Raw genomic sequence first — 115,343 nt, 5'->3', positions numbered from 1 at the left:
TATGATGTTATCCATGAAAGTCTCCTTTAGTCGCAGTCACGGATAACGTGGGTTCAGCTTCTACTTTAGGAGATTTTTTTGCTTTCGTCCATAAAAATAGCCCCTTATCAATTGATAGGGGGCTATTTAAATATATTTTTTTGCCTGTGGATACATATGCAATGCTAGTGGAGATATTCCGATTAAATGCTCAGAATATGACCAAATTAAACGATTTGGATAATATAAACGGAAAAAGGCACCTTATTTTTAAGGAAATTTGAGTATTTCCTAATTTAACCGGAATTTCCCCGCTTATTCTCCTACACAGTGAAATTAGATTTCAGTTATAACAATTTTATAGAATTCAATAAAACGAACAATCTTAACCAAAAATTTTCATCAAATTTAATGATAACCCTTTTATTAAGTCTTTGTAAGTATTGTCGTATCGGTCTAGAGACTGTTCTTATTCATGAACAAATTATGTTATGATTCATCTTGTGATTATTAATAGTTTTTACCATGAAAGGGGAAATTTTACAATGTCTATTTTTACAAGGTGGGCCTTTCGTAACAAAGCTGCAGTATCCATTCTTACGATCTTGATCCTCGGCTTAGGGATCCTAAGCTACACCACATTACCTATGGAGTTCTTTCCAGCAGCAGACCAGCCACAGGTTTCAGTCGTTGTGCTCGGTCAAGGAACCGACTCTGATACGATGGAAAAGCAAGTGACGAATCCAATGGAAACGGTACTTGAAGGAGTAAAGGGAAAAACGAATATCTTTTCGACTACAGGAGACGGATATTCAAAGCTTGATATCCTTTACGACTCCAAAACGAATATGAAGGATGCGAAGCTAGAGGTACAAGAGGCACTGAGCATGCTTTCCCTTCCACCAAACGTGTCAAAACCAAATATCATTCAACTAAATACGAATATGATTCCGATCTCCCAAATTTCAATTACGTTTGAAGACGGATTAACGGCTGAAAACGTGGAATTTGCTAAAAAAGAAATTGTTCCCGTTTTAAAAGATATAGACGGTATTGCTAATATTCAAACCATGGGCGAAGCGAATTCCTATGTATCTGTGAAAATAGATAACGCAAAACTTGCACAAACACAGATTCCATTTCAAACCATCATGACCATCTTACAAGGACAGAATTCATCGATGGCTGTAGGTGAACAAATTATAGATGGTAAATCCAGTAACATTAAGGTTATTGGTAGTATCGATAGCCTAGATGAGCTAAGAAATTTACAAGTATCTCCAGAGGTTAGTTTAAAGGATATCGCAACAGTTGATAAACAAGAACCCTCTGATACGTTGAATCACATTAATGGTGAAGATGGTCTTTTCCTAATAGTAACAAAGGATAGTGCATCTAATGCCGTATCTATCAGTAAAGAGCTCGATCAAGCAATTAAGGAACTGAACGAAAGGTATAGTCAATCGGAGACGACTGTGGTTTTAGACTTAACGGATATGGTTGAAAACTCTGTTCACACCATGATGAAGGAAGTGTTACTTGGAGCATTGTTTGCAACGATTGTTATTATGCTTTTCCTAAGAAACATTCGCTCGACTTTTATTACAATTGTGTCTATTCCATTGTCCCTAGCCTTTACCTTATTCCTCCTTTCACGCTCAGGAATTACACTTAATGTTCTAACTTTAGGAGGGGTGGCAGTTGCAGTTGGTCGTTTAGTAGACGATAGTATCGTAGTGATCGAGAATATTTTCCGCAAAATGCAAAAGGAAAAATTCTCCGTACCTTTAGTAATAGAAGCAACAAAAGAAGTAGGAACAGCCATCACATCATCAACCTTAACAACCGTGGCAGTATTCCTACCAATCGGTCTTGTAAGTGGGTCCCTTCAGGATATTATGCTTCCATTTGCATTAACGATTACCTATTCCCTGCTCGCTTCATTAGTCGTAGCTTTAACGGTTGTCCCACTCATGAGTGCAGGTCTTTTGAAAAATACAAAGCTACCTGAACATAAGCCAGCGGTAAAGTTCATTAAGTTTGTCACTTGGTCACTTAATCATAAATGGGCAGTCCTTCTCCTAGCATTATTTGTTTTTGCAGGCTCGATTGTGACCTACGTAACGTTGCCGAAAGGGGCCATTGATAACTCTAGCTCCGATTTCATTGTGGCCAATTTAACGTACCCGAATAATACCCCTATTGACGAGGTAAAGGAAGGATCCCTTAAACTGGAGGAATTCATTCTTAAGCAAGAAGAAGTTGAACATAACTTTACTCAAATGGGGAATTCTGCAGAAGCTGCTCAGTACGGGGATGTAAAATCACCAACAGCAACAAGCTTTTCTATTATTCTTAAAGATAAAAAAGATACGGATCACATGATCAAACTGATTGAAGGTGAAAAAGAGAATTATAGCGATGCCGAGCTTACGGTTTCAGCTAGTTCGATGATGTCTGGCTCATCTTCCCAAATCACCATCGATGTAATGGGTGATTCCTTAGCTAATCTAGAAGAAACGGCATTAAAAGTGAAGGATGAGATTTCTGGAATTGATGGTGTTGAAAAAGTTTCTACCAATTTTGAAGAAAAGAAAACGGTCTTTTCACTTGAAGTGGACTCCAGTAAAGTAAACTCGGAACAAACCGCTCAAAGCTTGGCAGCCATGCTGAATGCTATGCCAATTGGTATGATCCAACTAGAAGAACAAGACACACCTGTTTTATTGGAACCCATGCTTTCCCCATCTACAGCTGATGAGATTAACAATATCCCTGTTATGACTCAAACGGGTTTAGTCCCTGTTTCTGAGGTTGCTACTATTACGAAAAATGAAGAATCCACGAGTGTCTTCCATAAAGATGGAGACCAATATGTTCGAGTAACAGCAAATATTGATTCTGCACGTGTTTCAGACATCTCAAAAGAAATGAATGAGGTTATATTTGGTGCTCAAGGAAATGGTGGAATCAACCTACCTGATGATGTAGACATTTTTGTTGGAGGAGCTAGCGTCCAACAAGCGAATGACTTCTCTGATTTATTTATGACCATGATTGTTTCCATCGGAGCAGTTTTCTTGATCATGGTGATTACTTTTAAAACAGTAAGAGCTCCTATCGCTATTCTATTCTCCCTTCCACTTGCAGCGATTGGTGCTGTGCTTGGACTAGTGATTAGCCGAATTCCTGTGGATGTAACGGCTCTATTGGGTGCCCTTATGCTGATTGGTATCGTCGTCACGAATGCGATTGTATTATTAGACCGAATTAAACAAAACGAACAAAAAATGATTATTCGGGAAGCAATTGTGGAAGCAACTGCAACGAGAATGCGACCGATTTTAATGACGGCTATTGCAACCATCTGTGCCATGCTCCCACTTCTGTTTAAAAAAGCAGAAACAGGTGCCATTGTATCACAAAGCTTAGCTGTTGTTGTTATCGGTGGATTAGCAGCAGCAACCCTACTTACTCTTGTAGTCATACCCGTGATTTATGAGCTTTTACATTTCAAAAAGTCTAAGAAACAACGAGCTCAAATAGCAAACGAACAAAGTATAGACGCATAAAAATAAAGCCAGTCACCCTTGTGACTGGCTCTATTCTTATTGATGACCTTTTTGCATAGACGAATCTTTTTCAAACAAAACAAGCAATGCTGGTAATAAAATTCCTCGTATTAAGAAGGTGTCTAATAAAATCCCGACTGCAACAATAAAGCCAAATACAAATAATAATTGAATGGGTTGAGTCATTAACACGGCAAAGGTAGCAGCAAGAATAATTCCTGCTGAAGAGATCACACCGCCCGTATTGGCTACAGCAATTTCAACTGCTTTCTTAACGGGGTGAATTTTTCTTTCTTCCAAAAACCTTGAAATAAGAATGATATTATAATCAATTCCTAACGCCACTAAAAAGACGAAGGAGTATAGTGGGACGCGGTTACTAACCGTATCAATATCAAAAAATAGGTTTGTCAGGAACATCCCTAACCCAACAGCTGCCAGGAAAGATAATAATATGGTCCCCATCATATATAAAGGTAGCTTGAACGACTTTGTCATTACGATCAGCATAGCAAAGATGAGTATGGACTCTAACAGAACAATCACAATAAGGTCTCTGTTATTCGTTGCTCGATCGTCAATTCGATTCGCTGTTTCGCCAGCGAAGTAAAGCTCACCTTCGAGACCTGCATCCTTTACAATTTCCTGTGAATTATCTCTCGTTTTCTCCAACGCATCCATCGTTTCACTATCGTATGGACTTTCTGTATAAGTAAGCGTAAATTGAACAACTTTTTGGTCTTCTGTTACACCACTTGGACGAACACTGCTAATAAGGGGTTGTTTCGCTAGCTCTTTCATGATGGAATCCTGTTGCTCCATCGTCACTTGCTCAGAAGCTTCAAACAAGACCGTTGTTGGAGCTAAATCCCCCTTTTCAAACTTTTCTTGTAAAATTTCATACCCGATCCTCGATGGCATATCCTCTGGAAAGGACTTCATTGTATCAAACTCGTACTTCAGATTGAACATATTTAATGCGGATACCACTAGGATTATCCCAATCGCAACAGTTGAAACAACGGGCTTCTTCACTACACTTCGGCCTATTTTGCTCCAGAAAGAATTGGCTTTAACGGATTCCTCCCCTACTCTAGGAATTTTAGGCCAAAACGATTTCCTTCCAAATAGTGTAAAGAGAGCAGGAACTAATGTGACCGAAGCAAGCATGATAATCAGCATGGCCGTTGCAAAAATAGGGGCAAAATTTCGGTAATCCCCAAATTCTGCGAAGAATAATACCAACATGGCAGCAAGGACTGTACCACCCGAGAAGAAAACGGGTAATCCTGTCTCTCTCATTGCTTCTTTCATCGCTTCATGCTTATTTTCGTACGATTTTAACTCCTCTCGATAACGAGAAAAGACAAATAATGAATAATCAATCACTGCAGCAAATAATAATATCGTCATGATTGAAAATGTTTGGTTGTTAATAAGCAAGCCCGCTTTCCCCATTAGACCAAGCACTTGATTCACCACTTCATAGACAAAAGCAGCAGCAAGAAGTGGAATTAAAGCAAGTAGAGGGGACCGGTAAATCACGATTAACAAGACAAGGATTAGGCCAACAGTTGATAAAAGGAGTACCACATCTGCTCGCGAGAATAAATCTAGAGCGTCTACAGCAATACCAGCAGGTCCGGTGATCGTTAACGTCAAATTCGTAGATTCCTTAGCAATCTCCATCATCTTCTCTTGTGAGGTCCGCATCTCTTTCGCTTCAAAGTCAGCCTCAAAAGTAACTGGTAGGATAACCGTGCTTTTATCATCTGAAAAGAAACTTTCAATAGCTTGTGGTGGCAAAGTGGTGATTGGAACGATTTCCTTAACACCCTCCACCTTTTCAACCTCCTTAATAAACGACTTTAATTCAGATACATTTACTGCTTTAGCGTCACTTGATTGAAAAACAAGAATTGCCGGAGTTCCGTCATTATCTTTAAAATATTGATCCAGTTTATTTTGAGCAATAACTGACTTTGCATCACTAGGTAATGACGAAATATTGGATGATTCGTAATCTTTCGCACTTGGTGCAAGTATGGCAAGAAGGACGGTTACTATGACCCAAACACCTAACGTAACCCAAGTTCCCTTTCTGGTAGAAATTCGATCAGTAATTCTTTTGAGAATTGATTTCATGGTTCTCTCCCCTTATTTAATAATATATAGTGACACAAGTGTTACTTTGGATAAAAATAAAAAACACAATTGTCACCCTTATTATCAAGCGTAAGTGACAGTTGTGTCAATTATGAATGTGCAAACATTCCTTTACTAATGATTTCCTTGATTGACTCCACCCAAACAGACTTTGACAAACCATCATGATTAGGAACGGCGATCGATTGAAATATCAATCCGAGCATGACACTATCAGGAATATGTTCTTTAAGTTTTCCTTCCCTTTTCCCAAATGAAATAAAATTTTGTAAATAGCGATACATTTCTAAAGGAAGCTTTTCTAGCTGTTCTTTTCTTTCTATTGCTTTTTCATTTGAACTAGTTCCCATTTGTTTGACAACCGTAATGAGTTGATGAACTTCTGCCCTATCAAAAATAAGCTTCATTAAGAAATCAAACTGAGCTTCAAAGTTTCCCTGGTTTTCTATCTGAGACAAATCTGTAATAAATAACTGCATTTCATACAGCATAAAATCCGTAATCAACTCATCTTTGTTTTCAAAGTATTTATATAAAGCTCCTCTAGATACATCCAGTTGCTCTGCTAACAGACCAAAATGGAATCCTTCATATCCATGTTGAAGAAGTATTTTCTTTACAGTCTGAAACAGTTCTTCATTGGAAAATTTCCGTTCACGTGCCATAAGCTTTCACCTCTTCACTAATTATAATGAAACCTTATGGAGGAAAAAAGGATTTCTTTTCTTTGGTAAAGCTTCCATTAAGACTTATTAAAACTTATTTATTTCAAGGTCATTTCCATCATTTTTTAAAATCTCTTTGTTTTCTTTTTCCTCAGAAAACGGAGCAGACCCTGGTGGTGTCTCTAAAAAGTCTCCATCCTTATACTGAATAAAAGGCAAAAGGTCTTGAATCAAGTTTGAGCCTTGAGCGAAAAACTGCTTCCCTTTATTCATCACATCATCAGGTGAATGTCCAAGAAAAACGACCATGACTAATCCGATGACAACAAATGGAAGGACTATTCGAAAGACAGAGCGAATGATTGAAACGATGATAAATATAAAGACTGCACCAATGATAAAAGTCACTAACTGATTATTGGAATGAAAAAGCTCTTGAAGAAACTCGATCATAAAGACACCTCTTTGGAGAATATACTACTATCTTTATGAACGAATGGAATTGGTTTTAAACATTACTCAATTTTTTAGTATAAAACATATGACGCTATTGTCTTTATGTAAATCCCAATCTACAAGAATGTCCTCAACCGGCCGGCTAAAAATTTCTTCAAAATGTCCATTATGATGCAAAAATGATTTTTCTAATTCATCTTTCGTAACAACCAGGGTTTGCTCATATCCTTTCTCAATTAATGATTTTTCAATTTCAACCAAAATCCCTTCTCTTCTGACCAAGTACACTTTAGGAGTAATAGCAAATGCTTCAGTATTTTCCGGTTTCTTCTAGACAATAATGCTTATTCGATTTACCTCATTAATTAAATCTTTAAGAATTGGTGTCTCTTCACTTGTTGCAACCACCCCTTTTACATTACTCTCAAATTCAATCGTGATCATACCTGTATTTTGTTTATAATTCCAATCGTGATAGCTTGACTTTACCTCATCCTCAAAATCAACTTCGAGTATGCCTTTCAATTGATTCAAAATTTTTCCTTAGCATCTTGCTGGTTAAGCTACTTAATTTCATGAGTTTTTCATGAAGGGATTCAGTAGTCATATTGGTTAACCTCACTTTCATATTTGTCTATCTAAAATTTATTTAGGTAGAATTAGGTTGCCCAGTTTTTTTATTTTCTCTTTTCTCTAAAGCAAAAAGAGAAGTGGCTACTTGCGTCCACTTCTCTCTTCGTACTAGTTAATTTATTCTCCCAAAGATAATAATTAGATAATTTTTATCATCCACATAATCCCACATAATAAAAATATCTTCAATGGAGCGATTTAATGCTTCTTCAATCATGTTCTTATGTGTCATATATCCCTTTTTAACATTATTTGCTTGAGTCAGTAACAGCTCCATTTGTCCTCTTTCATAAATGAAGTTTTCAAGTGGTAGCAACACACCTTTTGATTCAACAGCATAGCTATTAGTAGGAGAAGGGACCGTTCGTAAAGTCACTGGCATTTTATGGAATTGAGTACCAATTGCCCGAATAGCATTGTATACTCCATCACTACCCTTATCCTCTGTTTTTAAATCAAAGGAAACAGAATTAGAAACGAAAAGCAGCATACCTGAATTTGTGTCATAATTCCAATCTTGCTATGCTCATATCAGTTAATATTCTACCTTCGATGGTAATCGTTCCACCATCTTGCATGGCCTCTATAGAGTTTTTAATAAAATTAATAAACACTTGTTTCAATTGATTGTTGTCACCCAAGAGAAAGGCCTGATCAAAATAAAAATTTCTCTGTAGCTGAATATTATTTAAGAGCGCTTGTGGTTCCATAAGGGTCAGCACCTGATCAAGAAGTAACTGAATATTTACCTTTTCATACTTTTGTTTATTTGGCTTTGCTAGAACCATCAGCTCTCTTAGAATAAGTTCTATTCTTTCGATCTCAGAATCAATCACTCCATAATAAATTTCATTTCCTTCTTGTTCATCCTTTAATAGCTGTAGAAACCCTTTTATGGCTGTAATAGGATTCCGGATCTCATGTGCAATCCCAGCTGCTAAGTGACCAGCAGTTGCACGCTTTTCAGACAATTGAGCTAACTGATCGATAACATCATTACTATCTTTATTGTTGATAGATGGCTTGAGAATAATGTAGGAGCCTATCCATTGGTCTTCCAAGTAAAAAGGCATGAGTGTTACTGTTACATCACAATTCGTTTTCAGTTTTTTCTTACAATGATTCAGTCTTTTAATCACTTCTTATCAACAATCTTCTCTAAAAGGACGTTAGTAAATTGGTCAAAATCCATATCCATCACATTCTCCGAACCATACTGCCTCACGCTAACCGAATGATGTTCCTGTTCACGGTCCCCTACTACTAACACATAAGGAATCTTTTTCATTTGGGCTTCTCTTATTTTATAGCCTAGCTTCTCGTCACGAAGATCAACCTCTACTCGAACTTCATCTTTTTTAAGTAGCTGTTTTAATTTCATTGCATATTCGTGATGAACATCTTTCGAAACGGGTATCACTTTGACTTGAACCGGTGCTAGCCATGCAGGGAAGGCCCCGCCAAAATGCTCAATTAAGATACCTAGGAAGCGGTCAATCGAGCCAAATACAGCTCGGTGAATAACCACAGGTCGGACCTTTTTGTTGTGTTCATCAATATAGGATAGATCAAATTTTTCAGGCATTTGAAAATCAAGCTGAACTGTTGCGCACTGATGGCTCCTTTTTAGAGAATCCTTGATGTGAATATCGATCTTCGGCCCATAAAATGCCCCGTCCCCTTCGTTAACTTGAAAAGGCAGACCCAGTTTATTCAACACATTTACCAAAGACCCTTCTGCTCGATCCCATAACGCCTCTTCCCCCATATAATCTTCCGGTCTTGTCGATAACTCGATCCTATAATCAAAGCCAAATACTTTATATACATAGTCAATTAATTGTAAAGCCGAAGAAATTTCTTCTTCTATTTGCTCAGGTGTGACAAAGATATGTGCATCATCTTGGCAAAAGCTTCTCACTCGTAACAACCCATTTAGTGCACCACTAAATTCGTGCCGATGCACCTGCCCAAACTCCGCCATACGAATCGGAAGGTCACGATATGAACGAAGCTTATCCTTAAATATTAGCATATGTCCGGGACAATTCATTGGCTTTAAAGCAAAGCTGTGTTCATCCACTTCTGAGAAATACATATTGTCCTTATAATGATCCCAATGCCCAGATTGCTCCCAAAGTCGCTGATTCATCATAAATGGAGTTCGAACTTCTTTATAGTCAAAGGAATTTTGAATCTTCCTTAAAAAAGTTTCCAGTTCATTTCGAATCAATTGTCCATTTGTTAAGTAAAATGGCATACCAGGTGCTTCTTCGGAAAACATGAACAGTTCGAGCTCGCTTCCTAGCTTCCGATGGTTTCGCTTAGCAGCCTCCTCTAAAAAGTGGAAATATTCCTCGAGTTCTTCTTTTGTAGGAAATGCAACTCCATACACACGTTGTAACATCTTATTATTGCTATCTCCTCGCCAATAAGCACCCGAAACATGAGTTAATTTAAACTCTCTTACAAATCCAGTGGACGGTACATGCGGGCCACGACATAAATCATAAAACTCGCCTTGACGATATACAGTTATTTTTTCTTCGGAAGGAATCGCATCAAGCAATTCAAGCTTATAAGGGGCTTTTGCAAAAACTTGCTTCGCCTCCTCTCTTGACCACTCTTCCCTTTTAATAGGTAGATTTTCAGCAACGATTTTTTTCATTTCTTTTTCAATTTTTCCTAAGTCTTTTACTGTAATGCTTTCTGGGACATCCACATCATAGTAAAATCCATTCTCAATCACTGGACCAATAGATAAATCGACATGATGATACAACCGTTTAATTGCCTGAGCTAACACATGGGCAGTTGAATGTCTCATAATCTTAATACCCTCTTCTGAATTTCTTTCAATCAATTGAATACTTGCATCATTCCGGATCTCTCTTCCCAGATCAACCATCATTCCGTTCACCATTCCAGCGATTACTTTCTTCCGCAAACTTGGACTGATTCCCTGAGCGATTTCCTCTAAAGTTACACCTTCTTGATATCTTTTTATACTTCCATCAGGAAATTGAATATTTACTTCCATTGATCTAGCCTCCTTTATAAAATAAAAAACACACCCGTCCCTAAAAAAGGGACGAGTGTGTTTTCTCGTGGTTCCACCCAACTTCCCACCTCTACACTAAGAGAGATGGCTTTGGTTTGCTGTATCGTAGCTTCTACGGTATTGATTACTTTACGTTCACCAATACTGCTCCAAGGTGGTAAATGTAACTGCTGCGTTAGGAAGATTCCAGCCTTGTCTCCCCTCTCTGTTAACCGTTCAGTCGCACTCATGTCCTTTTCATGGCTTTAAATATTTTCTTAAAAAAACAAAAAACACACCTATCCCTCTAACAAGGGACGAGCGTGTTTGTATGTGATGCACATGTAATTTACTTTATAACTTCTTTTGTCATGACAAATTGCTGTGGGAATATAAGCCGGATTTCTTCCTGATGTCACACACTATGATTGACCTTTTATATACGTTTATTACTTTGCCCGCGATTACACTTGTGTACTTAACCTTTTCATTGTTTAGGCAAATCCGGTTTATTAGCCTTTGGGTCATCTCTTCCATGGCAATTGAATATGTTTTCTATAAATTTGAAAGGCTTCTTTTACATAACAATTATTCCTATTGGATGGATTTCCTCTTTTATGCGGTCATGTATAGCATGATTCGATTACATTATTCTCGCCCAATTTTAACCTATTTGTTATCGACAGGTATTATTAGCTTTATGTTGTGGTATTTTCAGATTCCACTCAAATAATTACCTTCTCTTTTGGAATTCCTTTATCAATTTCATTCTCCCTTTTAAAATCTTTAAGGATTTTTTAAGGTTTCCTCGTAATAATGAATTCATAAAGACTCCAAGGAAATAATTCTGACTCAAATGTTCAACAAACATCTTCTACTACGCCTCTGGAGGATACAGTTGAGATCAGCGAGAAAGCACGAGTATTAAGTCAAGAGCTTAAATTCATAATAAAACGCAAGTGACTTTTATAATCACTTGCGTTTTTTGCCATATGGATGTACATATTTTAGCGAATTATGGAAAATTATCACGAAGTTTTTGATATTTCCTCGGAAATTAGCGCCACTTTCCCGCTACAGCTTCAATATCCTTTGGTGATGTTCGGCAACATCCACCAATTAATCGAGCCCCAGCTTCGTACCACTCTTTTGATTTCGACTCGAGTGTATGGCATGATTCTTGACCGTGCCAAGTTTTTGTCTCGGGATCATACGTTTCTCCAGAGTTTGGATAAACAATGATAGGTTTGTCTGTATAGCTTTTAAGATTGCTAATGGCCCCTGTAACATAATCTAATGGAGCACAGTTGAAGCCAACCGCAGCAATCTGTTCACATTCATTTACTAGTTTAGCACATTCTTGTAACAATGTACCTTCACTTATTGAGCATTCGTCCTTCAAGGAGAAGGATAGCCAGGCATAAGTTCCAGGAAACTCCTGCAATAGAGAGATTAATACTTTCGCTTCTTGAAGGGAAGGAATGGTTTCAAATGCCAAAATATCAGCTCCTGCTTCAATCAGTACCGCCATTCTTTGACGGTGGAAATCCCTAAGGATTTTATCGCTCACTCCATAGTTCCCAACATATTCTGAGCCATCTGCTAAGAACGCACCGTATGGACCAACAGATGCAGCTACCAATGGTTTGGGTTTATCAGATTGTGGATCTTCTTGCCAAAAGTCATCTCTTGCACTCTTTGCAAGCACGACTGTCTTTTTTATCAATTCCAAGGCTTCTTCCTCTTGTAATCCACGTTTAGCAAATCCTTCTACAGTTGCTTGATAGCTTGCAGTGATCGCACAATCTGCCCCTGACCGAAAATAGTTTAAATGCACTTGATAAATCATCTGCGGATTCTCAAGTAACACACTTGCTGACCATAGAGGATCATCCAAATTGCATCCTTGGGTTTCAAGCTCGGTAGCCATTGCTCCATCTACTATAATAAGTGAATGCTCTTGTAAAATAGCATCAATTGGGTTGTTTTTCTTCAACGTATACGGCTCCCTCCATCACAACAGGATAGAATTTTTTTAACCTTATCAATCTATAAAAATAATGTCAAGAAACTTCTGAATAAACTATTAGTTTGTATACTACTATGTATAAATATTTGAGTCCCGTCATACATATAACTGTTGGATATTACAAAACAAAGGAGCGAAAACTTCATGAATCAACAAACACCATCTTTTGTCAGTCATATTGACTCGTATGTGTATCATGCATTTCAAGGCATTACCGGACGAATGGTTGCTGTCCAAACGGTCAGAGGGACTGTAACTGGCTTACTTAAGTCTGTTATGCCTGACCATATTGTAGTGGAGTCTGGGGGTTCACCTTTCTTTATTCGTACTCAACAAATTATCTGGGTTATTCCTAGAGGATAAGGAGGGCATCCGATGTTTAAACGTGAAAATAAATTATTGATTGACCTTCCCGTTCCAGAGCATGGTGATCCGAATGCAGCCGCGGCTGTTCAGGAGTTGTTAGGTGGAAAATTTGGGGAAATGTCAACTTTAAACAATTATATGTATCAGTCTTTTAACTTCCGGCAAAAAGATAAATTAAAACCTTTTTATGACCTCGTTGCAAGTATTACAGCAGAAGAATTTGGTCATGTGGAACTCGTTAGTAATACCATAAATTTGTTATCCCGCGGGAATACCTTTCCTGGCGACCCTGATGTTACCCCTTTACGTGAAGGGATGGATGCACGCAGTACGTATCACTTTATAGCTACTGCTCAAACGGCATTAGCAGGTGATTCTATGGGGCGCCCTTGGACTGGAGACAATGTCTTTAGCAGCGGAAACTTAGTACTAGATTTACTTCATAATTTCTTTTTAGAAGTAGGAGCCCGAACACATAAGATGCGTGTATATGAAATGACAGAACATGAAACTGCTCGGGAAATGATAGGGTACTTACTTGTCAGAGGTGGGACGCATGTGCTCGCTTATGCTAAAGCTTTAGAAATTGCTACGGGCGTAGATGTTAAAAAAATGGTTCCGATTCCTAATCTATCTAACAGAAAGTTCGATCATGCAAAAAAGTTTGAGGATCAAGGGTTATCAAATGTTTTATATACATGGAATGATGTAGGACATTATACCGATCTATCAAAAATTTGGAAAGGGATAAACCCTGAGAATGGAAACCAACTCCAAGTAATTACTGGAGCTCCTAAGGGTGCACCTATTCCTAATTTAGAGGAACTACCGGAGGAATTTGCTCCTGGAATCGATCGTGACGATTATGCAAAAATCGCCAAACGCTTAATGGAAAATATGTAGGAAAATAGTTAAGGGGTATTCATGTAACCATGAATACCCTACTTTCATATTTATATAGTTTTTGCTTCTAACACATCTTCTCCGCGTGCAGCTTTAACTTTTTCAACATATTGCTTTGCATACTCCGTAATAAGGAACAAGATAATGAAAAAGAGCCATCCTTTTGGATAGCCCTTATCTCTAACTATAATTTATAATACCTTCTCTAAGAAATCTTTTGCTCTCGCCGTTTTTGGATTACTAAAAAACTCAGCCGGACTAGCATCTTCAAGTAAAACTCCACCATCCAGGAATAATACTCTGTCAGCCACTTCACGCGCAAAGCCCATTTCATGGGTAACGATCGCCATTGTCATCCCTGACTTTGCTAGGTCCTTCATTACATTCAATACTTCCTTAACCATTTCAGGGTCAAGTGCGGATGTTGGCTCGTCAAACAGCATTAAATTGGGCTCCATCGCAAGAGCACGAGCAATCGCAACACGCTGTTTTTGTCCACCTGAAAGGTTACTAGGAAATGCTTTTTCCTTTTCTGTAAGTCCCACTTTCGCAAGCAAATTACGAGCCTTTTCTTCCGCTACTTGTCGCGTTTCTCCTTTTACTTTGATCGGAGCGTACGTTAAGTTATCAAGAACATTTAAATGAGGGAACAAGTTGAAATGCTGAAAAACCATTCCAATTTGTTGACGAACTTTAAGTATATTTGTATTTTTATCAGTAATACTTTGACCATCTATCGAAATGGTCCCCTTCGTTGGCACTTCTAATAAGTTTATACAGCGAAGAAACGTTGATTTACCAGACCCAGATGGTCCAATAATCGAAACCACTTCACCGCTATTAATATTGGTCGTGATACCCTTTAGTACTTCATTATCACCGAATTGTTTATAGAGGTTTTCCACTTTAATCACTGAACTTCAACCTCCTTTCAACAACTTTACCAATGATCGTTAATACCATAACAAGTAGCCAATAAATGACCCCTACAAAAATTAATGGTTCAAAGTTTCGATAAATATCAGCACCAACTACTTGAGCTCGACGCATAAGGTCTAAATACCCAATAGTTGAGACAATAGCTGATTCCTTTGTTAATGTAATAAATTCGTTCATGAGTGCAGGTAAAATATTTTTTAAAGCCTGTGGCAAAATGATGTCCTTCATCATCAACCGATAAGGTACACCAAGAGCTTGAGCGGCCTCAGTTTGACCCTTATCAACTGCTTGAATTCCTGCACGGATAATTTCCGATACATAGGCAGAGGAATTTAGACCAAAAGCAAGAATCGCTGATAAAAAGGGAGAAATGTCATAGCCTGTTAACTGTGGAATCGCAAAATAAATAATCATTAATTGTAAAATTAATGGTGTCCCACGGAAAATAGAGGTATACGCATCCCCAAACCAGTTCAATGCTTTCATTTTTGAAATTTTACATAACGCGAGAGCCGTTCCTAAAATAAAACCGAAAATAATCGATATAATGACAAACTGTAATGTAACCCATATTCCTTCTAAGATAAAAGGAATATAAGGCACAATTTGGCTAAAGTCCAAATTCATGCCTTACACCTCACTTTAATATTTTTCAGGTTAAGCCTATTCTTCCGATAACCATTTTGCTTTTAATTCTTCTAGTTTACCATTTTCTTCCATTTCCTTTAGGACTTGGTTTACTTCGTCCACTAGTTCACTGCCCTTTGGAAAAGCAACCGCCATTCCTGGTGAGCTCGTCGTAGGATCATCAAATCCTGTTAATCCTTGCTCATTAATATATCCAGTAGCTACTGACTTATCCAAGTATGCTACATCAATACGATTCGATAACAATTCTTGAATCAAGATCGTTGCGTTGTCAATAGCCTTGATTTCAAAATCAACTGTTTCCTGAAGCTTACGAGCACCCTCTTCTTGGATCGTTCCTAACTGAACTCCAACCGTTTTTCCTTCTAATTGCTCAAGAGATGTGACTTCAGAGTCCTTTAATGTGATAAACATTTCACCTGAATGATGATACTGAGTAGAAAAATCAACATTCTGAGCACGCTTCTCTGTAGCAGACATTCCAGATAATACTAGGTCTACACGATTTGCTTGTAGCGCTCCAATTAGTCCATCAAATTTCATATCCTCAATTTTCAGTTCATAGCCTAATTCATCTGCAATGTATTTAGCTAAATCAATATCAAATCCTTCTACTTCTCCAGATGTGTTACGAGATTCAAATGGAGCAAAATCTGCAGAGGTTCCCATTGTTAATACCTTTTTGTCCTCTCCTGCTTCGCCGTTTCCAGATTCATTATTTTGGCCACATGCTGCCAATACTAACGTTAAAATTAAAGTAATAAGTAAGCCGAACTGTTTCATGTTGTTTCCTCCTTAAATAGCATTTATATGATGTATACGAATAATTATTCAACTGAATGTATAGTAACACATACATGTAATTTTGAGAAGTAGCTTTTTTAATATAAAAATATTCAGATTATTCTTTAATCCACATTCATGATTTTATTATTTTAATAAATCGATACGATTATCCATGACTTCTTTTCATTTCTAAGAATTCATTTACCACTTTTTCAAAGATTTCTTTATTCGTAAGTAATTCATAACCCGTTGAGGCTAGCGCAAGTGCACCTTTACTTAAGATTTGATGGGAATTCTCTGTAATGGTGATATCTGCAAATTCTTTTGTATGAGCAACAAGCCCTGGTGAATCAAGTCCAATATACGGATGAATCGCGGGGACAACATGACTTACATTACCCATATCAATGGATCCATATGAGTCCTTTGCTTTTAATACCTTTTCCACTCCTGTAGCAAGTAAGTTTTCTGTAAAAAGTTCAGATAGCGTTTGATTGGTTAGCATGTTATCGTAACTAAGTTCATAGTTGGTTATTTCAACTGTTGCCCCTGTTACTAAAGCCGCACCATGGGCAATATTTTTCACTTTCTGAACGACTTCATCAAGATAGCTACGATTATTCGCACGTACATAAAATTGGGCAACTGCATAATCAGGAACGATGTTAGCAGCAATGCCACCTTCTTTAATAATTCCATGAATCCGAACATCTGATGTCACATGCTGACGAAGGGCATTAATACCATTAAAGAGCTGAATCACTGCATCAAGAGCATTGATTCCTTTTTCCGGAGATGCTGCTGCATGGCTTGTCTGACCTGAAAATGCAAATTGAATCGCATCCATTGCTAAGGAATCCCCACTCTCATAGGATTCATCAGCTGGGTGCAAAATCATAGCCACGTCAATATCATCAAAAATCCCTTGCTCCGCCATCGGAACCTTCGCTCCATTCGTTTCTTCAGCAGGAGTTCCAAGAACCACCACTCGTCCACCTAGCTCATCAACCAATTTGCTCAACAAAACACCAGCACCTGCACTCATTGTACCTATCATATTATGGCCGCATCCATGTCCTACTCCAGGAAGTGCATCATACTCGGATAGATAGGCGATCGTAGGTCCTTCTTTTTTACTGTCGTATACCGCTTTAAAGGAAGTCGACCGACCGACAATTCCTGTTTCCACTGCGAAATGATGCTCCTTTAAAAACGCGACGAGTTTTTCCATAGATTTATATTCTTGATCACCTAACTCAGGCTCGTGGTAAATGGAATCGCTCAAATTCCATAGCTTATTTTGTATCGTCTCTAAATGTTGTTTTAATTGATCCTTCATCAGTAACACTCCTTTATATGTTGAAAGAGGTATATTTATAAATTTACATAGCATTAAATATTTATTCAACATTTTACTATTTTTCTAATATAATATATATCACTTCAAAATTCCAGCATATTTATTAGTTAATATTATTAAATATACAAAATACCCTCTTCCTTTAAGGAAAGAGGGTATTTGAATCGTATAATTACCAAAGAAAATCAAATAAACTGCCTTTAAAAAGGTTTGTATCTATATTACATGCTGCTGCATCAATTCCATACTGCCAACCATATACATGTGAACCTTCAGGAGCCTCAGCCGCATTTTCTGGCGCATTTGCTTGAGTGGTTACGTCTACATGAGGATAGGCCGTCCACAGAATGACCTTATTTTGTATCTCTTGATTTTCGTTTATTGAAGCTTGGTACGACTCAACTAAAGCACTATCCGGAGAGAATACACCATAGATTCCCGGCTCATAAGGAGAGTTCATCATCGTATCAAACCAGCCTTGAATAAAGGCAGAATCTACGGGATAATTTGGTTCAATATCTGCAAATATAGCTACTCCTTCTGGCACATTTAACTCTCCAGCCAAAGAGATTCCAATATTCGCTTGCTCTACCCCGTTATCATAACCAGTTGCATTGTTAAATTGATTATTAATAAGAAGGATTTTTACTCCATTTGAATGCAAGTATTCTACTTCCTCTTTTGTTAACCCACTAGAAACACCCTCAATCGTCCCTAGATATCTCCCCCAAACAGTAGGCTTTCCGAAATATTCATTTACACAGGCGTATAGCCCCTCTGTCGCATATGATGCAGAATCAACTCCCCAATAATCAGTGTTTGGGTCGTTAGTTGTGTTGGCTGTTTCATTTCCATCTTCATTATTTCCGTTTTCTTCCTTAGTATTATTTTGTTTCTCGTTTGTACTAGCGGTAATAGCATCATTTTGATTTTGACTGGTTTCATTTGAATCAGGCTGAAAATAGAAGATTGGAATCAATAATAAAACTAACGCACTAATGAAGATGAGCAAGAAATTCCCCCATTTCAAATGATTCACCCCCTTGACAACAACCTATTCAAGTAGGAGAAAAATCGTTTGGGCGGAACTGAACCTTAGAAAACAATAAGGGTATTCAGGAGCACTTCGTTGTGTCTTTGAATACCCTTTATACTAAGACTTCAATTGGTTGACTTTATAAATATCCCTTCGATGAACCAGTAGCTTAAGAATAGTTGAACCGGCATTTGGATCCACATGATTGGTTACCACTTGGTTTACTCCAGTAACAATAGGGGTCTGAACTTCTTTTTTCAAGCGACAACGTATATTTACAGATTTATATAGTCTATATTTATCTCTAATGGCTTCTTCTGAACGAATGTCTGAACCGACCATGATGGTTTTCCAAGTCAGTTTTGACCAAAACATCCACCCTACTAAAAGGATAATAAGTAACCCAATCCAGTTGAGTACTTCCACTTTCATCCCTCCCTTACGAGTGTTAAAGACTTCATACCCTCGAGAGGTGAAAGGTTAAACCTGATTCTAGAAAGTGTACGGGCCTAAAAACAGACCACCACTTTTTGAGTATAGGGTTCCGTTTTGGGGTGCTTTTCTTAAAATAAGGACCGAAATGACAGTCGTATTGGCATTGCCATTGGTAAAAAAAGGGGAAACCTATTCCCTTTGGAAGAAGATGTCTTGCCCTTATTCGAGTAACCAGCAAAAGTAAATAAGCGGCGTTTTTCCGGTTAAATCCAGAATGAAGCCTGTTTCGGGGTAAATAAGGGGAGATTTTCCGTTTATGCAAGAAAAATCTCCCCATTTTCACGTTTTTCAAGTCAATAGGCGGAATTTCTCCGTCTATGTAAGCTATTTTTTATCGTATTTGCTAATTAAACGGAATTCCTCCGTCTATTTATAAGTTCGAGTGTATAACCTGATCCCCCAACCGAAAAGTGCGGGCCCTCTTGATCTCAGATGCGGGAATCAGCAGCTATTTATTGACCAGCTTATATAGATTGAAACGGCACTGCACATGACAGAAGTTTTGACCCTCTTTTTTAATTGTACAATACATATCGTCCATTAATGTGCCCTTTAATTAGAAAGCACCCGAAAACGGAACCCTTTACTTATAGAGTGAAGGTACTTCCCCGTTTAACATGATCGTTAACCACCTGTTGAATTACACTTGTATTATAGCGTCTAAAGCCACTTTCATTCCTGCATTCACTGCTCTACCTACTACCTCATTATGAGGATTATACTCTTCTCGAAGTTCTGCATCTGCAAAGCCATCAATCGCTAAAATAGCTCCCGCTTTAATTCCTTTCAAAGACGAGATAACAAAAAGAGCTGAGTTTTCCATTTCCACTGCGACAACTCCAGCTTTTTTATACAATTGGTGAGGGAATTCGAGAACACCAGAATAAAACGCATCAAGAGTAAGCGTCATTCCTTCTTTCACCAATAGCTCTTCCACATTTGATGAGCCTGCTTGTGTTAATGCCTCCACAATGCTCCGATCAGCAATCGCAGGAAATCCTGGAGGAACAATTTGTTTTGTTAATCCATCACAGCTTACAGCAGCTGTACTAATGACCAGACTACCAGGCTGCACATCTTTTTGATAAGAGCCAGCCGTCCCTACACGAATGATTGTTTGTGCGCCACCCATGATTAACTCCTCAAAGCAGACGGCTGCCCCTGGTCCTCCTACTCCGTGACTAACCACCGCTACTTTTGTACCTTTCCAGCTTCCTGAATAACTATGGTATTCACGGTTCTCACCCAATTTGGTTGGATTGTCCATTAATTCTGCAATGATTTTCGCACGTGCTTGATCTCCACAAACAATGACACGTTCTGGTAAACAATCTGATGTTAATTTAAGGTTTGGCAGAAAGTTAGTCAAAGTCTTTTCGCTCCCATTCATCCTCGGGAATAGGAAGGTCTTCTCCCGAAAAGCGTTCCTCTTTAAAAGGATCTCCATTCAGATGGAATCCATTTTGTTCCCAAAATCCCGGTTTATTTTCGTCAATGAACTCAATGCCTCTAATCCATTTCACACTCTTCCAAAAATAGAGATGAGGGACCACAAGCCTTAGTGGCCAGCCGTGCTTATCCGTTAATGGCTCTCCTTCAAACGAATGAGCAAGAAGGACGTCGTCATGTAACAAATCAGCCAATGCTATATTGGCTGTATAGTCATGGTCCGCATGAAGCATCACGTATTTACTTTTAGGAGTGATATTTAATGCCTTTAAGAAATCACTGAACTTTACTCCCGTGAATTGATTATCAAATCTAGACCAGCGAGTTACACAATGAATATCAACGGTCACAGTTGTTTCAGGCATTTCTTTAATCTGTTTATAAGTGAGTACGACCTCTTTATCACCCTCACCAAAGACTTTTAAATCCCATTTTTCCATATCGTAAACAGGAACGTCTCCTTCATGCAAAATCGGAAAACGTTCCGTTAACGCTTGGCCGGGCGGAAGCCGCTTTGCATGTTTCGGATTAGCTACTGGTACTCTTGTTCGTTTAATTCTGTCTGCTTTGTTTAAGCTCATGTGTTTCACTCCTGTTCTTATCTAGAGCTTTGCTGTCCAGATGCTTGTGACTCTAATCCACGATCCTTTAAAAAGAACATCGCGATAATCGTTATCACGTATGGTAACATGGCTGTGAATTGCGTAGGCATAGAAAACCCTTGTAGCCTGATACTCAACGCATCCATCAGACCAAATAATAAACTCGATCCAATCATGCCAATCGGATGCGACCCACCAAGCATCATCGCTACTAACGCGATAAATCCTCTTCCAGCCGTCATTCCCTCAGTAAACATCGTAACTTGACCAAGCGAAAGCTGGGCACCTGCAAGACCACATAAAACTCCACTTGCCACAATGGCTCCATACTGAAGAACGGTAACATTTAAACCTAGGCTTCTTGCCGCTGCTTCATTTTTCCCAACAGCTAAAATACGGAACCCAACGACGGTTTTAAACAAGAAAACATATAATAGAATCGCTGCAATAAAAGCCGTATACACTAGGGGTGAGTGACCTGATAGAAGATTTCCAACCACCGGAATATTTTCAATAAGTGGAAGGTCCCACTTAGGAAGCCCCGTCATGTCCTTATCATAAAAAGCCCCTTTTACTTGAAAAATGGCTCGGAGGCCAAAAGTAGTTAATCCTAAAACAAGAAAGTTGATAGCAATCCCCGCTACAATCGGATTAGCTTTAAACTTGATCGTGGCTAGTCCAAATAATAAAGAGACGAGAACACCACCGAAGGCTCCGGTTAATACGGCTATAATAACACTTCCACTATAATAGTTACCAACGATCGCGGAGAAGGCACCTGCTAGAATTAAGCCCTCAAGACCCACATTAAAGATTCCGACTCGAGCACATAACGCTCCTCCTAAGGCAGCCAAAAGAATGGGACTAACCATACGGATAGCAGAAGCAAAAAGAGAATAATCAAACAGCTCCATTCACGTCACCCGCTTTCTTTTTAACTTTCCACCAGCTTAGGGTGAATTTTGCAGTAACAAATAAAATAAGAACACCTTGAATGACGCTAGCAATTTCTAATGGTACTTCTGTGTTACGTTCCATCCCCATCGCACCTGTTTGTAAGGCGGCAAGTAAAATAGCCGCTACTGCTGTACCTAATGGATTGGAGTTGGCTAACAGTGCTGCCATTAAACCTGTCCAAGCATAGCCTGGTACGGTTAGCGCTCCTTCTACGTATCGATACTGAGATCCTAGAACCTCCACTGTTCCAGCTAACCCAGAAATTCCTCCGCTAAAAAACATGCTAAAAAGGAGAACTTTATGTTTATTTATTCCCCCGTATTCAGCAAAGAAAGGGTTCTTTCCGAGCATTCTTACTTCATATCCAGAAGAAGTAAATTGAAGAACCACATATAAGATGACCGCACCAATCACAGCTATTACAAATCCCATATGCACGCTCATTCCAGCAAATAATTTAGGAAGCCACACCGCTTGATCAAGCATAGGCGTTTGAGCAAGGGCAGCTGAGCCTGACTTATCCTGAAAAGGTTCCGCTACCAAATACCCTGCGAACAGGACAGCAACATAATTTAAAAGAAGGGTAGAAATCAATAGCTGTACTTTGTATTTCACTTCCATCCAACCGGCTAACAATGACCATAATCCACCGGCTATAAAACCTGCAAGAAACGCAGAAAGCAATTTTACGATCCCTGCACCTGGTACATAAAGGGCTGCAAGCGCGGCACACACGGCCCCCAATACCATCTGACCTTCTGCTCCCATATTAAACACACCTGCTCTAAAAGCGAGTGCTAGACCCAATCCTACCAATATGATTGGAGTAGCTCGAGCAAGAGTAGCTGTAAGGAAGTAGAAATTACCAAATGCTCCATCCCACATGACTTTGTACGTATTCATAATAGACTCTCCAACAAGAGCTATGGCAAGTGCTCCGGTTACCAATCCAATTAGTACCGCGATCATTGGTTGTAACATAGGCTTAAGCAGTTGTTGTATTTTTCGCTGAAGATTCATCTTCTTTTCCTCCTGCCATAAGTACACTCAGACGTTCTTCTGTTGCGTCTTTTCTATCAAGAATATCAACGATTTTCCCTTCAAACATAACCGCAATCCGGTCTGATAGTAATAGAATTTCCGATAGCTCTGAAGAGACAAGTAAAATTCCATCCCCACGGTTACGCTTCTCAAGGATTGCTTCATGGATATATTCCATAGCTCCAATATCGACACCACGAGTAGGTTCAGCTGCAATAAGAAAATCTGTTTCAAATCCTAGTTCCCGTGCGACAATTAATTTTTGTAGGTTTCCACCAGAAAGGTTTCCTGATTTGTCATCTACCGATTTCGCTTTAATCTCAAAGCGGTCGATCCAAGTCTTTACAACCTCTCGGAATGAGTTTTTCAAGATAAACGTATATTTGTTAAAGGCTTTTTTATGGTAATATCCCATAACTCCGGTTTCTTCAATCGTAGCATCCTTCGCCGCCCCCCAAAGAAAGCGATCCTCTGGTATATGTGCTAGACCTTCATTTCTTCTAAAGGCAACGGACTTACCAACTAGATTCGTACCAGACAGCCGTATATCCCCCTGATCAACCGTTGTTAATCCCGAAATTGCTTGAATAAGCTCAGATTGTCCGTTACCAGATACCCCTGCAATTCCTACGATTTCCCCGCGATGAACGGTTAAAGAAAGCTGGTCCAATACAGGTTTTGAACTCTTCCCTTTTATCGAAACCGCTTCTAGCTCTAGCAGGGGCTCTCCATTTAATTGATTACGCTCTGAAAGCTGTTGGAGCTCTCGACCTACCATCATCGTAGCCAGTTGATCAATCGAAGTGTCCTCCTTTTTTACATTCCCAGTGACACGTCCATTTCGTAACACTGTCACATGATCGGCTACTTTCATGACTTCTGGTAACTTATGAGTGATAAGAATGATACTTTTTCCTTGATCCGCTAAGAACCGAATCGTTTTTAATAGTTCATCTACTTCAAAAGGGGTTAACACAGCTGTCGGCTCATCAAGAATAATAATTTCCGCCCCCTGATATAGCACTTTCAGAATTTCAATTCGCTGCTGTTCTCCTACTGAACAATCTCCCGCTTTTTTACTAGGATTCACTTGAATCTTATATTGATCACTCAATTTTTGAACTTGTTCTGCTGCCATTTTTCTATTAAAGAATCCATTCTTGATGGGTTCATGCCCAATCACAATGTTTTCGGTAACTGTAAAATCACTAAACAACATAAAATGCTGATGAACCATCCCTATTCCTTGTTCAATGGCATTTTGAGGTCCAAAGAATTGGGCTTGTTTGCCATTCAGCTTGATTTCTCCACTCGTTGGCTGTTCTAGCCCGTAAAGCATCCTCATAAGCGTTGTTTTACCCGCACCATTTTCACCAACAATCGCAAGAACTTCTCCTTTTTTCAATTGAATGGAGATGCCATCATTCGCAAGGAAATCACCATACTTTTTGGTCATTTCCTTCATCTCTAAGCGATAAGTCATTGTTTTCCCCCCTGTAAAAATGGAAACCGACTACAATTTGCAGTCGGTTTGATTTTTTCAGTTTACTCACTTAATGGATTTTCAATCACTTTATTACCTGCAATAATCTCATCATAAAGTGATTTTACTTGATCAATAGCTTCCTGACCCACAAAAGAATGTAATGGTGTTTTGCTTTCATGAGTAACATATGTTAAGCCAACGCCTTTTTCCTTAAGACCATATTCAACCACTCCAGGTTCAAAGCTACCATTTGCAAAAGCTTTCACCGTTTCAAAAGCTGCTGCATCCGTACCTTTAAGCTGGGAAAGAACGACATGCTCAGGATCTACTTCTGTACGATCAATATCTTGACCTGACGTGAAGAAACCTTGCTCTTTCGCTGCTTCAAAAACTCCTAAATCACCAACTGCTGAAGCACCAGCAACAAAATCCGCACCCTTAGAAGCTTGAAGTAACGCCAATTCCTTCGCTTTAGCAGGATCTGAGAAGCTGCCCACATAGTTCACTAGAAACTCAGCTTCAGGATTCGTTTCCTTAAGCCCTTGTTCAAACGCTACTGTCCACTTTTTCATTAATGGAATATCCATTGCCACTACCATACCAACTTTGTCTGTCTTCGTTGAAAGTCCTGCAGCTGCTCCTAAAAGATAAGCCGCTTCATGTTCACGGAAGTTAACACTCTGAACATTAGGTAAATCTACCAATGTATCAATAATCGCAAATTGGCGATCTGGATTTTCTGCTGCTACCTTTTTAAGCGCATCTTCTGATTCAAAGGAAGAAGTAATAATTAGGTCATAACCTTCCGCAACTGCTACACGAAGATTTTCTTCAATAGCTGAGTGATCAGTTGATTCAATTGTCTTTAGCTCGACACCAAATTCCTCTGCCGCTTGTTTCGCCCCTTCATCCATTTGCTGGAAGAATGGATTCACACCCATTTTTTCTGGCAAAACCAAGGCAATCTTTTTCGAATCTTCATTTGTAGTACTACTATTATTTTCTGATTCTTCTGCTCCACCACAACCTGCAACTAGTAGAATCAATGCTAAAATCAATACGGAAAATAACTTTTTCATGACGTTCCCCCTATGTGTGTTTTCATCATATGCATATTTAATACCTGATTAATAATCTACCAAATTCCAAATGAAATAACAATATAAAAATCGAACATTTATTTATTTTTTTATCTTATCGTTCGTGTTTTATCCATAAATTTAATTTTCAGACAGTTTTTAACAATTTGAAAACAATGGTTTGGTTAAAAAGAGGCTCACTTAGTATGACGAATATGTATGTGAAGTATTCTCTAACTAATAGGCACCAATCAAAAAATTAATGAATGATCCTTCTTTTGGTTAAACTTGATATATATAAATAAGTGTGGTGAACTCATTGTCTTCCATTTTCGATTTTCTTCTGTATTCCGTTACATTGGATCAAGTCATACAGACCGAGAAAGAGTTTTATGGAACTCTTCGAGAGTATTGGCGGGAACATAACTACTTAACCTTTAACTGGTGGTTGCTCGTCGTATTAAGTATTTTATCGCCTATTGTCTGGTGGAAAACGATCGATAGAAAAAGAATTACTGAAATTACAGCTTTTGGATTGTTTTATGGTATTACAGCAATTATCCTAGATTCCATTGGCAGTAGTGCACTTGTTTGGGTATATCCCGTTCGGCTTACCCCTTACTTGTACCCACAATACTATCCTTATGATGTAGGGGTCGTAATCGTCCCATTTATGTATGTATATCAAAGGTGGGGGCATCACTTTAAACCGTTTCTCCTATCAACAGGAATCCTTTCTGCCTTTCTCGCTTTTGTGGCAGAACCCTTTATGGAGTGGGTACATATCTACAAAGAATTAACATGGAAGCATATTTATTCTTTTCCTATCTATTGGCTTATAGGACTTATTTGTTGGATCATTTTAAAACGATTTAAGAAACTTGAAAGCCAACCATAACAAATCCCACCTTTAACAAGGGAGGGATTTGTTTGAGTTCTTAACATAAACCGATAATAATCTCCTTAACTTATCTTACAATTCCTTTGTCATAAAGACACTATTAGGATCTTCTTTGTAATCAGCAAACGGCTCACAATAGGTAAACCCAAACTGGACATACAATCTTTTGGCAGCTTCAAACGCCTCCATTGAACCTGTTTCTAAACTGATTCTTTGATAGCCACGGCGCTTTGCTTCTTCAATCAAATGCTGGAGCAACTGCTTTGCTACCCCTTTTCTCAAATGTTGAGGAGATGTTTTCATCGACTTCACTTCCCCATGTCGAGGATCAAGCTCCTTCAGCGCCGCACAACCAAGCAACTCTGAACATTCCCACGCACTCCAAAACGTAATATCTGGTTGTCTTAACTTTTCTAAATCAAGCGCATGAATACTTTCTGGCGGAGAATGTAACGTCATGCTATGTAAATGCTCACCTATTAACTCAGCAATCTCTGAACCTTTTAAATCATCTAGTCTAATATCCATCACACACACTCCTATCATTTGTTCATTTCTCTATTATCAACATTAAAGCATAATAAGGATCCTAATTTAAGATATCATTCCATTTTTTTCATATATATGTTTTAAATCTGAAACAAAAAAAAGCTACCAAGAATAAATTGATTTTATAATACCAAAATCTAGAAAATCAACATACCTCTTAACTGAAACTTATATCATGGTATTTAAAGCCTCTTCAGCTCTTCTTTAAATGAAAATAAATGATTAGAGCGATAGGGAGGATGAGGGGAATCACAATAAAAAAAGACCATGTCCATACCAAATTAGCAATGAACATGGCATCAGTACAGCCTTGAGTTCCACATTCTGTTGCTCTAAGTCCTTTATCACTTATTGATGAAAAATAACCGATTAGACGTACTCCAAATAAGAAAAACCAAATCAAGACAACCAAGATCGAATACATAAGAGCTTTCATTTTTCTAGATGGCTTCAATATAAGTCCCCCAGTAAGGATGAATACTTTAGGTTATTTTTTCCTAGCCCCCAAAAAACCATTCGTAAAAAAAGATAGCGCCCCAATAAAACTGTTGGGACACCATCTAACTGGTTGATTATATATCTATTTTGTACTATTCCATCTCCCCATCACAAGGGTATTATAATATTTCCCATCTGACAGAAGCTTGTCATTCTTTAAAACACCTTCAATAGTAAAATCAAACTTTTCATAGAGCTGAATGGCTTTCGTATTTATTTCTAATACATGTAAATTTATTTTCTTCACGCCGTTGAAGTCAGCCCAAGTGACAGATTCTTTTAATAAGTTCCTGCCAATTCCATACCCCCAAAAGTCTTTCAACACACAAATACCAAACTCTACCTTGTGTGATAGTCTCTTTAAATTAGAACCTTCACATCTTGAATACCCGATTATACGACCATCCACCACTGCCACTAGAAATATGTTTCTACCACTCTCTGAATCACTTTTTATTAACTGCTCAAAGCCCGCAGCATCTATGAATCCTTCTCCTCTTTCTCTATCCATATATTCAGTTTCACCATCAATTTGTAGCCTTAGTTCCGACAAAGTCTCAGCATCCGTTTCAACCGCTGACCTAATCGTATAATGTAGTCCGTTCACCTGGTATTCTTCTTTGTTTAAAATCACAATTTCTTTCACTCCTGGATCTTATTACAACAGTTTTCCAATAATTGGTTTACATTTAATATATTCTTAATATGTTATTAACTTCGTGTTAAAAAGTATCTTATATAATGACTCCTGTAAGAAACAATTTAGAGGAGGAGTTACTTTGTTTTTAAAAAAACTATCCGTAAATAAGTTAATTTCGATTGATTATTATTCAAATGGTAGCTTGAAAACGATTAAAGGACGTGTTTACAAGCTCGATCTAATCAAACAGTCCCTGTTGCTTAAAGATGAGACACACCAACCATTTACCATTCAATTATCAGGTATCAGACAAATTTATTAACTTCCACTACGAAATGGTCTTCTAAAGGACTTTATCCAAGTAATCACCATGGCCTTTACTTAGCTCCACCTCTTCTTTAGAAGAAATCCAAAAGTAGTGGAAGGTTAATCCTTCCTCTTCTCCTCCCATCCCACGAAATATGTATCAAATAGGTTTCACTCATTAAACAAATGGTGAAGCAACCGATCCCTATCTTCGAAAAACTGTTTCATAATCGAGTAATGATAGGTTTCTTCCAATTTAACTTCATCCATCCCCTCTTTGGTCAATTGAATGATTTTTGAATGGGGATAGGCCATTAATATAGGTGAATGTGTTGAAATAATAAATTGTGATCCTTCTTTAATAAGATCATTGATTCTTGATAACATGGAGAGTTGTCTTAATGGTGATAAAGCTGCTTCCGGCTCATCAAGGATATATAGACCGTTCCCCCGGAAACGTTCAGTGAATACAGCAAAAAAGGATTCACCATGTGATTGTTCGTGAAGGGACTTACCGCCAAAGGAATCAATAATTCTAGGAGCTGAAGAAGGTTCTTTGTCTAATTCCTCGATGTTGGTAGCCACATTATAGAAGGTTTCCGCGCGAAAGAAAAAATGATCCTTAGCCTTATGAACACCCTTCACAACTCGTATATATTTGTCCAGATTTGAGTGTGAATCATAACTTGAAAAGTTAAAGTTTAACGTCCCGCCCTCTGGATTAAATCCTAAACCAATGGCAATGGCCTCAAGTAATGTCGATTTCCCCATTCCATTTTCACCAATGATATAAGTAACATTGGGATGGAAGATTACATCCTGAAAATTTCGGATGATGGGTAGATTCAAAGGAAACTCATCATATGAAACAATTTGTTCCTTTTTTAAATATGCCTCTCGAATGTATTGGGTATCTTGGTTTAACAACATCGAACCATCCCCTTTCAAAGATTACCCGTTATCCTTATTTTACCATCAAAACTATTATGTGTTTGAAAAAATAGACATTATTATCGAATAAAGACTCTCTTTCTGGGAATTTTATGTTATTAAGTGAAGAATTGTTTCAAATAAATAATAACGGGTGATATAGGTGTCTTTTCGAGGCGATGCTCATAAACTGTACATGAAACTAAACAAAGTTTATAAACATGATAAGCCATTAGGGCAAGTGAGAGAACTGTTAGAGATTGAAGAAATTCGGGCGTTCTATCAAACCATTGAAACAGCAACTTTAAAGTTAATATATTACCGTATGACCAAAGAAAAACAGGGGTCTGGAATCATTCCTATTTTCGTTACCTCCATACCATGGTTCTTTTTTCTTTTCTCAAAACAATTACAGGAATTTCTTTTCAAGGAAGGTAGTTTCCTTTTTCTCCTCTTTGGTATTTTCTACATGGTAACCCTTACGATAAGTGTCATTGTTCATTTTCGAGAAAATGCGTGGGCAGCGGTCCATATTGAGATTATTCAAGATATTGTTGATGAAAGAGGGAAACAGAACACGTAATATCTGCATAAAAAAGGCAGTTCATTTCCTATACTACTGCCTCTTTAGTATTCACATTTTCTTTATTATTCTTGCGTGTAGTGGTAAGAAATAACTGTAGACTAAAAAGAAGATTGGAAGGCTATATAGATGGTTCCAATGAGTGAGCTTCATGTATCCTACCTGAGCTACCGACCATTCAATTATAAATGATAGGAGCGTAAATGTTATCACTAGTTTCCACTTATTATCCTATCCTTACCCAAATAATTCAAGTAAATCACAGCGAGGGATGATGGAACAAAACTATAAGTTAGTAACTCTCCAATTCCAGAATATCTGGGATGACCAAAATCAACTAGATCCAAAAAACCAGCAAAAATATTATCAGCTACCCATGTAGCCAAACCGATTACTCCTATTGTGACATAAATACCCCGCCAGCTCATTTCCTTCTTCGGCATAATAAACACAAATAACAATAAGATAATGGCAAGTGTGATTGGCAACCAAAGACCTTTTGCACCTAAATCCATTGCTTTTACTATCGAATCCATCAAAAATCCCCTTTACATAGCATTTAATAATATGTTTTCCGACATCTTATTTGCCTAATCTCAATGATGCCTAATATACTGCTACTTAACATTCTACCCATCTATAATCTGAAGTAATCGAATGTCTTCCAAATAAAAAGGCTGTCACCTTATTTATGGTAACAACCTTTTCCCTCTTTTATTTTTCCCCGACAATTACCTGTCTTGTAAATGTTCCTTTTCTAACGTTACAGCGATCTACAATACGAAAACCAGCGTTTTCAATAATTGAATCAATCGGTTCAATCGTGACAATCACGATTTTCTCAGCAAACGAATAGGCACTTTGTAGCAATTCAAGCTGTTCTTGTGGGGAGATAACAGAACAAAGATTATAAGGCATATCAATAATCGCCACATCGTAGCTTCCCGTTACCTTTCGAATATCCCTAAATAGAACTTCACAATGGTACCCAAAATGGGCAATATTATCACGTGTTCCAGGAAGGATCAAGGGATTCACATCGCTCCCAACAATATCGATTCCCATCGATAAGGCCTCGACGAGTACAGTACCAATTCCGCAGCATGGATCAATGGCTTTTTTTCCTGCTGGGTGCGGTACGGCAATGTTAGCCACAGCTCTAGCCACACGTGTACTTAGAGCTGTAGAATAACCATGCGGTTTTGATTGATGCTGTAACCAAACCGCTTCACCTTTTTGATAATAACCAAATACCCATTTTCCGTGTACTTCTATAATTCCGAACAAAATGTCAGGATTCTTTAGATCCGGTTCTCCTGGCACATGAAGAGCAACTTCCCTTTCCACTCGTCTTCGTTCTTCAAATCCTACTTTTTCTAATGAAAAAGTCTTCAAAAAAATAACCCGATAAGTTTCCTTTAATGAAGTTAAACTTTTCACCTTTGTAATAATCTCTTCCAATTCACTGCCTTCAAATAGGATATCTATTCGATCCCGAATAAACGGACTTCTGCTTGGATCTATTTTTATATTACTTTCAATTATATAATCGTCAGAGTCTTGTCCAAAAAAAGAACGCATCTCTAAAGCACAGAGCTCCACTTCATCATCTTGACATGAATAATTGTAAAGGTATTTCTGCTTTTTCTCGTTTGTATTATTCATGATCTCATTCCCCTCTAAAAAACTATACAACTCATCAAGTATACACCTTAATGAAGGAGATGTTTATTTATATGAGATTCTCTTAACTCCCCAATAAATCTACAAACTCTTCTTCACCAATTATTTTTATAGCCGTCCCTTTTTCAATTAAAGAATAGGCCTTTTCTTCTTTGGTGCTAATTCCACTAGCCCCCACGATCGTTTTGTCCTGCTTTCCGACGATTAAATAGTGGGTTTTTCCGCTTACCCCACTTTTAATCGTTCCCCCTGCATTAACTACTTTTTGCATCGCATCCTTACGATCCAGCTTCAATTCTCCGGTAAAAACAATATTTTTCCCGAAAAAAGGATGATCTTCATTAAAGGTTTGAACATTGGCAGAAATCTCTGAAATCACCACTTTTGTAAAAGACTTTTTCTTCTTTTGCTGCTTAAAATAGGTTTGTGGTTTTAGCTCAGAAAACTTTTTAATTGGAATACTTCGATAAGTTTTACAATACGATTGAAGAGATTTTTTATTTTTTACTGTTACACAAGTGGTAACTAATTCCGCGCAAGCTCTTGCATCATGTAAGGCGTTGTGATGATTTTCTAAATGAATATCAAAATGATGTAACCTTTCTACTAAAGAATTCCCCACCTTTTCCCTACAAGCCTTCGCACTCAGAGGGATGCTGCAAATAAATTCAAACTCAGGGATTTCAATAGAATATTCCTTCAAACAGCAGTGGAGAACACTCATATCAAATTGAGCATTATGCGCAATAATAGTCGCGCCTTCGAAATAGTGTTTGATATCCTCCCAAATCTCATGGAACTGTCTTTCATTCTTTACATCCTCCACGGTTAATCCATGGATTTTTGTTGTTTCGTCTAGAAATGTTAAGGTTGGAGGTTGGATTAAGAAATATTTCTCATCGACAATTTGATTATCCTTAACAAAGACCATTCCTAGTGAACAAGCGCTACTCATCTTATTGTTAGCAATTTCAAAATCTATTGCAATAAAATCCAACTAAAATAACCTCCTTATGATCCATTTTTACTACCAACAATTTTACAGTGTCAGTAGCATTTCCTCTACTCTAAATGATTTCCTTCTGAAAAATTTAATAGAAAAAAGCCCTCATGAAAGGACTTTAAAAAATAAATTTCTTCTGAACATAATAGCTAACCATAAAAAGAATTCCTTCCGTAAAGCTCTTACTTGTAAAAAGTGAGAGCTTACCGGTGTCATTAAATAAAGAAATCATTAAATAGTTACTAACTAATATGAATCCCGCTAAGCTATAGTACTTGAGGATTGGCTTTCTATGAGATTGTTTCTTTCTATTAAAAACAATATTTTTGTTAATTATATAATTGATAAAGGAACTGATTGCTCTCGCTCCGATAACAGAGAATAACAAATTGTTCGTGAGCCAATGCAACAAGAAGAAACAAATAAAATCAATGACTCCACAAGAAACAGAAGATAAACTAAACTTTAAAATAGGAAGATAAATTCGGATAGAATCAAGGATAGGGCGAAAATGACTTCCTTTATTGTTATTTTCATAGACCGTTTGAATAGGCAGACTGTGAACTTTATAACCAGCTGATTTCGCTTCTAGCAATTGGTTCATCTCATATTCATACCGTTTCCCTTTAATGTCTATCAGCCATGGAAGCATATCGACAGAAAATCCTCTAAGTCCCGTCTGGGTATCGTTTATTTTATATCCAGCAACTAATGAGAAGATGGTTCTAGTTACTTTATTTCCTATTAAACTCTTTAGTGGAACTTCACCTATAAATTCCCTAGCCCCTAATACAATGGTTTGAGGATGATCAGCTAACTCTTTTGCTACACGCTGAATATCTTCCCACCGATGTTGACCATCACAATCGGCACACACGATTCCCTCTTCATTTGGATAGTGTGTGTGAATATGAGTAAAGGCAGTTTTCAAGGCCGCTCCCTTCCCTTGATTTGTCTCGTGGGTTAAAACCATGCACCCTCTTTGTTCCGCCTGTTCAAAAATGCCTTCACCTTCCACCGAACTCCCGTCATCTACAATTAGTATCTGGTAGCTACTGCTCTTTTGAACTTCTTCTATCAACTGAAGCATTTTCTCGTTTGGTTCATAAGCAGGAATGACGATAATCATATAATTCACCTCTCCTACTGGATGTAGATAATATCACTTACGCCACGTTCCTCTCCCGTACCTCGTGGATTATTAACGACTTCTCCCATAAAGTACATGGTTGACGAACCACCACCGTCTAGGTTATAGGCTTCCGTAGCCCCTAAGTCTTCAAACACTTGAGCAAACTCGCCTAAGGTTAACCCCTTTGAATATCCTTCACTTCTGCCATCAACGACGACAAACACATAATGATTTTCAGATATAATACCTACCCCTGTTCTCGGGTTTGAATCCTCAATCGAACGATTTCCAAAATTCTTATCAATACTCACATCTCCAAAATCTTCAATGGCTACTGAATTTTCAACGAGAGCAGGACCAAAAGAGAAGGTTTGTGTAACTCCTTCTGCAATTAATTCCTCTGCAGAAGTTTCTGTCTCTTCATAGATTTTCATGGATCCATCCTCATAAAAGGCCAACCCCGTACGTGCTGGATTGTCTCTAAAAATTTGTCCATTCCGTATCGTTATCCCATCTTCACGAAATCCATAATAATCGCCGTTAATCGCTAAAATAGCGTTATTATTACTTGCAATTTCAGATGTCACTTGAACAATATTATTGCCGAATTGGTTATTGGCAAATCCTGATTTTAAACTACTTGAATCTGTTAACTGGACATCCGCTACGTAGTACACTACCTGATCACTTCCTGAACCCGTCACTACTTTCTCAATTTCAATTGACTTGGTATCACTCGTGTAACTCAAGTCATCTGTTTCGTAGGTCTCATCGACAGTTGTAGTAGTTTCACTTGATGTGGTTGTTGAGTTCGTCGTTTCGGAACTGACTAGTGCATTTTCTACCTCAACATGCTCAATCAAATAGCGGTCAGCTAATAAATATAGAATCAGTGCAACACTAGTAATAACTATTGAAATGGTTACTATTCGTTTTCTTTTTTTCAAGGTGAAGACACCCTCCTTCGTTTCTCCTAAAGCTTTATCTAGACAAATTATAGTCAGCAAATACGGCGTAACTATGTCCAATTAAGGAAGAAATGGAGAAACAAATGGGAATAAAAAAGCCCATTCAGTGTTACTGAATGAGCCCTTTTTCCATTGTCTTATGAAATTAAGAAACCAAATATGAATCACTTTACCCCACTAACATAGAATGTAATAAAAAGTTCCCTAGGAGGTGTTCCCTCTGATTCATACAGTTAAAGCAGGTGAAACCCTTAATCAAATTTCCAAGGATTATCGTACCCCGCTAGCGACCATTCTCCGAGCTAATCCATCCATTAATCCAAACCTCATTTATCCCGGACAATCCATCAATATTCCAGGCGTTCCTTCGCCAGAGAACAGTCCTTATCGAATTGACGTGAGTATAAATAATCGCAAGCTCCGTTTATTTAGAAATGGTACCCTTCAAAAACAATACCCTATTGCGGTAGGAAGAATGTTATTTGAAACACCGGTAGGAAATTATATTATTCTAAATAAGGCACCTAATCCCGGAGGACCGTTCGGGACGATGTGGATGAGCTTATCCAAGCAAAGTTATGGAATTCATGGGACGAATGATCCCAGCTCGATTGGAAAGGCGGTCTCAAAAGGCTGCATTCGCATGTACAATAGAGATGTAGAGGAAATAGCGAGGATTGTCCCTAACGGAACGGCGGTAACCATTCACCCATAATGTTGGGAACAGAGTACCAAAGAATATGAAAAAGGACATTACATACCACCTATAAGGCATGTAATGTCCTTTCTTGTTTTACTAACGCACCCGTTTGTTCAATAAATGTGGGAATCTGCGACGAGCTGATAAATAATCGGAGAAATTTCCCCTATCTTCAAAAAATCTCTATAAAAAGCTCAAATAGACGAAGAAATTCCGACTATCGACTCACAAAACAGGAAAATGGACAATTTTGCTTCCCTTAATCGGAAATTCTCCGCTTATTTACACCCATCCGAGCCATATTCTGCTGTCTAACCGGAGAATCTCCGCTTGTTTTAGTCCTGTTGTTTACCCAATTAAGCATAAGACTTTCTATTTTTTTAAACCATTAAACTTAGCAGTATTGTGCTTAAATTGCCAATTCCTCTAGAACAACTCAACTAATATTAGAAATACTATTGTAATAAAAATGCCATAGCCGTAATCGAATTAACACCTCCCTGTTCTTTTTCTCAGAAAAATATATGTTACGATAATTTTAAATTAGAAACCAAGGAACATGGAGGGTAACAAATGCTTAAAAAAATGATTTCAGGTGTAGCAGTTACTGTACTCTCAGTATCGATAAGTGCAAATGTACAAGCTGCAACGATTACGGTACAGAAAGGAGATACCCTTTGGAATCTTTCACGTGTGAATAATACAACTGTAGAAAATATTAAAACGTTGAATGATCTTACTACTGACCTTATTTACCCTGGGGATGTTCTAACCATTGCTCAACATAAAAATTATACCGTTAAGCAAGGGGACACTTTATGGGATATAGCCTTAGAACATGAAGTAACAGTTTCACAAATTAAAGACTGGAACCAATTACATAGTGATCTAATTCACCCTGGATTAAACCTATTAATCTATGAAGATTTAAAAACTACGAAGGCGGCTATAACTGAAGAATCCGTGATTCCTGAACCACAAGAGTCAAAGGAAAGTACTTCCACAGCAAGCGCTCCATCAACAAACACAGCAGCTTCAAAGGAATTAATTATGGAAGCTACTGCCTATACAGCTTCATGTGAAGGATGTTCCGGTTTTACCGCTACAGGAATTAACCTAAAGGAAAACCCAAATGCAAAAATTATTTCAGTGGATCCTACTATTATTCCACTTGGTAGTAAAGTTTATGTGGAGGGATACGGTGAAGCGATCGCCGGAGATACTGGCGGGGCCATAAAAGGAAATAAAATTGATGTCTTTATTCCTTCTCAACAGGATGCAATCAATTTTGGAGTAAAACAATTAAAGGTAACTATATTAAACTAGAAATCAAAAATCCTCATCTGGTGTAAAGATGAGGATTTTTTGATTAAAAAGACTCTCACTATCGTAAAAAAGTAAGTGTTGAGCTAATTTCATATAAATGATTTTGGTCTGCCCATAGAATAAAATAATGATAGAAGGTGTCTCCGATTTGAATTGGTTGTGGATATCTGACAATTAGTGCTGCTTGCCCTCCCATTTCAGCGGGTTGATCTTCTGATGGAAAGATATAGCAAGCCTCCTGAGTTTGTATGTTTGTTTGTAGGATAAGTGGTTTGGTACCGTACGGGAGTAATTGGTGGAAGGCTTCATTTTGACAGACCGTGTGGATAGGTTCCTCGGAAGATATGGCAGCGACTTGAAAAAATCCATCAGGGCCTTCATATCTTTCATCACTCTCCTGCTTCCAGTGTGCCGGGTACTGAAATTGGACGTTAAAGCGATCACTTGTAAATGTCTTTTTTAAAGAGGAAATGGGAACAGGTGACCATTGTAAGGAGGTGATTTGTCCTCCCTCTACAATCTTTATCGGAACAGGATGGCGTACATCTAGCACCCACATTTCTCTCCCTATTCCTTCTCCATTACAACCCGAGAGATAAGCTAATTTTGGTGATTCTGGCGACCAAGTAACAGGAGTTGCGAAACAAGACGATATGGCTCTCGTCCGATCATTCTCTCCTTTCCTGCCTGTGGTTCGAATCAATGAGAAATAGCCTACCTCTTCAAAGGCTGTCGCACTATAAGCAATTGTCGAAGAATCTGATGACCATATTGGAAAATAATTTTTTGCGAGCGGGCCTCCCTTCACCTCGAAAATCTGTCCACTTGTAAGTGAGATCGTATAAATAATAGAAATACTCACCCCCGGACTTGTGTATAAGACGTATAAACCATTCGGGGATAAGCGAACATTGTTTAATCTTCCACCCGCGTTTTCAGTCATTTGTTGTTTGTCGGTACCATCCGTAGTTATACGATAAAGCTGACTAACCCCGCTTTCATCAGGAGCTTGATAAAGGAGTTCGTTCCCATTCGGAAACCACTGTACATCCGTCGCATTTACTGCTTCTATTCGTTGAACCTGATGGGTAGACACTCGATATAAGATGATTTGATTATCTTTTACATAAGCAAGCCTCTGACTGTCTGGGGACCAATCTAAAAAGATCCCTTCTCCTTCAGTGAATTGGTCAATCCGAGAGGTGCTCCCATCCCCTGCATCAAGGATGAACAAGACACCATTTCTTCCTACAAAAGCAATCTTGGTACTATCGGGGGACCAAAATGGAGTAGTATATGATTCTCCTAATCCACTAGTGAGCTGCGCATTTTGTCCGTTCCTAAGATGATAAACCCATAGATCGTAGCTACCTCCCCGATTGGAAGTATACGCAATCATACCAAGATCACCAGGTGGAGCATACGGAATTCTTAATCGCATACCCGGGGAAAGATTGTAGTTTGGAAGCTGGTTCACCTGTCGAATCAGCTCATAATTACTTTGTCCCCTTGTAGTGACGTTGTATCTGTTTGCGATTTGAAATAAGGTATCTCCAGGCTGAACGACATAGAAAGGGTTTCCGGGAGGTACTTTCAGTAGTTGCCCCACTTGTATCGTATAAGGTGGCTGAAGCTGATTGGCTTGTATAATCACAGATTGTGGCACGCCAAACGTTTGAGCTATGTTAAATACGGTATCACCTGAATTTACCCGAACTCTATCTACTCCTGGTGGCATAGACAGTTGCTGACCAACATATATCGTATAGGGTGGCAATAGATTATTAGCCGCAGCAAGTGACTCATAAGAAAGCTTCCATCGACTTGCAATTTGAAATAGTGTATCCCCAGGGCGGACCGTGTAAAAAAATTGCATAAACACTCCTCCATTAAACGAATGCTTTATCTGCCTATATGCTATTCATGAATAGCCGTAAAGATTCATCTAATATAGATAGAAGAAGATTGTATAAGGCGAGTTTCGCAAAGATTGTTGTTAAAATCTAAAAACCGATTTTAACGTGGAAATAGCTGTTTTGCGCTTATAAATTTAATTTGCAGGCTCTTTTCTTATTAAATTCATGCTATTTTCTGCTGAAATTTAGCACAATTGTTAAAACTATGTTCCAAAAAGCAACAAAGTTGAAAAGAGCCTTGTATAAAAATATTGTAGGATACGATGACTCGCTCCTAGCAGTAGCAACAGAAGTAAAGCTAACCACCGTCACCCATCCGAAAATGGACATGGGGATTGAGGCAGCAAAATGGATTGTATCCGCAGTCGAAAACAAAGAAGTTCCTCAATCGAAGATTTATGAGCCTGAACTTGTCGTGCGAAGTTCAACCATGGACTTGAAAAAGACTAGTCTGATTTAGATGGTACGAACCCTGCGTGTAATTGGCGCAGGGTTCTTTCTTTATTAGGTTGGGTTGGTGCTCTGTTATAGGTAATCCAAAATGCTTGATAGATTATGGATAACTGCTAAAGGCTTATGGTTGGTTTCAGGCTCTTTTTTTCGATGGTTAAACCAAAGCGAATGCCAGCCCGCTTTCGATGAGCCAACAATATCGTTCTCCCAAGAATCACCTACGTATAGTAATTCATGAGGCAATAAATTTACATGTTTACTCACATGATGAAAGATATCTGGATTAGGCTTAGCCACCCCCACTCCATCAGATACAAAAATAAGATCATTTGGAATATGACTTTTCAGCCCTAAAGAAGAAATTTTACTATGCTGATGCTCGACCGGACCGTTTGTGATCATTCCTACGGTAATACCCTTCTTTTTCAGTTTTCCTAGAAGATCGGGTACCTCCGGAAACATCTTAAGCTGACTCTGATTATACTCGTATTGCTTTTGAAACAATTGAGCCATCTCAGTATTGATCGTTATATCCATCCTTTTTAACGCTAACATAATCCTCTTCGTTCGAAGGTCGACAAGAGACATGTTCCCTGCCACATAGTCCTTCCACAACCAGTCACTTGCCTCTCTAAACTTTATAGATAGTTCATTCATATTTAATTCTGAAACTAGTTCCGGGAGCAGTTCTTCTACCGTTTTTTCAAAAGGGTATTGCGAGTCATGTAAGGTATCGTCCAAATCAAAAAATAGTGCTTTAATCGTCATAATCTTCTCCTCTCGTAATACGTGACAGAAATTCCAGCTTTTTTTATCGGTAAGAATATGCTATTTTTATCATAATCCTAGAAAATAAGAAACTTGGTGAAAAAATGATGAAATACGAAAACAATGCTTTTTTTAGAATGCTAGAAATTGTAACCGCTTTTTTTCAACTTAATATTTTATGGCTTATTTTTTGTCTTCCAGTTATCACTATTTTCCCTGCGACCGTTGCAATGTACTGTGTCACTCGACAATGGATTATCCACAAGGACTATAGTGTCTTTCGTTCGTATATGAAATTTTTCAAAGAAAACTTCAAACAAAGCTTTGTGCTTGGGTTGATTTGGTTAGTGCTCTCCGGTCTATTATTTTTAGACTTTACTTTAATGAATAGCCTCGGGTCTTTACAACCTATCTTCTATTCTATCTTTTTACTGATCGGATTTATATTATTAATAACAACGATTTATATTTTTCCGATGATTGCTCACTACCGAATGAAAACAATCGATCTCGTCAAAAACTCATTTTTCTTTTCTCTAAGATTCTTACCAACCACGTTTTTGTCCTTGATATGTATGGTGGCTACAGGGTTACTCCTTTATTTTTGGCAAATTACTTTTTTATTCATCTATAGTGTTTGTGCTTTTTGTATCAGCTTTCTTTGTCATCGGGTCTTACAAAAAGTTCAAGAACAGGTCAAAGCCTTATGATCTTATAGCAAAAAAACCGAGTACATTTTGGGAAGTACTCGGTTTTTTGCCTTATATTATGCTTCTCTTTCAAGAAGCCTTTCTCCAGGAATGATCTTTGGTACTTCAATCACTCTTGCCAAAATAATTGCCACAATACAGATACAACCCGCTAGTAAAAAAGCAGAGGTAAACGGAAGGGACTTCACAACCATCGGCCCAACAAACGCAGATAACCCGTAGGCTTGATACATAAAGCCGTAGTTACTTCCCATGTTTCGTACACCAAAATAGTCTGCAGTAACAGATGGGAAAAGAGCGAGAAAACCACCGAAGCAAAATCCAATTAAAGAAACAGCCATTAAAAACAGAGCATAGTTCATCATTCCTGTACTCATATAAAACATCATTCCGGCTGTTAAGCCATAAATGGTGATTAATGTAGATTTCCGTCCAAAACGATCGGATAGTTTTCCCCATACAATACGTCCTGCCGCATTAAACAGGGCAATCACCATAACCGCATTTCCTGCTTGTTCAAGTTCTAGATTTGCCATCTCAACTCCGATGTCGACAGCAAAACTAATCACCATTAAACCAGAAACACTACCAAATAAAAACATGAACCATAATAAATAAAACTGTTGAGTTCGAAGCATTTGTTTAGGTGTAAACTGATTGCTCGTATCTACAAATGTTTTTACCTGATTAATAGATGTTTGTTGTTTAGGTTGATACTTTACTACCTGCTCCTCTGTTGGATTTTTGAGCAACTGTGCCCCAGCAATAACAAACAATAAATATATGATTCCTAAATACATAAAAGTTGAAGAAACTCCTGATAATTCAATAAGATATCCAATCAATGGTTTGTAAATCAGACCACCTAGTCCAAATCCTGCGACAGCTACACCACTTATAAATCCTCTTTTATCAGGAAACCACTTTACACATGCGGATAGTGGACAAACGTAGGTCATTCCAATCCCAATTCCTCCGATAACACCATAGAAGAAATAGAGCTGTAATAGGGAAGTTGCTTGACTTGATAGCAGCAATCCAATCCCTAGCAATAAACCTCCAATTGTTGCGACCCACCTCGGTCCAATATGATCTTGCAGTCTACCAGCAAAAATGGTTGCAAATGCAAAAACAACAATCGTGATCGAAAAAGTAACAACCACATCTTCCCTAGCCCAACCAAACTTATCGATAAGCGGCTGATTAAAAAGACTCCAAGCATACACCGCCCCTAAATTAATTTGAATGAGAACGGCCCCCAACACCACTAACCAACGATTCAAATAAAAAACCTCCTTCAGTTTAGAAAATTGCCCAATAAAAAAGAGACCAGCGGTGATAAAAATTCATCATCGCTGGTCTCTTCTATACTCACATACACTGTGTTTACATAAGCAACCAAACAAAATTAATAATTACAAATGATTTCCCTTCCCCTTGTCTCCAGGACATTAAGAAGAGCTATCATGATTTTTACTAATTATAAATGTCTGTTTATGATCGGTCAAGAAAATAAATAACAGGTAAACATAAAATGTTATTTGTAGGTGAGTATAGTAAAGTACAAAACTTAGGAGGAATTCTTATATGAGTGTAAAAAATGAAGACTTGTTGTCCCCCTTTCGTTTTTCGAATGGAATCACATTAAAAAACCGAATGGTCATGGCACCAATGACCAATTTCTCTTCCAATCCAGACGGCACAGTGACGGATGCTGAAGTTTATTATTACGCGAGACGCTCAGCAGGAGTTAGCATGGTTATTACTGCCTGTACATATGTAACAGCAAATGGGAAGGGATTTCACGGAGAGTTTGGTGGAGATCGCGATGAAATGATTCCTAGTTTACGCCGTATAGCCGAGGCTATACAGCAGCAAGGAGCAAAAGCGATCCTCCAAATCTTTCACGGAGGAAGAATGTGTCCTCCCGAGCTTGTTCCAAACGGTGAAATTGTAAGTGCCAGTGATATTCCCGCTGAAAGAGGCGGTGTCTCCACAGAAGAACCAAATATAAATCCCCGAGCCTTAACAGAAGAAGAAGTTCAAGAAATGATCAAAGCGTTTGGTGAAACTACCCGTCGAGCGATTGAAGCCGGGTTTGATGGGGTTGAGATTCATGGAGCAAACGGTTATTTAATACAGCAATTCTTTTCCCCTCATTCCAATCGAAGAGAAGACCGGTTCGGTGGCAGTTTGGAAAAACGGATGACTTTTCCTCTGGAAGTTGTAAATGAGGTAAAACGTGTTGTCCGAGAAAGTGCACAATCTCCCTTTTTAATAGGATATCGTTTTTCCCCTGAGGAACCTGAAACGCCAGGAATTACAATGGGTGACACCTTGAAATTAATCGACGCCTTAGCTGATAAAGACCTTCATTATCTACATGTATCATTAATGGATTTCTTTTCCACCCCACATAGAGGAGTAGAAGATCTCTCTAAGAGTAGAATTGAGTATTTACTAGAAACCATAAATGATCGTGTTCCTTTGATTGGAGTAGGTTCTATTTACACAGCTGAAGATGCACGTAAAGCGTTTGCGACGGGGGTTCCTCTTCTCGCCTTAGGAAGAGAACTAATCATTGATCCAGACTGGGTTCAAAAAATCTCTGAAAACAGAGAGAATGAGATTGTAACAAAAATAAACAAAGAGAAGCAGAAGGAATTAGTTATTCCTGACCCTCTATGGAATGCCATTATCAATAGCCCTGGTTGGTTTCCAGGTGTGTAATTTATTAAAGAGCTCTTGACTTGTTCAAGAGCTCTTATCTTTCAAAACCAATATGTTTATCCGACTTCTTCACTTTCAACATACAAACCAACGCAACCACCATACTTCCCGCAGCAGCATAAAACAAAATTCCAAAACCAAAGAGATCAATAAAGACCCCTAATATGGGTGGTGAAATAATGGCCGACAGCGAAGAAACTAAATAATATAAACCCGTTCTAGTTCCATAACTATGTTCGCTACCTGTCGAGACAATATATGGATAAGCATTAATATTAATACAGGCCCAAAAAACTCCACCCGCGAATAAAAGGATCCGAAGAAATAGAACGGTTTGAACAGTAGTTAACAATAAAAACACAAAAATCAAACCCATTATTCCTATGATAATCATTCTTTTCTTTCCATACTTAGCCCCCAGCAACCCCGAAGGAATGGCCGACAAAACAAAGCTTAATGAAAAGAAGGCTAATGAAAAGGCAGATGCGGTTTTGGTTAAGCCTAGTTCACTTACTCCGTATAAAGTAAACAAGGCTTCCATCCCTTGTATCGCAATAAACCAGAAAAAGATTGCCGCTAATAAAATGATCGTTGGACGATTTAACTCACTTTTATAGCTGAGCTTCGGTGCAGTTGTAACTGAATAGAAGAGGGCATCCCGTCTTTCAATAATGTTTTTGTACAAAACCCATAATGCTACCAAAAATATGACGCTAACAGCTAAAAAAGGCGTGGATTCATTCACACTAAACAAATAAGAGCCCACACTAAATGCCAATATGGCACCAACGCCACCCATAAAATTAATAATTCCATTTGCTTTTGTTCGCTGGTATTCTGGTGTGATATCTGGCATGAGAGCGATGGTTGGAGATCTAAATATAGCCATCGACAGGTTCATGCACAACATAAAAATAATTAAAGTTAAAAGACTATTGTGAAATGGAATTAGTGCAAAAAACAAAGCAGCTAGAGGGATTCCCACAAGTAAGTAAGGCATTCGTCTGCCATAGGTTGTATTCGTCCGATCACTGCGTTGCCCAATATAAGGCTGTAAAAATAAAGCAATATAGTTATCAATGGTCATTAAAAAACCAATCAGTGCCGTGCTCGCTAAATAATTTTCAAGAAAAAATGGTACAAATCCGTTATACAGCGACCAACCGATACTAATGCTAAAAAACCCAAAGCCTAACAACCATGTCTTTTTCATCGTGCCCCCCCTACACCTTCAAGAAAATCTTTTTAGAGAACATAATGCTATTATCCTATGTTGAGTTTTATGAACAATTGCTTGTTCTACTTTTATATATAAAAAAAGGCTGGTTTCGTAAAGATTGTTGTTTTTGGTATAACGCTGGGTTTATTGGTCTATTTGAAGAGTAGCTCTTTTCTAAGGATGAAAAAATTTTGATTGCTGTCTAAACATATAGTTAATTTCCTAAAGGTGTGTTTATAGCAACAATGTTTTAGAAAAGAGCCTAAAAAAAAGAAAACACCTTGCCTCTCCTGACAAAGTGTCTTACACTATTACACCGATTTCTTTCTTTTAAAGAAATACAAACCAAATAACAAAACAAACCATAATGGTGTTAACAATAATGCTGCACGTGTGGATTCTGAAATTAGCATTACGAGCAAAATAAAGGCAAAAAGAGCTAGTACGACATAGTTAATAAAAGGTGTTAATGGAGCTTTAAATATTGATTTTTGATGTAGATCTGGACGAGTTTTCTTATATCTAATATGAGAGATTAAAATTATGCTCCACACCCAAATGAAACAAATTGCACTAATGGTCGTTACAATTCCAAAGGCTTGCTCAGGGATCAGTTTACTCAATAGTGTCCCGACCGAAACAATGACCGTTGAAATGAATAATGCATTACTTGGCACTGCATTTTTGTTTAACTTTGCAAGCATACCTCTTCCACCGTTTTGACGTCCTAAGTTAAACATAATTCGACTGGTAGAAAATAATCCACTATTACTAGCAGAGGCAGCAGAAGTTAATACGACAAAGTTAATGATCCCGGCCGCAACGGGAATACCAACTAAAGTAAAGGTCTTAACAAAGGGACTTGTATCTGCATTCAATTGGTTCCATGGATTTATACTAAGCAGGACAATTAAAGCACCCACATAAAAGAATAGAATTCTTAATGGAATTTTATTAATGGCTGAAGGAATATTTTTCTTTGGATTTGCTGTTTCTGCAGCTGATACACCAACCAACTCTACTCCAACAAAAGCAAATACGACCATTTGGAAAGAAAATAAAAAGCCGCTAATTCCATTCGGGAAAAACCCTCCGTGTTGCCATAAATTTTGTATCGAAACCGTTCCTGCGTCTGTTTTAAATCCAATTACAAGTAAAACCACTCCAATCACAATTAAAGCAAGAATGGTGATAACCTTAATAATCGCAAACCAAAATTCTAATTCTCCAAAAAGCTTTACTGTTAAAAGATTCAACCCTAATAAAATGATTAAACAGATAAGCGCTGGTACCCATTGTGGGATGTCAAACCAATACTGCACATACATTCCTACTGCAATAATATCGGCCATCGCCGTCATAATCCAACAGAACCAGTATGTCCATCCTGTCACAAAGCCTGCCCATGGTCCAATATAGTCGACTGCAAAATCGGTAAAGGATTGATAACCCGCATTCGATAACAAAAGCTCCCCTAATGCTCTCATAACAAAAAAGGTTGCTATCCCTACGATTAAATAAGCTAAGATGATAGAGGGACCTGCTAATGAAATTGCTTTTCCTGAACCTAAAAACAATCCTGTACCAATCGTTCCACCAATTGCGATTAGCTGTACATGTCGATTTTTCAGTTCCCTTTTTAATTCATGCTGTGCCACTTGATATTCCTCCGTTTTTTTCAATTGTTATTGTAGTAATAATAGCCATAAAAAAAGAGACTGGAGTTCCCTCCAATCTCTTAAAACGTCAGAATAACAAATACACATGGTTAAATGATAAAAAGAGAACTTACTTACTCTTTCATTCATACCAAATAGTATCTTTACTCTTCTGTCCTTTTGCCTGAGATTGTGAACCCTTCGGCGTCGCAATACGCGATCTCTCCAGAAGCCGCTCCTGTTATAGTTTGACCCATAACATTCATAGCTTGCTTGATTAAATTATTTACAGCTGAGATTTGTTTTTTCAACAAACTCTCAAGCTATTATTCTACGATAATTTGTAATTTTAGCAGTATTCTTTTCGTTGGTCAAGAATATTTTTGTGAGATGATGATCAATCTTATTTTTACACACTATGAACCGACCTTTTGATAATTCGATCGATCAGTTTCTTGCTTGGATATAGATTCGTATTTGTTTTACCAATCCTTTTTAAAAAGGCATCAGCCACTGCCATAATACGAGCTTCTAACGGTATTTTTCCTCCCCCTTTAATCCTTTTGGATATCCTTTGCCGTAAACTTCAGTAATTATTAAAGACGAACCTTAAGAAAACCTTAAAAAAAATGCCCTCAAAAAGAGCATTTTACTTTTGAATGGTATTTTCTAATAGTTGCATTTCTAATTTACAAATCCATTTATAGTATCCTAACAATATAAGGAGTAAAATCGGGTCCACAATGGCTGCATGCCAAATCCTCCACCAACCATAGTGGAAATATCCCCAAGGTTCAGGCAGCAGGGTTAAGGTTTCATAAATTAATATTCCAATCACCCAGAAGAACATATAAATGAATTTTTTCCAAACCGATTGATAAAAAGGAAACCAATTCAGAAACATCATATTAACTGGAGGAATAAGTACTGTATGAGCAAGCATCCCTAACCAATCGACCTGCTTATCAAAATACCAATAGGCATGATATTTAAATTCAACAATTAGATCAAAAATACACTGAAAAGCAATTGTAAAGATCCATATATGCACAATTTGGTTTGTAGTGAATCTTTTCACTGTTTTAAAGGCAATAAAATTAAAAGTAATAATGGCAATAAAAAGTCCTATCATATCTTATTCCTTTTTATTTATTAAACTTCCCTATTTTCCATCTTTTTACACATAGATCATACTTCCTTTTTTAATCCTTTTATCAAATCTACTCTGTGGTGAAACAGGAGTGCTAATCCATTAGAAATTATTATTCAGTATTTTAGCATCATGTCCGTATTCATCATTCTTATCTACTATATGTAAAAATTTTAGCCCATTATGAACCAGGCACTAAAAATATTTTAAATCATATATAGGTGATATCCCGTGCGAAATTTTTGAGGAGGACATCATGAAGCCTATGTTACCTATGGAAAAATATTTCGGTAAGTTAGAACTAGTCTATGAATTTTATGGAGCTATGCCGACAGGTGTTAGCGTATCAGAAACCGGTCGTATTTTCATTTGCTTTCCGAAATGGGGAGACGACGTTAAATTCACTGTTGCGGAAATTGTTGGGGATACTTTGCAGCCTTATCCTAGTTTAGAAACCAATTTGGGTTATCAGGGTAATATCACAATGTCTTTTATCAGTGTCCAAAGTGTAGTTGCGGATGGAAGAGGAACACTTTGGGTATTAGATACAGCGGCACCGAATTTTTCTGAACCAATTAAAGGAGGGGCAAAATTAGTCGCTGTTGATTTAAAAACCAATACAATAAGAAAAGTATATACCTTTACAGAAGATGTTGTCCTTCCAACAACTTATCTGAATGATGTCCGATTCGATTTTCGTGTTGGAAAAGCCGGTTATGCCTATATAACGGATTCATCTTCCAAAGGACCAGGAGCTATTATCGTTGTAGATTTAGAAAATGGAAAGGCGTTTAGACGGTTAAATGGAGCTAATTCAACTTCACCCGACCCTTATTTTTTGCCGAAAGTAGAAGGTGAAATTTTGATGAACCGAAACAAAGATGGATCCACATCTCCATTTAAATTGGCGTCTGATGGTATAGCGATTTCTCCCGATGGAAAGATTTTATTTTACTGTCCACTTACCAGTCGGCATTTGTATTCGATCTCAACAGAAGCTCTAAGAGACAGAACGATACCCGACATAGAACTACCTTATCAGGTGGAGTACTGGGGAGAAAAAGGTGCGTCTGATGGAATGATCACTGGGGCAAAAGGAACCATTTATGCCGGAGACTATGAAAACAACAGTATTCGAAAGATATTGCCGAATGGCATAATGGAAACAATCGCTCATGATCCGAGAATTTTATGGCCAGATACGTTTTCAATTGGGCCGGATCAATACTTATATGTTATTGTGAACCAATTACACCGGCAGGCAAGGTTTCATTATGGAAAAGACCTGCGACAGAAACCTTATAGTTTACTTCGTATGAAAATTGATGAATTCCCTGCTTCTACCTTTTCGTAATAAAAAATAGTTGAATAATTTTTACATTACGTCAAGGTGTGGTTTAATCGGTTTTATTTCAGAAAAAATGTTTTTAGGAACAGTTTTATTTGTCAATGTTAAGCTGTTCCTAAAAAGCTAATTTTCATACAAGAGGCTGCATCTGGAGTAAATCTTCCAATACCTCTGTTAACATATACAATCCCCTCTTCTTTGTCTATCCTCTAAAATTTCTATATAATGTCCAAAGGCATTTTTCTAGTCGGTTGCGGAAATACCTCATCAAGTCTATTTAAATCCTCTTTTGTTAATTCAATTATAGTAGCTTTCGCATTTGCTAGTACATGTTCTTCTTGAACAGCTTTTGGAATAGCTAGACAATCGTTAGAACGGATTGTCCATGCGAGAGCGATTTGTAAGGGTTGTACAGCGTATTTTTCTGCAATCTCTTTAATGGTTGGATCCGTTAACAATTGTCTTCTTAATGAACCTCCTTGAGCTAGCGGGCTATATGCCATAATAGGCATGTGATGTTCTCGCTGCCATGGTAAGAGATCATAATCTATCCCCCTTGAACCAAGATGATATAACACTTGATTAGTCATACAATTTTTTCCGTTAGTGGTGTTCCATAACTCTTTCATATCATCGGTATCAAAATTGGAGACTCCCCACCTTACTATTTTTCCTTCCTTGCGTAGCTTTTCCATTCCTTCAATGGTTTCTGCTAATGGCACACGTCCTCGCCAGTGTAAAAGGTACAAATCAAGATGATCGGTTCCCAGCCTTTTTAGACTGTTTTCACACGCTTTGGCTATCATATCTAATCCTGCATGATGAGGATACACCTTTGATACTAAAAAGACGTCATCTCTACGTCCCTTAATTGCTTCACCTACTAAGCGTTCAGAATCGCCATTACCATACATTTCCGCCGTATCTATTAGTTTCATGCCTAATTCTATACCGAGTTGTAAAGCTTTGATTTCCCTATCTCTCATTTGAGGATTTTCTCCCATGTACCAAGTTCCTTGTCCTATTCTTGGCAGAGAAGTTCCATCAGGCAATGTAACTACACGACTCTCAAGGGAATTTTTTATTTTTGTTAATTGATTTTCATCCTGTACACTCATTAAAAACCAACACTTCCTTTTGTATCTTTTATGTAACTAATGAACAAAAAAGGCGGCAATACTCTATTGCAGTATTGCCACCAGTAAATCACTTAATTCTTACCTTATTTCTATTTTAGTTAGAACTGCTGCTTGGTAAGGTGGTAAGCTTCCTTTCAACATCGATTTAGGCGATTATACTAAGTGAGCTCCACCATCAATAAGAACAGCCGTCCCAGTAGTAAAACCGTTCTTAGCAAGGTATACATAGGTTTCAGCTATGTCTTCCGGCTTTGCAATCCGTCCAACAGGGAGCTGTTGTGCAATGCCGTTGAACAGTGCTTGCCTCTGATCATCTGACATTCCAGCATAGATTGGAGTGTCTACAATTCCAGGTGAAACCACGTTTACCCTAATAGGGGCTAGGTCTACGGAAAGTCCTCGAACCAATCCTTCAATGGCTGAATTGATTGCCGCTAACGTAGTAGCGCCTTGAGGAGGACGAACGCCATATACACCAGAGGTTAAGGTGATTGAGCTCTCATTGCTTAAATATGGAAGTGCTGAACGGACAGTAATATATTGCCCCCAGAACTTACTATCAAATGCCTCTTTAGCACTTGCCACAGGCAGTTCGCTAAAGTGCCCCATCGCACCTTCTCCTGCTGTTACCACAAGGTGGTCAAATTTTCCAACCTTACTGAAAAATTCTGCTACTTTTTCTTCGCTTCGAAAATCGATTTCAATTCCTTCTACACTTCCACCAAGAACTTGTTTTGCTTCATTTAATTTGGAAACAGAACGGCTGGCAATGATCACTTGAGCAGATTGATCTAGAAACGCTTTGGCAGTTGCTAAACCAATACCAGAAGTACCCCCTAAAACAACTACTCGTTTACCATTTAATGACATAGTAAAACCCTTCCTTCTTAAAATCTTTTTTGTATTGATCATTTATTGTGAAATTTATTTCTAAAACGATACTATTCAATACCTATTATTCAGCTAATAATTTTAAGGATTCACGATTAAAGGCAGGAATGTCATCCGGAAAACGGCTTGTTACAATATTATTGCTTACTACAACTTCTTCATCTTTGTAGTTAGCACCTGCATTTTTGAGATCGTTCCTTATTGATTTGAAACCTGTTATGTCGACGCCTTTTAATAGGTCTGTATCAATTAATACTTGTGGGCCATGGCAAATGGCAAAAACAGGTTTACCTTCTTGTATAAATGCTTTTGCGAATTCACCAAAACGATCATCTTCACGTAATAAATCAGGAGAGAAGCCGCCAGGGATGAGTAAAGCATCAAAGTCTTGAGGATTAACTTCCCCAATTCCTTTATCTATTTTTACTGTTTCACCTTTTTTACCAGTAATATCTTTTCCAGCCTGTATGTCGATTGTGATCACTTGATGACCAGCATCTTTAAATGCTTGTGCTGGTTCTGTGAATTCTACATCTTCAAATAAGTCTGTTATTAGTGTAGCGATTTTTTTGCTCATAATGATAAGCCCCCTTAAATTTGTAAAAGCATCGTGGGTATTATTCTCATTTAACACAATAAATACAAGTAATCTACCGTGTTTAGTATATGATACTGCTAGATATATAAAGGTATAAAAACATTTAGTATCGCTCTGCCACGTGTTTAATGATGGTGATGCCCTTTGGAAGAATTCTTGATGTCAAATGCTGATGTCCTCCTTTTTACCTTTCGCTTTTTGTAATTTCTGCCAGAAGCTCGTATGAACGAAGGCGAGCTTTGTGGTCGTAAACTTGGGCAATGGCCATGATTTCATCAGCCTGGCTCTCCTTCAAAAATGTATGCAGCTTGTCCTTTATCGTCTGCTGGCTGCCAACAATCGATGTGCCTAATTGCTGCTCAAGAGCCTTTAATTGGTAGCTGCTGGCCACTTCGGATATGTCATCTACCGGTGGTTGAAGCTGTGTAAGGTTGCCGCTCATCAGATTCAAAAATTGCTGCTGCAGGGTTGTGAAAAGGAGTTTTGCCTCTTTATCTGTTTCTGCTGCAATGATATTCAAGGCCACCATGGCATACGGCTTATCGAGAACATTCGAAGGCTTAAACGCCTTGCGATAGATCTGTAGTGCACCCAGAGTGTTAAGTGGCGAGAAATGGGAGGCAAACGCGAATGGCAAACCCAGTTCCCCGGCCAGCTGCGCACTGAAGCCGCTTGAACCCAGCAGCCAGATTGGAATATTCAACCCTTCACCTGGAATCGCTTTTATAGGGTTTCCTTGGGCCAAGGATGGATCAAAGTAACCTCGGAGTTCCGCTAATTGCTCAGGAAAGTCATCTCCGGTACTTCCCCAGTCGCGTCTCAATGCACGAGCGGTCCCCTGGTCTGTACCGGGTGCCCGCCCCAGACCAAGGTCAATTCGCCCAGGATATAAGGATTCAAGAGTGCCAAACTGCTCAGCGATGACGAGCGGTGCGTGATTCGGCAGCATGATTCCTCCTGAACCAATCCTGATTTTTGATGTACCGGCTGCCACATGGGACATCACCACAGAAGTGGCGGAACTGGCGATAAACGGCATATTATGATGTTCTGCGAGCCAAAAACGGTTGTAACCAAGTTTTTCAGCAAGCTGTGCGAGTTCCAATGTATGGAGGAAAGAGTCAGCAGGAGTACTTCCGGTTGTTATCGGTGAAAGATCAAGCACCGAGAATGGAATTTCGTTTAGTTTATTTGCATGTTTAGACATAAGTTCATCTTCTTCCCTTATCTAATTTTTTTAAAAACTAATCTAATACTGGAACATCATGAGTCGGAAAGTAAGGCAACACAAACTCTCCAAGCTCCTGGATGACTTCCTCGGGAGGGCGCTTTGAAAAATACAATACAAATGCCAGGTGATTGACACCAATGGATTGAAATTGATATAGAATTTCTAATAACTGTTTGCGCCCTACACGAAATCCTAACGGAATCGGAACAGGAAACGAATCGGGATTTTCCGATAAATCGATAAATAAAGTCTGAGTAAAAGGCTTAAACACTCCTGGGGCGTGAATTTCCGACAACTCGCGATACTCATTAATCAATTGAGTTTGTTGTGGGATAATCCTCGGGTACTGGATCCAGCCGTCCCCATTCTGGGCGATCCATTCAATCGATTGATTGCTGAATCCTGTCACCATAGTCGGAATCGAAGAAAAAGGTTTGGGAATCATTCTCATATCCGTTCCATCGATGACGCCTAAATCGCTGTTGATTGTCGGACTGTCCTCCTTTAACAGCCGTTCAAGGAATGTATAATTCTTTTTAAACAGCCCTCCACTTTCGAGCTTGGAAATTCCCAAAGCTGTGAAATCTTTATCCCGGTCTCCTGAAGCCACTCCCATGATCAGCCGTTCGGGAAACAACCGGTCAATAGATGATGCTTCCTTTGCAACTCTGACAGAATGGCGCAGAGGGAGGACCACACTAGCCGTCCCGAGTGCAATATCCTTGGTATGCGCCGCAAGATAGGTCAAATAAATCCATAAATCATACATTTGACCATTATCATCAATATTCAAATTCTGAATCGTAACGTCCCGAAGCCACAATGCCGCGAAACCATGGTCTTCAATTTTGCGGGCAAGCGACAGCTGATTTTCCATAATCGGATATTTGGACATCCTTGCCGTCGGAATCGCGAAACCAAGCGTCATTTTATCCTTTTGGTACAACCTGTTATATGCTCGATGCTGTAATAAACTCACTTCAATTCTCCTTAAATTTTTGTACCAATGTATTTTTCGAACTTTTTAATCGTCTCCTCATTACGGCGATAATACGTCCATTGTCCGATTCGCTTTATTTCAACAAGTCCGCTTTGCAGCAGAATCGATAAATACTGTGAAGTAGTGGATTGCGAAATCCCCGCCTTGCTTCGGATATCCCCTACGCAAACCCCGCCTTCAAATCCTTCATCAGCAATAATATGGGCTTGCGGTGAAAAATGACTGTGAGGATCTTTTAACATTTGAAGAATGCTCACCCTCGTCTGGTTCGACAATGCCTTAAAAATTTCAACGGCTTGTTCATCATTTAAGCGTTCCAATTCCTGCTTCAATGTCATTTGCCTCTTTCTATATCGATTATCACTATCCCAATGGAAGATGGATAGATGATCTGAAAACATCATATCAAATCGGCAATTCCCGATATTTATATATTAGACATCTGGTCCTTCGAAATCAAATGATTTGTTTCGAAGGAGATACGGCGAAAAGCTCCCATCTTAAAAAGACCACTAAAAAACCTGCAAATAACAGGTTTTTTCGACGGTTCCGCCACTCAAATCTTTGAACTTATTCCATTATTTTCAGCTTATACACTTCTCTATTTGATATAAAGTCTGCAATATTGTTCCTGTATTCCTGATAATGAGCCGACTGAATATGGTTTTCCAGCGCATCCTCATCCTTCCACACTTCATATAAAACGAAAGTTTGGTCTTCAGATTGGTGCAAGTCATACTTTATACAACCTGCCTCTTCCCTTGATGCCACTTGTACCTTTTTGAGTTCTGATAATAGTTGCCCCTGCAGGCCTTCTTTTGGTTTTAATACAGCAGTAATTACAATATGCTCCATTTTCATCCCCCTTAATAATGAGTAGTTTTAGGTGACAGGGCCCTTTCCTTTATTGATCTACCATATAAACATCTTCCCTCGAGTGAAAGTGATCTCTGATAATCGTTTCATCTATATTATGCCTATCAACCGCAATGGGCGCTAGTAGAACTGAAGGAACTTCGATTTTCCCATTGTTTATCTTTCTATCAGCAACTATACTTTCCCCTTTTGCCATCTTAACCGCTAGTTCAGCGGCCTTCTCTGCTAGCATGTTCAAGGGCTTATAAATAGTCAAGTGTTGTGTTCCAACCACAATGCGCTGGGCAGCTGCAAGCTCTGCATCTTGACCACTTACAGGTATTTTCCCTGCCAGTCCATGGGCTTCGAGAGCTGCAATTGCACCGCCTGCTGTTGCGTCATTAGCAGCTATGACTGCGTCAATGTGATTATTATTAGCTTTTAAAGCTACTTCCATGTTCTTATAAGCATTTGTTGGAGTCCAATTATCAGTCCATTGGTCATAAACGATTGTAATGTCCCCTCTGTCTATGTATGGCTGTAGTACGTTAAACACCCCTTTTTTCAACAAATGAGCATTATAATCTGTACTAGCACCTCCTATTAATACATATCTCCCCTTTGGTACTAACTCCGTAATGGCCTTTGCTTGAAGCTCACCCACTTGCTCGTTATCAAAGGAAATGTACATGTCAATATCCGCATTTTTTACTAGCCTGTCATATGAAATGACTTTTATTCCTGCTAGATGCGCTTTATTCACAATAGCTGCTGTTGCTTCTGCATTGTTGGGTACAACAACCAATAGGTCAACTCCTTGGCTGATTAGTGTTTCTGCTTGTAAAATTTGTTTGGCATCATCTTCATTCGCAGCCATTATCTCTACTTCAGCGCCTAAATTTTCAACCGCTTCTTTAAAAAGGGCTCGATCTCTTAACCACCGTTCTTCCTCTAATGTATCCATAGAAAATCCAATTTTGATTTTTCCCTCCTCTGATGGTTGACCAGGAGAATGGTTTTTTTCAACTGCAGAAGGGTCTGTCGTTGCTCTAGTTTCAGCTGCATTCTCACAAGCAGATGTAAAAAAGATTAGCGTGAGTGTGAACATAATCAATCTAGCATTGGAAAATCCCCGATCCATTTGCTCCCTCTCCTTTTCCGACTAAACTAAATACCAAGAAGCGTCTTTCGGTATTTATTTGGTGAAACCGCAACCATTTTTTTAAACACCTTACTGAAGTAATTTGGGTCATGATAACCAACTTCAAAGGTAATTTCCTTTATACTTTTCTCAGGATCACACATTAATTTCTTTGCTTTCTCAATCCTACACTCTGTTAGAAAGTCGATATAGTTAATTCCAAGCTTTTCTTTAAACATCTTACTTATATATATGGGGCTGAGCCCTACTTTCTTTGCTAGGGCATCTAATGATATATCCTCATGGGAATGATCAATAATGTATTGTTTGATCTGTTGAATCGTATCTGATTCTAATTTTTCGTAATGATTGACGTACGACTGTCGCATCCGCTCTAGTATTTGTATCGTTTCTAATCTCAGTTGACGGTAGTCACTAGCTTGTGAAGGATATAAGGGACTATCTGTTTCTACTCCCACTTCACTTAAAACACGAGATACGATCCATAGTACTTCTAACATCCGTTGTTGAGCTTGCAACAATTCTGTTTCATCATTCTCGTATACTTGTAATATATTGAGCACGTTCAGCCGGATATAATTCCAGTTTCCAAGGCGTATTTGATCCAAGAATTCTTTTTTCTGGTGCGGAGCAATCTGTCCATGACTTGAATCTCCTGAAAGGGATATATCCTTATAGAAACGGTACTTCATTGGGAGCGTTGTATCCATTGTTGCAACAAGTGCATCTTGATACGATTGCCTGATATGCTCTAGTGAATAACATACCTCACCAACACCAATAAACCATCCTGTTCCGTGTTGTGCATGAGAAAGGGAAAGGATCTCTCGTGCAAGCGATGTAGCTTGAGAACGGTAGGATTTATCTGGCTGTCTGAAAACAATAATGGGGAGCTGATTTCCGTAGAGGGCTCCGACCCATCCACTCTTTGTTTGTCTAACTTTTTCTTTTACTTTGGAATATTCATGCTCTGACCCTGTGGGAATCAGAACAAGCATAACAAACATTTCATTTGTCGATCGAATATCAAGCATCTCTACAAGCATATCTACGTGGACTTCATGAACGTGATCAAACAATAATTGTGTTACCACATCTGTTTCAACGAGTGAAAGTGTTTTTTGTAGTGCACTTTGTTGATACTGACTTAGTGCAAGAGTTTTTCGTTCTTCTTCAATCTGTTTCAGAACCTTGCCTACCGTTACTACAATATCACTTGCTTTACTCGGCTTGAGCAAATAATCCTTCACTCCAAGTTTAATGGCGTGACGCATATAATCAAAAGTGTCGTACGCTGTCACCATAATAAATTTGATATGTGGATGATTCGCACTGATCTGTTCTACTGCCTCAAGTCCGTTCATACCAGGCATCTTGATATCCATAAATATCACATCAGGTTGAAACTCTGTAGCCATTTGAATAGCCCTTTTCCCATTTTTCGCTTGTTGGATTATATGTTCAGGGTAGGTTTTTTCTAAAATGGCTTGCATGCCTTCCCTTTCTATTTGTTCGTCATCAACGATTAGGAGCTTGATCATCCTTTTTTCACCCCTTCTTTCCGAATATATAATGCCACCTTCGTCCCATTTCCCTTATCACTAAAGATATCAATCACATGATCATACCCGTAAAATAAACGCAGTCGTTTTACAACATTGCTGAATCCAATTCCTGTAGAATGGCCTTCCGTTTCCATCGTGTTCTCTTCTAGAATTTGCTGAATTTTCTCTTGGTCCATTCCTTTTCCATCGTCTTCAATTTCAATGGTAATCATGTCTTCTCCATCTTTTACTCGGAACCAGATCGTACCACCTTCTTCTCGAGGTTCAATGGCATGAATCACTGCATTTTCAATAATCGGTTGAAGAGTAAGAGCTGGAATACGCACAAATAGGCAGTCTTCATCAACTTCCAAGATTAATTTCAGACGCTCAGTAAACCTTGCTTTTTGAATATCCATATATTGTTTTAATACAGCAACCTCTTCATACAAAGTCACCGATCGATCAATTTGTTTTAAATTATATCGAAGCAATCCTGCCACACTGACTAGGAGATCACTAGTTTCTTCAGATCCCTCTAAATACGCCTTCTTTGATAGTGTATTGAGAGTATTAAATAAAAAGTGCGGATTGATCTGGCTCTGAAGACTTCGAAATTGACTTTCTTGTAATAAAATCTTATTCTCTTGAAGTTCCCGTTCTAGCTGTGCCTTATTTTTAATTTCCGAGATTAGGTTATTAATATTGTTACGCATTCGGTCAAAGGTTCGAGCAAGAAAGGCAATCTCATCATTTGTCTCCACTTTTATTTCAACATCAAATTTTCCATTGGATAGTTCGTTGGCTGCTTGAGTTAACTTGAGCACAGGTCTCGTAATACCCAATGAAAACCAATACGTAATGAAAATAAGTACAAAGGTAATTAGCAACAACAACCACATGCCAAGTTTGATTACCTCTCCAGATCGTTCGATGATGCTTCGATAAAACTTGTCATGGGTCTTTAATTCTTTATCCAGTAAGGTCAGAGTCATCTCAGAAATATAATTGGAAATATTCATCGCCTCCGTAAATTCCTTCGTGGAGGCCTCCGTATCTTTTTCAGAATAATAGAGTAGAAACCTGTCTGTTGTTTCTTGAAGACTATCAATCAGGTTAATATAATTGGACAAAGTGAAATGGTTCTCTGGGTTCCTTAACGTATCCACATCTAGTTTCGCTCCTATTAATTCTTCTTTGCTATGCTCGAGCAGATCTAGATTTTCAGAGGTAGGCTTGAGCATATAGTTATTGAGATCGGTGATTAGTTGTTGGCTTGCACTCGTTACCTCGTTCAGACTAAGATATCGTTGAAGAATCTCATTATATTGATTTTGTGTTTTATGATTATAATATGTAAGCGCTACCCAAATCACGGACATAATCACAAGAACTACTGTTGTTAATGTAAGAATTTTCTTCTGAATACTGTTCATTGGACGTCTACCGCTTTCAAGAAATGAATATCTGTAAAATACCCGTCTATATTGAGAGGTACCGTTTCACCATTTAACCACTGCATAATCAATTGAACGCTAATTTCCCCCATCATCTCTGGGGATTGCTTAACGATTCCGTCTAGCTTTTCTTCCTTTAGAAGAGTTAACGTTTCGGGACCATCGTCAAACGAATAAATGAAATAGGGCTCTACTTGAGAACGCTTTCCAATTTCCTGAACCATGCCCGCAGAAAAATTCGCATTAACTGCTATAAATGCATCCACATCTGGATTACGATTCATCACATCTTGAGTGGTGGTAAGAACTTGTTCTCTTGTTTCCGAAGTTTGAGCAAGAACCGTTTTAATATTTGGATACACATTTAACACATCTTGTATTCCACTTAATCTCTGTGACTGGTAATATTCATGCTCACTATCATACATTAACACGACGGTTCCAGAAGTACCCATTTCTTTCGTTAGTTCATTTGCAAGCATTCGGCCCGCTTGATACTGATCAGAACCAACAAAAGTTCTTCTAAAGCTCTCTGACATTGGAACATCATTTGCGACAGTAATGATAGGAATACCATAGAACGATGCCTTTATTTTTGTTAGATCTTTAAAATCTTCGTTATCTAAACCTTGTACAATGATCCCATCTACTTTTGAATAAAGTGCGATTTCGATCTTCTCTAAAAAGTCCTCCTGATTGTTTCCATAGCTACCCCAAACCTCTAGACTTGCCCCTTCCTTCAAGGCTTGCTTTCGAGCGCCACTCTCTACCTGATCCCAGAAGGATGTTTCCATATCTTGAGTAATTAATACCAAACGGTGCTGATCTACATTATGATTGATTTCTTGAGATAACTGCCAATCTGAGCGAAAAACTTTTTTTGCTGATACAAAAGTAAAATAGCAAAGGATAATGAAAGTAAGGGATAGTAATAATATACTAGTTTTTCGCAAATGACTGATCCCCCTTCCACTTATAGTAAACTACTCTCATCATATCATCTACTTGCCATTCTTCAATATATTTAGTTGGAATTTTCAGCTTTTTTATTGAGGGAAGAAGCGGAGACTTTCTGTCAGAAATAGAAAGAGAGAGGGACTACCTATTGTAATCCCTCTTCTACGTATCTATCGTTTTTTTCTAGTCATTACGTCAAAAATTACGGCTAAGGCTAATACACCACCTCGGATGATATATTGATAAGAAATCCCAACTCCTAGTAGGTTCATCCCATTAGATAACGAAGCCATAACAATTGCACCAATAATGGCTCCCGTTACTTTTCCGACTCCTCCAGCCGCAGAAACTCCACCAACATATGCTGCTGCTACAGCATCAAGTTCAAATAAAGTCCCTGCTGTTGTTGTTGCAGATTGTAAGCGTGCGGTAAATAGAATACCTGAAAGAGCTGCTAACATTCCCATCGAACCAAATACCATATAAGTAATTTTCTTTACATTGATCCCACTAAGATGGGCTGCTTCTGGGTTACTACCTACTGCAAATACATGTCTTCCAAGCACCGTCTTTGTGGTTAAGAAGTGATACACAATCACTACTAGCAGGATAATCATGACTGTCCATGAAAATCCATTATAACCCGCTAAGATCCATGTTAAGTAGGCGATAATGGCTGAAACGAACACCAATTTTAAAATAAAAATCCCCTTTGATACCACTTCAAAGTCATACTTAATTTTGTTTCTGCGTGTAGAAATTTCACCATAGATATAAAATAGAATTCCTACTAAACCGACTAATAAGGAAAGTAAATGAAGACCGTTGATTTGAAGAATGGAAGGAATATAACCATTACCAATTGCATTAAATCTATCGTCTTGAATGATAATTGTCCCTGTCTTTTCTGTTACCTGTAGCAAGGCTCCTCTAAAAACTAGCCAGCCTGCCAATGTAGCAACAAAGGAAGGTATTCCAATTTGGGCAACTAAAAAGCCATTTAGTAAACCAACAACAATTCCTAAAATGAGAATGATAGGTATCGTAATGTAAATAGACACCCCTGCTTGTGTAAGGAGGATAGCGGCGATTGCTCCAAGAAAACCAGCTACATACCCAACAGATAAATCGATATGTCTAATGACAATAACGAGTGTCATACCTACAGCTAAAACGGCGATATACCCTGCAGAATCTAGTAAATTACTAATATTACGGGAGGACATAAATAATCCGTCCGTCATAAATGAAAAGGTAAGAATGATGACAAAAAGGGCAATATACATACCATAGTCACGAATATTCTCACTGATTAATGTTTTCGCTTCTTTAAAAAGACTCATTGTATTAACCTCCTATTGCGTAGCAAGCTGCATAATATTTTCTTGGTTTGCTTCATCTATCGACAACTCACCTTTTATTTCACCTTGAGCCATTACATACACCCGATCGCTCATTCCTAATACTTCACCAAGTTCAGATGAAATCATAATGATACTCATGCCTTGTTTAATTAACTCGTTCATAACTGTATAAATTTCAAATTTCGCACCCACATCTATCCCTCGAGTAGGCTCATCTAGAATTAACAGCTTTGGCCCAACAAACAGCCATTTTCCTAATGATACCTTCTGCTGATTTCCTCCACTTAAGTTCCCAACTATTTGCTCTAAGGAAGAGGCCTTTATCGTTAATGATTTCTTATAATGGTCGGCAATCTTACTCTCTTCATTGTCATTGATCAAGCCATTGGAGGAAATTCCCTTAAGATTTGCAGCCGAAATATTGCTTTTAATGTCCTGATATAAAAACAGACCATCGCCCTTTCTGTCCTCGGTAACATACGCAATTCCTGCATTTATCGCATCGCTTGGATGCTTGAGCATTTTTGAGATTCCTGCTATGACTAAATCTCCTTCAACCTTATAGGACTTTGCATTACCAAAGATACTCAGCGCAAGTTCCGTACGTCCAGAACCCATTAGTCCTGCGATCCCTACAATTTCACCTTTCTTTACATGTAGATCTACATTTTTCACGACTTGTCTACCTAATTGAGGGTCATAGGCAGACCAATTATACAATTCAAGAATTTTCCCACCGAATGCTTGCTTTTCTCTTTTTGGGTAAATATCTTCTATTGCACGCCCCACCATGTTCTTTATGATATTGCTCTCATTGATTTCTCCTTTGGCAGCATCCAATGTACAAATCGTCTGACCATCACGGAGAACCGTTGCTTTATCTGCAATAGAAATGACTTCTTTTAGCTTGTGGGAAATCATGATACACGTGATTCCTTGGCTTTTAAGTTCACGTAATAACTCCAGCAGATTTTCACTATCATCCTCATTTAGTGCGGCGGTTGGTTCATCAAGAATAAGCAACTTAACGTCCTTGCTTAGAGCTTTCGCAATTTCAACTAGTTGACGTTTCCCTACTCCTAAATCTTTAATGAGTGTGTCTGGATTGACATCTAGCTTCACCTTGTTCAGCATTTTTTTTGATTCAGCAATGGTTTTATTCCAGTCCACCATTCCACCGTTTTTCACTTCATTACCCACAAAAATATTTTCATATACAGTTAGGTCAGGAAATAAAGCCAGCTCCTGATAAATAATAACGATTCCTGTTTTTACACTATCACTAATCTTATTAAACTGTTGTACATTTCCTTCATACAAAATATCTCCTTCGTAGGATCCATAAGGGTACACCCCGCTTAGCACCTTCATCAATGTGGACTTTCCTGCACCATTTTCACCTATTAGACAATGAATCTCACCTTTTTCCACTTTGAAATTCACATCGCTTAGTGCCTTTACTCCTGAAAAATGCTTGGAGATTTGTTTCATCTCCAAAATATACTTACTCATTTGTATGCCCCCTCTTTCAAGACAACTATTACAACTACGAAATAGTGATAGACTACTCTACCACTATTTCGCAACAACTACTGTTTATTTTTTAAAGTCCAGTAAATTCGCTAGCTTCGTAGTATCCTGAGTCAATTAATTCACTCTTCACGTTTTCCTCATCAACAACGATAACATCTGTTTGTTTCGCTTTTACTTCTACTTCTCCATTATCGTAGCTACCTGTCGTTTCAGGTGTCTTTCCATCAAGAATATCAACTGCCATTCCCATTGCATCCGTAACAAGGGTACGAACATCCTTGAATACCGTCATCGATTGTTTGCCATCGATGACATATTGAATAGATGCTTTTTCAGCGTCTTGTCCTGTTACCACAAAGCTAGTAACTTCTCCGTCAGAAGAGAATACGTCTGCAATAGAACGAGCTGTACCATCGTTTGGCGCTAGAATAGCCACATCACCCTTCATATCTGCACCAACAGCTGTTAGGTGTGTTTGAGCCTTGTTTTTCGCTTCATTTGGATCCCAGTTTGTTGTTACTTGGCCAAGAATTTTACTCATTTCATCACGAGTTAATTCCTCTTTATCCTTTAACTTCTCAGCTTCACTTGAGTTTGCGATGGTAAATGTTCCATCAGCAATCTTCGGTTGAAGAACACTCCAAGCTCCTTCAAAGAACAAGAAAGCGTTATTATCTGAAGCCGCACCAGCATATAAGTACAATGGAACATTCGAACCTTCTGCAGAATCAATTAAGTATTGACCTTGTGCCGCACCTACAGCAAGACTATCAAATGTTACATAGTAATCTACTGCATCTGTGTTTGTAATTAAACGGTCGTAAGCAATAACCGTAACTCCGTCCTTCTTCGCAGCTTCAACAGCAGCCGCTGCTGCATCCCCATCTTGAGGGCTAATGATTAGTACTTCAATCCCTTTGTTTAATAATGTTTCTACATTTTCTTTTTCCTTAGCAGATGAACCTTGGCTAAAAAGAATCTCTGTAGTATATTCTGAGCCTGATAAAGCATCCTTGAATCTTTGTTCGTCTTGAACCCATCTTGGTTCGTCTTTAGTTGGTAATACGATTCCTACACTTACTTTGCTACTGCTGCTTCCACCACCGCTACTTTCACTGTTACACGCAGCTAGCACACCTGCCACTAACATAAAAGCTAGCATTAGAGAAATCGTTTTCAAAAACTTCTTCATTTTTGTTCCCCCTTAATATTTGTCTCATTTGGTTACAAGTTAATTATATAAATGTCGTATGTTGGTATGTAAGCGTTAACACTAGCATTGTTTTGGTATCGTCTGCACTTTTTTATTCTATATAAGAAAAGCGCTAGGGCGCTGGAGCTAGACAATTTTCAAAGTTGAAATTCTTATACTTTCTTTTCTTTGTACAAAAAGAGTGGATCTGGTTAACCCAGACCCACTCCTTAAAGCTTTTAACTAAGAGAAACTCCACAAACCACCTGATTCTTTATTAATTTGAGTACCAATATATAAGTGATTTTTATATAAAAATAGGGAACGGATGAATGGTTTAATCGACAACTCTTTAAAAGGATGTAAACAAGACCAGCTAGACCCAAAGTCGTTGGGGTGTTGGGAAGAAGGTATGTGTCCATTTATTGTTATAAGGGTTATATCAAACAATTAACCCATTGTCCCCTATTCCAAATATAAATGGGGAAATACATACTAGCTTATAAATACTGTGTGAAAGGGGATACTGCAAGAACCATTCACCTTTTTCAAACATATGTAAGCTTTTCCCCCTTGTTAGCCCATTGATAAAATGACTTCGCAAATTGTCTGCATTCTTCTACTTCCTCGTCTGTTTCAGGACTTAGTTCTATCTTTAACCTTTCCTCAAATACATCACAGCCCTGTTCCTTAAGTATTGATGCCATTATATCCACGGCCATACAAAACTTAGGATAGAGTGTATCACCTGAGCCGAAGCATGCAGCCTTTATTCCATTTAAATGTAGTTTTTTGAGTTCGTCGAAAAACTCTTCGACCTCGTATGGCAGATCCCCATCTCCCCAGGTGTACGCACCAAGAAAGATGCAATCGAAGCTTTTTAAAGAATGTATATCTACTGTTTCTAAATCAAGTAGATCTACCTCACATCCACATTCAAGAAGAGGTTCCTTCAAAATATTCGCCATATCCTCTGTATTACCGGACATACTTACATAGCCAATAAATATTTTCACTGTTTTCCCCCTCTAATTGAAAATGATTATCATTATTAATAACTTTAATATAATCGATAATGATTCTCATTGTCAATTATATTTTTTGGTTGAATATCTTTTAATACAAAAAAGCTCCACTGACGGAAGTGGAGCTTTCCTTCGTTAGGAATACAAAGCCTTAAAGAAATAAGCGGAGGTTTTCCGGTTAGTTGCAGAATGAAGGCCCGTTTCGGGGTGAATAAGGGAAGATTTTCCGGTTATGCACTGCAAACTCTCTCATTTTTGAACTTTTAGAGTCAATAGACGGAATTTCTCCGTCTATTTAACCAATTTTTAATAAAAATTATTATATAAGCGGAATTTTTCCTTCTATTTATCAGCACGGATGCTTAACCTGACCTCCCAATCAAGAAGTACGGACTCTCTTGATCCTAGATGCAGGAATCGGCAGCTATTTATCGACCATTACTCTGGAATAGATCTTTCTGCATTAATATAACCGTAACCATAAATATTCTTATCTCGATCTCGCCAAACATCTGTGTTAGTCATTAATAATTCTTTGATTTTATCAGGTGTTAGACTTGGATTTGCTTCTTTCATTAACGCAACAACCCCTGCACAAATGGGCGTGGCCATCGAAGTACCCGATAAAGTAGTGTAGTCATTTTCTACTCGACTGCTTTTTTGCAATTTATCTAAATAGGAATTTGGCGATCGCAATGAAACGATATTGACTCCAGGTGCTAATATATCTGGTTTTACTCCACCATAGATGGTTGGTCCACGACTGGAGAAGCTCGCAACATCATCGTGGTTTCTCTCTACCGTATTCCGATCATCAAGCGCACCTACCGTTATCACTTTGTCACTTAATCCTGGACTAGCAATCGTACCTTTTTCTGGCCCTTCATTCCCAGCCGCCACACAAACAACGATTCCAGATGCCCACGCTGCCTCTACCATCTTAACCATTGGATCATCATCTTCAGAACGGTATTTTTGCGCGGTACTTCCTAACGACATACTGATGATATCGATCTTATTATTTGGGTTATTTTCGTTATATTGAATACACCAGTCCACCCCTTGCATCACGGTTTCAAGTGAACCTGACCCCAATTTATCTAGCACCTTTACTCCTACCAAATCGGCCCTTGGAGCAGGTCCCGGATAATTGACAGATGCAGAAGCAGCATCTCCTGCACAGTGCGTACCATGTCCATTATCGTCATACGCTTCTGTTCGATTATTGATAAGGTCAACAAAGTCTGTAATTCGACCTGAAAGATCTGGATGTGGATAGATTCCTGTATCGATGATGGCAATTTTCACCCCATTACCAGTTAATATTGTACCGTTTCTAACAATATTTTGAGCATTGGCAGAGGGTACTGCTACATTAAGAAAAGCCTTTACCTCACTATTGAGATACACTCTTTTAATATGATGACAACTATTGAGCATTTCGTCTAAACCACTAGGAGTTATATCAGCACTACAGCAGGAAACTCTAGGAAAATGACTCTTAATTTTATTTCTCATATGATGATTCATCACTTCATCTACTTCTTTACACCCAGCGTCGTAACACCCTTCCTGAAATTCAATAATCACCGAGTACTTTCTACCTATCTTTAACATCCCTTCAAACATGTTATGCAAAAAGCAAGGCGTCCATTTAAAGGGTTTATACAAGTTTAATATTTGTTCCCTTAATGGTCGCTCCAATTTATCCGCATGAGTTCTTACCATTTGGACCATTGAATACCCGAACAATCAAATTCCCTCCTATCATAATCATTCTTTTACAGATATATGAAGATGAGAGAGAGTTTGCATCGGCGCTTGTCCAAGTTAGTAAAAATAAGGCGTATAATGGGAGCCCCATTCAATTGTTACCGATAGAGTAGAAAAAGAAGATCCGCTGGCGGAATACTAGAGTCACACTCGATAATTCCTGCCGTTGCTTGGGCTGTACGAAATTCCATATATTGCTTCGAATGTCCGAATTAATCCCTTATTCGGACTCTGTATTCACTTACAATGCTTTTGCTGTCTGAATCAATCCCGCATTCGGACTCGGTATTCCCTTACAATGCTTTTGCTGTCCGAATCAACCCCGCATTCGGACTCGGTATTCCCTTACAATGCTTTTGCTGTCCGAATCACCCCGGCATTCGGACTCCGTATTCCCTTGCAATGCTTTTACTGTCCGAATCAACCTCGCATTCGGACTCGGTATTCCCTTACAATACTTTTGCTGTCTGAATCAACTCCTCATTCGGACTCTGTAATCCCTTACAATGCTTGGACTGTCCGAATCAACCTCGCATTCGGACTCCGCCATTCCTTACAATGCTTGGACTGTCTGAATCAACCTCGCATTCGGACTGCGTAACCCCTTGCAATGCTTTTGCTGTCCGAATCAACCTCGCATTCGGACTCCGCCATTCCTTGCAATGCTTAGACTGTCTGAATCATCCCCTCCACTCATCCCTCTTTAAATTCTATTAATAGAAAACAAAAAAGCTCTATCACCTTTGTGATAAGAGATTCCGATTAATTTTTCCCCATAAATGCTTCATGTTCATGCTGAAGCAACCATTCCTTCCGCCACAAGCCTCCCGCATAGCCTGTAAGCTTTCCACTGGATCCAATGATTCGATGGCAGGGGATGACAATACTTAGCTTGTTTCTACCATTTGCATGACCAACTGCTCTAATTGCTTTTTCATTGTTAATCTTAATAGCAAGTTCCTTATAAGTTCCTGTTTCACCAAACGGGATATTGGCTAATGACTTCCACACTGTTTGCTGAAATTCTGTTCCCTCTAATTTATAAGGAAAAGTGAATACTTGGCGAGTTCCCTTAAAATATTCATCGATTTGCTTTAAACAATCTACTAATACTTTAGGGGTTTCCTCTCCAATGGTATGTTGAATCTAATCCCTATCTACAAACATGATAGAATAAATCTCATCCATTGATCCGATCATTTCTAATACTCCTATTGGAGACTAGCCGCAGTTGCACTAACTTTTGTCCTACTTGGGATTCCTATAAAAGCAAATAGAAAATCATATCTATTATTATCCGTTTTATATTCTGCAATAGCATTTTATGCAGATCAGTATATGACCTTTTCGTTTAAGGTATACTTACTATTTGTTGTTGTTGCTCTTTTGGTCACTCTATTCTTAAAACTGAAAATCACTCAAGGATTCTTATTTGCTTTAATCTTTTATATCTCCATTTTCACATTTCAAACAGCCTTTATTCTTTTGTACTCGCAATTATTTTCTTTAAATATTGAAACCATATTGGCAAGTCCATGGAAACGTATATTAATTGCGAATGCATCGAATCTTCCAATGGCATTGGCTGCATATGTCTTCTATAAAAAGAACATAAAAATCCCGTTTCTAGCTAGTAGGTTCCAATGAAAGGAATTGTTCCATTAATTTTTGTTGTACTGCTTCAAATATTTTTGACCTTTATGTCTATTGGTTCTTTATATATTATGAAGGAAACCACGTTTATCCTAGGTGTTCCTGCTAGCATGTTTATCGTTATCTTATTAAACATTGCTTCCTTATTTATCATAGGCACGATCTATCAAAGAGAGACCAAACAAAAGGTTCAACTAACTGAGACTACACATGAAAAGGAGTTTCATTCGTTAGTTGCCTCAGTCCGGTCAGATCGCCACGACCTGAATAATCATTTGACCGTTATTTCTGGATTGTTAAAAATCGGGAATTACACCGAAACGGAAAACTACGTGAAAGAATTAATTGAAGTAAACAATCACGTATTAAAAATTAATAATCCGATCCTTGCCTCTGTTCTTTTTACGAAAATGGAAAAGTTCAAAAGAGATCACATTGCTTTTCGCTGAACATTTCAAGCGAGGAGATTATGAAATTGATTTCCTCAACCGACTTTATTCGCTTAATGAGTAACTTGTTAGATAATGGCTATGACGCCACGATGGAATTACCAGAAGCACAACGCTGAATCTCTGTTGACATACAAGAGCTACAACGGACGTTTGTCATAGAAGTAAAAAATTCGAGTACTTTAAGGCAATTTGACGAAACGTTCTTTCACATTGAGCAATCCACTAAACCGAAAGAACAAAGTAGAAGTAGAGGGTTTGGGCTTTCGATTATTAAAAAAATTACACAAAAATACAATGGTGACTTACAAGTAAAAATTGATAAAGATCTAGTTTGTTTTACCATTGTTTTCACCAAGAAAGTGGTATCATAGAAGATTCTCTTATTAAAAATAGAGGGTCTTTTTTGTTTTCTCTCAAATGAGAGGTAAAAGTTGAATATAGCCTTAAGGTATGGCAAAATATGCTTGTACACATTCGTGAAAGCGTGCACATTATGCTTATGATTGGTTAATAGTTGATAATAGGAGAATTGGGAACTATTCATTCAACAATTACCCTATCGTACACTTGGGAGGAAACACACTTGAGAACGATTAGACTAGGAAATAGCACATTAGAGGTACCAGTTGTTGCAGTAGGCTGTATGCGAATAAACGCACTTGAAAAATCAGAGGTGGAGCGTTTTATAAAAACAGCATTAGAAGAAGGAGCAAACTTCTTTGATCATGCCGATATTTATGGTGGTGGTACTTGTGAAGAAATATTTGCCGATGCTATCAACATGAATGATGATATTCGTGAAAAAATGATTCTTCAATCCAAATGTGGCATAAGAAAAGGGATGTTTGATTTCTCTAAAGAATACATTTTAGAGTCAGTGGATGGCATTTTAAAGCGCCTACAAACGGATTATCTAGATACGCTTCTTCTACACCGACCAGATGCACTCGTTGAGCCTGAAGAAGTAGCCGAAGCTTTTGATATCCTTGAAGAATCAGGAAAGGTCCGTCATTTCGGTGTATCTAACCAAAATCCGATGCAAATTCAACTTCTGAAAAAGTACGTAAAGCAACCGATTGTCGCCAACCAACTACAATTTAGTATCACAAATGCCACGATGGTTTCTAGTGGAATTAATGTCAATATGGAAAATGAATCAGCGATTAATCGCGATGGCAGCATTCTTGATTTCTGTCGTCTAAATGACATTACGGTTCAACCATGGTCTCCATTCCAATACGGTTTCTTTGAAGGAACTTTCTTAGGGAATGAAAAATTCCCTGAATTGAACCAACAAATTAATCAACTTGCAGAAAAATACAATGTAAGCAATACAACGATTGCGATTGCATGGATTTTACGTCATCCTGCAAAGATGCAACCTGTTGTGGGTACAACGAATTTAGATAGATTAAAGGATTGCATCCAAGCTAGCGAGGTCCAACTAACTCGTGAAGAATGGTATAGTATTTATCGTGCAGCTGGAAATATCCTTCCATAAAATACTAGACAAACACACTCATCTCCACAAAGACGAGTGAGTTTTTTATTCACTTTCGATTCCAAAAAAGTTCATAACTGTATTAGAAAAATCTCGGTATAAGCTAATTTTGTCTCTTCCGGACCTTATATCTTTCGCATAATTGTTCATCGTCGTATAAAAATCAGGATTTACAGAAACGTACACTTTATGAATTTTATTATCTGCTTTTCGTACCTGGTCAGCTATCTTCTGATTTAAAACATCTGACAGACTATTATATTGGTTTTGTTTAATTGCAACATACGCATTGTTGTTGGAGTAAATAACATTAGCCCGTTCTACTTCTTCTAATTTCTCGACATATTGTTCTGCCAGTTGTGAGACCCTGATCGTGTGATCTACCTTTTCTGTTTCATCATTTAAGATTCTAGCCTTAGCTTGGCTTGTTTGAACTTGCTGATTCTCCGTTTCATTAAATACACAGCCAGATAGAAAAAATGACATTACCGTTACAACTAAAAACAACCGAAATTTGTTCAAAGCACTCACTCCTGATCATTCTTTCAACCTATATGTTGGCTAAAAATGATAGATATATTCAGGATATGAGGCAGTGACATTCAAAAAGTCCAACCGAACGGAAGGACTTCTCATTGAACAATTCATTATTTTTCTCTAAGCCTCGTCGGTATGACCATTCATTTCATACTAGCTGTATTCACCTTTTGAAGTAGTTTTTTTATCACATTATTTATTGTAATAACTTCTTCCTCTGTCATTCCTGTTGACTCTAAAAGTGAACGCGGGATACAAACAGCCTTCTCTTTAAGGAGATTTCCTTCCACCGTAATAGTAATCGTCACAACCCTCTCATCTTCAGCCGATCTTTTGCGTTCGACGAGACCCGCTGCTTCCATTCTTTTTAGCATAGGAGTTAAAGTTCCAGAATCAAGGCCTAGAAGTTCTCCTAATTCTTTCACTGTACTTTGCTTCCTTTCCCATAACACGAGCAACACCAAATATTGTGGGTAGGTTACATTCAATTCGTCTAAAAACGGTCGATACAAACGAAAAATTGCTCTTGAACAAGCATATAAAGAGAAACATAAATGGTCTTCAAGTTTCACAAGTTCATCGTCATACTTCATGATTCATCCCTCAACTTTTTCATAAACTGATCATAAATTTAATTTTATAAAATCATATCGCACCCATTCCTTATCGTCAATTCAATTAATTTTGCACAATTATATTATTGACAACTAATATCTCATCTATTATCATAAACACATAGGTTATTTAATTTTGCACAATCTAATTTTAAAAAATACATTTAAAAGGATGATTTCTATGTCAAACGTATTATTCACTTCTAGTGTAACTGCAGTTGGAGGTAGAGAAGGAAAAGTTCAATCCCCTGAAGGTGCCATTAATCTTGATATCGCCATGCCAGGAACACCAAGAGCGAAATCCTTGCCAAGCGCTACCAATCCTGAACAGTTATTTGCTGCAGGATATGCTGCTTGCTTTGACGGAGCCCTTCAATTTATGGCAAGATCAGAACGTGTAAAATTTGAATCACAAGTAACAGCAAACGTTAGCCTTATAAAAGATGAAACCGACCAAGGCTTTAAGCTTGGTGTAACACTCCAAGTAAAAGGTACTGGAATTGAAAGAGCTGTATTAGAAGACTTAGTTCAAAAAGCTCATCATTTCTGTCCGTACTCAAAAGCAACTAGGGGAAATATCGAAGTAACCTTAGAAATTGTAGAATAAGCATAAAAAAGGCTTTCGACCAAATGTCGAAAGCCTTTTTACTAAATGAATAATAACAAACTGAGTGCCATTACCGCCATTCCACCGATTAACCCATAGATGGATAGGTGAGTTTCATCATATCTTTTCGCGGCAGGTAATAATTCATCAAGTGAAATAAAGACCATAATTCCTGCCACAGCGGCAAAGATGATGCCGAACATTACATCGTTTAAGAAAGGCATCAAAAACAAATAAGCAACTAATGCACCAACTGGTTCTGATAGTCCGGATAAAAATGACAGTTTGAATGCCTTTTTCTTATCACCAGTGGCAAAATAGACAGGCACTGAAACAGCAATTCCCTCTGGTATATTGTGAATGGCAATGGCTACGGCAATCGCTATCCCTAAACCAGGGTCCTGCAAAGCCGAAGTAAACGTCGCTATTCCCTCTGGAAAGTTATGAATGGCAATCGCCAGCGCGGTAAAAGTTCCCATTTTTAACAGGGCCTGATTATTCGGTTTTTCTTTCATATCCTCTACTTTTTTCAACTCATGTGGATTTCCTTGTTTAGGGATAAATTTATCAATTAATGTAATTAACAACATCCCTCCGAAAAAACCCGCCACGGTCATCCAGTTACCTAACACATTTCCCATAGAACCTACAAGTGCATCTTTCGCTTTTACGAAAATTTCAATCATAGATACATAGATCATTACACCTGCTGAGAAACCTAGAGTAACAGAAAGAAACTTTGTGTTTGTTGTAGAAGTAAAAAACGCTAATACACTACCAATCCCCGTGGCCAACCCTGCCATTAATGTTAAACCAAAAGCAAACAACAGATTCTCCGTCATTGTAATTTCCTCCTTAAATTATAGTTAAAGGTATTTGAATTAAAGATAATATGTTTCCTTAATCAAACTTTTTCAATAAAAAATTTTATATATTTCACTAATCTTTATAAAGGATATGTGCTCATATAAAAAATGTGCCATAAACTTTAAAAATTTCACCCATAAACAATTGTTTCCCTAATACAACTTTTATTATATATTTTTACCAGCTGAAGGGCAATCAATATTTTCATAGGGAAAAAAATGATCCCTTTTTAAGGAATCATTAATGATCACGGTTCACGATATAATTCAATAAATGCTTTAAAAAAGGAATATTTCTTGGAATCTCCTGTAAAGCTTCTGTTGCCTGACAGTAGTGCTCCCACATTTCCCTTTTGGCATTATCTTTGCCTAAGATAGAGACAAATGTAGAATTATTATTTCCTGTATCTTGTCCTGTAGGCTTTCCAAGCAGGTTCACATCTCCTTCTACATCAAGGAGATCATCTTTGATTTGAAAGGCAATGCCGGCATGGTGAGCGTATTTTTTCAAAGCTACCATTTCTGGTTCTTTTGCCTCCGCAAGAATGGCTGGCATAATTAAGGAAGCTTCAAACGCTAATCCTGTTTTATACATACTCAGATGATTCAGTTCATCTAAGCTTAAATACTTTCCTTTGGATCCAAGGTCCATCGCCTGCCCTTGGCACATAATTTCTGTCATTTGTGCTGAGTAATGGATTAGCTTTAATACGGTTTGGGGTTTATAAGCATAAAGAGATGCTTGCTCTTCTATCGCTTTTTGTGTCAAAAATAAACCCGTTATTTCTGCTACAGCCATATCATATACGTGGTGAAGGGTTGGCCGCCCTCTTCGAGTATCTGAATTGTCTTGAGAAGGAAGATCATCGAAAATAAGAGAAGCAGTATGCAAATATTCCAATGATTTTAATAAAGGAACAATGGATTCCTTACTTAAACCAAAGCCTTGTACCCCCATGACCAAAGCCATGATGGACCGAAGCCGTTTCCCATCGCCCTTAAGGCTGTAATTAGCTGCTTCAATAATGGATTGATTTGATACAGCTATATCCTTGTTAGGAGCTATAGGTATGATGTGATTGATTTCATCCCGGAACTCATCAATGGTATTCAAAAATTCCTCTTGCTCTTTCCTCTCGTTTCTCAGTGACGTAATGATATGATCTCGAAGTAGCTTATCAAAGAAATCAACATCATCCGCTTTTCTAACCATCTTTTGTATGAGACGATTAAACATTTGATTTTCTGTTGCAAACATCTCCATTACTTCCTTGTATTTCTTGGTACCCATTTTTTCTTTAAAGCGTTTTAAGCCATTGATAGCCCGATCCAAAATGACCTCACATGTTTTCTTATCTGACTGAAAGACCTTATGTATAAGGTAGTAGATAACGGTCCAGTACATTTCAAAAGGATTGATTAAATCACTGCGCACACCCTTATACTTCATATAATAGGTATAAGGAGTGACTGCACCATCCTTCAAATCATCAAACATATCTGCAAAATCATCCGCTAACTGATTATAGATACCATAATAGAACGTTCGATCCGAAAACCCTTCATCTTGAGGTGCATCAAGGACGGACCGAGCAATTAAACGTGAGGAAGATGATTTTAAAATGACTGGTACATACAAATCTTTATTTGTATAAGCTGCATAAGATAACTCTCTCAGCCGATCTACTTCTTGAGATTGGAAAAAAACATACGATTGCTCGAAAAATAAAGTCAGGGATTCAGGTCGTTGATGAGCTTTAATATACTCAAAAGCATCGCCCAATTCTTGATGAATAAAACGAATTAATGGTTCGTGCTTTCCTGGCCACACGCCTAGTTCAGGCACAGTCCCTGTCGTTAGTGTCGTGCGAATCAAATCCGTATACCTCTTCGTCTCTTCATCCGATAACAGCTTCGCATCAAGAAGATCGTCGATAAACGGATAGGTTAAACCATAGCAATATCCTAGCCTGATCGCTTCATCCAGCTTTCTAGACCTTTCTTCAGAAGGTTGCTTGTCATCCATCTCTTCAAGAACATGCATAAGGACACCAGCAATTATTTTGATCAGCTTCCTTTGAGCATGCTCTGCTTCCATCCCCTCTGGAATATTCTCTGAAACGGTCTTCAACTTTCCTATTAACCAGATCATGGTTAACTCAATACCTTCCTCCCTGGCCTTACGGTACAAGACCGCCATACCTAATAGGTCATTCTCGTTTTCCCCATTTAAAAGAATACTTCCCTTCCAACTATTTACCGTGCGGCTAATACTAGCTTGCGTTTCGGCAGAGTTCAGAGATTTTCCGAGGTCTCGCATATACAGATAAGAAATACTTCGGTCCAAGTAGTTCTCCAGTTTACCAGTATGCTCTAGCCATTGAAGGTAGCTTTGATACCCTTTTGAACTTGCACGTTTCTCTCGATTAGAGAACATGGATAATAGAGAATGATGACGAATATGATTGTGTTTCCACGAATGAATATCTTCCATTAAGGCTTTCGCATAGGTTTTTTTTTCAATCTCATTATAAAGTGTTTGAAAATATTGTTCGGCCTTTTCCTCGGCCTGCCGGTAACAAAGCTCTGCATTTATCATTAATTCAACAGTCATTCTGCACATTCCCTCTATAAGGATCTTCTATATGTATTTATTATCGTAGTTTCCATATAAATATTCCGATTTTTATGGTGTCATTTTATTCTATCATTATATATTTATTAGCCATAAAATTACCTTAAATTTTATTAAACCTGTTTATCAATAGGATTCTCTCGACTTTTGTCATGAAACATGTTTGCTTCTTCGAGTTTCATGTATACAATGAATGTATAACAAAGCTACCCCTTTGAAACCAAGCAATATGGATTTATTTGTGAAAGGAAAGAAGAAAATGATCAGTAAGGCAGATGTGATAGAACGGTTACGCTCTCTATTAGGGAAGGAGCTTACAAGCGTAAATGTACACGAGGCGATCTTTTGTGAAGTTAAGCATCAAAAAATACTTCGGCGTTTTCATGTTGGTACGCACACTTATGTAGAATTTAAATTGGATAAACACAATGACACACCAGAATTTGTTGATATTACCATACCAGGAAACCCAAACACGTTTCGAGTAGGTCTTGAAGAAAAGAATGGACAGCTGTTCATCGTATCTGAACCAAGAATCAACTTTTCATATTTAAGTTGATAGATACGCCCTAAGGTTGGACTTAGGGCGTTATGAACTTATCTTATTAAGTTCATCAATAAATGTAGGTCTTCTTTTATACTCTTCTTTTAAATGATCGATTAGCATTTGAAAATGGGTCGTACCACATACCTTTTTATAAAGCTTAATAAGGCTGCAAATATTTCTATATTTTTTTCGATCACCTGATTGTTCTGACTGAAGCTCAATATATTTTATGAATAGTTTATTTACCTCATCGAAGTACTCATCGACTAGATATGGATATAACTGTTTTATTGAATCCAAGTTCTTAGAACAATATTCAAGAAGATGACTACTCATTTTCTCTTCTTTTAATATTTCAACATAAGCAGATGGTGCATATCTATCCTCCTTAAAAGTCTTGACTATTTCTTCAAGAAATTCAGGCCACTCATTTGCTGAAAATAGTTGTTTTAACCTTGAGTAATATTCATACCTATTATCATATAAAAAACTTACCATGATTTCTTTTTGTTTATCTATATCACCGAGACCTTCAAAGGCTTCAAGTTGATACTTTTTCCACTCATAAATAATTCCTCTATATTGTCTATCAATTTTTATCCCTTCTTCGCACAGCTGGACCACTTCTTTGAATTTTTTTTCTTCTAACAAGTGCAAAATAGCTCTTTCTCTAAAATCACTATACTGCAAGTTAGAATAAATGAACTTCAATCCTTTTTCCTTTCCCTCTAATTGTTCAATGAGTTGAAGCTGAAGAAGTTTAATGGCTTGTGTTTCATATTTATCACTCCAGGCATCACTTTTTACTGTTTTTAACATATCCTCCAACAGTTTATTAAGCTTTATCCTTCTCTTATCCGTATCACACAGAGGTATACAGCTTCTTAAGAGATCGATTCTCCACTCGCTCCAATCGTCATAATAAGGTCGCATTGCTTCTTTCATAATGCTTAAATATAAATTTTCTTTTTGTTTCTCATCCAAACTATTAGCATGAATATCTACTGCCTGATGTATCATATTCAAACTTCCCCTGATGACATCTCCTACATAGCCATTCGAATCATCACAAAATTGAAGCATTTCTACTACACTCGATAAAACAATCATACTTAGCTGAACAGCTCTTAATGCATCAGATTCAGCTATCTTTTCTTCTGCTTTTTCTAGGGTTATATTAGCTCCCTGTAGTGCTTCATACACCTCATTCCACTGTATAAATCCACGTCGCTTGTATTGTTTAATGTACTCCTTTATTAACTTTTTACTAGATTCAACTTCATCCTTTACAGGTGTATATCTAGCCAAAAGTCTCTTCTCAATTAAAGCGTGTTCATCTGCAATATCTATGATAATTTTTAATAACTCTTGTTTATTTAATCTCGAAAGAATCGATTCTAATTCTGATTTGTTTTCTTGTATAACTAGTTGAGTAGACTCTGTTTTTTCTTCTTTTCTTCCCTTCTCATATCGTAAGGCATAAAACGCAGCTACTTGGTGCTTACAGAACTCTCCCTGGTCATATGGACAATCACAATATGTATCTTTCATCTCTCCTGTATCCGTTAGAAAAATATGAACCGTATAGTCATAGGTTCCCGAAACTTGAAAAATATAATGGTTACTATTCACTTCTTCCAACTTCTCGATGTGATCCTGGTCATAGTATTTTTTTCCACGAGCTAAGATCACTTCATTTATATTCTCTTCAAAGTTTTGAAGGTTCATTGATACTATTCCCCCTTCCCTCTTAGTATTTATTTGTATTATAAACAAAAACAGCTAGGTACTACCCAGCTGTCTAGTAAAAAATGATTGATTCTAAGCGATTAATGATTAATCGTTTTTAATCTCTGTTGAAACCTGCCAAGTCATATTGAATTTATCGGTTACCTGTCCATAAGCTGGACTCCAGAAGGTTTCTTGTAGTGGCATTAATACCTCTCCGCCATCTTGTAATTTTTCGAAAACCGCTTTTGTTTTTTCCACGCTATTAATGATAATGGCAATGGTTACTTGAGCTCCAATCGGATACGGCTGCCCAGGGAATGTATCGGAAAGCATGAGATCTGAGTTTCCTATCTTTAAATGTGCATTTAGCACTCGTTTTTTTGCTTCAGGGTGTAGGGTATTCCGGATTATCTGGCATATCCCCAAACGTCTGTACAGAAACAACCTTTGCATCTATTGCCTCTTCATAAAACTTTACCGCTTCTTGCCCGTTTCCATTCAGCACTAAATACGGATGAATTCCTAAAATCATAAGACACCTCTTTTGTTTTATTTTACAGAACACTTGTTCTATAATAGAATACCAGAATAAACCTACTTATTCAATATTTTCTATAACTAGAATTTCCATTTTCTCAAATAAAAAACCCGTACACTTTTCAAAGCGTACGGGATTCATTCTATTTTTGAATTTCTACTGAGTCTCCAGTTGCATTTTGACTATTATTTGCTTTTTCAGCTTTCTTTCCCCAATAATTTGCAAGAAGTGAGCCTGATACATTGTGCCATACGCTGAAGATTGCTCCTGGTACAGCTGCGAGTGGAGAGAAGTGTGCAGCAGCCAATGCGGCAGCAAGTCCAGAGTTTTGCATTCCCACTTCAATAGAAACCGCTTTTTGGTCACTGTAATCCATTTTCAACACTTTAGCTGCTAGGAAACCTAATAGATACCCTAATGCATTGTGTAAAATAACAACTGCTAAAATCAATAACCCACTTTCAAGAATCTTCTCTTTGCTCCCGCTAACAACCGCTGCCACAATGGCCACGATTCCGATAACAGACACTAATGGAAGAGCTTTAACGCTTTTCTCAACTTGAGTGCGGAACAAAGTTTTCACAATTAATCCTAAGATAATCGGTACAAGAACGATTTTGACAACAGATATAAACATAGCGCTTAGTGACACTGGTAACCATTTACTTGCTAATAAAAGAGTGATAGCCGGAGTTAATAACGGTGCTAATAAGGTTGAAACAGATGTAATCGATACAGATAAGGCCGTGTTCCCTCTTGCTAAATAAGTCATAACGTTAGAAGATGTTCCGCCTGGACAAGCTCCAACTAGAATCACACCTACAGCAACTTCAGGAGGTAAACCAAGTCCATATGCCAGTCCAAATGCTAGTAATGGCATGATTAAATACTGTGCCAATACGCCGATAAATACGGATTTGGGATGCCTGAAAACCTCTTTAAAATCATTAACCGATAATGTCATACCCATTCCAAACATGATCACTCCCAATAATAATGGGATATGAGGACCAATCCAAGTAAAACCTGTAGGAAATAATAATGCCAACCCTGCAAAAAGTAGCACCCAATAAGCAAAGGTATTACCTGCAAAGATTCCTGCTTTTTCTAATGCTTTCATAGTTGTATACCCCCTGTGAAAAAATATAGTTTTCATTATACTCCAAACATTTATAATTTTGTAATATTTTTTGACAAATTTTTTTAGTAAAATTTTATAATAAAAAAATGAGAACCCTTACATGCTTATTGGCTCTCATTTTCCCTATGAAAAATTATTTTATTTTAAACGACCATTTTGTTTCCGAACAGTACACTTGATCTTTCTCTATCACTGTACTCGGAAAGTGTGAATGATGAATAGCATCAGGAACTCCTTGTGTCTCCAAACATAATCCTAAGTATTTTTCTGACTTTCTACCACGAATGTCATAATCGTTTCCTAGCTGTGTGCCAGTATAGAGGACAACGGCCGGTTCATTCGTTTCAACAACTAATAGACGGCCACTCTCTTCATCATATAATGTGATTGGTTCTGACTGGTTACTTCTTAACATAAAGGGATGATCATAGCCATTGCCAACGAGTACGTTTTGAGGATGTTCTGAAACCACTCCTTCTTGAATCTTCCTACCGTCACGAAAATCAAATACTGTATGATCGACATGTATCAATTCGCCAGTTGGAATTAAAGAATCATTTAATTCAAGAAAGTGATCACTCTTTATCTTCAGTGTGTGATCCAAGGCGGTTCGTTTTAAGTCACCACTCAAGTTAAAATACGTATGATTTGTCATATTAAGGACGGTTCGTGCATCACTCATTCCTTCATAGCTAAGAAGAATCTCATTCGCATTTGTTACTGTATATGTGACTGATACACGTACATTTCCAGGATAGCCTTCTTCTCCTTCCTTGCTTTCGTATCGATAACAAAGACTGACTGAATCCTTTTCTTGCACTACTTCAACATCCCAGACCTTTTGATCAAACCCTTTTAATCCACCATGCAGATGATTTCCATTGTTATTTTTGGCTAGTTCATAGGTGATTCCGTCGAGTTCAATACAACCTCCAGCAATCCTGCCAGCATGTCTTCCAATGACAGAACCAAAATAAGCTGAATTCGCTTGATACTCTTCGACTGTATCAAACCCTAACACAACGTTTTCAAGGTTCCCTCTCTTGTCTGGTACCACAATTCTCGTAATGGTACACCCATAGTTGAGAGAGGTGACTTGCATGCCTGCCGCATTTTCAATCGTATGTGCTACGATGGTTTGACCATCGTGCCTGCCAACTACTGACTCTGATATTTTCATAGGATTGCCTCCATTTATAAACTCTCGCAGAAACATCGAAAGGCCACTTGACCATTTGTATCTCTTTTAAATACTCCCGCATCCTCAAGCACTCGTTGGAATTTCAAGCCTACTTCTCTTCTTAGCATTTCTTCTGCCGTATCATCCGACCATTCTGTTCCGTACTTACTCTTTAATTCCTGAGCCCATGAGAGATGATAGTCTTTTACTCGTTCAGACCTTCCTAATAAATACGCTTTTACTTCCTCTAATTCTTCCTTCAATCTAGCAGGGAGAACCGCAAGACCCATGACCTCTATTAATCCAATATTCTCTTTCTTTATGTGATGAACATCGCTGTGCGGATGGAAGATTCCTAACGGATGCTTTTCACTCGTTCGGTTATTTCTTAACACTAAATCTATCTCAAATTGCCCTTCTCTCATCCTAGCAATTGGAGTAATCGTATTATGCGGCGTGTCTCCGGAAAAGGCATGAATATCCACCTTTTCATCTGAGTAACCCTTCCAGCTAGTCAAAATATAATCCGCTGCTTGAATGAGTTCTTCTTTCATTCGTGATCGTAAGCGAATAACCGACATCGGCCACTTGACCGTTGCCGCAGATACATTTAAGAATTTCTTCATCTGAAAAGAATACTCTTCGTCGGCTCGTGCCATCGCAAACTCATAATTCCCTCCTTGGTAGTGATCATGAGTTAAAATCGATCCACCTACAATGGGAAGATCCGCGTTTGAGCCAACGAAATAATGTGGAAACTTTTCGACGAACGATAGTAATCTTTCAAATCCTTTTCGGGATATTTTCATATCTCGATGCTCTTTGGAGAGCACGATACAATGTTCGTTATAATACACATATGGTGAATACTGAAGATACCAGGGCTCACCCTCTAACTCTAGTCGAATCATTCGATGATTGGAGCGAGCTGGGTGTCCAATTCGACCCTCGTAGCCCTCGTTCTCCTCACATAGAAGACATTTCGGATACTGCACATCCTGCTTTTTCTCTTTTTCCAGGGCAATTTGCTTTGGATCCTTTTCTGGCTTCGACAGATTGATGGTAATATCTAATTCTCCGTATGGCGTGTCTGTTTTATAACTAATGTTCTTTGCAATACTTTTTGTTTGGATATAATTGCTGTTTTGACTTAATTGATAAAAGTACTCTGTTGCGCAGGTTGGATCTTTTTCATAATTTCGATAAAAACGGCGATTCACATCCGAAGGTCTTTGAACTAGAACATTCATGAGCTTGCTTGAAAAGATTTCTTTATCTGCATCGAGGATTCCAACCATTCTTTTTTCAAAAGCATACTGAACCATTTGCTCTAATATCTCTGGAATACTTACTCCCTTTATCCCATCCATTTTCTCAGGAAATTCAGCTAGTTGTAAAAGAGACATGAGTTGGTTTCTTGCATATATTTCATCTTCTCGATCAATCATTTCACATTCCATTGATTGATCAAGTAGTGATTGAATCAAAGCATGTATTTCCATGAAGTGTTTCTCCTTCCGTTACTTTTCGTACCCATTTGGATGTGACTGATGCCAGCTCCATGCGTCCTCAATAATTTGATCAATATTTGTACGCATAGGGCTCCAACCTAGAATCTGTTTTGCTTTTTCAGAAGAAGCAATTAACGTTGCTGGATCACCTGCTCTTCTTGCCACGATTTTTTCAGGGATAGCATGCCCTGTAATTTTCCTTGCTGTCTCAATAATTTCCAACACGGAGAATCCTTGGTTACTGCCAAGATTAAATACATTGCTTTCTCCACCATTTTCTAAATACTTTAAAGCAAGAATATGGGCAGCAATTAAATCCTCTACATGAACATAATCACGGATACACGTTCCATCGGGTGTATCGTAGTCATCCCCGAACACAGAGATGAACTCTCTTTGTTCAAGAGCCACTTGTAACACTAACGGAATGAGATGAGTTTCTGGTGTATGGTCTTCTCCCACTTCTCCAGTAGCTCTTGCTCCCGCCACATTAAAGTAGCGAAGCGCAACAAACTTCATATCGTAAGCACCATTGCACCATTTCAGCATTTTTTCCATGGTTAACTTCGTCTCTCCATAGGCATTGGTCGGAAGTGTTGGAGTATCCTCTGTAATCGGCATGATTTTTTGATCACCATACGTGGCTGCAGTTGATGAGAAGACAATATTTTTCACATCGAAGGCATTCATCACTTCCAGTAATACTTGCGTCCCATATACATTATTATCAAAATACAGTAGTGGCTTTTCCATCGATTCACCAACAAGGGAATTGGCTGCAAAATGGAGAACCCCTTCAATTTTTTCCTTTTGAAAAACAGAGGTTAAAAATTCTTTCTCTCTTATATCACCTTTATAAAAAATAGCTTGAGGATGAACGGCCTGTTCATGCCCGGTTTGAAGATTATCAATCACAACCACCTTGTATCCTTGATCGATTAGCTGGTGTACTGCGTGCGAACCAATATATCCTGCCCCTCCTAATACTAATACGCTCATCGTATCAACTCTCCCTTAAGTTCTTTCGTTCCGTCCCCAATACTCGCTACATAGAAGGTTGCTTCATATCCAATTCTCTCTTTATAGCTTTCACCGACTTCTTTAATAAACAAATCAACACAATTCTTGTCTACAAGAGCAATGGCACAGCCTCCAAACCCTGCCCCCGTCATTCTGGCACCTATTGTCCCTTCTTGACTCCAAGCCGCACTTACAAGTGTATCTAGTTCAATTCCTGTTACTTCGTAATCATCTTTAAGAGAAGTATGAGAAGCATTCATCAGTTCTCCAAAGTAAGCAAGATTTTCATCTTTTAGAGCTGTCAACGCCTTAATCGTACGAGCATTTTCATACACGGCATGCTTTGCTCGTTTTTCTAGAAGTTCATCTCCAATCAACTCACGATTGGCCTCAAATTGTTCTTCCGTTAAACTACCTAATGCCTCGATGTTCAATTTAGCTTGTAAACGATGAAGGGCTTCTTCACATTGTGCTCGGCGCTCGTTGTACTTCGAGTCGGCTAATTCTCGACGCTTATTCGTATTCATAATAATAATTTTGTGGTTTTCTAGATTAAGAGGCGCATATTCGTAAGTAAGAGTCTGACAGTCTAGTAATATTCCACAGTTTTCTTTCCCCATGCCAATCGCAAACTGATCCATGATGCCACTGTTGACACCAATAAACTTGTTTTCTACCTTCTGTCCAAGCTTCACCAGCTCTACTCGGGCGATTTTCAGATTGTATACCTCATCAAGTATGACTCCCATCAACATTTCTAGTGACGCAGAAGACGACAGACCCGCACCATTTGGAATGTTCCCATGGATCAAAAGTTCAAATCCGTTTCGAAGAGCACCGAAGCTCTCCTGGACGTAGCGAATCATTCCTTTTGGATAATTGGCCCAATTATGAGCGGTATCATATTCCAAAGCGTCAAGTGAGAATTCAATGATTCCCTTGTCCGGGAAGTTCTCTGAATACAGTCGCACCAAACGATCTTCCCTTTCCCTTACCACTCCATACGTTCCGAAGGTGATGGCAGCCGGAAACACATTTCCTCCATTGTAATCCGTGTGCTCCCCAATAAGATTAATTCGCCCTGGTGAAAAAAAGAGGCGAACCTGATCTTCTACTTTAAATATCTCTACAAACTTATTAAATAATTCGTGTTTTTCCATGGTTATCATCCTTCCACTTTCTCAAGTAAGAATCTAATCAATATCTTTAAAAATAGGTTAAATATCAGATAAATGAAAACGTCTACACTATCCATTTTATTCTTTAAGTAAATTTTAGTCAATGTTTTAGTAAAATTTTTATCATTAAAAAGACGCCTTTACATACACTTTTTGCAAGGCATGTCCAAAGGAATGCATATCTACTTCTGTAGCAGTAAAAAATAAGACAGAGGTGAGAACAAGTGGAAAATGATCATTTAAAACTTACAGCTTCCGAGATCGGAACACTTTGGGGTGAGTATGTAAACGGAACAATGATTGAAGTAGTAAATAGGTATATGCTTTCTATTTTGGAGGATGAATCAATAAAAAAGGTTTTTGAAATGGCTATCGAGACATGGGAAAAGCAAAAGAAGCAGATTGTTTCCTTCATTGAGAAAGAGGGTTTTCCCGTTCCTATTGGTTTTAATGAGTCCGACCTTAATAAAGGTGTAGAGAGATTATTTTCTGATACATTCTGCTTAAATTATCTACATATTATGACGATAAATGGTTTGTGGGGTCATACAACTGCTTTAAGTGTTTCTGTCAGAAAAGATCTTCGGGAATTTTACAACTCATGTGATGATGATGCAAAAAGAATGTACGATTTAACCATTGAGCTATTGCTGAACAAAGGAAAATTTCAAAGAGACCCGTATTTCTATCCTAGCGAGAGCCCTGAGTTTATTTCTACTAATGATTTTATAGATGGATTCTTCGGAAAAGGAAGGCAATTATCTGCTTCAGAATTAATTAGTCTTTCTCTTAACATTAAAAAGAGCATTATGGCAAAATCCCTTTCCATTGGATTCAGTCAAGTCACAGGTTCAAAGGAAGTAAGAAAGTTTTTCGAGGAACTAGAAGAAGCGACAGATGGGAACATACAAGCTCTTTCAAAAATAATGAACAAAGATAATTTGCCAGTTCCAATGTCGTGGGAATCAGAGGTAACCATGTCAAAAGAATCTCCTTTTTCAGATAAATTAATGCTATACCATATGGGGTTCTTGGCTCAGGCTGCACAAGTATATTACGGGACAGGCCTAGCAACGGCCATGCGAACAGACTTAGGTGCCGTATATGAAAAAGCCATTCTAAAAACATTAGCCCTTACTAAAAACTGGTTTGATATGATGGTGAAGAACAAATGGTTAGAACAGCCACCACTTGCTCCCAATAGAAAAGAACTGGCACAAGATAAATAATCTGCTTCTCAAATTAAACTACTGTATCAGACATTCTATTGAATCTATTAAAAAGGATTGTTGAGCAAGATTATTTATGCTCTTTAGATCCTTTTTTTATTCCAATCGGCTAATACTATTCAATATAATTTCTAAAAATAAAAAATGCTGCTCTATATAGCAGCTAAACTAAATGGTTTTTACAGCTTTGGTCTTGTAAGATGAGCCTCAAATAAGTCTATAATTTCTAAAAATCTCTCGGCTTCTCTAAATGTATGGTCTGCTAAGAGTGGGTGAATATTGCTTTTAATTCGGCAGGCTTCAATTAACTCTCTTGCTGTCTTCTTAAAGTCTCTTAAAGATAAAACTGAGACTCTATTTTGGTCCAAGAATTGATCTAAAATGGGCACCGTTTCAGACTGTGGTCTCATGGAGTCTAAATCAACTGCCTGGAATACTAATTGGTCGAAATCATGGCTAAACTCGTTAGCTTGTTCTACCAGTTTTCTTTCGGAAGGATCTAAAAGATGCCCAATAAATTTTGCATGATCAGCCATTATCTTTAAAAAGAATAGGTTTTCTTGAATAATCGTATCTGGTTGGGGGGCGAGTTTTCCTTCGTTTAGTTCCTTCAGTCTATTCGCAAAATAAGCTGCTTCTCTGCTTACATGGTCAACTAATAATGGAAAATTATTTGTCCGAATTTCACAACGTAGAGTTAATCCTAACACTTTCCTTTTATAACTCCAAATCGCAACTGCTGCTTGATAAACCTCGTTATTAAAAGCTTGAATTTGACGTACATCTGTGTTTACAGAAAACCTGGCCAACTTTTCCTCGATTCGTTCAAATAAGGTAATAAATTGTTGTGCTTCTGTAATTAATTGCTGCTGTTCATAAGTAAATCCTAAGCTTAAAAATAAAGCATGTTCTTTCATGATTCTAGACCAAAACTGTATTTCGTCCAATGACCTAGCGACAATAGGATTAGCCATTGTACCCACCCCTTATGCAGACTGACTTCACCCCCATCATATGTTTGTGTATTTGTCCGTATTCTTGCTATTATTTGATATCACTTCTTACTACTTTTTCACCTTCTCAATAAAACTCCTTTAATCATTATTACCTCCTATTAAGGGAATATTATTGATACTGTCACAATTTATAGGAGGACCTAAATATGGCATTAGAATCCAATATGGAACATAAAACGATTTGTTTCAGTGAATACGATGAATTAAAACGAGTAATTTGCTGCCAGCCGCAGTACATGACGATCAGGGATGTGATTAATGAGACCCAAAAGCACTTTCAAAACGAAGGAATACATATAGAAACTGCATTAGAACAGCATCATCAAATGGTCCAGACGATGCGGAATCACGGCATTGAAGTTATTTTACTTCCTTACCATAAGAAATACCCGGAACAGGTTTTTACAAGGGACATAGGGTTTACACTTGGACATACGGTGTTTGTAGCTGATATGGCAAGTGACGTGAGGCAGGGAGAAGATAATGTATTAAAGCAGTGGCTGGAGGATGAAGGATTTTCCTACTATAATATTGTAGGAGATCAGATTGAAGGCGGAGATGTCATTATCGACAGGGACACCGTGTACATTGGGTTGAGTGATCGAACCAGCCAGCAGGCAGTTGATCATTTAAAACATCTTCTGCCCCAGTTTGATGTTAAAGGCATCGAGTTCAAGGCAGAATATTTACATTTAGACTGTGTCTTTAATGTTGTATCACCAGAGCTAGCGCTGATCTTCCCAGAAGCTTTGACAAAAGAGGATTTTGACATATTTGGATCAAGATATGAATTGATTGAAGTATCTGATGAGGAACAGTTCACCCTTGGGACTAATGTGCTCGGTATAGGAAACAAGCGAATCTTGAGCTTGCCAGTAAATAAAAATGTAAATAAGCAGCTTCGTGACCGTGGATTCGAAGTAATAGAAGTTGATATCACTGAAATTATTAAGTCAGGAGGCTCTTTCCGCTGCTGTACGCTGCCTATTCTTAGATCAAGGTAAACGTTCAAGAATAACTTTCTCATAAAAGGATGTCCATCAAAGCTAGGTATAATGGACATCCTAAAAATCACCAATAGAATTTATCAACTACACAAATCACATTGTGCTAGTGTCAATTACGAACCGGTACTTCACATCTGAAGCTAGTACACGTTCGTAGGCTTCATCAATTTGGTCTGCCGAAATGACTTCAATAGAAGGGACAATGTTGTGTTCTGCGCAGAAGTCTAACATTTCCTGAGTCTCACGAATGCCTCCAATCATTGAACCTGCAAAAGAGCGACGGTGGCCGATAAGAGAGAACACATTTACTGGCAATGGCTCTGCAGGCGCACCAACATTTACTAAAGTACCATCTAGTGTTAACAGTGAGAGATACGCACTAATGTCAATTTTTGCACTTACCGTGTTAATAATTAAGTCAAAGGTTCCGGCGAGCTCCTTGAATGTTTCTGGGTCGTTTGTGGCATAGTAGCTGTCCGCTCCAAATTGCAAACCATCTTCCTTTTTACTCAAAGTTTGCGAAAGGACGGTAACTTCCGCACCCATGGCGTGTGCAATCTTGACAGCCATATGACCAAGACCGCCCAGACCAACAACCGCTACTTTCTTCCCTGGACCAGCTCCCCAATGATTTAATGGGGAATATGTCGTAATCCCTGCACAAAGTAATGGTGCTGCAACATCAAGCTCAATACCATCAGGAATTCTGACTACGAAGTCCTCCGTTACCACAATGTGAGTAGAATAGCCACCTTGAGTAGGTTCACCATATTTGTCAACACCCGCGTAGGTAGGAACATTTCCTTTAAGACAGTATTGTTCTTCCCCTTTACGGCAATTCTCACAGTCGCCACAAGAATCAACCATACATCCGACCCCTACCCGGTCACCTACCTTATACTTTGTCACCTCTTTTCCTACATCAGTAACAATTCCTGCAATTTCATGTCCGGGTACTAGAGGATAATTCACTTCACCCCATTCGCCGTGTGCAGTATGGATGTCAGAGTGGCATATGCCTGCATATTTAATTTCAATTAGAACATCGTGTAAATCAAGGTCACGTCTTTTAATTTCAGCCACTCGAAACGGTTGGTCTGGACCATCGACTGCTCTCGCTTTAGCTATTGTCATTTGTATAAACCTCCACTATACTTTGATTTTTCTAGAGAATCGACTAGGATCAGATGTAACATCCCTTTATTCTCTTGCAAATCTAGAATAGGCCCTATAGTTAACTCTAGGTCAAGCATAAGTTTGTGAAGAATACGACATATATTAAACTTTGACGTTGGGTATACAGAATGATAAAATCTTGCTAAAACATAGAGTTAACTCGAAGTCTATAAATAGATAAAAGGAGATAATTGACGATGACCTATTCTATAAGCGAAGTTGCAAAAGAATTAGATCTAACAGTATATGCCTTACGATACTACGATAAGGAGGGTCTAATGCCTTTTGTGGAACGTACTCCTAGTGGAACTCGTTTATTTAAAGACTCTGATATTGAAGCACTAAAAATTATTCAATGTCTAAAATCTACGGGGATGCCTATTAAAGAAATTAAAGGATTCATCGAATGGTGTTCAGAGGGAGATTCCACCTTACAACAAAGATATGACATGTTCTTGGAGAGAAAAGCGATTGTGGAAGCACAGTTGGAAGAACTGAATAAGACTATGGAGGTCATAAATCATAAATGCAATTATTACAAGACGGCCTTGAATGCAGGAACGGAAGAAATTCATAAAATCAATAAAATAGGAAATTTTTAATAAACCGAAAAAATGGCATACTCCATTCGTATGCCATTTCGATTTATTTCTAACTGTTAGGGAATTCACTAAAAACTACTGTCACGAATAATCAGCTCTGTTCCCAGCTGCACCTTCTTGGACACTTTACGTCCCATCACTCGTTCCATGACTAAATCAACCGCTACTTCTCCCATCATTTCGGTATGGACCTTCAATGTTGAGAGTGATGGATAAATATATTTTGAAACACTAATATCATTCAAACCAATGATATTCACTCTGTCTGGAACTACGATATTTTCTTCGTGCAATGCTCGGAGGGCTCCGATGGCAAGAAGGTCATTTCCCGCAAAAAAGGCCGTTGGTAACGCTTCTTGGTGTTCAAGGATCGCTTGTTTCATTAATCGATATCCGTCGTCCACTGAGAAAGATCCTGTATAAATAAAGCTTTCGTTCCACAGTCTCTTTTCATTCATATAACTATAAAATGTCTTTTCCCGAAGGTCTGCGATCTCACCTGATTGATCTCTGTAGTATTCTCTACCACCAATATACCCAATGGAATGGTGTCCTTTATCTAACAGGTGATCGACGATCTTTTTCGTAGCCTTATCAAAGTCTGTAATTACTGAATCATACGAATCATCCATCAAACTATGGTCAACTAAAACGATGTGTTCGGTAATCTCCGCTAGAGCCCGCACTTGGTTTTCGCTGAACTTACCTATGGCGATAATTCCTTGAATATTTTCCTGCTTTAACTCCTCAATATCATTGTAAAAATACTTTACGATTTGTGCATCCAGCTGCTGACATCTTGTTTCTATTCCAAACCGTATTGACATATAATATAAATCTTCGAGTTCCTCTTTCTCTGTATACCAATGAACAATCGCAAACTTTGAAGGGCTAGACTTTCGTACAACCCGACGTTTATATTCGAGCTTTTCTGCGACTTCAAATATCTTTTTCCTTGTCTCATCCGTAACCGAAAGCGAAGAATCATAGTTCAATACACGTGAAACAGTAGCAATGGATACACCGGCCTTTTCTGCAATATCTTTGATCGTGGCCATATCAATCACCTCTATCTCGCTAATCTCATATATTTATCATTCCATATCCCTATATAAAAAGAAAGGGTTAATTAGAAAATGAAACAAAGTCTGCCCCCCTATCAAGGAGGTCAGACCTTGTTTAGTTGATATCTTTTACCTTGTATAAGTAAAAATCATCTACACTTCCCCATGCCCCGCCATCTGCTCTTATGCTAGCACCAATCGTAATCGTTCCATCTAGCACAAGAATATCAGTCACTACCGGTTGACTCCAGTTCACCCAGCCATTAACAGAGGTTTGGATTTTGAATTCTTGATCACCAGACAATGCGTACAAATGCATATCCGAGTTATTGGCATCTCCCCCTTGTAAAAACATCGAAAGATTATAGTAACCAGGCTCTAGACCAGTAATTTTCTGTTCTACAGAAAAATTCACTTCTTCTCCAGAATAAAAATGTAGTGAATAGTTCCCAGACTTGGCATCAGCAGCCTTATTTTGAAAATCGGTATGTGGTGCTGTTCCATTCTTATATAGGATGTTCCACATACTTCGATCATTTTCCTCAAATCCTGAATTCATCACAAAGTTTTCCGGGAAGATTGTAAGATGTAGTTTGACTGTTCCTCCACCTTCTACCTCACCGTTTATTTCATAGGTACCCACACCATTTTGAATGGCTTGTTTCACAACTTCTTCATCCCATGTGACACGTACAACCCCCGAGGTCCCATTATTGTAGGTAACCTGTACAGTTGTTGGCAATGTGATCTCTTCTCCTGCAATAACACTTAAAGAAACATCCTTTATTTCGTCAATTTTCAAAGGGGCTACCGACCCTGTATCAACATATTTAAATACATTCAGAGACGATAATGGACGACCGTAAAAATCAAACAGTGCTTGATTATCAACCGCGCTTCCTCCATACCAGTGGCCTGCATCTTCCGGATCGTATTCTGCCGCATAGCTTGTCGCCCAGCCTGATCCATATTTTTCCCATAATTTTTGGTTTTTCTTTAGCTTTTTATCTGGGGCAGCTGGAATCCAAGCGGGCTCCCAATAAAAAACGCCAATTCCCGCTTCACCTACATTAGCCACTGCCTCGATTACATCCCGAACAGCAGTCGCTTGACCTTGTACCGTGATTGGATAATTTAATGTTTGCCCTGAATCCTTTGGTGCTGTATTTCCATGGCCGTCTCCATCCTCTTTTGTATAGGTATAGGACGTTTCTGCTACCATCACTTGCTTTCCATATGCACTAGCCACATTCTTTAGAACAGAGGTCAAATTAGTTAAAGTTCCGTGCCAGAAAGGATAGTAGGAGCTTGCAAATACATCATAGTCCACTTCATTTTCTTGAAGTGTCTTCGCGATAGAAGCGTATCTACCTGAAGTCTCTGGATTGGTAAAGTGTAAGGCTACTAATATGTTAGAATCAAGTTCTCTTACGGCTTTGCTTCCCGCATTGAATAATTGGCTCATCGCTTCCCAATTTTTTTCTCCTGCAAGACCACCATTTGTTTCGTTTCCGATTTGCACCATGCCAATATCGATTCCTTCATCCATCATGGCTTGTAAGCTCTCTTTAGTATAATCATAGAGCGCTACCTTCTTTTCCTCCAAGTTCAGGTTCTTCCAAGCCTTCGGCGCCTGCTGTTTCGCTGGGTCCGCCCAGAAATCTGAGTAATGGAAGTCCACTAATAGTTTCATGTTATTGGCGGTCGCTCTTTTTCCAATTTCAATTGCCTTTTCTATATCATTATTTCCGCCGCCATACCCACGGCCCTTTGAATCGTAAGGGTCATTCCATACTCGTACACGAACATAATTCACTCCTGCATCATTTAACGTTTTAAAGATGTCCTGCTTTTTTCCTGCTTCATTATAAAATTTGACCCCACTGTCTTCTAACGCAATAATACTCGACACGTCTACCCCTTTAATAAAGTCCTCATCGATTCCTGCTACTCTTTTTACGAAAATATCACTTGCAACTGGATTTACCTGTGCATCCCCTTCGCTAGGATGAAATAAAACGGAACTTATGATTAATGTAAATGCTAGCAATCTAGCGAACATCCTATTCATCTCTCTCATACTCTCCTCACCTTTATCAAAAATTTCTTATATTAATGGAAATCATGCTAAGATGTGTATTCGAGTAGTAAACGTTTCCATTCACATCGTAAATACATGGGTGGGTTCCCGGTCCCACCCATGTATGCATTCACGTTAATTTGTCGTTCTTTTTTTCTCAACAATTCGTACTTCATACTTCTCTAACGATACGTCTCCTAGCAATTCTTCACCGGTACTCTTATCTGTTACTGGTAACTCAAAGGTAACCACTTGATTTTCCTCAGTGAAATTCATAACAAAAATGAAGTCACTTTCAGGAGCATTCCTTACTTGTACTGAGACCCCCTCTCCATGTTTTACTGAAGACACAGATTCTAGAGCCAACTCTTTCATTATTTCTTCATAAAAGTCCCTTTGGAACTGATCTTCTAATCGTCCACCGATATAGTAAGCCTTACCTTCTTCATATTTGTGGCTGGTTACAGCTGGGGTATTGGCATAAAAATCAGCTGTGTATACACCCTTTACTGTTGCAGTATTTAGTTCAAGGATCGTAGCATAATCCTTTAATTCATACGTACGACCTTTATACTCCACATAGTTTCGATCTTTTGGATAATACGTATCGGTTTCAACTGGTTTTAAGCCAAAGATATCCTGTAGATCTTTATGCCATCCACCTAAGTACGTTAAGTCATACTCATTTACAAGACCACTAATATAGGTCATGACAAGTGTTCCGCCTGCTGCGACAAAGGATTTTAAACGTAAAATGGTTTCTTCACTCATTAAATAAAGCATCGGGACAATTAATAGTTTATAAGATGAAAAGTCTTGCTCCTTTGTAATCACATCTACAGGAATATCTTTTTCCCAGAAAACCTTGTAGTGCTGTTGCAAGGTTTGAGGATAGCGTTTGGTGTCCAATCCGAATCCTTGTGCGTCATTTAGAGCCCAGTTGCTTTCCCAATCGTAAAGAATAGCAACATCTGCTGGACGATTCGTGCCGACAATATCAGATAGATTTTCTAATGTTTTTCCAACTTGAGCTACCTCTTGGAAAACACGATTATTCGTACTGTTATCATGATCCACCACAGCACCATGGAATTTTTCTGATGATCCACGTGATTTTCTCCACTGGAAGTACATCACACTATCCGAACCATGAGCTACCATCTGCATGGAAGATAGAAGATGCATACCTGGTCTTTTTGCTTTGTTCACACTATGCCAATTTACCAAGCTCGGAGTGGATTCCATTAGCAAGAATGGTTGTTGTTTTAAACTACGATACAGATCATTAATGAAGCCAACCTTCATCGCTAAATTCGCCGTACTTTCCCAGTCATTATGCCACGCTGGATACGCATCCCAGCTAACCACATCCACATGCTTCGCAAATTTACTATAATCTAGTGATTGAAACGGAATTAAATCGAATGTGTCTGCCATAAAATTCGTTGTGATTGGCACTTCTGGCGTAAGTTCTCTTATTGGAACAATCTCATTTTCATAGAAGGAAATCGTTTGATCGGTAACAAAACGTCGCCAATCCAGGTTCAATCCATGAACCATACTTTCCCCAATCGGAGAGGGTGATTCAACCTGAGACCAATCACTATAGGTGTGACTCCAGAACGGTCCCCACCAAGCATCGTTTAATGATTTAAGATCATTTTGATATTTGTTTTTTATCCATTGTCTAAAAGCTATCTGACACTGATCGCAGTGACACTCTCCACCATACTCATTTGAGATATGCCACATCAATAATGCCGGATGACTACCATATCTTTCTGCTAACTTGCGGTTCATTTCCTGTGTTTTTTCACGATAAACAGGAGCTGTAAAACAGTGATTATGTCGTCCTCCATGTAATTGTTTCACTCTAGAAGAGTTTACACGAAGAACCTCAGGGTATTTTTCCGACATCCAAGCAGGGCGTGCTCCACTTGGTGTAGCTAAGATGACTTTTCCACCGATACTGTGAATATCGTCAAAGATATCATCTAACCATTCAAAGTGGTACTTGCCTTCCTCTGGCTCCAATGCACTCCATGCAAAGATTCCAACAGAGAATGTGTTCGTATGGGCTAACTTCATTAATTTAATATCATCTGCTAAGATTTCTGGATGGTCCAGCCATTGATCAGGATTATAGTCTCCCCCGTGAAGCATGAATTTCGCATTTGTTGTATAGGTTTTATGATGATTTTTCATTGTCGTCTCCTTCTACTATTGACTTTTTTATGAAATCAACCCTTCGTTCCACCAGCTGTTAGTCCTGATACAAAGTGCTTCTGAAGCAAAATGAATATAATCGCAATCGGAATACTGATCAGTATGGCTCCAGCTGCAAAGGTCGTGTAGCTAGCCCCCATTACATCATTAACGAGGTTATATAATCCAATCGGTAGGGTGTACGCCTCAGGTGTTCGTAAAATGGTTGATGATAAAACGAAATCTCCCAGCGGCCCGGTAAAACCATTCATCGCGACGACCGCAATCATTGGTCGTGATAAAGGCATAAGGATTTGTAAAAAGATCCTTGTATTACTTGCTCCATCAATTTTCGCGCTTTCATCCAAGTCCATGGGAATCGAGTCCATATATCCTTTCATCAAATAAGTGTTCATAGGAATTTGTCCACCAATATATAAAAGGATTAATAGCCAATGACTATTCATCATGCCTAGTATTTGCGCTAATACAAATAGAGCAATTAGAGCAGAAAATTGTGGAATCATTTGTAGTAATAGAAACAATGTTAAGGCTTTTTGTCTTCCCTTAAAGCGAAACCGAGAAAATGCATAGGCAGTAAAAGAAACACTTATTACCGTCCCTATCATGGTAAAAACACTAATTTTCAAGGAATTTGCATACCATTTTCCATATTGCAAACTTTCCTTCCCTGCAAACAATTCGCGATAATGATCAAGTGTAGGGTTTTTAGGAATGATGGACGTGCTAATCAAGCTGTTTCCCGGATTAAAGCTCGCACCAACGGTCCAAATTAATGGATAAATAATGATCACTGTCATAAAAACTAATATCAAATGTGTAAACAGGAGACGAAAGAATTTTTGTTTTTTCATATCTTTCAGCATCCTTTAAGCCCCCTCTTTAAAGGAATTCGTACGTCTAAATTGCCATAGTGCAATCGCGATAACAAATACTGATAGCAAGATGGTTAATGCAGCCGCCAGTGAATACTGACTCGATTGCATCGTTAATTTGTATATCCATGAAACGAGTATATCCGTTCCTCCAGCCGTCGATCCTGGTACAGCAGGTCCACCACCATTAAATAGATAAATAATATTAAAGTTATTAAAGTTAAACGTGTATTAAGTAATAATGATCGGAGCCATTGCGATTAAAATCATAGGCATTGTAATATGGCGAAACTTTGCAAAAACAGACGCTCCATCAATCGTTGCTGCTTCATAAAGGTCATCCGGAATGGACTGAAGGACACCTGTTGTTACTAAGAAAATATAAGGGAAACCTAACCAGCCCTGCATAAGAATTAATGCTACTCGTGTCCAATTTTCATCAGTTAGCCACGGAATGGACTGAATTCCAAAAGCAGCCAGTATATCGTTATTGATTGCCCCAAAGCTATCATTAAATAATCCTGCAAATATTAAGATCGTTACAAACCCAGGTACTGCCCAAGGAAGAACAAGAACCGTTCGATAGAACTTAGTAAATTTCACATCTTTCTGATTGACTAAAACCGCAAGAAACACTCCAAGGCTCACCTGCAAAGTAGAAGCCACAAGCGTCCAAATAACCGTCCAAGCTAATACATCAAAGAAGGTAGAACGCCAAATATCAACGGTGAAGATTTCAAAAAATGTTTCTAACCCGACCCAATCAGCTAAGTTAGCCGGTGGAGAATGGTATAAATCGTAGTTCGTAAACGCTAATGCGAAACTAAATAAAATAGGGAAAATGACTGCAAATATTAAAATAAAGAGTGATGGTCCACTGATCACATAAGGGTAACCCTGCTCAATTAAATTGCGGTAATCCTCCTTAAGAGAATGCAGCCGCTGATTTTTATCTCTCAAAGCCCCGTTCTTATAAGCATCTCGTAGATTAATATAGTAAAAGGCAAGCCCAAAAATCGTTACAATGACAGCAATAATCCCTTCCGCAAGGAGAAAGATCGAGTTATCTCGGGGCACTTCCGTTCCAAGTGTGAAAAGCCCCCAAAATCCCATATTCAATAAATCACCAAATACTGCAAAAAACGAAACCGCTAAAAGTAGAAATAAAAGCCCTTTTATCCACTGCTTATTGTAAAATTGACCAAGCCCTGGAATGATTGATAAAAGCAAAGCCGTTTTGCGATGTTGCACTTTTTTCACCTCTTATTAGACGTTCGTGTGATAGATTCCGTCCTTATAATAAATGGTGTCAAACATAAGGACCGTTTGACACCATTGTTTACTTACAAATTATTTTCCACCATGCTTCGCTTCGATCTGTCCTTTAATCGTTTCAACGGCTTGCTCCAACGCTTCTTTAGGTTGAGCTTTACCAGTTGCGATGGTTTGCAGGGCAGAGTCTGTTGGTGTCCAAACTTCGTTCATTTCTGGAATGTTTGGAGTTAATTCAGCAAATTGCGATTGCTCAGCTACCGCTTGGGCTGCTTCACTTTCTGCTACAACAGGATCATTAGCAAGTGCTTGTACAGCTGGAACTTCCTTGGTCACTTCATATCGAGCTTTTGAATTTTCTTCATTTGCTAAAAATACAACTAACTTCTCAGCAAGTTCAGCATTTTTACTATAAGAGCTCACATTATAACTCTTCACTCCAACGAACGAACTCATATTCTCACCATTTGAAAGCTCAGGTAATTTGGTTACACCAAAATTGATTCCTGCTTTTGTAAATGGATCAATATTCCAAGGACCTGAAATGACAGCAGCAGCTTTTCCTTCCGTAAACAACGATTCAAGAACATTAATTCCTTGTTCACCAATGATTCCAGCTGGAAATAGACCTTCTTTATAGAACTTTTGAATATACTCTGCCCCTTCAAGAGCACCTTTGGTATTTAACCCGATATCGGCAGGATCGTAATTGCCTTTGTCATCGGTTCCGAAAATATATCCACCATACCCACTCAAAATGCTTTGTGCATAGTAGATTTGGTCAAACAAAGCTAGGAATCCAAATTTTTCTCCATCCGTTACCTTCTTAGAGTAGTCATACCATCCGTCAAGAGTGGTTGGAAGTTCTGCTTCAGAAACTAAATCTTTATTGTAATAAAGCATGGTAGTTTCTACAGCTTTAGGTAAACCATACACCTTGTTTTCTACCATTTGCGACTTCATAGCTACTTCTGTATAAATAGATTGAACATCTTCAGCTACATTTAACTCTTTGATTAATCCTTCGGTTACCGCCGTTCCAATTTGGTCTCCCGGCATGGTAAGTACATCTGGTCCTGTACCACCCGGTCCATCCATACGTAAATCTTCTATTTGTTGAGCATAGGCTTTTTCAACTACTTTCACCTTTACTCCATTTTCTTCTTCAAACTTAGCAATCGCATCTTTAATACCTGCTCCTTTTTCAATATCCTCCCAAACTAGTAAATCATACTCTTTGTTCTTGGAAGAATCGTTCGAACCAGTACTCTCCGTACTACTTTCTTGAGGTCCACACGCTACTAAAGATAAACTTAAAGCAATACCGCTCATAACGCTAAAATACTTTTTAAACTTCTTCATAGCTTACATCCTCTCACATTGGTTTACATTTTTATTGAAAGCGCTTCAGTAATTAAAATATATCACTAACAGTAAAACTTGTAAATATATTTTTACTAAAACTAGTAAAAAAATTTCAGAAAAGTATTTTACTAACGATTATATGGTATCAAACAGTACTTTTTATCCTTTCATTCCAAACCCCAAGTATTCAATCTTCACTACGAAATATACCGTATTCCACTATTTTTTTGCCATATACATAAATAACTATACTTATTTTTAGTAAAAAATTTTACCTGAATAGCCGTTTAATATAGCAAACAATCAATACCTTAGATGCAAAAGTGTGAGCAATTGCATATGGCTCGATACTAGCCTCTGACAAATTAAATATAAAAAGGAGAGCTCCCCATTATTAGGAAGTTCTCCTTATCTATTAACTACATTCATTCTTTTCCTTTGATTACGCTGTTTTAGTACTTTCCAACTTATATAACCAATCGTCATGGCTCCAAGCATAACTAGTAACATGGTTTGATATTCAGTAATCCTATTTATCATTTGTTTAGCATCACCGTCATAATAACGACCAATACTTAACAAAAGGAAAGTCGATGGCCCTATTCCTAACATCGTAAGTGCCGTATAAGGAAGAACTTTCATATTAGACATTCCTGCAATAAAAGGAATCACGTTACCTAAATGAAGGGGACTTAATACCGCAATACTCCACACACCATACTTGTTCAACCGATTCTTTACCTTTACCAACTTTTCTCTTTGAGTCAGGTTCAATCTATTTTCAACAGAATTCCCTAATTTATATCCAATGGTATAAGGGATATAGCTCCCGAGAGCATATAAAAAACTTCCAGTTAGTGAAATCCATGCTACTTCAATCCAGGATAAATTTAAAATAAACCCTACTGTGACTATAAAAAAAGTTCCAACAAAAGGAAAGGCACTTCCCTCAATGAATAAGGAAAACAAAATTCCGCCTATCCCCCATTTATCTATTAGTGTTAGTAGAAAGTCCGTCATAAAACCACTCCATCTTATTTAAGATACTATAAGTATAAAGTGACTTTTCTTATCTAAATAGAAACCAAGGTTGTAACTTCTTCTAAGACTCGAGATGTAGATTTCACCATAACTAAATCATTAATATCTCACGAATATCATCTTCTGTAAGAGAAGGAGTGGAATTCCGCTTAGAATCAATAATCTCTGACACAAGATCTCTCTTTTTCTCCTGCAGTTCATTGATTTTCTCCTCGATAGTCCCGCGTGCAATCAGCTTGATCACTTGCACTTCATTCGTCTGACCAATCCGATGTGCACGGTCTGCCGCTTGCTCCTCCACAGCCGGATTCCACCAAAGGTCATATAAAATAACCGTATCCGCCCCTGTTAAATTCAGTCCCGTTCCACCCGCTTTTAACGATATAAGAAAAATATCCCGTTCACCATCGTTAAATCGATTGCATCTTTCTAGACGTTCTTCCGAAGGTGTCTGACCATCCAAGTAGAAAAAAGGGATCCCTTGATTAGCTAGTTCCCTGCCAATCAGAGTGAGCATTTTCGTAAACTGAGAAAAAATCAGCACCCGTCTTCCAGAAAACTTTGCTTCATCCACAATCTTCATGAGCTGTTCAAATTTTGACGAACTTCCTTTATATCCATCTACAAATAAACCAGGATGACAACAAATCTGTCTTAATCGCGTTAATCCAGCCAAGATTTTAATCCGATTTTTCCTTATCGTGTCCTTGTCCAAATGCTTTAACGTATCTTCTTTCAGTTTGGCAAGATACGCGGCATACAAATTCTTCTGATCTGGGAGAAGCTCCACGGTCTCTATCCACTCCATTTTTCCAGGAATGTCAGAAAGTACCTCTTCCTTCATTCTTCGCAGTAAAAACGGGCGAATCCTCCGAGCAATTTGCTTTCTTGTTAGATTGCTGTACTCCTTGAATCCGAGAAAAAGTTCAGGAAACACAACGTGGAAAATAGACCAGAGTTCTTCTAAGGAATTTTCCACCGGAGTCCCTGTAAGGGCAAAGCGATAATTAGCTTGTATCCTTCGCACGGCTTTCGCTGTTTGTGAAACTGGATTTTTAAAGGCTTGTGCTTCATCAAAGAAAACCACACGAAACGACTGTTTTTGGTACCAGGTCAAATCTTTTAATAACAATGGATACGAGGTGATCAAAACGTCTAACCCATCCAGGTTATTCTGAAGTTTTACCCTTTCCGTTTTCGTTCCATCCATCACAACGGCTTGTAGCTCTGGAGCAAACTTCATCATTTCACTTAACCAGTTATACGTTAGAGATGATGGACAGACAACAAGAACAGGTAGCTTTTTTTCACGTATGGTAGAAAGCTCTGACAATATGAAGGAAATGCTCTGCAAGGTTTTCCCAAGTCCCATATCATCTGCTAGAATTCCGCCAAATCCAAAATGGGCGAGCGTTTTCATCCATTGGTAACCTTGCTTCTGATACTCATGGAGAATCGGCTCTACCGGTTTTGGTACTTCAAACTTCATTTCACCTGGATTTTGAATGGTATTTATAAATTGACGAAAGGAATCCTCAAACATAAATACTTTACTATCACCATCTAAAAGCTGTAGCCCTCGAACGACAGGGATGTTTAATTCATTTTCCCAATCTTCTGGTTGGATGGGAAGTGAATGAAGGAAACGATCAATTTCTTCAAATTCTCTTGTTTCCAACGAGAGCAGCGATCCATTTTTCAAACGATAGTATTTTCGCTTTTCCTCTAACGCTGCTAGCACGGCACGAATCTCTTTCTCTGCCATGCCCTCCATTTCAAACTTGAATTCAAGCCAATTGGTTCGTTCTTTTTTCATTTTAATCCGGATTTTAGGGTGGGCACTTTCCTTGAACAACCGGTTTCTGACAGCTGTCGTTGCATATATTTGCACGAGCTTCTCTAGCTTCGGAACAGCATGATATAAAAATTCATACTCCAATTCCTCATTATGCAGAACATATCCACTGTCCGTCGTTGCAAATGAACTTTCCTCCATTAGCTTCAGGATCGCTTGCTCTTTCCCAACATCCCTTGCTGCAATAAATCTTGCTTGTTGTTGATGACTTTCTAGTGGGTTAATTACTATATTTTCATAGTGAAATTCCAATCCCGCGAGAAGCCGATTACTTACTCGATCAAGGTACAACTTCGCTATGAGCGGCGTGTGAAAGAGTTGATTGGAGACGGTAGATGATATTTGCACGGTTCCCAACTTTTTTAAACCTGGAACCACTTTTTCCAAGAAAAAGTCAAATTGTTCCTTTGGAATGGGAATACTCCCTGCCTTCGTATTTTCTAACATCTGTTTCATTTCAACCAGTCGGTCCATATCTTCATAAGGAATTTGGTATATCTCCCCTTTAGCCAAAACAAGTCCATATGAATCCATCACGATGATTTGATCCAAGCCTTGAACTTTCAGTTGATAGCCTCCACCCTTTACGTCTGTTACTTCAAATTGCAAAGGAAGCGTATTTTTAGAAAGTCGGATTCCGCTATAAGTGAGTTCATCAACCTGTAAACTTACTTGTGGTGCTTTTACAAGAAAAGGGAGTAGCCTTTCCCAAGATGTTGGCGTGATCAGTAGCATTTGGCTGTTTGGTACAACACCATGCACCTTTTCATCATGGATCACTTGAACAAGCTGTGAAATCACCGCGTCCGTTTCTCTTTGGAAACAATGAACACTCGGATCAAAAGTAAAAGTATCTGAAAGGGCTATGGGTGTCCCTTTTTTCATGTTCTCTAGGAAATCTCGTATATCTTGGACTAAAATGGATTGAATAGTAAGCTCTACCCCTAGCATCTCTTTATCCATTACGGAAATGATTTTGCAAGTAATTGCAGCCTCTACGACTTGCCGATTTTCAAAATGGAGCTGATGTCCACTCGACCTCTTGGGTTGATTGGCAAACAGGGTTAACAACCCGTCTGTTAGTTCCTGATTCGCTGTAGGATGCTCGCTTGGTATAAAAGGGACCGTCCCTTTTTTCTGATAGTCATAAATGGCTAATAACACAGCAGCAATATGCTGACATTCATTTTTAAAAGAAGGGAGTGAAGGACAGCTACAGTTCGTTTGAAAATCACCGTGATCCACGGCTACTTTCACTTGAAATTCCTCCGCGCCCGTAACCGTTGCTTCACACCCTTGAGGATGATAACTCTGGAATGTTACTCGATCCGCACGATAAAAAGAATCTCCTCGTTTAAAGGAGACTGTACCACACATGTCTTTTATGATTTTATGATTTAATCGTATATTCACGTATGCCTCTCCTTTCTAGAGGATCATTTGTCTCAATTATTTTACCATCAAAAGACTAGCAGACACCAAAAAATGCCCAATTAACTCGTTGGGCATTTTTTCTTCTATTGTATAGTTAGCTTAAATAACCGATCGTCACCTTCCCGAGGATTGCCTCTTCCATCACGATTATTGGTGATGGAATATAGCGCATTTTCTTCAATTAGAATATCCCGCATTCTTCCCGCACCTTCAAATATGGTTTCCACTTTCGTACCCGTGAGGTCGACTACTCGAATACTTTCGCCACGTAAGGTCGCTACATAGATATTCCCGTTTTTTATTTCAATTCCAGATGGAGCCCAAGTTTCCTCTCCAGTATGGAATAATGGAGTTACCATATTTGAAGCTTTTTCGTCACCCTGAATCACAGGCCAGCCATAATTCTTCCCAGCTTCAATTTGATTAATCTCATCATGCGCCGACTGTCCATGCTCAGAGCTATAAAGCTTTCCATTATTATCCCATGCTAGTCCTTGAGGGTTTCTATGTCCATAAGAATACACATATGAATTTTTAATTGGATTATCATCTGGTATGGAGCCGTCTAATTCCAAACGCAAGATTTTACCCGCTAAGCTACTGACGTTTTGAGCATGATTAGGATTCCCAGCATCTCCAGCTGTAGCATACAATTTGCCGTCAGGTCCGATTTTGATTCGTCCACCATTGTGAATTCTTCCACCAGGAATTCCTTCAAGAATAACGGAAGTTTCCCGCCATGTATTTTGATTAAGTTGGAGAACGACAATACGGTTCAACACTTCTCCATTTTCTTCATAGGTATGGTACGCATATGCTTCCTGATTGCTATCAAAATTTGGAGAAAGTATGAAACCCAAAAGCCCTCCTTCTCCGATATGAAGGACGTCTTTTGTCACATCCACCTGTTGCATCGTTTTTGAGCCATTTCCACCATCCACTTTAATCACACTTCCCGTACGTTGACTCAAATAGAAGGTTTGATTGTGTTTAGTAATATTCCAAGGAATCTGTAAATCCGTCACAATCACCTCCGCTTGCCTTGCAACGACCTCACTTGCTTCATTTTCATTCGATAATTCATCATCTCCTGCACAACCCGCAACAAAGAAGATTGCCGTTAACGTGATCAGGTATTTTTTCAATGATACCACCTCGATTTTTTTTCTAGATAGAAGTTTAGCCATTTGTTTACAATAATAAAATGATTCTTACTTACTAAAAAAAGAATACTCAAAGAAGGTTTCATTTGTTTACACTTTTTTCGGACTTTGAAACGACTCCTGAATCCGGGACTGTCCGATTCAAAGGCGTATTCGGACTCTGTATCCTCTCACAATACCGGGGCTGTCCGAATCATTCGCTCATTCGGACTCTGAATCCACTCACAATACCGGGGCTGTCCGAATCATTCGCTCATTCGGACTCTGAACCCACTCACAATACCGGGGCTGTCCGAATCATTCGCTCATTCGGACTCTGTATCCACTCACAATACCAGGGCTGTCCGAATCATTCGCTCATTCGGACTCTGAACCCACTCACAATACCGGGACTGTCCGAATCATTCGCTCATTCGGACTCTGTTACCTATGGCCGAGCCGTTTCTGTCCAAATCACAAATTCTCTTTATTCATTCTTCCCCATCAGCTTCTTCACTACTTCTTTCGGGTCCCAACAGTTAAATTGATAGGTTGGTTTCGTATCAAATCCTAGTCGGGAGCATCGGTAAGTCACTTTCCCATTCTCTTTTTTTACTTCATAATTCACACATGAGGCACAGCAATGGAAATTCTTCACATATTTTTCCTCCTAATCAAGGATTCTTTTATTATAATATTAAGTGTAATTACAGTAGAATCCTAGAGAAAGGAGCGTGTTTTTCCGTTGAAACTCATTTCTATTTGTCCAAGCAACACCGAAATTGTGGCTTATTTAGGATTAACTTCTTCACTAATTGGAGTTGATGATTATTCTGACTGGCCCGAGGAGATTAAAGAGTTACCGAGATTAGGGCCGGATCTTCATATAAATATGGATAAGGTCGAAGAATTACAGCCTGATCTAGTATTAGCCTCCCTCACTGTTCCTGGAATGGAACGTAATATTGAAGAGTTAGAGAAACGCAACATCCCTTATGTAATCGTTCCTAATCCAACAACTCTACAAGAGGTAGCTGATTCTTTATTATTTGTTGGAAAAGCTACAAATTCCATTGAAATAGCAACCAAAGCTTATGAGATGTTCATTTCAAAAATTAGAGACTACAAGGCTCTAAGCAAGAAGGTTGAAATTCCTAAAACGATCTACTGGGAGTGGTGGGCGAAACCAGTATTTACCCCAGGGGCAAGCAATTGGCTAACCGAAATCAGTCAGCTTGCTGGTGGACACAATATTTTTGCTGACCGCGAGGAAGCGAGTGTTCAAACCGATTGGGAAGATGTACGTAGAAGAAACCCTGATGTCATCTCAGTTGTTTGGGTCGGGGTACAAAAAGAGAAAGTGAACCTTAAGGTTATCCTCAAACGCCCTGAATGGGATCAGATGGATGCCTTTAAAAATCAGCAACTATATATACTGGATGAGCCATTGTTTTGCAGACCTTCCCCGAGGTTACTACTAGGCTTGGCGAAAATTGCTTCCCTTCTACATCCAGACATTTATCCTGTTTACAATGAGAACAATGAACTAATAGGATAATAAAAGACCATTGTCTAAAAACAGACAATGGTCTCACAAAAACTAACTATAGAAACAATCCAACCGTGGTTCCGGTTAAGATCGAAGCTAATGTTGCCGCGAGTAACATTTTTAGTCCAAACTTAGCCACAACTCCCGCTTTTTCGCCATTAATCGCTTGAATGGAACCAGAGATAATTCCAATCGAACTAAAGTTAGCAAACGAAACGAGGAAGGTTGATACAATTCCCACCGTACGTTCACTCAAGTCCGGAATCAATGGTTGGAATTCGAGCATGGCAACGAACTCATTTGTAGCAAGTTTTATTCCCATGATAGAGCCTGAAGTCAAAATTTCACTAGCTGGAATTCCCATCATGAAGGCAACCGGTGCAAACACATAACCTAAGATTTCAGTTAGAGAAATGCCGATTAATCCTGCGAATGCCGCATTAATTAAAGCCATTAGACCAACATAGGCCACTAACATCGCCGCAACAATTAACGCAACTCTTCCACCATCTATTGCACCCACACTGATCGCTTCAAAAATCGATTTTGATTGGGAAACTTCTTTTAAATTAATTTCTTCATCTTCTCCTGAGCGAATAGGCGCTACAATGGTGGCAATAATTAAAGCCGAAAAAGCATTTAAAATCATGGCTACTAAGACAAACTGTGCTGGGATCATGCTCATGTAAGCCCCCATAATACTTGCACTTACACTTGCCATGGCACTCGTAGATACGATGAACAATTTATTATCGTTCATTTTATCTAAATGGGCTTTAATCGCCAATAATGATTCACTTTGACCAAAGAAAATAGAGTTGACGGAGTTAAACGTCACTACCTTTGATAAGCCGGTAATTTTTGAAATAGCCCCACCTATGTATTTGATTGCTAATGGTAAAATCTTGATATGCGTTAGAATCGATAATAGGGTCGATGTAAAGATAATCAACATCAAAACATTAATAAAAAATACAGATGTATCTTTAGGAACTAATCCGCCTGTGACAAAGTTAATCCCTTCATATCCATAAGTTAATACTTGCGTGACGAAATTGGATACTACTTCCACAATCTTTAAGCCGACAACCGTCTTAAACATGACAATGGTAATGGTAAGCTGAAGGGCAAACATAATGACAATCGCTCGAAAGTTAACCCCCTTCTTATCATTTGATAAAAGGTAGGCCAATCCGAGGGTAAGGATAATGCCTAAAATGCCGATAATGATACTCATACTGTTCTCTCCTTAGATGCATGTACAAAGTTACTTTCTACTATTATGCCTACTTTAAACAATAACTTTTCCATTTTATCTAATTAAGTTTTGCTTTTCTAGTGTCCTACGTGTATTTATAATTTTCCCAAAAATAAAACAATGCTACTCAGGTGGCATTATTAATCATGCAACTCAGGTAGCATTGCTCTTTTTTTATGTTCCACAATAGGTTCGATAAGGTAGCCCAGTTGATTCTGGCAGTTGACAGTATTCTTCTTGCACTGAGGTATAATCGTATGGATTGGATAGTGCTTGAAGTAATTTATCCATGACACTAAAGTCCTCTTGCTGGGCAGCATCCAAGGCTTCTTCCACTCGATGATTTCTAGGGATGATGGAAGGGTTGCTTTTTCTCATTAATTCTAATGTATCTTCTTTTGATTGTTCCTGCCTGCCGAATCTCTCCTGCCATCTCTTATACCAGTCGTTGAACTCTGTTGTTCCTTGAAGGACCGATTCTTCATGCGCTTCACGTGTTAATGCTCTAAAAGTATTGGTATAATCGGCTTTATATTGATTCATCACGCTTAGAAGATCATTTATCAGCGTTTCATCCTGCTCTTCTGCATTAAATATCCCAAGTTTTGCTCTCATTCCTTCGAGCCAATACCCGCGAGAGAGCTCCGGATATTCGGATATGGCCTCTTGAGCTATTTTTACAGCTTCTTCATCGTTGTCATGAAGCAGATCCAATAATGTTTCAGCAAACCTAGCTAAGTTCCAACCTCCAATTCCAGGTTGGTTTCCATAAGCGTACCGCCCCTGCGCATCAATGGAGCTGAAAACAGTTTCCGGATCATAGTTGTCCATAAATGCACAAGGACCGTAGTCAATCGTTTCCCCACTGATCGTCATATTGTCTGTATTCATTACACCATGAATAAATCCAACAAGCTGCCACTGGGAAATCAATTTTGCTTGCTGGTTAATGACCGCTTTTAAAAAGGAAAAATATTTATCCTCCTGATCAGCAATTTCCGGATAATGTCGGTTAATGGTGTAATCAGCTAACGCTCGAGTATCTTCAACTGAGCCCCATTTCGCCGCATACTGGAAAGTACCCACACGGATATGACTGGAAGCCACACGGGTCAAAATGGCACCAGGTAAGTTGGTTTCCCGAATAACCGGTTGTCCTGTTGATACCACTGCTAAGCTACGGGTTGTAGGTATCCCGAGGGCATACATTGCCTCACTAATAATATACTCCCTGAGCATAGGACCCAATGCCGCACGACCATCTCCCCCTCGCGAGTATGGTGTCCTCCCTGGACCCTTTAGCTGAATATCATATCGCTCACCAGAAGGGGTGATATGTTCACCGAGCAAAATAGCCCTTCCGTCTCCTAGCATCGTAAAATGACCAAATTGATGGCCCGCATACGCCTGAGCGATCGGTGAGGCACCTGCAGGAATGCCATTTCCAGCGAAAGTTTGAGCTGCATCCTTAGATTGCAAAGCCTCTAAATCTAATCCAAGCGACACCGCCAATGATTCATTAAGCTTAACTATCTCAGGTGACCGTACTGGTGTTGGATTGGTACTTGAATAAAACGTCTCTGGAAGTCTGGTATAGCTGTTATCGAAGTTCCATCCTAATTCATTTGTTATTGTCATCGTAATTTTCACTTCTTTCAGCTTTTATATAGTTTTCATTCTTAAAATCGACTCATGTTTTTTCCCTTTTTAGAGTCCAACGTTGCTTCATTAATTATACCTTTTCATACAAAAAGAGCTAAGCACATTGCTTAGCTCAAAATTTGATTAAGACTGTTTCAAATAGCTCCATGCATACTGTGCATACAATTCAGCTCCTGTTACAAGGGCATCTTCATCAATATTGAACCGCCCATGATGATGGGCCCATTCGGTATCCTTGTCAGAATTCCCACTTCCAACTAGCGCAAAGCTTCCAGGGGCATGTTCGAGGTACATGCTAAAATCCTCCCCGCCCATCGTAGGTTCCTCATGGTAGATCACCTGCTCCCCAAAAGCTTCCCTCGCTACCTGCTGTACGAGCCTAGCAGAAGTTTCTTCATTTGTTACAGCATCTGTACCTCGAATATATTCCACTGCAGCAGTTGCTCCATATAAAGAAGCAATCTGTTCAGCATAATGCTCAATTTGAGCGTGGATATGTTCTCTTGTTTGAGGATTGAAGCATCGAACGGTTCCTTCAATTCGTGCATTTTCAGCGATAACATTAAATCTTGTGCCCACGTCCATCTTCCCGACTGTCAGAACGGCCGGTCTTAGAGGATCAATGGTACGTGAGACAACCGACTGAACATTCATAACAAAAGATGAAGCTACAATGGCTGCATCGACACATTGATGTGGCATGGCCCCGTGACCACCTTTCCCCTTAAAAATTACTCTAAAAATATCTGCTGAAGCAAAGGATGGACCAGGGGTACAGGATATTTTATGAGTTGGCATTTGCGACCAAATATGAATACCAAAAACATTGTCAACCCCATCCATTGCTCCTTGCTTTATTAATGCTTTTGCCCCTTCCGCAATCTCTTCAGCCGGTTGAAAAATAAGACGAACCTTTCCCGACAGCTCTTGGCTTATTTCCACTAAAGCTTTAGCCGCAATTAGAAGCATTGCCGTGTGAGCATCATGACCACAAGCATGCATTTTCCCTTTTACACTAGAAACATAAGGTAAATCCTTATTAAGTTCCTCTACCGGTAAAGCATCCATATCTGCCCGTAAAGCCACTGTTTTTCCAGGCTTTCCACCTTCAATCGTTGCAATGACTCCAGTGGGTTCTGTTCTCCGGTACGACACTCCCATATTATCTAAATATGCGCATATAAATGCTGTGGTTTTTTCTTCTTCCCATGGCAGTTCAGGTTCCTGATGAAACCTTCTTCTAATTTCTATCAGTTCTTCTTGATTGTTTTGAATAAATTCCTTTAAGTAAGAGTGGATCATCATTGAGCCTCCGTCAGTTTTTTCGCAACCTCGTAAAAAATATGAACAGCTTTTTCGATGTCCTTTGAATCTGACCACTCTTCTGGACAATGACTCAAACCAGCCTTACTAGGAATAAAGAGCATACCGACATTGGTAAAATCAGATAATACCATCGCATCATGGCCTGCTCCACTGTTAATTGAACAATAAGGAATGTCTAATTTACTACTCTTCCCTTTTAAAAGTGAAACAATTTCTTGATTCATCGCCTTAGGTTTCATATATAGGAGATCTTCCACCGATATGTGTATTCCGTCACCTTGATAAGAGGAGACCAGTTCCTTCACTTTTTCGACCACACTTACTACTTGTTCTTCCTTACCTGAACGAATATCAACCGAGAATACCACCTTATCCGGGATGACGTTCGCTCCGTTCGGGAATACATTTAGACGGCCTGTTGTCGTCACCGTTCCATTTCCTTCCTCTTTTGCGAGTTCAGGTAATTGAGCAATAATCTTTGCTGCAACAACAAGCGCATCCGCGCGTCGGTCCATTGGTGTAGTTCCTGCATGACCGGCTTGTCCTTTGACCGTTACCTCTAAATGAGTGAGTCCGACGATAGATTCAACAATACCAATTGGAATCTTTTTTTCTTCTAGGATAGGACCTTGTTCAATATGCAATTCAAGAAATGCTTTCATTGTTCTTGGATTTCTTTTCTTTGGCAAGGTCGGATCCAATCCAATCTTTTTCATCGCATCCACCGTGGAAATACCGTTTGAATCCTTTAGCTGGAAAAAGTCTTCTTCACTTAGCAAACCAGTAATTCCTCTTGAACCCAAAAGTCCGCCGCCAAACCTTGACCCTTCCTCTTCGACTAAAGCAACCACTTCAAGCGGGTATTTTGGTTTTAATTTATTTTTTACAAATAGAGCTGCCACTTCAAGTCCAGCTACCACTCCAGCTGGACCATCATACGAACCACCATTAGGTACTGAGTCGAAATGAGAACCTACTAGCACACTAGGTCCTTCTAACTCACCCTCAAGTTTGCCAAAAATATTACCAAACCCATCTTCAGTAACCTCTAAACCGAGTTCTTTCATTTGTAATTTAATATAGTCCCTTGCTTTTAAATCCTCTTGGCTATACGTAAGCCGAGTCGTGCCAAACCCAGGTGTTGCCGTATATTCACTTAACACATCAATATGCTTTTCAATTCTACTTTTAACTTCTACCATTCTATTCTCTTCCGTCCTTTCCCTATAAAAGTCCAACGAAAATCCCGGCTAATACGACTGATACAATTGTAACGGTAATAAATCCTCCAACAAGCATCGGTGGAAGCATGTGACTAGTAAGCATTTCTCTTTCTTTTTCATTTTCTGTTAAAGACTTAATTACTTCGTTTGTAATTATATAGTCTGCTGGGAATCCATATAAAGCTGTTAAAGAAACTGCAAAAGCCATGTTCTTGCTAACTTTTAAAAGCTTTCCAGCAATGAATGAGAAAATGTACATTCCAATCAAAGCTAAACCAATCGTTCCAACAAGTGGCCAAATAATTTCTAGCATCATACTTGGGGTGGCCTGTTTTAACCCGTCAAATATAAACAACATAAGCGCCATAATCGCAAAGCCAAATCCGTTTGCTTTTTGTAATGCTTGCGTTTCAAGGAATCCGATACTTTTAGCAATAACCCCAAACAATAAGCAAAGAACAAATGGACTTACACTAACTACAGAAGCTAATAATGTGGAGACAAGATAAGCCAAGTATGAAACAACTGCTAATCTAAATAGTTTAAAGAAATCCGTATTGTATTTCTCAGGCATATGTTTAAAAAGTTTAAGCTCTTGAGCAGGGGCAGTTGCCGTTGCTGCGGTTTCCTCCTTCGCTAGTGTTTGATCGATCGAAGAAAGTTGACCATTTCGGTACTGTTCGAGAAGTTTTTTCCCTTCTTTTTTCAATACAATTGATGTAATTGGATATCCAGCAAATCCCTGCATAACGTAGATAACAATTGCAAAAACAGATAATGATGCTAAACCGGCTTCCTTTGCTCCTTCAGACATGATCAACGCCGACACAACTCCACCTACCAATGGAGGAATAGCAACAACAATCGTTTCATATCCAAAAATAAATGTACCTACTGCAAATAGTAGAGCAACAATTCCTAAAATTCCTGATAAAGCAATAACTATCGTTTTCCATTGAGCTTTCAGTTCTTTTATTGAAAGCAACGTACCCATATTCGTAATTAACAAATACATCATCATTACAGCTACAACGGACGGCACACCTGCCAAAGCAACTATGTCCTGCGGAAAGAATGTCCAATACCCAATTAAAAATAGAACTGCACAGACAAATACGGAAGGCACCCATGCCTTTGTTCGAACCGCAACAAGATCTCCAATAAATAAAATAAGTACTAAAATAACTAAAGCTAACATTTGGGACACGGCAGTTCCCTCCTTTTTTCTTTTTATATTTCGATAAACGAAAATTATTTACCTAATAATAGTATAATTATACTTTTCAGTCAATTTAAATTATTTAAAATTTTAATAAAACCGCTCTCATTCTGGTTTTGTCAATATATACCTTATAAGACATTTGTGCATCAAATTATATTAAAAAACCTCTCTTCTTATTTCAAAGGGGTTAATTAAGTCAAAACTAATTAAACTATGTACGTATTTATTTAGGCAACAGAAAGGAAAAGGATGATGAAAAAAGTTCTATTTTTAATATTCAACATGATTTTAATTGGAATGTTTTTCACTTTTCAACTGGCACTAGCCACTGAAAAAGTGGAAGAAGCAAGCACTCCCCTTCAAAAGCAAGGCCAACATATTCTGATGACCAGGGAACAATTCAAGGATTGGTTATTAAATAGTCAAGTTCATCGGAAAATTAGTCTTATTCAGCAGCATCATACTTGGGCTCCAGCTTATAATCGATTCAATGGTTCCAATCATTTTCGTTTACTTCAAGGCATGGAAAATTATCATAAAAATCAAATGCACTGGAAGACCATCGCACAAAATATCACAACTTTCCCTGATGGAAAAATTGCTGTATCTCGCCCATTTGATATGGCTCCTGAAGGTTCGATTGGGGCAAAAGCTAATTCCGTAGGCATCGCCATCGAAAATGTAGGTAATTTTGATAAAGGACAAGATGTCATGACTGCTGAACAAAAAGAAACCATTGTGTACATTACCGCCTTGCTTTGCCTAAAATTTAACCTCACCCCATCAGTAGATACCATCACCTACCATCACTGGTGGAATTACAAAACCAAACAAAGGGTGCTAGATAATTCCAAAAGCTATGAAGTGAAACCTTGTCCTGGAACGAATTTTTTCGGAGGAAATACGACCACTGCTGCTAAAACGTATTTTTATCCTTTAGTGTCACGAAAAATGGCCGAGCTAAAATAAATAGAAAAAGTAGGTTGGTGAATACCACCAACCTACTAGTTATCTTAGGATACGGCTTGTTCCTTTATTTCTACATCTTGTTCTCTATACTCATGTTTTCCGATAATTCCTGCTTCCCGATCCTTCTTTTCTAATTCCAAAGCTTTCGGTACCGATAACCAGTACGCTAATCCAATGCTAATTACACCTGCACTTAGCTTCCCTATAATGATCGGGAGAATTAATGTTGGTTGGAAATTGGCAGTGAATGAAAGGTGATCTCCCAGTAAAAACGCTGCACATACAGCAAACGATATATTGATGACTTTGTCCTTTGGTGACATCGTACGAACTAGCTTGAACATCGCTAAAATATTGGCAATGGTCGCAACCAATCCCGCACTTCCTTCTTTACTTAGCCCAATCTTTCTTCCCATTGCTTCCAACTGTTTCCCTGCATATTTTTGTAATAAATAAACCATCGGAAACGCTCCAGCTAACATAATACCAATATAACCTGCCGTCTCAAGTGCACGAAACTGGTCATCTGCATCGGCCATAATGGGATGGAACCCCCATGAACCAAACAACTTTGAGAAAAGACCGGTAAAGATTTCTACAATCGAGAACACTAACACCAGTTTAATTCCTGCATCCATGATTTTTCCAAACCACATAAATCCTTTAATCATTACATCTGGTAAAAAGTATAGTCCAGCAGCTAATACTAAAACAAAAATAATAAGTGGGGATAAGTTCGCAAATATTTTTAAGTAACTAATCGTAAATTCATAGCTAGAATCAGTTGATGTTGAAATTACGTCTCTTATTTTAGAATTTGTTACAACGACTAACACACTTGATATAAATGCACCTATCGGAATAGTTAAAATCCCAGACATCACACCTAACGCCATATATTTATGATCACGTTTATCTAACATAGCTAAGCCCATTGGAATTGAGAATACAATGGTAGCGCCTGCCATAAATCCAACGATCATGGCCATAATCCAGCCTTCATAAGAAGTGGCCAACTCTTGTGCTAATTGATATCCTCCCATGTCAGTCGCAAGAATCGCAGTGGCGGCTATTGCTGGGTCTGCTCCTATTGTTGCAAAGAATGGACCACATACCTTGTTAATAAACCAAGAAAGGTATGGTATAGAAGCCATAATACCAGCTGCTGGGACAAAAATATGTCCAACTGCATGTAAGCCTTCCATAAATTGTTGCCCTAATCCTTGCTCACTGTTTTTAATCGCGGCAAAGGCTCCTAATATTGCACATGCCATAATAATATAAATAACAATTTCACCAACCATGACCATTCTTTTTTCCCCCTTATGGATGTTTTTTAGTTACACAACTAGACTGACTCCACTCGCTTTTTGCTCGAGCATTTTATTGACCAAGGTTCCGATATGAGCAGCCGCTTCAATCGGTGGTGTCCCATTTCGATGGATATTGGAAATCACCATTCTTTCTGACTCCTTCATTCCTTTTCGTGGTCGATAGCACATATATGCGCTAAGTGAATGGGCGCATACAAGGCCTGGTCTTTCTCCTATTAATAAAATAAAGGCTTCCGGTTTTAGAATTTCTCCTATGGCATCCATACAAGCAACCCTCCCCCCTTTTACAAAAAACGGGGTTCCCACATCGATTTGATAGAAAGAAAGAGAATCCAATAGTGCTGGATACACATCTAGTACATTCTCATTGATCGCACTAGCACTTAAACCATCAGAGATCACGATCTGCACTTGAGGATTACGGATACATCTTTCGCGAATAAGCTGTTCCCCTTCTACTGATAAGATCCTACCTTTATCAGGCCTTTTTAAATACTGTTCCTTTGTTTCATAGCGTGTTTCTACTGTAAAGAGATTAAATTCTTCTAATAACTGGGAGGAAACCTCTCCATACACGGCATCAACAGCAGCCGCATGATCAATTCGAAACGATAAAAAGTCCTTGGTTAACGGCCTTGTTCCGGTTCGGCCTACTCCGATACGAGCAGGGGTAAATTTCTTTAAAGCTTCCAGCTGAAGTTTTTCCATTTCTGTTCACCTCATTTTTAAACGTTTTGTAAGAAGAAGGTCGGATCTCCCGCTAATTTGGTTAGCCTCCCATTTTCCATTAGTCCAAGTCTCTCAAGCCATCCCTTAAATGCTGGAGCTGGTTCTAAGCGTAAAACGCTTCGCAATGTCGCAATATCGTGATAGCTTAAGGACTGGTAATTAAGCATGCAATCATCAGCCATTGGAACACCAATGACAAAGTTCACACCAGCCGTTCCTAATAAGGTGCTTAATGTATCCATATCATTTTGGTCTGCATTCATATGGTTCGTATAGCAGACGTCTACCCCCATTGGAAGACCGTGCATTTTTCCCATAAAATGATCCTCTAACCCTGCACGTATCACCTGTTTGCTGTCATATAAATACTCGGGGCCAATGAACCCAACCACTGTAT

General features: G+C 38.5%; 104 protein-coding genes, 5 pseudogenes and 1 riboswitch (2 of these 110 only partly in view). Of the genes and pseudogenes, 23 read left to right on the top strand and 86 right to left on the bottom strand.

Annotation, left to right across the window (positions count from 1 at the left end; genetic code table 11):
- Positions 1-15: the start of an IS4 family transposase gene (locus MKX65_RS04760; protein ID WP_340902246.1), read on the bottom strand. It extends 1,233 nt beyond the left edge of the window; 15 of the gene's 1,248 nt are visible here — the first part of the coding sequence; its start codon is at positions 13-15; its stop codon lies off the left edge, out of view.
- 509 nt (positions 16-524) lie between these two features.
- Here MKX65_RS04760 and MKX65_RS04755 point away from each other — a divergent pair.
- Positions 525-3,551: an efflux RND transporter permease subunit gene (locus MKX65_RS04755; RefSeq protein ID WP_340902633.1), complete on the top strand. Its 3,027-nt coding sequence runs from the start codon at positions 525-527 to the stop codon at positions 3,549-3,551.
- A gap of 36 nt (positions 3,552-3,587) precedes the next feature.
- Here MKX65_RS04755 and MKX65_RS04750 read toward each other — a convergent pair whose 3' ends face one another.
- The 10 genes and pseudogenes from MKX65_RS04750 to mmuM form a co-directional block, all read right to left on the bottom strand.
- Positions 3,588-5,696: an MMPL family transporter gene (locus MKX65_RS04750; protein WP_340902632.1), complete on the bottom strand. Its 2,109-nt coding sequence runs from the start codon at positions 5,694-5,696 to the stop codon at positions 3,588-3,590.
- 110 nt (positions 5,697-5,806) lie between these two features.
- A complete protein-coding gene (locus MKX65_RS04745; protein WP_340902631.1) occupies positions 5,807-6,382 on the bottom strand; it encodes a TetR/AcrR family transcriptional regulator in 576 nt (191 codons plus the stop codon).
- A gap of 87 nt (positions 6,383-6,469) precedes the next feature.
- Positions 6,470-6,835 carry a hypothetical protein gene (locus MKX65_RS04740; protein ID WP_340902630.1) on the bottom strand — a complete coding sequence of 122 codons (366 nt, stop codon included), beginning with the start codon at positions 6,833-6,835 and terminating at the stop codon, positions 6,470-6,472.
- A gap of 66 nt (positions 6,836-6,901) precedes the next feature.
- Positions 6,902-7,153, bottom strand: a pseudogene (locus MKX65_RS04735) (Na-translocating system protein MpsC family protein); the annotation flags it as partial.
- Positions 7,154-7,168: 15 nt separating this feature from the next.
- Positions 7,169-7,372: a hypothetical protein gene (locus tag MKX65_RS04730; RefSeq protein WP_340902629.1), complete on the bottom strand. Its 204-nt coding sequence runs from the start codon at positions 7,370-7,372 to the stop codon at positions 7,169-7,171.
- A gap of 211 nt (positions 7,373-7,583) precedes the next feature.
- The gene (locus tag MKX65_RS04725) at positions 7,584-7,961 is read right to left on the bottom strand and encodes a hypothetical protein (protein WP_160549513.1); all 378 of its coding nucleotides are present in this window, start codon (positions 7,959-7,961) and stop codon (positions 7,584-7,586) included.
- A gap of 13 nt (positions 7,962-7,974) precedes the next feature.
- On the bottom strand, positions 7,975-8,610 hold the full coding sequence (locus tag MKX65_RS04720; RefSeq protein WP_160549512.1) for a histidine kinase dimerization/phospho-acceptor domain-containing protein: 636 nt from the start codon (positions 8,608-8,610) through the stop codon (positions 7,975-7,977).
- Complete coding sequence (gene thrS, locus MKX65_RS04715; RefSeq protein WP_340902627.1) at positions 8,607-10,511, bottom strand: threonine--tRNA ligase; 1,905 nt, start codon at positions 10,509-10,511, stop codon at positions 8,607-8,609. Before thrS ends, MKX65_RS04720 begins: the two co-directional genes overlap by 4 nt.
- A 14-nt stretch (positions 10,512-10,525) precedes the next feature.
- Positions 10,526-10,762: a hypothetical protein gene (locus MKX65_RS04710; RefSeq protein ID WP_340902626.1), complete on the bottom strand. Its 237-nt coding sequence runs from the start codon at positions 10,760-10,762 to the stop codon at positions 10,526-10,528.
- Positions 10,763-11,568: 806 nt separating this feature from the next.
- On the bottom strand, positions 11,569-12,507 hold the full coding sequence (mmuM, locus tag MKX65_RS04705; protein WP_160549508.1) for a homocysteine S-methyltransferase: 939 nt from the start codon (positions 12,505-12,507) through the stop codon (positions 11,569-11,571).
- Positions 12,508-12,684: 177 nt separating this feature from the next.
- Here mmuM and MKX65_RS04700 point away from each other — a divergent pair, with 177 nt between their 5' ends.
- Both MKX65_RS04700 and MKX65_RS04695 read left to right on the top strand, forming a co-directional pair.
- Positions 12,685-12,903: a YuzF family protein gene (locus tag MKX65_RS04700; RefSeq protein ID WP_160549507.1), complete on the top strand. Its 219-nt coding sequence runs from the start codon at positions 12,685-12,687 to the stop codon at positions 12,901-12,903.
- Positions 12,904-12,915: 12 nt separating this feature from the next.
- Positions 12,916-13,809: a manganese catalase family protein gene (locus MKX65_RS04695; protein ID WP_160549506.1), complete on the top strand. Its 894-nt coding sequence runs from the start codon at positions 12,916-12,918 to the stop codon at positions 13,807-13,809.
- A 191-nt stretch (positions 13,810-14,000) separates the two neighbouring features.
- On the opposite strand, the gene MKX65_RS04690 is transcribed toward MKX65_RS04695, so the two are convergent.
- The 12 genes from MKX65_RS04690 to MKX65_RS04635 form a co-directional block, all read right to left on the bottom strand.
- On the bottom strand, positions 14,001-14,723 hold the full coding sequence (locus MKX65_RS04690; protein WP_340902622.1) for an amino acid ABC transporter ATP-binding protein: 723 nt from the start codon (positions 14,721-14,723) through the stop codon (positions 14,001-14,003).
- Positions 14,716-15,375 (bottom strand): ABC transporter permease subunit, encoded by a 660-nt coding sequence (locus tag MKX65_RS04685; protein ID WP_160549505.1) that lies wholly within the window; start codon positions 15,373-15,375, stop codon positions 14,716-14,718. Before MKX65_RS04685 ends, MKX65_RS04690 begins: the two co-directional genes overlap by 8 nt.
- Before the next feature lie 36 nt (positions 15,376-15,411).
- Positions 15,412-16,179: a transporter substrate-binding domain-containing protein gene (locus MKX65_RS04680; RefSeq protein WP_160549504.1), complete on the bottom strand. Its 768-nt coding sequence runs from the start codon at positions 16,177-16,179 to the stop codon at positions 15,412-15,414.
- A gap of 169 nt (positions 16,180-16,348) precedes the next feature.
- Entirely contained in the window at positions 16,349-17,521 is a 1,173-nt protein-coding gene (locus tag MKX65_RS04675) for an amidohydrolase (RefSeq protein ID WP_160549503.1), read from the bottom strand.
- A 193-nt stretch (positions 17,522-17,714) separates the two neighbouring features.
- On the bottom strand, positions 17,715-18,581 hold the full coding sequence (locus MKX65_RS04670) for a glycoside hydrolase domain-containing protein (protein WP_377058078.1): 867 nt from the start codon (positions 18,579-18,581) through the stop codon (positions 17,715-17,717).
- Between the two features lie 114 nt (positions 18,582-18,695).
- On the bottom strand, positions 18,696-19,004 hold the full coding sequence (locus tag MKX65_RS04665; RefSeq protein ID WP_160549501.1) for a hypothetical protein: 309 nt from the start codon (positions 19,002-19,004) through the stop codon (positions 18,696-18,698).
- Between the two features lie 709 nt (positions 19,005-19,713).
- Complete coding sequence (locus tag MKX65_RS04660) at positions 19,714-20,442, bottom strand: nucleoside phosphorylase (protein ID WP_340902617.1); 729 nt, start codon at positions 20,440-20,442, stop codon at positions 19,714-19,716.
- The gene (locus MKX65_RS04655; RefSeq protein WP_160549500.1) at positions 20,435-21,103 is read right to left on the bottom strand and encodes a molybdopterin-dependent oxidoreductase; all 669 of its coding nucleotides are present in this window, start codon (positions 21,101-21,103) and stop codon (positions 20,435-20,437) included. The genes MKX65_RS04660 and MKX65_RS04655 overlap by 8 nt, the downstream gene beginning before the upstream one ends.
- A gap of 17 nt (positions 21,104-21,120) precedes the next feature.
- Positions 21,121-22,038, bottom strand: a complete 918-nt coding sequence (locus MKX65_RS04650; protein ID WP_160549499.1) for an ABC transporter permease subunit — start codon at positions 22,036-22,038, stop codon at positions 21,121-21,123.
- A complete protein-coding gene (locus MKX65_RS04645; protein ID WP_340902615.1) occupies positions 22,025-23,101 on the bottom strand; it encodes an ABC transporter permease in 1,077 nt (358 codons plus the stop codon). Before MKX65_RS04645 ends, MKX65_RS04650 begins: the two co-directional genes overlap by 14 nt.
- Entirely contained in the window at positions 23,067-24,605 is a 1,539-nt protein-coding gene (locus MKX65_RS04640) for an ABC transporter ATP-binding protein (protein ID WP_340902614.1), read from the bottom strand. Before MKX65_RS04640 ends, MKX65_RS04645 begins: the two co-directional genes overlap by 35 nt.
- Positions 24,606-24,667: 62 nt before the next feature.
- Complete coding sequence (locus MKX65_RS04635) at positions 24,668-25,687, bottom strand: BMP family protein (protein WP_340902613.1); 1,020 nt, start codon at positions 25,685-25,687, stop codon at positions 24,668-24,670.
- Between the two features lie 319 nt (positions 25,688-26,006).
- On the opposite strand from MKX65_RS04635, the gene MKX65_RS04630 reads away from it, so the two are divergent.
- Complete coding sequence (locus MKX65_RS04630) at positions 26,007-26,585, top strand: CBO0543 family protein (protein WP_340902612.1); 579 nt, start codon at positions 26,007-26,009, stop codon at positions 26,583-26,585.
- Between the two features lie 75 nt (positions 26,586-26,660).
- Here the strand turns inward: MKX65_RS04630 and MKX65_RS04625 are convergent, their stop codons facing one another.
- The 3 genes from MKX65_RS04625 to MKX65_RS04615 form a co-directional block, all read right to left on the bottom strand.
- The gene (locus tag MKX65_RS04625) at positions 26,661-27,116 is read right to left on the bottom strand and encodes a GNAT family N-acetyltransferase (protein ID WP_160549494.1); all 456 of its coding nucleotides are present in this window, start codon (positions 27,114-27,116) and stop codon (positions 26,661-26,663) included.
- Between the two features lie 214 nt (positions 27,117-27,330).
- Positions 27,331-27,591 carry a hypothetical protein gene (locus tag MKX65_RS04620; protein ID WP_340902611.1) on the bottom strand — a complete coding sequence of 87 codons (261 nt, stop codon included), beginning with the start codon at positions 27,589-27,591 and terminating at the stop codon, positions 27,331-27,333.
- 126 nt (positions 27,592-27,717) lie between these two features.
- Positions 27,718-28,269 (bottom strand): GNAT family N-acetyltransferase, encoded by a 552-nt coding sequence (locus tag MKX65_RS04615; RefSeq protein WP_340902610.1) that lies wholly within the window; start codon positions 28,267-28,269, stop codon positions 27,718-27,720.
- 85 nt (positions 28,270-28,354) lie between these two features.
- On the opposite strand from MKX65_RS04615, the gene MKX65_RS27035 reads away from it, so the two are divergent.
- On the top strand, positions 28,355-28,597 hold the full coding sequence (locus MKX65_RS27035; protein WP_445677905.1) for a YolD-like family protein: 243 nt from the start codon (positions 28,355-28,357) through the stop codon (positions 28,595-28,597).
- Between the two features lie 155 nt (positions 28,598-28,752).
- Here MKX65_RS27035 and MKX65_RS04610 read toward each other — a convergent pair whose 3' ends face one another.
- Positions 28,753-29,511 (bottom strand): AAA family ATPase, encoded by a 759-nt coding sequence (locus MKX65_RS04610; RefSeq protein ID WP_340902609.1) that lies wholly within the window; start codon positions 29,509-29,511, stop codon positions 28,753-28,755.
- 163 nt (positions 29,512-29,674) lie between these two features.
- On the opposite strand from MKX65_RS04610, the gene MKX65_RS04605 reads away from it, so the two are divergent.
- A complete protein-coding gene (locus MKX65_RS04605; RefSeq protein ID WP_340902608.1) occupies positions 29,675-30,094 on the top strand; it encodes a hypothetical protein in 420 nt (139 codons plus the stop codon).
- Positions 30,095-30,306: 212 nt separating this feature from the next.
- Here MKX65_RS04605 and MKX65_RS04600 read toward each other — a convergent pair whose 3' ends face one another.
- The 5 genes from MKX65_RS04600 to MKX65_RS04580 form a co-directional block, all read right to left on the bottom strand.
- Complete coding sequence (locus tag MKX65_RS04600) at positions 30,307-30,630, bottom strand: hypothetical protein (protein WP_160547378.1); 324 nt, start codon at positions 30,628-30,630, stop codon at positions 30,307-30,309.
- 178 nt (positions 30,631-30,808) lie between these two features.
- Positions 30,809-31,759 carry a TRM11 family SAM-dependent methyltransferase gene (locus MKX65_RS04595; protein ID WP_340902607.1) on the bottom strand — a complete coding sequence of 317 codons (951 nt, stop codon included), beginning with the start codon at positions 31,757-31,759 and terminating at the stop codon, positions 30,809-30,811.
- Between the two features lie 82 nt (positions 31,760-31,841).
- The gene (locus tag MKX65_RS04590) at positions 31,842-32,774 is read right to left on the bottom strand and encodes an exonuclease domain-containing protein (protein ID WP_340902606.1); all 933 of its coding nucleotides are present in this window, start codon (positions 32,772-32,774) and stop codon (positions 31,842-31,844) included.
- A gap of 124 nt (positions 32,775-32,898) precedes the next feature.
- A complete protein-coding gene (locus MKX65_RS04585) occupies positions 32,899-33,909 on the bottom strand; it encodes a bifunctional glycosyltransferase family 2/GtrA family protein (RefSeq protein ID WP_340902605.1) in 1,011 nt (336 codons plus the stop codon).
- Positions 33,910-33,923: 14 nt separating this feature from the next.
- Entirely contained in the window at positions 33,924-34,859 is a 936-nt protein-coding gene (locus MKX65_RS04580; RefSeq protein WP_160547374.1) for a phosphodiester glycosidase family protein, read from the bottom strand.
- 241 nt (positions 34,860-35,100) lie between these two features.
- Here MKX65_RS04580 and MKX65_RS04575 point away from each other — a divergent pair, with 241 nt between their 5' ends.
- Positions 35,101-35,595: a L,D-transpeptidase family protein gene (locus MKX65_RS04575; RefSeq protein ID WP_160547391.1), complete on the top strand. Its 495-nt coding sequence runs from the start codon at positions 35,101-35,103 to the stop codon at positions 35,593-35,595.
- Between the two features lie 558 nt (positions 35,596-36,153).
- Entirely contained in the window at positions 36,154-36,906 is a 753-nt protein-coding gene (locus tag MKX65_RS04570) for a LysM peptidoglycan-binding and 3D domain-containing protein (RefSeq protein ID WP_340902603.1), read from the top strand.
- A gap of 58 nt (positions 36,907-36,964) precedes the next feature.
- Here MKX65_RS04570 and MKX65_RS04565 read toward each other — a convergent pair whose 3' ends face one another.
- Positions 36,965-38,782 carry a LysM peptidoglycan-binding domain-containing protein gene (locus MKX65_RS04565; RefSeq protein ID WP_340902602.1) on the bottom strand — a complete coding sequence of 606 codons (1,818 nt, stop codon included), beginning with the start codon at positions 38,780-38,782 and terminating at the stop codon, positions 36,965-36,967.
- Between the two features lie 287 nt (positions 38,783-39,069).
- Between MKX65_RS04565 and MKX65_RS04560 the strand changes: the two are divergent.
- Positions 39,070-39,282 (top strand): annotated as a pseudogene (locus tag MKX65_RS04560) (substrate-binding domain-containing protein); the annotation flags it as partial.
- Positions 39,283-39,347: 65 nt separating this feature from the next.
- On the opposite strand, the gene MKX65_RS04555 reads toward MKX65_RS04560, so the two are convergent.
- Entirely contained in the window at positions 39,348-40,043 is a 696-nt protein-coding gene (locus MKX65_RS04555; RefSeq protein ID WP_340902601.1) for an HAD family hydrolase, read from the bottom strand.
- A 104-nt stretch (positions 40,044-40,147) separates the two neighbouring features.
- Between MKX65_RS04555 and MKX65_RS27030 the strand changes: the two genes are divergently transcribed.
- Positions 40,148-40,753, top strand: coding sequence for a YesL family protein (locus MKX65_RS27030; protein ID WP_445677904.1), 606 nt, complete (start codon positions 40,148-40,150; stop codon positions 40,751-40,753).
- Positions 40,754-40,809: 56 nt separating this feature from the next.
- On the opposite strand, the gene MKX65_RS04550 is transcribed toward MKX65_RS27030, so the two are convergent.
- The gene (locus MKX65_RS04550; RefSeq protein WP_340902599.1) at positions 40,810-42,036 is read right to left on the bottom strand and encodes an L-lactate MFS transporter; all 1,227 of its coding nucleotides are present in this window, start codon (positions 42,034-42,036) and stop codon (positions 40,810-40,812) included.
- A 304-nt stretch (positions 42,037-42,340) separates the two neighbouring features.
- Here MKX65_RS04550 and MKX65_RS04545 point away from each other — a divergent pair, with 304 nt between their 5' ends.
- Positions 42,341-43,483 carry an NADH-dependent flavin oxidoreductase gene (locus MKX65_RS04545; protein ID WP_340902597.1) on the top strand — a complete coding sequence of 381 codons (1,143 nt, stop codon included), beginning with the start codon at positions 42,341-42,343 and terminating at the stop codon, positions 43,481-43,483.
- 34 nt (positions 43,484-43,517) lie between these two features.
- Here the strand turns inward: MKX65_RS04545 and MKX65_RS04540 are convergent, their stop codons facing one another.
- The 3 genes from MKX65_RS04540 to MKX65_RS04530 form a co-directional block, all read right to left on the bottom strand.
- Complete coding sequence (locus MKX65_RS04540; protein WP_340902596.1) at positions 43,518-44,696, bottom strand: SLC45 family MFS transporter; 1,179 nt, start codon at positions 44,694-44,696, stop codon at positions 43,518-43,520.
- Positions 44,697-45,013: 317 nt separating this feature from the next.
- Positions 45,014-46,360 carry an amino acid permease gene (locus tag MKX65_RS04535; RefSeq protein WP_340902595.1) on the bottom strand — a complete coding sequence of 449 codons (1,347 nt, stop codon included), beginning with the start codon at positions 46,358-46,360 and terminating at the stop codon, positions 45,014-45,016.
- Positions 46,361-46,522: 162 nt separating this feature from the next.
- Positions 46,523-46,599, bottom strand: a riboswitch (glycine riboswitch).
- Between the two features lie 410 nt (positions 46,600-47,009).
- Positions 47,010-47,492 carry a hypothetical protein gene (locus MKX65_RS04530; protein ID WP_340902594.1) on the bottom strand — a complete coding sequence of 161 codons (483 nt, stop codon included), beginning with the start codon at positions 47,490-47,492 and terminating at the stop codon, positions 47,010-47,012.
- A 274-nt stretch (positions 47,493-47,766) separates the two neighbouring features.
- On the opposite strand from MKX65_RS04530, the gene MKX65_RS04525 reads away from it, so the two are divergent.
- The gene (locus MKX65_RS04525) at positions 47,767-48,864 is read left to right on the top strand and encodes an L-dopachrome tautomerase-related protein (protein WP_340902593.1); all 1,098 of its coding nucleotides are present in this window, start codon (positions 47,767-47,769) and stop codon (positions 48,862-48,864) included.
- 212 nt (positions 48,865-49,076) lie between these two features.
- On the opposite strand, the gene MKX65_RS04520 is transcribed toward MKX65_RS04525, so the two are convergent.
- The 17 genes and pseudogenes from MKX65_RS04520 to MKX65_RS04440 form a co-directional block, all read right to left on the bottom strand.
- On the bottom strand, positions 49,077-49,976 hold the full coding sequence (locus MKX65_RS04520; RefSeq protein WP_340902590.1) for an aldo/keto reductase: 900 nt from the start codon (positions 49,974-49,976) through the stop codon (positions 49,077-49,079).
- 174 nt (positions 49,977-50,150) lie between these two features.
- Positions 50,151-50,867 carry an SDR family oxidoreductase gene (locus MKX65_RS04515; protein WP_160547365.1) on the bottom strand — a complete coding sequence of 239 codons (717 nt, stop codon included), beginning with the start codon at positions 50,865-50,867 and terminating at the stop codon, positions 50,151-50,153.
- A gap of 85 nt (positions 50,868-50,952) precedes the next feature.
- Positions 50,953-51,465: a type 1 glutamine amidotransferase domain-containing protein gene (locus MKX65_RS04510; protein ID WP_340902589.1), complete on the bottom strand. Its 513-nt coding sequence runs from the start codon at positions 51,463-51,465 to the stop codon at positions 50,953-50,955.
- A 205-nt stretch (positions 51,466-51,670) separates the two neighbouring features.
- Positions 51,671-52,693: an LLM class flavin-dependent oxidoreductase gene (locus tag MKX65_RS04505; protein WP_340902588.1), complete on the bottom strand. Its 1,023-nt coding sequence runs from the start codon at positions 52,691-52,693 to the stop codon at positions 51,671-51,673.
- A gap of 37 nt (positions 52,694-52,730) precedes the next feature.
- Positions 52,731-53,696: a TIGR03571 family LLM class oxidoreductase gene (locus MKX65_RS04500; RefSeq protein ID WP_340902587.1), complete on the bottom strand. Its 966-nt coding sequence runs from the start codon at positions 53,694-53,696 to the stop codon at positions 52,731-52,733.
- A gap of 11 nt (positions 53,697-53,707) precedes the next feature.
- Positions 53,708-54,055, bottom strand: a complete 348-nt coding sequence (locus tag MKX65_RS04495; protein WP_160547388.1) for an ArsR family transcriptional regulator — start codon at positions 54,053-54,055, stop codon at positions 53,708-53,710.
- 232 nt (positions 54,056-54,287) lie between these two features.
- The gene (locus MKX65_RS04490) at positions 54,288-54,572 is read right to left on the bottom strand and encodes a putative quinol monooxygenase (RefSeq protein WP_340902586.1); all 285 of its coding nucleotides are present in this window, start codon (positions 54,570-54,572) and stop codon (positions 54,288-54,290) included.
- 49 nt (positions 54,573-54,621) lie between these two features.
- Positions 54,622-55,713: a D-xylose ABC transporter substrate-binding protein gene (gene xylF, locus MKX65_RS04485; protein WP_340902584.1), complete on the bottom strand. Its 1,092-nt coding sequence runs from the start codon at positions 55,711-55,713 to the stop codon at positions 54,622-54,624.
- Positions 55,714-55,739: 26 nt separating this feature from the next.
- Complete coding sequence (locus MKX65_RS04480) at positions 55,740-57,275, bottom strand: response regulator (protein ID WP_340902582.1); 1,536 nt, start codon at positions 57,273-57,275, stop codon at positions 55,740-55,742.
- The gene (locus tag MKX65_RS04475; protein ID WP_340902579.1) at positions 57,272-58,714 is read right to left on the bottom strand and encodes a sensor histidine kinase; all 1,443 of its coding nucleotides are present in this window, start codon (positions 58,712-58,714) and stop codon (positions 57,272-57,274) included. Before MKX65_RS04475 ends, MKX65_RS04480 begins: the two co-directional genes overlap by 4 nt.
- Positions 58,711-59,688 carry a sugar ABC transporter substrate-binding protein gene (locus MKX65_RS04470; protein WP_340902578.1) on the bottom strand — a complete coding sequence of 326 codons (978 nt, stop codon included), beginning with the start codon at positions 59,686-59,688 and terminating at the stop codon, positions 58,711-58,713. Before MKX65_RS04470 ends, MKX65_RS04475 begins: the two co-directional genes overlap by 4 nt.
- A gap of 174 nt (positions 59,689-59,862) precedes the next feature.
- Positions 59,863-61,035: a sugar ABC transporter permease gene (locus MKX65_RS04465; RefSeq protein ID WP_340902576.1), complete on the bottom strand. Its 1,173-nt coding sequence runs from the start codon at positions 61,033-61,035 to the stop codon at positions 59,863-59,865.
- Positions 61,036-61,047: 12 nt separating this feature from the next.
- Positions 61,048-62,568, bottom strand: coding sequence for a sugar ABC transporter ATP-binding protein (locus MKX65_RS04460; RefSeq protein WP_340902575.1), 1,521 nt, complete (start codon positions 62,566-62,568; stop codon positions 61,048-61,050).
- 91 nt (positions 62,569-62,659) lie between these two features.
- Complete coding sequence (locus MKX65_RS04455; protein ID WP_160547356.1) at positions 62,660-63,781, bottom strand: sugar ABC transporter substrate-binding protein; 1,122 nt, start codon at positions 63,779-63,781, stop codon at positions 62,660-62,662.
- Positions 63,782-64,329: 548 nt separating this feature from the next.
- Entirely contained in the window at positions 64,330-64,797 is a 468-nt protein-coding gene (locus tag MKX65_RS04450) for a flavodoxin (RefSeq protein WP_340902572.1), read from the bottom strand.
- Positions 64,798-65,244: 447 nt separating this feature from the next.
- A complete protein-coding gene (locus MKX65_RS04445) occupies positions 65,245-66,558 on the bottom strand; it encodes a S8 family serine peptidase (RefSeq protein ID WP_160547355.1) in 1,314 nt (437 codons plus the stop codon).
- 783 nt (positions 66,559-67,341) lie between these two features.
- Positions 67,342-67,779: pseudogene (locus tag MKX65_RS04440) on the bottom strand (methylated-DNA--[protein]-cysteine S-methyltransferase).
- 138 nt (positions 67,780-67,917) lie between these two features.
- On the opposite strand from MKX65_RS04440, the gene MKX65_RS04435 reads away from it, so the two are divergent.
- The 4 genes from MKX65_RS04435 (at position 67,918) to MKX65_RS04425 (ending at position 70,185) form a co-directional block, all read left to right on the top strand.
- Positions 67,918-68,226, top strand: coding sequence for a hypothetical protein (locus MKX65_RS04435; RefSeq protein WP_160547354.1), 309 nt, complete (start codon positions 67,918-67,920; stop codon positions 68,224-68,226).
- Positions 68,223-68,681, top strand: coding sequence for a Spo0B domain-containing protein (locus MKX65_RS04430; RefSeq protein WP_160547353.1), 459 nt, complete (start codon positions 68,223-68,225; stop codon positions 68,679-68,681). Before MKX65_RS04435 ends, MKX65_RS04430 begins: the two co-directional genes overlap by 4 nt.
- Positions 68,682-68,800: 119 nt before the next feature.
- Positions 68,801-69,055 carry a GHKL domain-containing protein gene (locus tag MKX65_RS27025; RefSeq protein WP_445677942.1) on the top strand — a complete coding sequence of 85 codons (255 nt, stop codon included), beginning with the start codon at positions 68,801-68,803 and terminating at the stop codon, positions 69,053-69,055.
- A 212-nt stretch (positions 69,056-69,267) separates the two neighbouring features.
- Positions 69,268-70,185, top strand: coding sequence for an aldo/keto reductase (locus MKX65_RS04425; protein ID WP_340902567.1), 918 nt, complete (start codon positions 69,268-69,270; stop codon positions 70,183-70,185).
- A 45-nt stretch (positions 70,186-70,230) separates the two neighbouring features.
- Here MKX65_RS04425 and MKX65_RS04420 read toward each other — a convergent pair whose 3' ends face one another.
- Both MKX65_RS04420 and MKX65_RS04415 read right to left on the bottom strand, forming a co-directional pair.
- Positions 70,231-70,707, bottom strand: coding sequence for a YhcN/YlaJ family sporulation lipoprotein (locus MKX65_RS04420; protein ID WP_340902565.1), 477 nt, complete (start codon positions 70,705-70,707; stop codon positions 70,231-70,233).
- A gap of 158 nt (positions 70,708-70,865) precedes the next feature.
- Positions 70,866-71,315, bottom strand: a complete 450-nt coding sequence (locus tag MKX65_RS04415) for a transcriptional regulator, SarA/Rot family (RefSeq protein WP_160547349.1) — start codon at positions 71,313-71,315, stop codon at positions 70,866-70,868.
- A 202-nt stretch (positions 71,316-71,517) separates the two neighbouring features.
- Here MKX65_RS04415 and MKX65_RS04410 point away from each other — a divergent pair, with 202 nt between their 5' ends.
- Positions 71,518-71,943, top strand: a complete 426-nt coding sequence (locus MKX65_RS04410; RefSeq protein ID WP_119706840.1) for an organic hydroperoxide resistance protein — start codon at positions 71,518-71,520, stop codon at positions 71,941-71,943.
- A 41-nt stretch (positions 71,944-71,984) separates the two neighbouring features.
- On the opposite strand, the gene zupT is transcribed toward MKX65_RS04410, so the two are convergent.
- Together zupT and MKX65_RS04400 are read right to left on the bottom strand one after the other, a co-directional pair.
- Positions 71,985-72,785 carry a zinc transporter ZupT gene (gene zupT / locus MKX65_RS04405; RefSeq protein WP_340902560.1) on the bottom strand — a complete coding sequence of 267 codons (801 nt, stop codon included), beginning with the start codon at positions 72,783-72,785 and terminating at the stop codon, positions 71,985-71,987.
- Positions 72,786-73,050: 265 nt separating this feature from the next.
- Positions 73,051-75,423 (bottom strand): polyprenyl synthetase family protein, encoded by a 2,373-nt coding sequence (locus MKX65_RS04400; protein WP_340902558.1) that lies wholly within the window; start codon positions 75,421-75,423, stop codon positions 73,051-73,053.
- 280 nt (positions 75,424-75,703) lie between these two features.
- On the opposite strand from MKX65_RS04400, the gene MKX65_RS04395 reads away from it, so the two are divergent.
- Entirely contained in the window at positions 75,704-76,003 is a 300-nt protein-coding gene (locus tag MKX65_RS04395) for a hypothetical protein (RefSeq protein WP_340902556.1), read from the top strand.
- A gap of 30 nt (positions 76,004-76,033) precedes the next feature.
- On the opposite strand, the gene MKX65_RS04390 is transcribed toward MKX65_RS04395, so the two are convergent.
- From MKX65_RS04390 to MKX65_RS04360, 7 genes and pseudogenes are all read right to left on the bottom strand, one after another.
- Positions 76,034-77,719 carry an SWIM zinc finger family protein gene (locus tag MKX65_RS04390; RefSeq protein ID WP_340902555.1) on the bottom strand — a complete coding sequence of 562 codons (1,686 nt, stop codon included), beginning with the start codon at positions 77,717-77,719 and terminating at the stop codon, positions 76,034-76,036.
- A 108-nt stretch (positions 77,720-77,827) separates the two neighbouring features.
- Positions 77,828-78,254, bottom strand: a pseudogene (locus MKX65_RS04385) (VOC family protein).
- Positions 78,255-78,402: 148 nt separating this feature from the next.
- Positions 78,403-79,380, bottom strand: coding sequence for a bile acid:sodium symporter family protein (locus tag MKX65_RS04380; protein WP_340902554.1), 978 nt, complete (start codon positions 79,378-79,380; stop codon positions 78,403-78,405).
- A 154-nt stretch (positions 79,381-79,534) separates the two neighbouring features.
- Positions 79,535-80,581, bottom strand: a complete 1,047-nt coding sequence (locus MKX65_RS04375; protein WP_340902553.1) for an aldose epimerase family protein — start codon at positions 80,579-80,581, stop codon at positions 79,535-79,537.
- A 14-nt stretch (positions 80,582-80,595) separates the two neighbouring features.
- The gene (gene galT, locus MKX65_RS04370; protein ID WP_340902551.1) at positions 80,596-82,083 is read right to left on the bottom strand and encodes a UDP-glucose--hexose-1-phosphate uridylyltransferase; all 1,488 of its coding nucleotides are present in this window, start codon (positions 82,081-82,083) and stop codon (positions 80,596-80,598) included.
- 18 nt (positions 82,084-82,101) lie between these two features.
- The gene (gene galE / locus MKX65_RS04365) at positions 82,102-83,091 is read right to left on the bottom strand and encodes a UDP-glucose 4-epimerase GalE (RefSeq protein ID WP_340902550.1); all 990 of its coding nucleotides are present in this window, start codon (positions 83,089-83,091) and stop codon (positions 82,102-82,104) included.
- Positions 83,088-84,272 (bottom strand): galactokinase, encoded by a 1,185-nt coding sequence (locus tag MKX65_RS04360; RefSeq protein WP_340902548.1) that lies wholly within the window; start codon positions 84,270-84,272, stop codon positions 83,088-83,090. The genes galE and MKX65_RS04360 overlap by 4 nt, the downstream gene beginning before the upstream one ends.
- Before the next feature lie 242 nt (positions 84,273-84,514).
- Between MKX65_RS04360 and MKX65_RS04355 the strand changes: the two genes are divergently transcribed.
- Complete coding sequence (locus MKX65_RS04355) at positions 84,515-85,519, top strand: DUF3231 family protein (protein ID WP_340902545.1); 1,005 nt, start codon at positions 84,515-84,517, stop codon at positions 85,517-85,519.
- 179 nt (positions 85,520-85,698) lie between these two features.
- Here the strand turns inward: MKX65_RS04355 and MKX65_RS04350 are convergent, their stop codons facing one another.
- Positions 85,699-86,493, bottom strand: a complete 795-nt coding sequence (locus MKX65_RS04350) for a DUF2935 domain-containing protein (protein ID WP_340902544.1) — start codon at positions 86,491-86,493, stop codon at positions 85,699-85,701.
- A gap of 188 nt (positions 86,494-86,681) precedes the next feature.
- Here MKX65_RS04350 and MKX65_RS04345 point away from each other — a divergent pair, with 188 nt between their 5' ends.
- Positions 86,682-87,539, top strand: coding sequence for a dimethylarginine dimethylaminohydrolase family protein (locus MKX65_RS04345; RefSeq protein WP_340902541.1), 858 nt, complete (start codon positions 86,682-86,684; stop codon positions 87,537-87,539).
- 96 nt (positions 87,540-87,635) lie between these two features.
- Here MKX65_RS04345 and MKX65_RS04340 read toward each other — a convergent pair whose 3' ends face one another.
- Positions 87,636-88,676 carry an NAD(P)-dependent alcohol dehydrogenase gene (locus tag MKX65_RS04340; RefSeq protein WP_340902539.1) on the bottom strand — a complete coding sequence of 347 codons (1,041 nt, stop codon included), beginning with the start codon at positions 88,674-88,676 and terminating at the stop codon, positions 87,636-87,638.
- A gap of 239 nt (positions 88,677-88,915) precedes the next feature.
- Between MKX65_RS04340 and MKX65_RS04335 the strand changes: the two genes are divergently transcribed.
- Positions 88,916-89,320: a MerR family transcriptional regulator gene (locus MKX65_RS04335; RefSeq protein WP_340902538.1), complete on the top strand. Its 405-nt coding sequence runs from the start codon at positions 88,916-88,918 to the stop codon at positions 89,318-89,320.
- A 68-nt stretch (positions 89,321-89,388) separates the two neighbouring features.
- Here the strand turns inward: MKX65_RS04335 and MKX65_RS04330 are convergent, their stop codons facing one another.
- From MKX65_RS04330 to MKX65_RS04285, 10 genes and pseudogenes are all read right to left on the bottom strand, one after another.
- Positions 89,389-90,378, bottom strand: a complete 990-nt coding sequence (locus MKX65_RS04330; protein WP_340902537.1) for a LacI family DNA-binding transcriptional regulator — start codon at positions 90,376-90,378, stop codon at positions 89,389-89,391.
- A gap of 121 nt (positions 90,379-90,499) precedes the next feature.
- Entirely contained in the window at positions 90,500-92,455 is a 1,956-nt protein-coding gene (locus MKX65_RS04325; RefSeq protein ID WP_340902536.1) for a glycosyl hydrolase 53 family protein, read from the bottom strand.
- A gap of 144 nt (positions 92,456-92,599) precedes the next feature.
- A complete protein-coding gene (locus tag MKX65_RS04320; protein ID WP_340902535.1) occupies positions 92,600-94,669 on the bottom strand; it encodes a beta-galactosidase in 2,070 nt (689 codons plus the stop codon).
- 35 nt (positions 94,670-94,704) lie between these two features.
- Entirely contained in the window at positions 94,705-95,556 is an 852-nt protein-coding gene (locus MKX65_RS04315; RefSeq protein ID WP_160547334.1) for a sugar ABC transporter permease, read from the bottom strand.
- A 3-nt stretch (positions 95,557-95,559) separates the two neighbouring features.
- Positions 95,560-96,816, bottom strand: a pseudogene (locus MKX65_RS04310) (ABC transporter permease subunit).
- Positions 96,817-96,915: 99 nt separating this feature from the next.
- On the bottom strand, positions 96,916-98,199 hold the full coding sequence (locus tag MKX65_RS04305; protein ID WP_160547333.1) for an extracellular solute-binding protein: 1,284 nt from the start codon (positions 98,197-98,199) through the stop codon (positions 96,916-96,918).
- Positions 98,200-98,610: 411 nt separating this feature from the next.
- Positions 98,611-99,222: a VTT domain-containing protein gene (locus MKX65_RS04300; RefSeq protein ID WP_160547332.1), complete on the bottom strand. Its 612-nt coding sequence runs from the start codon at positions 99,220-99,222 to the stop codon at positions 98,611-98,613.
- Between the two features lie 112 nt (positions 99,223-99,334).
- On the bottom strand, positions 99,335-102,511 hold the full coding sequence (locus tag MKX65_RS04295; protein WP_340902531.1) for a DEAD/DEAH box helicase: 3,177 nt from the start codon (positions 102,509-102,511) through the stop codon (positions 99,335-99,337).
- Between the two features lie 104 nt (positions 102,512-102,615).
- Positions 102,616-103,677: a PQQ-dependent sugar dehydrogenase gene (locus MKX65_RS04290; RefSeq protein ID WP_340902530.1), complete on the bottom strand. Its 1,062-nt coding sequence runs from the start codon at positions 103,675-103,677 to the stop codon at positions 102,616-102,618.
- A 484-nt stretch (positions 103,678-104,161) separates the two neighbouring features.
- A complete protein-coding gene (locus MKX65_RS04285; protein WP_340902528.1) occupies positions 104,162-104,332 on the bottom strand; it encodes a hypothetical protein in 171 nt (56 codons plus the stop codon).
- 87 nt (positions 104,333-104,419) lie between these two features.
- On the opposite strand from MKX65_RS04285, the gene MKX65_RS04280 reads away from it, so the two are divergent.
- Complete coding sequence (locus tag MKX65_RS04280) at positions 104,420-105,232, top strand: cobalamin-binding protein (RefSeq protein WP_340902526.1); 813 nt, start codon at positions 104,420-104,422, stop codon at positions 105,230-105,232.
- 46 nt (positions 105,233-105,278) lie between these two features.
- On the opposite strand, the gene MKX65_RS04275 is transcribed toward MKX65_RS04280, so the two are convergent.
- From MKX65_RS04275 to MKX65_RS04255, 5 genes are all read right to left on the bottom strand, one after another.
- On the bottom strand, positions 105,279-106,460 hold the full coding sequence (locus tag MKX65_RS04275; RefSeq protein WP_340902524.1) for a NupC/NupG family nucleoside CNT transporter: 1,182 nt from the start codon (positions 106,458-106,460) through the stop codon (positions 105,279-105,281).
- 195 nt (positions 106,461-106,655) lie between these two features.
- Positions 106,656-108,119 (bottom strand): protein adenylyltransferase SelO, encoded by a 1,464-nt coding sequence (locus MKX65_RS04270; RefSeq protein ID WP_340902521.1) that lies wholly within the window; start codon positions 108,117-108,119, stop codon positions 106,656-106,658.
- Positions 108,120-108,266: 147 nt separating this feature from the next.
- Complete coding sequence (locus tag MKX65_RS04265) at positions 108,267-109,445, bottom strand: M20 family metallopeptidase (RefSeq protein ID WP_340902520.1); 1,179 nt, start codon at positions 109,443-109,445, stop codon at positions 108,267-108,269.
- Positions 109,445-110,671 carry a Zn-dependent hydrolase gene (locus MKX65_RS04260; protein ID WP_340902518.1) on the bottom strand — a complete coding sequence of 409 codons (1,227 nt, stop codon included), beginning with the start codon at positions 110,669-110,671 and terminating at the stop codon, positions 109,445-109,447. The genes MKX65_RS04265 and MKX65_RS04260 overlap by 1 nt, the downstream gene beginning before the upstream one ends.
- 22 nt (positions 110,672-110,693) lie before the next feature.
- Positions 110,694-111,899 carry a hypothetical protein gene (locus MKX65_RS04255; protein WP_340902516.1) on the bottom strand — a complete coding sequence of 402 codons (1,206 nt, stop codon included), beginning with the start codon at positions 111,897-111,899 and terminating at the stop codon, positions 110,694-110,696.
- Between the two features lie 264 nt (positions 111,900-112,163).
- Here MKX65_RS04255 and MKX65_RS04250 point away from each other — a divergent pair, with 264 nt between their 5' ends.
- A complete protein-coding gene (locus MKX65_RS04250; protein ID WP_340902513.1) occupies positions 112,164-112,883 on the top strand; it encodes a peptidoglycan recognition protein family protein in 720 nt (239 codons plus the stop codon).
- Positions 112,884-112,927: 44 nt separating this feature from the next.
- On the opposite strand, the gene eutH is transcribed toward MKX65_RS04250, so the two are convergent.
- The 3 genes in view from eutH to MKX65_RS04235 are tightly spaced (at most 30 nt apart) and all read right to left on the bottom strand, a layout consistent with a single transcriptional unit that may run on beyond the window.
- Positions 112,928-114,193, bottom strand: a complete 1,266-nt coding sequence (eutH, locus tag MKX65_RS04245; RefSeq protein ID WP_160547325.1) for an ethanolamine utilization protein EutH — start codon at positions 114,191-114,193, stop codon at positions 112,928-112,930.
- A gap of 30 nt (positions 114,194-114,223) precedes the next feature.
- Complete coding sequence (gene eutC / locus MKX65_RS04240; RefSeq protein ID WP_340902511.1) at positions 114,224-114,925, bottom strand: ethanolamine ammonia-lyase subunit EutC; 702 nt, start codon at positions 114,923-114,925, stop codon at positions 114,224-114,226.
- Between the two features lie 17 nt (positions 114,926-114,942).
- A protein-coding gene (locus tag MKX65_RS04235; RefSeq protein WP_340902510.1) for an ethanolamine ammonia-lyase subunit EutB crosses the window boundary here: on the bottom strand, positions 114,943-115,343 show its 3' portion. Its footprint extends 970 nt past the window's final position; only the last 401 of its 1,371 coding nucleotides appear in the window; its start codon lies beyond the right edge, outside the window; it ends in the stop codon at positions 114,943-114,945.

This window comes from Robertmurraya sp. FSL R5-0851 (assembly GCF_038002965.1).
In the GTDB taxonomy this organism is placed as follows: Bacteria; Bacillota; Bacilli; order Bacillales; family Cytobacillaceae; genus Robertmurraya_A; species Robertmurraya_A beringensis.
The sequence above is the reverse complement of the archived record's forward strand: the minus strand, read 5'-3'. Positions and strand labels throughout refer to the sequence as shown.

Excerpts from the sequence above, each read along its gene's own strand:
- MKX65_RS04755 (WP_340902633.1), top strand. The coding sequence starts at position 525 with ATGTCTATTTTTACAAGGTGGGCCTTTCGTAACAAAGCTGCAGTATCC.
- MKX65_RS04750 (WP_340902632.1), bottom strand. The coding sequence starts at position 5,696 with ATGAAATCAATTCTCAAAAGAATTACTGATCGAATTTCTACCAGAAAG.
- MKX65_RS04745 (WP_340902631.1), bottom strand. The coding sequence starts at position 6,382 with ATGGCACGTGAACGGAAATTTTCCAATGAAGAACTGTTTCAGACTGTA.
- MKX65_RS04740 (WP_340902630.1), bottom strand. The coding sequence starts at position 6,835 with ATGATCGAGTTTCTTCAAGAGCTTTTTCATTCCAATAATCAGTTAGTG.
- MKX65_RS04725 (WP_160549513.1), bottom strand. The coding sequence starts at position 7,961 with ATGCTGCTTTTCGTTTCTAATTCTGTTTCCTTTGATTTAAAAACAGAG.
- thrS (WP_340902627.1), bottom strand. The coding sequence starts at position 10,511 with ATGGAAGTAAATATTCAATTTCCTGATGGAAGTATAAAAAGATATCAA.
- MKX65_RS04710 (WP_340902626.1), bottom strand. The coding sequence starts at position 10,762 with ATGAGTGCGACTGAACGGTTAACAGAGAGGGGAGACAAGGCTGGAATC.
- MKX65_RS04700 (WP_160549507.1), top strand. The coding sequence starts at position 12,685 with ATGAATCAACAAACACCATCTTTTGTCAGTCATATTGACTCGTATGTG.
- MKX65_RS04695 (WP_160549506.1), top strand. The coding sequence starts at position 12,916 with ATGTTTAAACGTGAAAATAAATTATTGATTGACCTTCCCGTTCCAGAG.
- MKX65_RS04685 (WP_160549505.1), bottom strand. The coding sequence starts at position 15,375 with ATGAATTTGGACTTTAGCCAAATTGTGCCTTATATTCCTTTTATCTTA.
- MKX65_RS04680 (WP_160549504.1), bottom strand. The coding sequence starts at position 16,179 with ATGAAACAGTTCGGCTTACTTATTACTTTAATTTTAACGTTAGTATTG.
- MKX65_RS04675 (WP_160549503.1), bottom strand. The coding sequence starts at position 17,521 with ATGAAGGATCAATTAAAACAACATTTAGAGACGATACAAAATAAGCTA.
- MKX65_RS04655 (WP_160549500.1), bottom strand. The coding sequence starts at position 21,103 with ATGAGCTTAAACAAAGCAGACAGAATTAAACGAACAAGAGTACCAGTA.
- MKX65_RS04650 (WP_160549499.1), bottom strand. The coding sequence starts at position 22,038 with ATGGAGCTGTTTGATTATTCTCTTTTTGCTTCTGCTATCCGTATGGTT.
- MKX65_RS04645 (WP_340902615.1), bottom strand. The coding sequence starts at position 23,101 with ATGAATCTTCAGCGAAAAATACAACAACTGCTTAAGCCTATGTTACAA.
- MKX65_RS04640 (WP_340902614.1), bottom strand. The coding sequence starts at position 24,605 with ATGACTTATCGCTTAGAGATGAAGGAAATGACCAAAAAGTATGGTGAT.
- MKX65_RS04635 (WP_340902613.1), bottom strand. The coding sequence starts at position 25,687 with ATGAAAAAGTTATTTTCCGTATTGATTTTAGCATTGATTCTACTAGTT.
- MKX65_RS04625 (WP_160549494.1), bottom strand. The coding sequence starts at position 27,116 with ATGGATATTAGACTAGATGATTTAAAAGGTTCAGAGATTGCTGAGTTA.
- MKX65_RS04610 (WP_340902609.1), bottom strand. The coding sequence starts at position 29,511 with ATGTTGTTAAACCAAGATACCCAATACATTCGAGAGGCATATTTAAAA.
- MKX65_RS04600 (WP_160547378.1), bottom strand. The coding sequence starts at position 30,630 with ATGGATTCGATAGTAAAAGCAATGGATTTAGGTGCAAAAGGTCTTTGG.
- MKX65_RS04595 (WP_340902607.1), bottom strand. The coding sequence starts at position 31,759 with ATGAATAATACAAACGAGAAAAAGCAGAAATACCTTTACAATTATTCA.
- MKX65_RS04585 (WP_340902605.1), bottom strand. The coding sequence starts at position 33,909 with ATGATTATCGTCATTCCTGCTTATGAACCAAACGAGAAAATGCTTCAG.
- MKX65_RS04570 (WP_340902603.1), top strand. The coding sequence starts at position 36,154 with ATGCTTAAAAAAATGATTTCAGGTGTAGCAGTTACTGTACTCTCAGTA.
- MKX65_RS04565 (WP_340902602.1), bottom strand. The coding sequence starts at position 38,782 with ATGCAATTTTTTTACACGGTCCGCCCTGGGGATACACTATTTCAAATT.
- MKX65_RS04555 (WP_340902601.1), bottom strand. The coding sequence starts at position 40,043 with ATGACGATTAAAGCACTATTTTTTGATTTGGACGATACCTTACATGAC.
- MKX65_RS27030 (WP_445677904.1), top strand. The coding sequence starts at position 40,148 with ATGATGAAATACGAAAACAATGCTTTTTTTAGAATGCTAGAAATTGTA.
- MKX65_RS04545 (WP_340902597.1), top strand. The coding sequence starts at position 42,341 with ATGAGTGTAAAAAATGAAGACTTGTTGTCCCCCTTTCGTTTTTCGAAT.
- MKX65_RS04540 (WP_340902596.1), bottom strand. The coding sequence starts at position 44,696 with ATGAAAAAGACATGGTTGTTAGGCTTTGGGTTTTTTAGCATTAGTATC.
- MKX65_RS04530 (WP_340902594.1), bottom strand. The coding sequence starts at position 47,492 with ATGATAGGACTTTTTATTGCCATTATTACTTTTAATTTTATTGCCTTT.
- MKX65_RS04525 (WP_340902593.1), top strand. The coding sequence starts at position 47,767 with ATGAAGCCTATGTTACCTATGGAAAAATATTTCGGTAAGTTAGAACTA.
- MKX65_RS04520 (WP_340902590.1), bottom strand. The coding sequence starts at position 49,976 with ATGAGTGTACAGGATGAAAATCAATTAACAAAAATAAAAAATTCCCTT.
- MKX65_RS04515 (WP_160547365.1), bottom strand. The coding sequence starts at position 50,867 with ATGTCATTAAATGGTAAACGAGTAGTTGTTTTAGGGGGTACTTCTGGT.
- MKX65_RS04510 (WP_340902589.1), bottom strand. The coding sequence starts at position 51,465 with ATGAGCAAAAAAATCGCTACACTAATAACAGACTTATTTGAAGATGTA.
- MKX65_RS04505 (WP_340902588.1), bottom strand. The coding sequence starts at position 52,693 with ATGTCTAAACATGCAAATAAACTAAACGAAATTCCATTCTCGGTGCTT.
- MKX65_RS04495 (WP_160547388.1), bottom strand. The coding sequence starts at position 54,055 with ATGACATTGAAGCAGGAATTGGAACGCTTAAATGATGAACAAGCCGTT.
- MKX65_RS04490 (WP_340902586.1), bottom strand. The coding sequence starts at position 54,572 with ATGGAGCATATTGTAATTACTGCTGTATTAAAACCAAAAGAAGGCCTG.
- xylF (WP_340902584.1), bottom strand. The coding sequence starts at position 55,713 with ATGGATCGGGGATTTTCCAATGCTAGATTGATTATGTTCACACTCACG.
- MKX65_RS04480 (WP_340902582.1), bottom strand. The coding sequence starts at position 57,275 with ATGATCAAGCTCCTAATCGTTGATGACGAACAAATAGAAAGGGAAGGC.
- MKX65_RS04475 (WP_340902579.1), bottom strand. The coding sequence starts at position 58,714 with ATGAACAGTATTCAGAAGAAAATTCTTACATTAACAACAGTAGTTCTT.
- MKX65_RS04465 (WP_340902576.1), bottom strand. The coding sequence starts at position 61,035 with ATGAGTCTTTTTAAAGAAGCGAAAACATTAATCAGTGAGAATATTCGT.
- MKX65_RS04460 (WP_340902575.1), bottom strand. The coding sequence starts at position 62,568 with ATGAGTAAGTATATTTTGGAGATGAAACAAATCTCCAAGCATTTTTCA.
- MKX65_RS04455 (WP_160547356.1), bottom strand. The coding sequence starts at position 63,781 with ATGAAGAAGTTTTTGAAAACGATTTCTCTAATGCTAGCTTTTATGTTA.
- MKX65_RS04435 (WP_160547354.1), top strand. The coding sequence starts at position 67,918 with ATGACCTTTTCGTTTAAGGTATACTTACTATTTGTTGTTGTTGCTCTT.
- MKX65_RS04430 (WP_160547353.1), top strand. The coding sequence starts at position 68,223 with ATGAAAGGAATTGTTCCATTAATTTTTGTTGTACTGCTTCAAATATTT.
- MKX65_RS04415 (WP_160547349.1), bottom strand. The coding sequence starts at position 71,315 with ATGAAGTATGACGATGAACTTGTGAAACTTGAAGACCATTTATGTTTC.
- MKX65_RS04410 (WP_119706840.1), top strand. The coding sequence starts at position 71,518 with ATGTCAAACGTATTATTCACTTCTAGTGTAACTGCAGTTGGAGGTAGA.
- zupT (WP_340902560.1), bottom strand. The coding sequence starts at position 72,785 with ATGACGGAGAATCTGTTGTTTGCTTTTGGTTTAACATTAATGGCAGGG.
- MKX65_RS04400 (WP_340902558.1), bottom strand. The coding sequence starts at position 75,423 with ATGACTGTTGAATTAATGATAAATGCAGAGCTTTGTTACCGGCAGGCC.
- MKX65_RS04395 (WP_340902556.1), top strand. The coding sequence starts at position 75,704 with ATGATCAGTAAGGCAGATGTGATAGAACGGTTACGCTCTCTATTAGGG.
- MKX65_RS04390 (WP_340902555.1), bottom strand. The coding sequence starts at position 77,719 with ATGAACCTTCAAAACTTTGAAGAGAATATAAATGAAGTGATCTTAGCT.
- MKX65_RS04380 (WP_340902554.1), bottom strand. The coding sequence starts at position 79,380 with ATGAAAGCATTAGAAAAAGCAGGAATCTTTGCAGGTAATACCTTTGCT.
- MKX65_RS04375 (WP_340902553.1), bottom strand. The coding sequence starts at position 80,581 with ATGAAAATATCAGAGTCAGTAGTTGGCAGGCACGATGGTCAAACCATC.
- galT (WP_340902551.1), bottom strand. The coding sequence starts at position 82,083 with ATGGAAATACATGCTTTGATTCAATCACTACTTGATCAATCAATGGAA.
- galE (WP_340902550.1), bottom strand. The coding sequence starts at position 83,091 with ATGAGCGTATTAGTATTAGGAGGGGCAGGATATATTGGTTCGCACGCA.
- MKX65_RS04360 (WP_340902548.1), bottom strand. The coding sequence starts at position 84,272 with ATGGAAAAACACGAATTATTTAATAAGTTTGTAGAGATATTTAAAGTA.
- MKX65_RS04350 (WP_340902544.1), bottom strand. The coding sequence starts at position 86,493 with ATGGCTAATCCTATTGTCGCTAGGTCATTGGACGAAATACAGTTTTGG.
- MKX65_RS04345 (WP_340902541.1), top strand. The coding sequence starts at position 86,682 with ATGGCATTAGAATCCAATATGGAACATAAAACGATTTGTTTCAGTGAA.
- MKX65_RS04340 (WP_340902539.1), bottom strand. The coding sequence starts at position 88,676 with ATGACAATAGCTAAAGCGAGAGCAGTCGATGGTCCAGACCAACCGTTT.
- MKX65_RS04335 (WP_340902538.1), top strand. The coding sequence starts at position 88,916 with ATGACCTATTCTATAAGCGAAGTTGCAAAAGAATTAGATCTAACAGTA.
- MKX65_RS04330 (WP_340902537.1), bottom strand. The coding sequence starts at position 90,378 with ATGGCCACGATCAAAGATATTGCAGAAAAGGCCGGTGTATCCATTGCT.
- MKX65_RS04325 (WP_340902536.1), bottom strand. The coding sequence starts at position 92,455 with ATGAATAGGATGTTCGCTAGATTGCTAGCATTTACATTAATCATAAGT.
- MKX65_RS04320 (WP_340902535.1), bottom strand. The coding sequence starts at position 94,669 with ATGAAAAATCATCATAAAACCTATACAACAAATGCGAAATTCATGCTT.
- MKX65_RS04315 (WP_160547334.1), bottom strand. The coding sequence starts at position 95,556 with ATGCTGAAAGATATGAAAAAACAAAAATTCTTTCGTCTCCTGTTTACA.
- MKX65_RS04305 (WP_160547333.1), bottom strand. The coding sequence starts at position 98,199 with ATGAAGAAGTTTAAAAAGTATTTTAGCGTTATGAGCGGTATTGCTTTA.
- MKX65_RS04300 (WP_160547332.1), bottom strand. The coding sequence starts at position 99,222 with ATGACGGACTTTCTACTAACACTAATAGATAAATGGGGGATAGGCGGA.
- MKX65_RS04275 (WP_340902524.1), bottom strand. The coding sequence starts at position 106,460 with ATGAGTATCATTATCGGCATTTTAGGCATTATCCTTACCCTCGGATTG.
- MKX65_RS04270 (WP_340902521.1), bottom strand. The coding sequence starts at position 108,119 with ATGACAATAACAAATGAATTAGGATGGAACTTCGATAACAGCTATACC.
- MKX65_RS04265 (WP_340902520.1), bottom strand. The coding sequence starts at position 109,445 with ATGATCCACTCTTACTTAAAGGAATTTATTCAAAACAATCAAGAAGAA.
- MKX65_RS04260 (WP_340902518.1), bottom strand. The coding sequence starts at position 110,671 with ATGGTAGAAGTTAAAAGTAGAATTGAAAAGCATATTGATGTGTTAAGT.
- MKX65_RS04250 (WP_340902513.1), top strand. The coding sequence starts at position 112,164 with ATGATGAAAAAAGTTCTATTTTTAATATTCAACATGATTTTAATTGGA.
- eutH (WP_160547325.1), bottom strand. The coding sequence starts at position 114,193 with ATGGTCATGGTTGGTGAAATTGTTATTTATATTATTATGGCATGTGCA.
- eutC (WP_340902511.1), bottom strand. The coding sequence starts at position 114,925 with ATGGAAAAACTTCAGCTGGAAGCTTTAAAGAAATTTACCCCTGCTCGT.